Origin of the sequence: Paenibacillus agaridevorans, from assembly GCF_003112455.1 — a bacterium.
Classification (GTDB): domain Bacteria; phylum Bacillota; class Bacilli; order Paenibacillales; family Paenibacillaceae; genus Pristimantibacillus; species Pristimantibacillus agaridevorans.
The window spans coordinates 1-115,343 of sequence record NZ_BDQX01000028.1; the positions used below are offsets into that span (position 1 = coordinate 1).

Genomic DNA, 115,343 nt, shown 5'->3' on the forward strand with positions numbered 1-115,343 from the left:
AATTTGCCGGGCTGCCGTTTTTTTGGTGATTCCCCTTCTGCCTCTAATCCCTTATGGTTATTTCTAATAGCACATTCATGAGAAACTGCGCCGCTTCAGCACGTGTTGCAGAATTCGCAGGATTTAACTTACCTTCGGTCGTGATCAGCTCCATTCCTCCCATGATCGGCATTTTAAGATCTGTAATCACGATCTCCGGCTCCAATTTCTCGTAAACGCTCCAAGCTTCCGCACCGTTGGCAACGTCGGCAATGACTTGCATGTCGAACCGTTTCCAGTCGATTGAGTTTTTCAGTCCGAGACGGACGAGTATTTCATCTTCTGCAAGTAGGACCCGATACATCGTATCCCTCCATTTTCCGATCCGTCAGTCATTTCTATCCTGTCGAGACGGAAGCCATTGATTAATTGAGCTGGTCTCTTCGGTCAAAATATCCAAATAAATAGATACGAAATCATTCGAGTTTTTCAAGCTTTGACCTGTAATCTCCGATATTCGATTGAGGCGATAATTAAGCGTGTTAGCATGAATATGCAGGAGAGCAGCGGTATCCTTGGCATTGCAATTGAGGGACAGATACGTTGCTAACGTTTTCATAAAATCGCTTTTGCTTTCACGATCGTGCTCTCTTAATAATTGCAGCAATGGGCTGCTGTAATCGCTATTTTTTTTTTGCTCGATAATAGATGGGACATGCATAAGAAATCCCAGATCATCATAATGGACAACCTGGCGAGTATGAAAAGGGAGAAGTTTCTTCAATGAGAGAATATGCAAGGTTTCTTTGTAAGCATTGGAAGCTCGCGTATACTTATCGTATTTGCCGCTGCAGCCGAATGCGATAATGTTAACTTCTTTTTTTCCGTTAACTCCCTGAACAAAAGTGTGGATGAACGAGGTAAGATCTGCTTTATTGGAGGCAGTCGAATATAACGATAGGATCGCTATCAAATGATTTTGACTTGCCGTCAGGCAAGCCAAACGAGCCTGCGATTTAGCAGTAAGGGCTAGCCTAAGTCTCGCTACCTTCTCATCGTTGATCGGTACATCACATTCAAAAATTACGATATGATAACAATCCGGAAGTAGAAGAGGTAAGGCTTCTGCATCCTTTCTTATCATCGTTTCGGATTGATAACTGTCCGTCAGCAGCTTCCAAATAAACTCATCATGCGTTTTGTCCTGCTTCGCTTTCCAGCTTCTTTGCTTCAATAAGAACCGCTTCGCAATTTCTGCAGACTTTTCGATGACCCGTTCCGCATGACCCTCTATTAAATTCCCTGAATCTACTACCCATATATAGCCTAGAACAGTATGATTATTTTTAATACAAACAGCCAGTCTCGCCCCTAAACCAATCTCACTAATGGCTGGAATTCTGACGGAGTGGGCCACGGATTCCAATAGCTGCAGGATACCCTTTTTACGTAAGCCTGACAGAACGGAATTAGGAACACGCCTCTCGATAATTGTGGAAAGCCTCGCCGTATCACTCTCCAGTTGATGAGAGCTATATCCTATAACGTTATGATGATCATCTTCAATCGTTACCTGGGACTGAAGAGATTCGCTAATCGTATCCGCGAGAGCTTCTAGACTATCAAAGGCACGTTCAAAGGCTCGTCCAAAGGAAGCATCTAATTCCGTCATAACCAACCACTCCTGGAGTAAAAATCTAACATTCTAATCGATTGTACCATTTCATAACCGCTCTAAATAGTCCTTTCTCGTATTCCTTAGAAGCGCCTATTTGAACACTCTTGGAACGCGCTTGCCGATCAGACATACCACCTCATAATTAATCGTTCCCATCCAATCGGCCATTTCATCCACCGATGGCGCCAAGCCTTCGATCCCAATCAGTGTGATGACTTCGCCAGGCTTACAATCTGCAATATCCGTTACATTAATCATCGTTTGATCCATACAAATACGCCCAACAATTGGCGCTCTCTGATCACGAACTGCGACACACCCCATATTGGACAGCGCACGAGAAAGCCCATCTGCATAACCAATTGGCAAAGTGGCGATCAGACTCTCTCGATCCGGCTTACAGGTACAACCATAACTAATCGACTGCGATTCGGATACTGTCTTTACTGAAACGATCTTTGATTTCAAGCTAATCGCTTGTTCCAATACGACAGGATGCTTCTTCATCGATGGATCCGGATATAAGCCATATAAGGCAATACCTACTCGAACCATATCCAAATGCATATGCGGGAAATTCAGCGTGGCGGCGGAGTTGCAGCAATGCTTTATGGGGATTTCGTACCCTTTTTCCTCAATGAAATGTATGTAGGACATAAATCTCATAAATTGCTCCGCCGTAAATGGACAATCCTGCTCATCCGCAATGGCAAAATGAGTATATATCCCTTCTAGTCGTACAAATGGACTTTTACTAGCCTTCTCTACAAGGGATAATGCCTCCTCTCTCGAACTTACCCCTATTCGACTCATTCCTGTATCCACCTTCAAATGAATCGCCGCCACAATGCCAAGCCGAGCAGCTTGCGTAATAATTTCTTCGAGCACATCCTCCGTGTAGACTGTTATTGTAATATGATGGCTGACTGCTACAGAGATGGATCTTATCGGCGTATAGCCTAGTATAAGAATTGGCGCTTCGATGCCCGATTCTCTTAATTGCAGAGCTTCATCCAGGATGGCCACTGCTAAATAATCGACTCCCAATCTCAGCGCCAACTTCCCCACCTCAACCGCTCCATGCCCATAACCATCGGCCTTTACAACCGCCATCATTTTCGTCTCGGAGCCGATGTAGCCTTTTATACTTTTTATGTTGTTCGATATGGATTCCAGGCTGATTTCCGCCCATGTATCCCGAAAGCTCTCTCTCTTGCAACGCATTCATCACCTTGTCTGACTGCCTACACAGGAAAAAGACAGCCACCCCTCTATTTGGCCGTCTTCCCCTTGCAGCAAAATATTAATTCGCTAAAAATTCCTGTTTAAGTGCTTTCTCTATTGATACATACTCTTCTTTAAGATCCTTTGCAACAGCCTCGCAGGTAATTGATCCGTTAGCTACATTAACACCGCTCTTTAATGCGTCGCTTCCCGCGATTGCACGAAGGAGACCCTCGTTCGCAATTTGCAAGGCATAAGGAATGGTAACATTGGTTAATGCCATTGTCGATGTTCTTGGAGCCGCTCCGGGCATATTGGCAACCGAATAATGAAGGACACCGTACTTCTCGAATACCGGATGATCATGTGTCGTTATTTTATCAATCGTTTCTACGATTCCTCCCTGGTCAATCGCAACATCGATAATGACAGAACCAGGCTTCATCGTCTTTACCATCGCCTCTGTAACTAATTTCGGAGCTTTTGCTCCAGGTATTAGAACCGCACCCACTAACAAATCTGCCTCTGCCACAGCCTTGGCAATATTAAATGGATTAGACATCAACGTTTGAATCTGCGTACCAAAAATATCGTCCAATTGCCTTAATCGATCTGCACTCATATCAATAATCGTAACATCGGCCCCAAGACCGATCGCCATTTTTGCGGCGTTAGTGCCAACCACTCCACCGCCAATAATACTTACCTTGCCACGGCTTACTCCTGGCACTCCCGATAGCAGGATGCCTTGACCGCCATTGTTTTTTAGTAGAAATTGTGTGCCTAGCAGGATCGACATCCGACCGGCAACCTCACTCATAGGCGTTAGCAATGGGAGCGTCCGATTAACCGAAACGGTTTCATAAGCAATCGCGACGACGCCCTTTTCCTTGAGTGCCGCAGCCAGCGCAGGCTCAGCAGCCAGGTGCAGATAAGTAAATAGAATAAGACCGCGACGGAAATAACCATATTCGCTTGCCAGCGGTTCTTTAACCTTCATAATCATATCCGAATCGTTCCACACCTCAGAAGCATTAGCGATGATTTCTCCGCCGGCAAGAATGTAATCTTCATTAATAAAACCGCTGCCAATGCCTGCATCCTTTTCAATTAACACCCGATGGCCGGCCTTTTTAAGGGTCACGACTCCAGCAGGAGTAATGGCAACTCTATTTTCATTGTTTTTAATTTCCTTCGGAATGCCGATAATCATCATGATTGCCCCCCGTTCTGTCAGTTTTCTATTTAATGTAAAAACAATAACACATTTTGTTTTTAATGATTTTGTTTGAAAAACAAAACTTCTTTCGTTTCTTTTGTGTTTGGAAACAAACTCCGCGCTTTTCCGCTGCTTATTCCGGACTAATCGCCAATCGGCCGCTTTTTGCCGCTTCCTTGTATTCGCCGGGTGTCATGCCCGCATGCTTTTTAAAAAACCTGCCAAAATAAGACATGTCCTCAAACCCGATCATCCGGCCAACATCCTGCGCCTTCATATCCTTCGACGCTAGCAACCGTTTGGCTGTGCCTACCTTTAGATCCGCAATATAATCGGCCAGTGGATATCCTTTAACCCTATGATAGATTCTCGATAAATAATGAGGGCTCAAATGTACGATGTCCGCCAGTCGCGGCAGCGATAAATCCTTATCCAGATTTTCAACGACATAACGATCAAACTTATCGACAATTTCTCTTTTTTGGTCGGTCCGCTCCTCTTCGATCCGGTCAAACAGCGTTTCGCCCAAGCGCAAATAATAGTCTAACAAATCACCCCATGTATCATGGGCATGATACGAAGACAAGGAAGTCAGTTCAAAGGATTGTCCAACCTTCTGCGCCAGCTTGCGCTTATTCATAAAGCCTAGGAGCATCGCCGACACGGAGCTAAATAACTCAAGCTGCACAGAATAGCCGACAAACATAGTCTTCTGCCCCCACTCGAAAAGCGCAGACAAGGTTCTGCCGAACGCTTCTCGTTCCCGAGTTTCCAATTGCAGCCGCAACTTGCCGACGGTATCCTCGATGTAATCGTACTCCCCGTCCAGCTTATCCTGATCTGCCGTCTCCTGTTTGGCCACGCCGCTTATAATAATTTCTTCGTCCAAGCCGATTCCTTGCTGGAGCAAAACGCACATCGCGCGGTATTCGTAGGCAAGCGCGTCCCACGCCACAGCGGGCGACGACAGCACGATCGACATCGGCAGCCGGAGGAGCTGCCGCACGGATTGCTGTATTTTTTCCAGCATTTCACGAATGTAGAGATGATGCCGCGCCGATTCTTCGTCATCGCTCACGGACTGTACGAGCCAAACGAAGCTCTTTCCGTCTTTGATAGATACGATCCGGCTAAACGATTGTAAATACTCCTCCATAATATTGCAGGCGGCGTACTCCAGCAGCAGCCTGTCCTTAGGCGCCAGATGCATGGGCCAACTGTCGATACGCCCGACGAGCAGGACCAGCGGGCTGCCGGACCGCAGCGGAATATCGAGCATCGCCAATTGCTCGGGCAGTTCGCCAAGCGCATCCGCATCTCCGGACAGAAGCTTGCGCATGTACATTTCAATAAGTAAAGGACGGGCGTCCTTTACTTGCTGTCGCGTTCTGTCCATGACGGCCTGTTCGCTGATTTCCTCCGCGATGCAGTCCATCGCTTTGCGAAGCAAACCAAGCAACGTCTCTCTATCCGACGGCTTCATCAGATAGTCGAACGCGCCATGACGCAGAGCAAACTGCAAATATTCGAAATCCGCATGCCCCGACAAAAAGATGACCTTGCAACGCGGCCAAAGTTCCCTGACATGCAGGGCCAAATCCAGACCGCTCATGCCCGGCATCCGCACATCGGTTATTAAAATATCGATGCGGCTCTCTTCGGCAATTCGTCTCGCCTCGCGAGGATAATAGGCATATCGGATATGCGTCTGCTCCAGTTCGCTCAATATATTGCATACCCCGCGTACGATAAGCGGCTCATCATCCACTACGAGTATATGATGCATGCTGCCACTCCCCCTCTTCTCCCGTTCCGGCAGGCCCGGCTTCGATCCGCAGCGTGACCGCTATCCCGTCCTTAGCGGCCGGATCGATGCAGACTCCGCTCGCGCTGCCGTACAGCAGCGTCAGCCTCCGATGGACGTTGGCAATGCCGTGCGTCTCCATTTCGTCGCGCCGAAGCGTCAGACTTTGCCGGACTTCCGCCAATCGTTCGGCGCCAATTCCTTTTCCGTTATCCTCCACCGTAATCGTAAGACACTCACGTTTACAACTAATACGTACGGTGATCCGTCCGTTCTCCTCCGTATGCTCGTGACCATGTACAAATGAGTTCTCCAAAACCGGTTGGATGATCAATCTAGGTACATACCATCCGGATAGATCGCCTTCTACTATATACTCGCACGATATGCGGTTGCTAAAGCGAATTTCCTGTATCGCGCCGTATACCCGGGCATGATTGAGTTCCTGTTCGAGCGGGATCATGTCGGCTTTATTGTGCGTAATAAATTTAAAATAGTCGCCGAGATGCTTGGACAACGTCCGAATCCCGTCGTAATTCTCTTCGTCGGCCATCAAATACAAGATATACAGGCTGTTGTACAAGAAATGCGGATTGATCTGCGATTGCAGTTGCTTCAGCTCCGATTGTTGGCTGTAGATCGTTTTTTCGTACACTTCCTGAATCAATTCGTTTAATTTCCCAACCATCCGGTTGAACTGCGCATACAAATAGGCAAACTCGTCATGCTCGCGGCGCTCAATTACAATATCGAGCTTGCCCTGCTCCACCTTGCGAAAGCCGGTAATAAGCTTTTTGAGCGGTTGATGAATTAGCCGAAAAATCATAAACGAAGCGACCAGCACGATAACGATCGAAACCGCCGACAAATACCCGTACCAACGTTTAAACGAATAGACGGGATCGAGTACGATATTTTCTGGCAAAGCCGTCTTTAGACTCCATTGCAGCATCTCGGATCGTTCGACAAATACGAGATAGGGCGTGCCGTCTATCGAAAACTCGCCGCTCCCGTCTCGCTCCAGCGCCTGAATTTTGCCTGCCGCTTCCGCGCCGCCCGAATGCGCAAACAGTGTCGCTTGATTATGATCGTCCGTCAAATAAGTTACATTGTCTCCATAAGAGCGGAACACGTCCATCTCCCGAGCGATTTTTTCGATCGACAGCTCGATGACCAGCAAATATTGGGAGCGAGTCGCGCTTGGATAACCAAGTGGAAGCAATAGTCTACCACTGTAATACACCGGGTTAAATGTGCGACTTTCTGCCTTGAGCAAACTCTCGTACTCCCCTTGATCCATCGTATCGACGTTAAACCTGGATTTGGCCGACAGTCTTTTGTCCAGATTCGGCATCAAGACAAACACATCCTGAATCAACTTGCTGGATTCGGCCAGCATAACGATTTTCGACTGCAAGTCCTTAAACGCTTTGGTCCGCTCGTAATCGGTCAGCGTCGCCGCCCGTATGCTCAAATCGTTGAGATCGGCGTCGTTGATAAACGTTTGCTGCAAGGTCGTAATTCGTTCGATCTCGTTTTCTAGCGATGTCATGACGTAATCTGTTTTTTGCTGCATCGAATTGGAAATTTCCCGCCTGACGACATTCGCCCCCTGCTGATTCATCCAGAGGCTGATCGCATAGATCGGAATCAAAATGAGGAGGAACGTGCCTACCAACTTTTTGTGAATACCCCATCTCGGCTGCTTGTCCCGTGACATCGTCCCATCTCCCATCCTGCTTCGAACGCTAAGTCAGCCTGGAGCCCATCATCAGTTCCTCGATCAAGCCGCCTATCTCCTCGTCCGGCAATGCCGGCCATATCCATTCCCGCTCCGGAGCGGACGCGTTTACGCTCCACGTATAACGATTTGTCGCGGCATCGTAATGGATCGAATACCCTTCCGTTACCTCAAACAGCTTTGCCCTTCCGCGCACGGCATACAGGGCAGTCACCTGATCCCAGCTTGAGCGGTTGCGGGCGGGCGGTTCCAAATAAACCTCATACGCAAACTTTATCGGATGATCCGGCGGCATTTGTTCCATGAGCCGGGCGCCCGTCAGGATCGTCTCCCCCGCGGAGCTGACGGAGAGCGGCCCCGGCCAGCGGTTCAGCACATTTTCGGCAGCCTCGGGATCCATCTTCCAGTTAAATGCATCCTCGCCTTCCGGAAACGTACTGCCGCCCATCACGACAAGCCGCTTTACACTCCGGCGAATCAGCTCCATACCGCTCATGCCGCTGATCGCGTCCGGGCCGGACTTCATCAGCGCGGACAAAACCGTCAGCAGGCCGACGGCGCAAATGACCACTTCCGAATGCTCGGCAAGCAATTGCCGGTATAAGGCGACCGCCTCCGGCACAGCCTCCCCGCTCCGGCCGAAACGGTTTGGATAGCTTTCGGCGATCCGTTTGTTGTACCTCCGGGCGGGAGTGATCTGTCCGGCTAATTCCCTGTACGGGCCGAGCCTGCTGGCTTCGCCGTTCCGACTATCATCCTCGTCGCAGCTCAGCGCGCCAACCGGAATATCCCCTCTGCCGTAATAGTGATTGATCGCGTCGATGCACGGCGCGCCCCAGCGCGTCGGCGCGTCGCAGACGACGGCGAGCAGCTTCGCTTCCTCCGTGCCGCATAATGTATGCAGCAAGGCAAGCGTCCCCGCATCGTCGCAATCCGTGTCGATATCCGTATCCAATATGACGTTTACCGGAACATTCATCCGATCTACTCTCCTCTCTTCTCCGTATTTCCCCCCGCTCTCCCGGTTGCTAGTTGGCGGCATTTACCCAGTCGTTGACCTCCTTGGTCATGATCTCACCGCCAAGCTCGTTCCAGTCCTTGACAAATTTATCGAACTCTTCGATACCGGACTGGCCGAGGATGATCTTGATCGTCATGACAGACTCCATCTTGTTAAGCGTCGCCATTTTCTCCGCCATCGTCGGGGTAGAACCGCCGAGAAACTCCGTGTTTATTAGCTTGTTCTCATTCAAGTAGTAGTCGATAATTTCCATCCCTGCCCCGTCCATGCCGAACGAGCGGTAGAAACCCCAGCTGTTGCCGGCGATGTCGCCTTTATCGAACCAATTTTGAATCGCGTCATAATAAAACCTTTGCTCCGTATCGAGACCTTCCGGATTTTTGCTCTCCAGCGCAGCTTTAACGGCACGATGCGCCTTCACGTTTTTGAGCACCGGAAACGCTTTGACCAGCCCGTATGGCCACGTTTCGATTTTTGTCTCTGCGCTACGCGACAGCATCACATCCGCATTGTCCCAGCTTTTATCGTTCCAGAAGTTCATCAGCTTTACGAGCGCCTCTGGATGCTGGTAACCTTTCTTGACGACATAAAAGGAGGTTGCCGATACGCCTACCTGAGCCAGCGCCGGCTGATCGTCCGCCGACGGGAGCGGATAGGCCCGCCATTCCGCGTTCGGATCGCTCAGCTTGTTGTTCTTGAGATTCGCAAGCGGAGCGTACATCGGCCCGTACATCATGCCGACTTTGCCGGAAGCGATCAACTCGTCGTATTTCGGGCCATCCTTAACCCCAAATTCCTTATCGATGTAACCGGCTTTAAACATGTCCGCCAGCTTCTGCAGCGCAGCTTTCATTTCCGGTTGCGTACTGCCGTACACGACTTTGCCGTCCTGCCCCTTCACCCAAGCTCCGGGGTAAGCGTGGAAGCCGTTAAAAAATCCGGGAATCTGCGCCTCTTTGACGAGCGCAAGCCCGTACGTGTCGTCCTTCGAGTTTCCGTCCGGGTCCTGCTCCGTAAACGCCTTTGCAATGGCGATCATGTTGTCCATCGTAGTCGGCTCCGGCAAATTAAGTTTCTTCATCCAGTCGTCTCGCACCCAAAGCATCGGGACTTCATCCAGGTTGCTGTTCGTGAGCGGGAGCGCGTAGAGCTTTCCTCCGAACGTGGATGCTTTCATCGCAAGTCCGCCGTCTTCCTTCAACAAGTTTTTTGTAAAGACCGATGCGTACCCTGCATACACATCGGTCAAATCCTCGATCAAGTCGGCTTCCACCAAACTTCTCAGCTGCAGCGCATCAACAGCCATGATATCCGGAGTATCGCCCGAGGCAATAGCGATATTCGTTTTATTGGTGTAGGCTTCGCTGCCTTTGACGACCCACTCGTTTTTGATCAGAATCCCAAGCTCGTCGCGGTATGCATCGTACCAGATGTTGTTGTCAATCGAACGTCCCTCTTCGAATTTCATCGTTTCCGACACTTCCCGGCCCGTCGTCAGCACGATGGGCGGGTCGTACTTGCCCAGCGGGCCTTCCATCGGCCATTCCTTCCACTCTTCGGTTTTCGTGCCGTTCGTCGGCTTCGCCGATTCCCTGTCAATCGGATCCGTCTCTCTGCCGCTGCAAGCGCCGAGCACCAAAAGCATAATCGCCAGCATTGCGGCTCCTGCTGATTTCATGGTGATGTTCGCCATGTCGTTTCTCCCATCCTTGTATGATCAGAACCGCAATGCCGAGATGTTAGCTCAGCGGAAATAAAGAGATTCCAGGTCAGCCTTCCGAAACTTGTACGATCCTACATTTCAAGGCGAAATCATATACTTTCCTATATCTCAAGAAACCTTTGCATAATGGCTGCCATCTGGCTGCGCAATGCGTTGCTTTTAGGTGTCAGCTTCGCGTCGTAGCCCAAGATAAGCTCTTTGGCGTTGGCCCAGGCCATCGCATCCTTTGCATAGACGGCAACGGAGCCTGCATCGACAAACGTAGAGAGGTCGGCTCTCGCGGACACGTCATAACCTTTAAAGGACGCGTAACGGTACAGGATTGCGGCCATTTGTTCGCGGGTGATCGGGTCTTCCGGGCCAAACTTGCCGTTGCCGTATCCGCCCACGATCTTATTTTCGGTCGACCAGATCACCGCATCGGCATAATACTTATCGGCCGCTACGTCGCTAAAAGGATTGGTTGCGCCCACGGCGGGCGAACCTTCCAGTCGATACAAAATCGTCACCAGCATAGCCCGTTTGGTAGTTGCAGCGGGGCTAAATGCCGTGTCAGAGACACCCTTCATCAGGCCTTTTTCATAAACGTATTTTACCGCGTCGTAGAACCAGTCGGTTTTCTTAACGTCGGTGAACTGATTTTCCCAGACCGGCTGGGAAGTCGGCTCTTCTTCCTCTTCTTTGACGGGGATTTCCGGATCTTTGATAACTACGTTGCCTCCGCCGGATGAACCGCCGTTTATGCTCATCTCCTGCAATGCGCTCGCATAATCGGTCTTTTTGTTGCCGTTTGCGGCTTCGGAGAAGACATAGAGCTTATCGCTCGCACCAAGGATAACGCCGGACAGGTCAATCTTTGCAGTGCCGCTTGCACTCTGCGGCTTTACTATATTTCCATAGTATTTCATAGAACCGTTTTGGTCTATGACCACTGCCGAAATATAATCATTAGCCCCCACCGTTGCGCCTGTATAACCAATGGTCATCACCTTGCTTGCAGGGTTATATTCCGTTCTCTCTGCCTTGAAATTTCTGCTGTTGTCCCGAAGGGTCAGCTTCCACTCCGACGGTGTGCCGGCCGAAACTGCTTTCAGTGCAGCAGCGCCTACCGTCCCGCTCTGCTTGCCGCCCTGAGCAGCGGAGGAGAAGAGAACCGAAGACAGTGACAAGTTGATAGCCGGACGAGCGCCGTCAGCGTAGGACACACGGGTATGGCGCTGAACGACCGAAACCACTCCAGCGTTGTGGGGCTTGTCCCCATACGGCGACCGCAGCCACCACCAGCCCGTATTGCCGCTGGCCGGATTTGTGATGTAAGCCGCTTCCCGTTCATTATCGTTTTGGAAGTAGGTCGCCGCTTCCTCCCCCGAAAGGAAAAAAGCCTTTTCACTCTTCAACTCGCTTGCGCCATACTCCATATACGGTCCGTCCGTTTTGGTTGTTGCCAGCATAGCGGAGAGCTCTGCTGCCGTAAAATGATCCGATCCTGCAAAGCTTCTGCTCCATGTCTGGGCGTCACTGTTCTGCCACTCGTTGGGCTTAGCCTGCCCATCATTGTCGTCGCCGTCCCAAACGGCTTCAAAAGGCGTGCTGCCAAGCAGATATTGGGAAATGAGGAACGCGCCCCCTGTGTTGGTGTTGGTTTTATCGGCATCCAGCACGAGCCAGGGCATCTCATAGCTTATACCGCCCTCTGTATACTGACCGTAATAAATGATGTTGCCGTCGGCGATCCCGCCCGTCCCGGCCATCGCCCCGGTTCCGGCAGCAAACGCCGCCGTGGGCAGCAGGGTCATCATCATACTCAGACCGAGCATGGCCCCTATTATTCTTTTTTTCATACCGTATTTGCCTCCTTCTTTATCTAATTAGGGAAACCGATAGATGGCCATTCAAAGGGGTATCTTACCGGATTTTCAACGCTTTCGGGAGCCAATAATATATACTTATAGCGCCAGGATTTCTCAAAATGCACCGTCAACGTATTTCCATCCAATAGCATGTTATCCCCATTGATGGCGTCGGTTGCCATACTTCCGGGCAAAATCAGACCTTCGGGCAGTGTAAAAGTTACATCCCTCGGCTGGTCTTCCTGGCTCAAATTCGCCGTAACCGCCACCACTGCGCCGTCTGGGCGCTTGTAGTACGACATAGGCGTCTCCTCGTTGGATCCTGTAATTTGACTGTCGCTGTACAAAACAAACGGCGCATTGTTTAAATCATAGTATTCCATCATCTTTGAACGCAGAAGCCCATCCAACCTCACCGGAATATCCAGCACCGCATTTACTGCCGATGCGGTATCGAGCTGATGATAATTGAGGAAATTAATGGCCAACCCGGTCTGTTTCCCCATAGTGGCACGCAGCAGCTCCGGCGTGACCTCTCTGCGGAAGGCTTTTTCCGACGGATTTGCTTCTGCATTAAGGAATTGCTCACCTTTCCATATACTATCTACAAATCCGGCAGTCGGTGTCCATGTGCCGAGAGGCGTGTGCAAGTCCATATAGAAATCAGGACGAATGGCTTTCCCCATCGTACGAATGCGTTTCATAAATCTTCTGTACTCAAAGATCGGATAGGACGACTGCAAAGCTCCGTCCCGATCGTAGTAGCCCGTGCCATGGTGCAGGTTTCGATCTACTGGCGGAAGAGCGGTGGCGTCCATGTATAAACCGCCGATGCCATCTTCCTCGATCAATTTATTAATGCTCCACAACATGAAATTCTGGTACCGCCCCGCATAGGAGATATTCGCCCCGATATGGTTTGTATCCGACCGCACCCATCCGTTGGGCAGGAAAAACGGCTCCGTCACAATTTCGTCCTTGTAATACTTAAATTCCGGCGTATTGTTCCCCAGTTGGAAGCCAATGTACGGAATAATAGGAATTCCATTGTCATTGGCAGCCCCCGCCAATGTATGGAAGGCCTCTTTTCTCCCCGGCTCTCTCGTCATCGGATAACCTTGCGATTCCGTCCAGTCTTCATGGATTTTGATTAACTGGTAGTTGTCTTTCTTTAAGCGATTCAAAAAAAACGGCCAGTCGCGGTTGTTGTTAAACTCGGGACCCCCTACAAAAATTCTCGATGGGTTGCTCGCATCAGGCAGCAGCTGATAATTCCCTTTCAGTGCTCTCCCGGATTTGCTCTCATCTTCTACCTGGATCCAATCGATTGAGTCTCCGTTTTTATCCTTTGCAGAAAAATCGTTGTAAACAAATCCGCTGCCGAAAACAATCTTTGCCTCTTGGAGAGAAGCATTCATCAGGTTGAAATCAAAGGGGATCTCTGCTACTTTTTCAAAAGTGCCCGTATTATCCGTGATCCACACCTCCAAGGTGGATTCGTTCCAGACCAGCCTGACATAACGCTCCCACCAGAAGTGCCATTCGTTCGTATAAGTAAATTCTTTGATTTTATGACGAACGCGGTTTGTGTTAAAACCTGTTTCCGTAGTCAAAAAGAACTTCGGAGAAGCCATGCTGTAATACAGGCCAAAGCTGTTTCCGTTAGGGAACTGGATCGCAACGACCGGCGTCGCCATTTCATTTTGCGGATCATCCGGATATCCGCCAGACCAGTTCGCGGTGACCGCATTGTATGGCGCCACATTGACCGTCAGGTCGCCATGCTCTGCCGTCACATAATCCTTGGCGGGATAGCTCAATTGACCTTCGTTTTGCGAAAAGGTATTCATGGACCATTGTTCGGCGCCATAAGCACTGCTTCCATATATGAAAACCTGCTTATTTTCCGCCTGAGGTCTAATAGGGGAAGCCTGGATGGCAAAGGTAAAGGTCAGGGGCGTGTCCCGGTTAACCTCGATCGCCTTATCAATCACATTCATCTCCAGCACATGAGCTCCGACTTGCTTTTCCAACGCCAGCACCGCATCGGGGTTATGGAACGACCAATTTTCTGTCGATTCGGCGACCCACGTCAGTCCCACCTGATCATTTCCCATAAAAATATGCGGCGTAAAGCTTCCTGTAGTCGCATCGGGAAACTTGCCCGAACGCCCCCCGCTCCAGTATGGATAGCTGCCCCTCAGGGGGGAATCGGTCGTATCCGCGTCAAACAGCGTCGCAGCTTCCGGCTTCATTGGTATTTTCACCTTGAGGTTTTGCAATTGAACCGGAACGTCAGCATCGGAGGACAGCTCCACATCAAAACGGACAAATCCGTCATACTCCACCGTGCTGTTTACGCTCAGCTTCAAATCATCCGACACCGACTCATTCAAATATTTTATTTTGGTATCCGTTTTTTCCACACGAATGTCATTGGTTTCGTAAAACTGGAGTGCCTGCGCATCCGCCGCCCCCTCAATCTGTATCGGCGCTGCCAACAGCTCCTGGCCCTGACTGGTGATCTGACTAACAAAAGGAGAACCGCCGAAAGCATATTCCCTTCCCCAGACCTCTACTTTATTGCCAACCGTTTTCACGCCGGTCCATGGAGCGAGCACAATATCCTCCGTACCCAAATCAGAATCCCACCATTCCGGCGTGACCGGCTTTTCCAGGGACACGGGAGGTAGCGCAAAGGAATCTCCGCTTCCCTTCAGTGTTGCAACAATCTGATAATTCCCCGCCGGATGAGAGCCCATATCAAACGAAGCTTTAAATAAACCGGCAGGATCGGCGCTCACCTCTAGCTCGGAAATGACTCCTTGCTCATTCTTCAGCTCAAACAGACTGCTTTCCGCAGTAAATTCTGTATTAACATCATTTTTGTCCAGGCTGAGTTCCACCTTCTGCTCGCTCCAATAGGAGCGCACTTGGAGCGGAGGCTGGATATCAACCGGTATTTTTCTGCTATAGTATACCTTTCCGCTGTTGACGTCAGTAACGATCAGGGCGCAATCCCAATTGCCTTGCTGCAAGGGGTTCGTCAGAGTAAAATTACCCGTGGCTCCGGCAGCCACAACCAAAGTCTGTTCCTGCGCAATCCCCAGAACCTCGCCGGTACTCCCGTTCTTCACCTGTTGAACCGCTTTGATCGTCACTTCACTATTGGATAGATTCGTAAAGCCGGAAACCGTCTGAAATCCGTTTTTCAAATCATTGGCATGGACGGTCTGACGTACAAAATTATTGTCCTGAGACCCCCGATAAAGTCTGCCAAAAGCTGCGGGATCATGAAATGTTCCATTGTAATAAGGTGACCATGAGCTTTGAATCATGGCAGGAATCGACCAAGGTCCGGATCCGCCCTGATCTCCCGCCGACTGGGAACGGCCAATATTAAATCCGTATTCCTCTGCGGAAAAGCTGGTCAGCCCAAACAGACTTGCAGAAAGCTCCACTTCCAGGTCCCAGTATCCGTTCCCTGTTGTCGCGCTCGCTCTCCAATCCTCGTTGCTCCCCCAAGAGGCGTTTCTTCCCTGACCCTCGAATTTTGTTCCTATGGCATTGACAATAAACTGATAATAAGTCTGTTGCGCAAGGTCCGGCTGGAAAAAAATCTCTACCGAATCTTCGGTAAACACCGGACCGTCGTGTTCCGTCACCTTGGCGCTTGGCTTTTCCTTTTGAAAGGAACGAACTGCAATATACAGCTTGTCCCCCGTAAAAAAAACTTTAAAGGAAGTGGGCTCTGGCACCGCCTCTGATTTGGTAAAGGTCGCAAATCCCGCGCTTTGCGCCGCCTCGCTCCATTCTGTATCGTCAATTACTCCGTCTATGACGGGGGTCTGATCCGCAACCGTAGGTACATGGATCGCTGTCATCGGCGGATCCGCCTCTGCGGCCCGCACCGACGGCACCGTATAACCGGAGGTCAACAGGATCGCGAACAACAGAACACAGGATATCGATTTATTAATAGTTCTCCTCATAGGATTAACACCTTCCCTGCACACTTTATTTTTTTGAAACGGCTTGAATGGCCGTTCTTTCGCCGCCTTGCACGTTTACCAGCAAACGCTCATCCGTTCCGATCTTTCGTCCGCCGGTGAATACAACGCGAAATACGCCTTTGCCATCGGCGTTTGCCTTGCCCAATTCCTGCCCCGCTCTGTCAGTCACAGCAATGCTTGCATAAGGCAACGCTTTTCCCCGAATTTCCCCTTCACCTTCGTGTGCAGGTTCATAATCATATTCCAGACGATTTTGACGGAAAGCATACTCTCCAATATGATCCGCCAAACCTTGCGGCAGGGTCAGCTCCGAGATTTGATTATTGGCAAAGGCACGGTCGCCGAGGCCGGTCAGGCTAACCGGCAAAACGAGCTCCGTCAGCTCATTGCCCCGGAAAGCACTGCTGCCGATGGTCAGAAGACCTTCCGGCAATGTAACATCGGAAAGCTTGTTCTGCTCAAAGGCGCTGTCACCGACAGCGAGAGATGTTTCGGGGAAATCCAGTACGGTAAACTGATTATAAGCAAATGCTGCCGCTCCGATATGAGTCAAACCTTCGGGCCAAACAACAGCAGAAAGCTTATTGTCACTAAAAATCCCGTCCGGTATCTCCTTCATGTCCGCTGGCAGCTGCGCCTCTTCAATTAGATTGTATTGGAATATCCACCCGCCATAAGTTTGGATCCCTTCCGGCAGGGTTACCTCGCTCAGCTTATTCCCGGAAAACGCCGATTCTCCGAGGGTCTCGATTCCTTCCTGGAATGAGAGCGCATTCATTTGGTTTAAAGCAAATGCCTCGTCGCCGATCTTTTTCAAAGCTGAGGGAAACGTGATCGTTTCAATATAATTGCTGTAAAAGGCGCGTTTTTCTATACGCTCAAGCGTGTCCGGAAGCGTAACGGATCTAATCTTTTTTTCCTGAAAGGCGCCTTCCCCGATCGCTCTCACCGTTATGCCTTGTACGGTTGCCGGTATGGTAATATCCTTATAGGCCGCAAATTGATTATTGGCTACCACGTACTCCGTGATAACCCCGTCGTTATTAATGCGAAATTGCTCGTCCGGCGTTGCGGCGACAATCAGTCCCATCGCCGCATTTACGCCCCCAAACAGCAAAGCAACCGTCAACACGGCCAGCAATCCCCGGTATAAGCGCTTCTTGTTTTTTATCATTTTCTCCTTATTCTCCTTTCTGTTTCAAACCTCAAGTACAGCCTTTGCTTAACCTTTTACGCTTCCAAGGACAATTCCCTTGACAAAATATTTCTGCAAAAACGGATATACCAACAGGATCGGAACGGAGGCAATAATAATTTGTGCCGACCTCGTAGTACGGTCCGAAATGCTTTGGAGGTTTTTCCAGTCGTCTGCCTTCAGGTATTTAAAGTCCGGCATAGTAATGACAGTTCGCAAAAAGGTTTGCAAAGGATATTTCTCCGGCATATTCATGTAGATCATGCCGTCAAACCAAGCGTTCCAGTGACCGACCACCGTAAACAGAATAAGCGTCGCCAGCGCTGCCATAGATGTGGGCACATAAATTTTCCACAGCGTCTGCCAATGCCCGGCGCCATCCATATAGGCCGCTTCGGATATCTCCTTGGGAAGCTGCCGGAAAAAATTAAGCAAAAGGATGACGTTATAGACCTGAAGCGCTCCGGGGAGAACCAGCGCCCAGATGCTATCCAGCATATTCAGCTGTCTGACAAGCATGTATGTCGGAATTAATCCTCCTGCAAACAGCATGGTAAAAAACATAAACCAGACATAAAAGGTTCGAGGCCTAAATGTAAGGCTCTCCTTCGATAATGGATACGCGGTGATGATCGTAAGGAGCATATTTAGCGGAAGCCCGATGGCGATTCGCTTGAGCGTCACACCAAACGCTTGCCAGAATTCCTGTCGTTCTAAAACAAAGGTAAAAGAACTCAAGGTAAAGCTTTTGGGCCACAAAGTGACGGCGCCCTTAACAACTTCGTTGTTATCGCTAAAGGCGATGGCAAATATATGCACCAGCGGGGCCAGGCAGGTAAGCGCGAGTATTCCCAAAATGGTTCCGTTAATCACGGGAAAGATATATTTTTTATTTGTCCATGTTCTCATCGTTAAGTTCACCCTCCCTTCTAAAAAATTCTGTAATCGGCAAATCTATATGCGCAATAATAGGAAACGGTAATAAGGATCAAAGAAACGATCGACTTAAACAGTCCCACAGCCGCCGCCGGTCCGAACTTGGCATCGATCAGCCCCATCCGGTAGACAAAGGTATCGATAATATCACCGGTTTCATAAACTCCGGCGTGGTACAGGTTAAAAATCTGATCAAATCCCGCATTTAAAATATTACCAATGCTAAGAATCGCGAGCATCGCAATAATCATGCTCATTCCCGGCAGCGTAACGGATATCATCTGCCTAAACCGCCCGGCCCCGTCTATTTTCGCCGATTCGTACAGGCTTGGATTAATCGCCGTAATTGCCGCCAAATACAAAATAGTCGACCATCCGAATTCCTTCCAAACATCCGTAATAATCACCGTAGGCTGGAACCACTTTGGATCGCCTAAAAAGAAGATCGGGTTAAATCCCAGTGACTTTAGCAGATTGTTTACAATCCCGGTGGAAGGAGAGAGGATGTCGATCAATATCCCGCCCAAAAGAACCCATGATAAAAAATGGGGCAAATAAACCAGCGTTTGCAAGGTCCGCTTATACGCAGAGCTTCGAATCTCATTGAGAAAAATGGCAAAAGCAATGGGAATCGCCAGTCCCAATAGGATCTTGGCAAAAGCGATAATAAGGGTATTCTGCAACACCCGGTAAACAAAGGGGTTGGTCGAAATCAGCTCAAAGTTTTTAAGACCTACCCATTCTTGATTTCCAAGAAACCCTTTGGCAGGAATAAAATCCTGGAAAGCAATGACGATGCCCGCCATCGGGATATAGCTAAATACAATCAGGAGTATCATCGCAGGCAACAGCATCAGATGTAGAGATAAATTTTTCGATTTTTTAATCACATTCATGTTGATCATCTCCGCTAAACGGGGGGCATAAGGAGCCCCCCTTACTTTGCATATGCGCCTTATACAAACATGCTCATCATTTCTTTAAGTCGAGCTATTTGGCATTGGCATACCAATCATTGACTTCCCGAGTAATATCATCGCCCCCGAGCTTCTTCCACTCGGTCACGAATTTGTCAAACTCCCCTATGTCCTTCTGTCCGGTTATAATTTTGACAAAAGCTTCGGATTCAAGAGTCGACAAGGTGGAGCCCTTATCGCTCATCGTCTGTGTCGGAGCGCCGCGGTATGCATTATAGACCCACAAATCATTATCAAAGTAGTATTCGATAGCTGCCTGCGCGATTTCTCCCACTCCGCCGTTACCCAGCATCCGGTAAAATCCCCACACAGTCTCGTCTTTTTTATCCGTCCATTGCTTAACCTTGTCAAAAACAGACTGTTCGACTGCATTGGCCGGAGTCTCGCCCGATTTAACCAATTCGTTCATTCTCTTGTGATAGTGCAGGTTCTCTTCTAGAGTCGGCACGGATACAGGGGACAGTTTCCATAATTCTTTGCCGTCCGCGGAGTTGCTATATTTGTTTGGATCTTTTGGTCCAAGTGTTTTTAATAGGTTCATCATCTTGACCAAAGCTTCGGGATGCTTAAAGTTTTTGTTTACAACATAGTAACCTGCTATTCCCGAATCGGCCTTCGGCTTGGCAACCGAGCCGTCCGCAGCCGGAATCAGATAGGGCCTCCAGTCAGCCCCTGGATTGTCGCGACGGCTGTCCTGCAGCGGATAGATGCCGTTCCACATAAAACCGTACATCATTCCGTGCTTTTGCGAAGCAATGTCCTGTGCAATTTTGTCTGCCGGCTTAACATAAAATTCGGGGTCAATCTGCCCGTCTTTATACATCGCCGCCAAGTTTTCAAGGACGCCCTTTGTTTCGGGAAGGATGCTTCCGTTAACAAGTTGCCCGTCTTTTTCCATCCAGGATCCCGGATAGGCATTGTAGCCGTAGAACAGGCCTCCTAAATCTTGTATATAATCTTTGCTGATCGCCAGTCCGAAAGTGTCGTTTTTGTTATTTCCGTCCGGATCATTATGGGTAAACGCTTTACTGATTGCATAGACATCATCCATCGTTTTCGGAGGAGTCATGCCTACCTTTTCCAGCCAGTCCTGACGAATCCACAAAATGCCGCTGGCATTGTCGCTGACCGACCACATCTGCGGAACGGCATAAATCTTTCCGTCGTTCTTTGCCGCAATATACGGGTCGAAATTATAGGTCGTATAATTTTGTTTAACCTCGTCTATTCCATATTGTTCAATAATGCCGCCAACGTCCTGTATGATATCGGCTTTGATCGCGGACTGTAATTCAGCCGTATCCAGCGTCATCACATCAGGAATATCTCCTGACGCCAAAGACAGATTAAGTTTCTGCTTGTATTCTTCTGGGCTCTTGGCGATCCACTTGTATTTCACCTTGATGCCAAGCTCCTCCAAAAAAGCTTTCGTCCATACATTGTCTTCCAACGTAACACCGTCGGTCAGAGTCGTTTTTTCGAATTGGTCGCTGATGCTGCCGACAAAAGTGATCTCAATCGGTGGATCATATTTCCCAAAGGGATCTACCTTTACTTCTTCTGGGGACTGACTTTCAGTCGGGGCCATTGCCGATGCGGTGGCAGTCGGATCAGAGGTCTGTGTATTGTTTGCACATGCAGCGATCGTGGATACCACGGCTGCCGCACTTAAAATCGTAATCATCTTCCTGACTTTGTTTACCATATTCACCCTCCTAATTAAAATAGTATCTATAAGGTAGAGGTGCACGCTCTACTATAATTGTAGAAACAACGGCGGAAGCGGACAATCGGATTCTGTTGACTCGACTGGGACTTTGTTGTCCAGTTTTGGCGCATGACGAATCCCTTCTATCGCCCCTTTGATCCATAAAAAAAAGACTCGCATTCAGCGAGTCTCAATCGATAAATTAATAAATTTCACTCTAACATCGCGCTCAGACGATTACGCGGTAATGAAGATGAACAATACCGCTTCGGAAGCGGCGTTCGCCAAGCAGCTCTAGCCGCATGAGGAGGTTGTCCGGCAATGCTCGCTTACCTCCGCCCAAGACGATCGGATTAAGAAGCAGATGATACTCGTCAACTAGTCCCGCACTCATCGCCTGCCCAGCAAGCTCGGTGCCGCCAATCGTAATGTCGGCTTCTTCAGACTCCTTTAGCCTCCGGATCGCATCAGGATCGAATTCACGCTCGAGCCTGGTCCTTGCGCTTGAAACCGCCTCAAGCGTCCGGGAATAGACGATCTTCTCAGCCGCTCGCCAGATCTGCGCAAATTCCCGCATGACCTCCGGTTGATCGCCTGGCTTGGCGCTCGCCGTCTCCCAGTACACCATCGATTCGTACAATCGACGCCCGTATAGGTAGGTGCCAATCGACCGCTGGAAGTCCGTCCAGAACGCAAACTCCTCGTCACCGGAGATCGACCATTCTAAATTGCCGTTCTCGTCCTCCATGTACCCGTCCAAAGATACGTTGGTAGCGTAGATCAGATTAGCCATTTCAATAACACCCTCCCACTTTCATTTTCAACGAGATCAGGGCTTGCTTGAAACATAGAAACATCGTTTATATATTAACACATAATGGAAATATTTCACCTTAATTGTTGCTCATCAATTTTTCCTCCTCGAGATTCATCATTCATGTTGTAAAGCAATTGCTTATTTATTAGGATAAAAGCATGGGCCACTTCTAGTGGCTCTCTGCTATTAGATAATAACCAAGGGGTGAAGCTCGATGCCGTTTCACTTTCAGGCCGATCAATATCCGACAAGCGCTGGCTGCTACTTAATGAGAAATAAGGAAGGCGAGCTGCTTTATATCGGCAAAGCCAAAAACATTAGAAACCGGCTTCGTTCTTATTTCACCCGTCAACATACGGAGCGCAAGTTAATCCAACTGGTTGAGCAGGTTGCTTCTATAGATGTCATGCTCGTCAATAATGAAGCCGAAAGCCTGCTTCTCGAAAATAATCTCATTAAACAGCACAAGCCTCCGTTTAATCGCGCCTTGATCCGAGAGGATAGCGGCTATGCGTATTTGCAGCTGACAGAGGAGGAATTTCCTCGTCTAGCTATTTATTATAGAAATCGTGATGATCAAATACCTGCTTCCAAATCAGCAGCCGCCAAAAAGTTCGGCCCCTTCAAAAGCTCCCGTTACCGCGATGAGTTGGCCAACTACATAACGGAACAATTCGGACTGCGCTCCTGCGAAATCATGCCGAAAAAAGTATGTTTGCTCTATCATATTCACCGCTGCAGCGGCATTTGTGAAGGGCTGATCGACAAGAAGCAATACCAGCTGCAGTCCGAAGAGGCTGCGCTGTTGCTTTCAAAGCCTTCGCATGAAATAATCGCTTCATTATATGAGCAAATACAAAAGTGCTCTGATGCGCTGCATTTCGAAAAGGCGCAAAAGCTGCTGCTGACGGCCCAAAGCCTGGAGGCGGCGGCCAAGGAGAAACAAATCGTCGAGCGCCAAACGGATACGAGACAAGCTGTGCTCTATTTTGGCGACGATGAGGTATGTATACTCGCTATTTCGCATGGTCTCATAACCGGCATTTATATCGAACAGCTGCCGAAAGGATCTCATGATCACGCAGAGCTGTCAGACGCTTTTATTGTTCAATATGCTGCTGAGCATGACCCGGATGAAATCATCGTTAATCGTATTGGCAACCGTCAGCTTCTGATTGATAAAATACAACAGCTGCGCAAGCAGAAGGTTATAAAGCGCCAGCCTGTGCTTACGATCCCCAAGCGCGGCGTTAAATACGAGCTGCTGCAGCTTGGGGAACGCAATTATTTTCATCATAATCGCCCATGCCGGGATAACCAACCCAAATAAGCAAGTCCCTGGTTTGGGACTCGCTTATTTGGTTTTCCAGAAGGAGCGGCCAGCCCTTCTTCCTCTTTAAGCTAAACGCGGAACCAACGGTCCTGCCAAGTTATCTCCCGCAACAAGCCCAGCCCCGTCTGTCACCAGATGATTTCCGCCGCTAAATTTAACTCCATCCTCGAAGAAGATTATCGCAAGCGCCCTGCGCGGCTTGGCGGTGTTGTTGGCGTGAGCGTAGTGGAAGGTCATGCCGTCGTGAAACGTGCAACTGCCAGCTTTCATTCGGACGATGACGGCGGTGTTCCGATCCGCATTGGAAGCACCCTCCTGTCCGAAAATGTCTTCGGGCGAAACCAAATCCACGCCTTTCAGATTTTTTATCTTTTGCGACTTGGGCACGAACATCATGCAGCCGTTGTTCTCGTCTACGTCGTCGAGGGCGATCCATATAGAGAAAGCTTGCAGCGGCTTGCCGTTGTCGACCATCGGCCAGTAAGGACGGTCTTGGTGCCACGGCGTCGGCTTGGAGTCTCCTGGCATCTTTAATAGGGCGTGATCATGAAACAACCGAACGCCAGAGAACCCCGTCAGTTGCTTGCCAAGTTCCGCGAAACGATTACGCAGTACGAACTTCCCCATACCACCGTGATCTCTCCACGTATTGACCTTCTGGTTCAGAACCTTACTGTAAGCCCCTCCTTGTTGATCCGTCTGAACAGCTTTTCCGCCTTCGCTATTCATCACCTCGTCCATGTACCCACGAAGCTCTTCCAATTCCTCTTGCGATAATACATGATCCATTTGCACGAATCCGTTTTCACGATAAAACCCTACTTGTTCCTCTGTTGCCTTTACCCTTTTCCCCGTCATTTCCGCTTACCCCTCTCAGTCATACTTGTGCTTCTTGACTTGTGCCTTGGCTTTACTTTACAACTTCATTGGCTTACAATCTTGGGGTATTGAAGAAAAAACTAAGACTATCTACCAAAACACTTGGGGGTAATCAGGAAATGATCGAGATGAGGGGGCAGCAGTTTTTCGATGATCCGTCTTTCCCTTTTTTTATTGATCGGTACACCATAAAACAAAATGAAATCATTGCTCCGCACAAACATGATTTCGTGGAATTCGTCTACATCGTATCCGGAAACGCGATGCACGAATGGATGGACAAAAACAGCCCTCTCTCTCCCGGTGATGTGTTCGCTATAGAACCAAACACAGTACATGGCTATATCGGGTCTTCGGATCAGGAAACTATCGTTTACAACATTTTGTTTCATCGGACGTTACTCGAGCGGGAAATGGAAGCTTTGCTTCGTTTTCCGGCATTCATCGACTTTTTCTACCTTGCCCCTTTTTTGCGCAACAACGCATCGTTTGTCCCGTATACCGCATTAGACAACTATCAACGTCTGCAACTCGAATCGCATCTTCGGGTTATGCATGAAGAGTTTAAGCAGCACCGCGACGGGTTTTCCATCATCATTAAAAGCCGATGGATAGAGTGTCTGGTGCTGCTCAGTCGTTACCATAATGAAAACCGTGAGTTGCTTCAAGCCCCAAACACGCCATCCAGTTACGATTGGATTACGTCGATCGTCGACTTCGTCGAACGGCATTGCGAACAAGAGTTGACGCTTATCAGCCTCGCGGAGACATGTCGCATGAGCGTCTCTTCCTTTACCGCAAAGTTCAAGCGCGCGACCGGTATGAGTCTGGTCGAATTTAAGCATGCTGCCCAAATTCGTCGCGCCTGCCAAGCATTAAAGCAGTCTGACGACAAAATAGCCATCATCGCGATGAACGTCGGCTTTAACGATATTAGTTTTTTTAATCGTATTTTCCGTAAATACACAGGTTGTACACCGAGGGAATTTCGAAAAAATAAGAATTAAAAAATTCTATTTGCCTGCTAAAAAAGCATCCAGCTGTTTTTGCAGTTCTTCGATTACTTTTTGGCTGCCCGCTCTTTCCATTTCCGATTTGTATTTCGCAATGCCGTCTTCGAATTTGTGCAAGCCTGCCGCCATCGGCGAAAGAATTTGTTCGTTTAACGGCGTGATCTGCGCGATTTCCGTCTTCACCGCATCCAGATTAGCCGTAAAGCCCGTCGTAACGGCCGGACTGAAGTTGTTTGCGTCTTTGGAGAAATCGACCCATTTTTTGTCATCCGCAATCATAGTGGAAGGCGTTCTCGCCAATTGCGGTCTCCATGTCATCACGTAACCCGGGAACGAATAGTCGCTAATCGATTCGTATCCGCTCTCTCCTACAGGGTTCCAGTCCTTTCCTTGGATGCCGTATTCGAGAAGATCATGGTTTTCTTTGATCGACAGCCAGTTCATCACGTCCATGACGAGCTCTACGTTTTTGCTGTACTTCGGCACGGACAGGAAATTCCACTGCTTAAAGTCGGACAGCGGCTTCCAGCCGTCTACCGCAGGCACAACAATTTCCAATTCCGCTCCCGGTACGTTTTTCAGCAAATCCGTGTAGTTGACCACTCCGTCCGAATAATAAGGGTAGGAAGCCGCTTTGCCTTGATTAAACAGTGTGGCCGCGTTCTGCTCTTGCATGATGTTTTTATGGAAAATGCCGTCTTTATAAAATTGCTCGCTGTATTTGTACCCATTCTCGTATCCTGGCCGCTCGTAAATCGGAATCACTTTTTTGTCGCTTGTCGCCAAAAATTCGTTGGTTACCGCAAATCCGTCGTAATCGTTCGTATAATACAGACTGTTGAATCGCTGCGCGTTGTGGCCCGCGGTTCTTTGGTCGACGACGAACGGAATGAGATCCTTGTCATTCTCCTTTACGGCATAGAGGAAGTTGACCATATCGTCCAACGTTTTGATTTCAGGCAATCCGTACTTCTCGCGCAAGTCTTTGCGGACTTGGAAGCCATATACCATCGTTTGTGTCGTGCCGAGCGGAATGCCCATAATCTTGCCATTAAACTTATTCGCTTCCCACATCATTTCGGGGATCGACTGTTTAAGCTCTTCCCGTCCCTCCACGAACTCGTCCAGCGCATAGATCGAATCGGAAGCGATCATCTGCCCCATATGGAGCCAAGGCGCTTCAAGAAACATATCGAATTGCTCGTTCGCGGCGATCTTTACGCTTGTCGTGTTGCCGTAATCGCTCCATGGAATGAATTGAATCTTTAAGGATGCGCCGATATTGTCCTTCTTCAGCTTCTCGTTGACCGCGGCCATCACTTCGTCGAAGCCTTGCGGCGTGTCGCCCGGGAACAGTGCTTTTAATTCCACGATTTCCTTCGGCTTCTCGGCGTTCCCTTCACTCGCGGTCGGCGTCCCTGCGCCGTTCTCCGCATTCGGCTTTGAATTGCCGTTGCTGCTGCAGGCGGACAAGCTCACTGCCGCAAGCAGAAGTACGACTGTAACCGCGCCCATCCATCTCCACTTTTTCATTGCGTTTACCCCCTACGGTTTGATATTTATTCTATAACCGGAACGTGTCCGGGTACAGACTTATCGCGCATCAGCCCTTAACGGCGCCAATAGTTAACCCCTTAACGAAATATTTCTGCAGGAGCGGATACAACAGCACGATCGGGCCGATCGTCACAATCGTCGTCGACATCCTGACACCGAGCAAAGGAGATTCGATGCTAATCCCTGCATTACTCGGAATAAGCGATTTGGCCGCTTCCAGGTTGGACACCATTCTCCGCAAAATCAATTGAAGCGGATATTTGCTCTCTTCATCAATAAATAACAGCGACATAAACCAATCGTTCCAATAGCCGAGCGCATAAAATAGCGCCACGGTTGCCAGAATCGGCTTGGATATCGGAATCATAATTCGAATAAACACGTTAAACTCATGGGCGCCGTCGATTCTCGCCGATTCTTCCAGCTCCTTCGGCAGCGTCCGGAAAAAATTGACCATCAGAAACACAAGGAACGGCTGGCATACGAGAGGCAATATAACGGCCCACAACGTATTCGATAAATGCAAATACTTGGACACGGTAATGTAAAACGGGATTAATCCCCCGTAAAACAACATGGGAAAATAGACGAAAGCCAGCATGCCACCCCTGAGCGTATTTCGCCCGTTCGCCAGCGAATAAGCCAGCATTGCGGATATAAACAACGCTAACGCTGTACCCACAGCTGTAATTAAAGCTGTATTTATATAACTGGACCACAGCAGCTTCGATTGAAGAAGCACGGTATAGGCAGTCGTCGAAAACGACTCGGGAAATAACGAATATCCGTTTAATATAAGCTCGGTCTCTTTCGTAAACGATCCGGAGATCATCATCCAAAAGGGCAGAAAGCAGAGCAGTGCGAAGACACCGATAAACACATACGATATGATTCCAAAAGCTCGATCCCTTAAGCTATAGTTCATAGCTCTACCTCCCCCCCTAAAATAATGCCGATTCCTTCGACACTCTTCTTACGAAACTATTGACTGCGAGTACAAGGACTAGGCCCATAACCGACTGGAACAAACCAACGGCTGAAGACATCCCAAAATCATTGAGTACCCTCATGGAGCGGTATACATACGTATCGATGACGTCGGTTGTAGGAAACAGAAGCGAATTGTCGCCTACGATTGCATAGATCATCGCAAAATCGCCGTTAAAGATTCGCCCAATGAGGAGCAGCGTCAAGATGGAGATCGTCGGAATCAGCAAAGGCAGCGTAATCTTGCGAACAGCTTGAAACCGCGATGCGCCATCTATCTTGGCAGCTTCATAGAGATCCTCCGGAATGGATGTTATGGCGGCCAAATAAATAATCGCGAAGTAACCCGCGCCGTGCCATACTTTAATGACGCTAAGTATCCATGGCCACAAATGCGCCTCGAAATACCAATTGACTTCGGATAATCCCAGCTGGATCAGCCATTCGTTGACGGTCGGATTTTGCCCTCCGAGCATCGACTGCGTGATCATGCCGACGACGATCCAAGACATAAAGTACGGAAGAAAAATAACGGATTGCGATAGACGGGCGAACCATTTGATTCGAATTTCATTTAACAATACGGCAATCGCCAGCGCGGCAATCGTCTGGGAAACGATAAAAGCGACGTTTAAGAGCAGCGTGTTGCGAATGACGACAAAGAGTTGACTTGACGTTAGAAAGTATTCGAAGTTTTTTAGACCTACCCATGAGCTTCCCCAAATCCCTTTCGAATAATCAAAATCCTTGAAAGCGAGAAGCACCCCGTACATCGGCAAATAATTGAAAATAAATAGTGTAATCAAACCGGGCACCGCGAGAAGAATCAGAAACGGAGATTTAAACGCCTGCCGATATGATTCCATTATTTTGTTTTTCAACGCAACGATCTCCTTAGTCCTCAACACCGATAATGCAAATGCAATCGCAGGTGAGTTATTAGCCAGGATCGCTTGACTCATCCTGACAGAACCTAAGCTACCATAGCGCCGCCACGTTGAATATTCATCGTTTTCAGTCTTTATCAGAAAGCCATCAAATAGGGTCATTCAGATATCCATCACTATTCATCAAATAATCGAAATCCATCAGAAATGAAGGGGGACGGTTCTTGGAACGGGGGATGTATGCTATTATGTTTCTGCGCAAACGTTATGATGGCAGCTTCTTAAATTTTTTATGGAGGTTATGGCATGAAATTTTCGATATCCCACTTATGGAGAGGTGCGAAGAGGCGTAAAACGTATGCTCAAATTTTGGTCTACTTCATCGTGGCTTGCGTGGGCATATTGGTTATCAGCACGTTATTCCTTTCTATCGTTTCCTCCAATACCTTAATGAGGACAATCGGAAATCATTCGAAATTGCAGCTCCATCATGCGGTCGAAACGCTGTCGTTTACGATGAACTGGAATATCGATTACGCGCAACGATCAAGTCTCAGCACGCCCATTCGCTCTTATGCTTTGCGGTCTTTAACGACTCCGCACGAGGATAACCTCATATGGAACGCTTTAGTCGAATTAAAAGATAACAATCCTTATATCGATTCGATTTATTTGATCAACCATTATAACCGCAAAGTCGTCGATACCCGGCACGGCGTCTCGGAGAACGATGAGTTTTACGATCAGGATATCCTGTCTATGCTGGACCGGGCAGCCCAACATGCCGACGAGCGGAAATCCATCGTCCCTCGGCTGCTCGAAGCGGATTACATCACGCCAATAGAACCCCGGATTATTTCTCTTATTATTCCGTTAGAGTTCGATTACTCGGGCTCGACTTTTGTCGTAAACATTAACGCTGACGCGCTCATTTCGGCCAACCGTACGAATACGGCTAACGCCGGGAGTCAATTATATGTGCTGGACGGCGACCAGAACATCATTTCCGGCAATACGCAAACGGATTTTCTCAAAAACTTCTCCGAGCTCGGCTATCACTATAATGTCGCCAGAAAACCTGGATTTTACGAGCATGAGGGGGATCAATCGGGTTATCTGATCGTACAGGAGGAAATTCCGTTAAACGTTCTCGGCCCTTGGACAATGATCGAAATTTTCCCCAAAAGCGAAATCTTAAAAGATATCAACACTTTGAAATCGCAAACCTTTATCTTCTTCGGCTGTATTCTGCTCGCCACGATTTGGATCATTTGGAACCTGTCGCGAAAAATTTATTCGCCGATTCAAGAGCTGATTGTCGCCGTCACTTCCCGAAATCGTCACATGGTCGAAGACCATCGGCTTTCCAATGAGTTTGCCTTTCTTTCGGACGTATTTACAGAGCAGTCTCAAGAGCTGGATGCCTATTCGCGCAACCAACGGTTGCTGGCAAAAGAATCCTTCCTGCAAGAGCTGCTGGAAACGGATATTGCCCATCGTGCCGAGCGGATGGAGCAGCAGTTTAATCAATTTCGGTTGACCATCGCTCCAGAGCGTTTAACCGTTGCCATCCTTCGCATCGATCAATTCCAGAGCTTTACCGATCATTATACGGATCGCGATCAGCGACTTCTTCGGTTTGGCGTTTCGAATATCGCCAAGGAAAGGCTGCAGGAGAGATGGCCTGTCGAAACCGTCGATATGGGCAAAGATCATATTGCCGTCATTCTCAATCTGCAAAATGAGTCGGATATCGTTGAGCTGTGCCAGAAATTTAAACGCTGCCAAGGCGATATCGAGCATTATTTATCAATCGGCACGACTGTCGCTGTCAGCCCGCTAATCGAACAAGTCCACGAGCTGCACGAAAGCTATAAGCAAACCTACCATTTGACGGATGCCCGGTTCCAATTGGGCTGGGGCAGCATCATATCCGAAGCCGTCAATGCCGAGCCGTCTAATCCAACTTTCCAATACCCCGAAGATAAGGAAAAGCTCATTGTCCAATGGCTGAAAAAAGGAGAAAGCATCCCACTGCTCGCGCAATTGGACGCCTTTGAAATCCTTATTCAAAAGTTTCATTACTCCGAATCGAAGCTGGCGGCAACGATGCTGCTGCTCAGCATTGGGAAGACGTTGCGGCAGCTTCCGATCCGGGCATATCAGGCCAGCGACTGGAGCTTATCGGCGATTCAGAAGCAGTTGGATCAACTGGAAACCTTGGAGGCCGTGCTGGATTGGATAAAACGTCTGCTCGGGCAGGCTTGCTCGGAAATTTCTTCCTTAGAGATCTCGCCTAGAAGCTTAAGCATCATTGAAGAAATTAAAAACGTGGTCAATCAGCAATACCAGGATCAAAATTTGTCGACCAAACTGATATCCGATCAATTGGGCTTATCCGTTAATTACGTCCGTAATTTATTTAAAACGGAAACGAAACAATCGCTTATGGACTTTATTACGGATAGAAGGATGGAAGAGGTAATCAAGCTAATGGCAGATGCCACGCTGACCATTGATGAGATCGTCCTTCAATCCGGCTTCACATCCACCGTTTCGTTCTATCCGATTTTCAAAAAGAAATATGGCATGACTCCTGCTGCGTATCGGAAGGAGATGGAATAAGAACGTCAAACAGCCGCTAAACCCGACGGTTCGCGGCTGTTTTTGAATCGAAAATGGATTAGTAGACTTCCAGTTCATGAATGACGTAACCAAAAAAATGACCGTTGACGGGTGTTCTCGCGATCCCTTGCCATTTGACGTATCTGGCTGTTATCGGATTAAAATGAATCGTCTGCGCCCCGTCCTGACCCAACAGAACGGCATCGTTCTCCATGACGTTGGTCCAGTTCACTTGATCGTCGGATACGAGCAACTTGAATTGAGCGGCATAGGCATCGCCCCATTTAATGACGGCTTTTCCGATTTCCTGTTCCGCTCCGAGATCGACCGTCAACCAAGCGTTACCGGGATTCGGCAGGAAATAATCGGATCCCCACCTTGTGCCATCCAATCCGTCGACCGCTTTATCGTTGCTGACGCTGGGCGCCTCGGCCCCCGAAGAAGAAACCGGCTTGTTGAGGGCAAGGTTGATTTGCTCGATTTGCCCGAGAGTCCTGTTGTGGATCGTAACTTGGTCGATAGTCCCTTGGAACGAGTTCGTTGCGCTTCCTATTCTCTGGAGCGGCAACACGAAGGTTTCAAGCGTCTCGCCCTCCAGTCTTTCAACATACTCGTCTCCGTTCACGTACAGGGTGGTGCCGTTTCGATCCCCTGTCAGAACCAAATGCGTCCATATCCCGGTCGGAACCTGGTAGTTGAACACGCTGTTATAGTTTTCTTTGGAAAATCCCAATTTCCCCGTCGTTCCCTGCTTAAGTTTCAACTGACCTTCGGGCGATTCCATGAGGACGGCATTAGAGGGATTGCCGGCATCGGGCTTTACCCACATCGATACCGTCCATCCGAAACCCAGCGATCGCAACGGCGTCTGCACATAACTGCTGCCACCGCCGAATTGAATCCCCTGCCCGAATTTGCCGGCGGCATACGTTACATTATTTCCGGTCCCATCAAATCCGTTGCCCGAATTGTCCGTATAATTGTTCTCGAACCGGTACTCGATCACCTTGCCGTTCGGGTTGTCTACTTGAAGCTTGTGAGAAATGTCGGCATTCGGAGCGTCGCCGATTGCGGACGCCCTTCGTTCAAATTGAGCGAAGTCCTTATCCGCTCTCGTTCCCGTCCACGTCTTCTCGGATAGGGTCTGTACGGCCGGCAGCATGCGTTCGTGAGAATCATGCATGGAAACGCCGCTGGCATGGGAAACGTCGTTCCAGAAGGCAAACTTTCCGCCTTTTAACTTGGGGTGTCCGTACGGCAATACGACCGTCTCCCACTTGTTGGGCTCCCATTCGTTATACAGCAGACGGGAGTCGAGGTAGTCTTTCATCGTGGGAATCATATAGGTGTACATGGAATCGGCGTTCACGATCTCATAGCCGGCGTCGATTGCCTGTTCCGGTCCCCCATACGGGGTATGCCAAATATCCATGGTCGCAGCGTTGCTAATCGGGGTGTCGCCGTCGAAAGCCTTCAGCCCTCCCCACAAGTGCGGACGTTTTCCTTTACTGTTTATATAGCCAATTAAAGTATCCGTGTACGCCCTGAACGCCTCCACATCATCCTGTGTATGGACTTTGTATTCATCCGTGGCGATATGAACATCCGGGCCGATGAAGGTAGGATTGCTTCCGTCCAGATACTCGTCGTACAAGCTTTTGACGAATTGAACGGTTTCCTCCCTTCGGATATCCAGGTAGGTTTGGCTTCCCAACAACGGATCATAATTAATGAAAGCTCCCGAATGACCCGGCGTCTCGAATTCCGGCACGATATTGACGCCGTAGTCCATACCGAGCTGCTGCAGCTCCCTGAACTCCTGCTTGGTATAAGATCCGGTTTGACTCGTCAGATTCGGGTACAGGTCGCTCTCCAGTCGGAATGCGGAGAACGTGCCGTCGTCGAACGGCTTGCCGTTCTGGCCGATATCGTCGTTCAAATGGATTTGGAAAAAGTTCATCTTATACCAAGACATCAGCTTGACGTAGTCTCTTAAAAAATCGATCGTATAAAACTTGCGGGCCACATCGAGCATCAATCCCCGGGTCTCGTATTTGGGGTAGTCTCTCGCTGTTCCCTTCGGTATGCGCCGAAGCTCGCTATCCTGCTTCAAGATTTGCAGCACCGTTCTCGTTCCGTAGAATGCGCCTTGGACATCGGCCGACTTGATCGAGACATAATCTTGGGCCTCGAACAGGTACCCCTCGTCGCCCAGATGCTCCAGGGAACTGTCCAAGGAAAGATAAATATCGCCCGGGCCCGGAGTGCCGTAAACGATATTCAGATCATAACCGTTAAGATCCTCGAGGTCAGCCTTCGTGATTGAAGCCGTTGTCTCCAGGGCAGCGGAATTTAACGGATTGACAACGATTCTGGACGACGTTGAAAGCTCGAAGCTTCCGGTCCCGCCGTACCATTCTCGCAAGGACGGAATGACCCCCGGCTCCTCGTTCAAACCCGAGACTTGCGTGTGCTGGCCGGGAACCGTCACCATCACATTGGATGAAACGGCTTTGCGACCGGGATCATGCTCGTCTTCCACCTGAAACAGTAAAGAGACTTGGGCATCTGTAAGCGGCGCGTGAATGCTGCCCGTCAGATCGATGACCGGCTGCCTGTCGCTGCCATAAACGGAAACCTTGTAGCCCGCTGGAACCTCCGGCATCACGATAGCGGGCTGCCCCTGGGCGATTGCCGGTATTTGGGCAATACTGTCCGCGATAACCTTCAGCTCATCCTGCTCGTGGTATACTTCAAGCTCGGCGATGACATAACCGAACAGATGCCCGTTGACGGGACTTCTTTCGATCCCTTGAAATTTGACGTATCTGGCGCTTACCGTATCAAAATAGATTGATTCTGTTCCGCCAAGTCCCGTCAAAATGGCATCATTGTCCATCACGTTGGTCCAGGTTGCTTGATCGTCGGATACGAGCAGCTTGTATTGACCGGCGTAGGCGTCGCCCCATTTGATCACAACATTGTTGAACGCCTTCACCGATCCCAGATCGACCGCCAGCCAGGCGTCGTCAGGGCCCGGCAGAAAATAATCGCTCCCCCATAACGTGCCTTCATTGCCGTCTACCGCTTTATCTTCGCTGACGCTAGGGGCTTCGGCTCCAGAAGAAGATGCCGGTTTGCCGAGCGCCAGGTTCACTTTGACCGGGGGCTCTCCCCCCGGTGTGACATGCTGTATGATGCCGTCCGACACGACGACCTCCCAGCCGTTCGGTACCGTGATCTCATAGACGCCAGGGCTCACCGCAACCAAATCCGGCTCGTCGATTTCCCTGCTTGCGGTCACGGTATATCGATCTCCGGCGTACACCACGTCTCTCATTCCCGCATAGGACAATTCGGAGGGCAAATCGGGACGGATGCTCAATCCTTCCGTTCCCGGTGCAAGCCCGAGAAATCCGCTGGACATAACGAGCGGCACAATGCCGGACTCGGGAAAATCCTTGATAATGCCATAGATGAAGTCCCAGCCGACGGCATTGAGCGGATTGCGGCGAAGTTCGTCTTCCTGAAACTCCGTAATAATCGTCTTCATGCGGGCAAACGCGCTGTCGGCGCCTATTTTAGCAATCCGTCCCATCATATCATCGTAAGCCGTATAGAAGATTACGCCCCCGTTTTGTATATGTCCGCCGTAGTAGGCGTTGCCGTTCGGAAACAACCCGCTCCCGTAATTTCCGTACCACCAATAGGGAGAGTCGGATTCGATCGCCTTGGTGATCGTTCTGGGCGCAAGATCAAGCGCGTAGATATCGCTTCCCTGGGAAGTATCGCCGGCGACGATGCGCTTTCCGTCCAGCCAGTCGTAGATCGTGCGCGCTTTCCCCGTATCCGCCAGTCCGTATTCCACCGCCATCGTATTGACGAGCGTAAATCCGTAGTCGCGTTTGACGCCATTGATATCGATCGAAGCGACATACCTTCCTTTAGCGGGATCCCAGAACGTGCTGTTGAATCGAGTTTTCAGCGTGCTGGCGTAGCTGCGGTATGCGCTCGCATTGGCGGGATAACCAAGCGCATCTTCCAGTCCGGCCATATTGTTCAACGCTTCATAGAACAAAATATTAGCGTAGGCATCCTTGTACCCGAACGGGAAGTTATCCCAGTAGTTGGACGGCAATCCCGTCTCGGTCGCGTCATGTCCGGGCTCGTCGAAGATGAACACGCCGGACTGGCTGTCTATTCGATCCACATAATAATCGATGGACTTGCGAAGCTTATCCATCAGATTGTTGACCCCGGGCGGATGAGCCGGTGCATTGGGATTCGTGAGCGGCGGCAGCGGATCGGTCAGGAGCGACTGGTCCTGCGTCCACATGAAGTACGTATAAACGCTCATCACGTACAAGGCGTTGTACGTATTGTGCTTGGATACGTCTAGATGCTCCTCGCCCCTTGCGTGCGCCCAAACGTAGCCGTCCGGATTCATCGGCTTCTCGTAAATCATTTCCTTGAACTGCCGCTTCAGCTTGTCTTCATCCGTCCAGCTCAGCTTCTGGGCATTCCACTGCAGCCATTCCGTCGAAGGGATGCCGAGGATGCCCCCCGGTCCGATCGTCCACCTTGAGCCTTGCGGCGACAACTCGTTGTTGGCCAGTCCGTATATCGTCCACATGTTGCTCCAGGCCGCATCGAACTGGCCGCCTTTGGACGTGAAAAACTTCGTGCCTTCCTCCCCGAAAAATTCCACTTCCGCAAGCTGGAAGCGGGTATTGGCGTCGTAGCCGATCCGATCGCTGAACAATCGCACGTAGCGGGCGGCGATCCCGCCCGTTTCGACGACTTGGGGCACGTTCCCCGGGTTCGGATAAACCTCGTGTACACGCGCCGGCAGATCGAACCAGGCTGCGTTATCATTGCTGTACTGCAGCTTGAGCGCCAGGGGAAAACCTTCCCCTGCGGCCCGCGGCGTAATTTTGACGCTGTCGAGGGTCATTACGCTGCCCATGTCGAACGCGAGCCACTGCGGCGCAGCGCCGCCTGTCCCCGCGCCGCTGGACCAATACGACGAGGAGTTGCCGTCGATCGCCTTCGACGCCGCGAAGGAGGCCGCGTCCTCCGAAGAAGCGCTTGCAAGAACCGGAATGATGCTGTTGTCCGGTAACGCATTGCCCGTGACGGTCACCTCGATCGCGGGAGACCATGCGGCGGCCGGCTCGCCGTAAATATCGTAAGCCAGCACTTTAACCTCATAAACTCCCGGCTCGTTATAGGCATGGGAACTCCGTCCGCTCGCTCCTCCGCCCGGGGGTGTCGGCGCGGTTGGACTGCTGAAGGTTTGCGTACCGTCCCCCCAATCGAACAAATATTTGACCATCCCTTTATCCGCCGGATCCACGCGTTCCGCTTGAGCTTCGAACTCCATCGATTGACCGGTGACGCCGGTCGTCGGACCGGCCGGCGCTCCCGCCGGCTCGGGAGCAATGGACACGTACGCTTCAGCCAAGTAGTCGTAATTTTGCGGAACGCCGTTATGGTAAGCGACGACCCCCGGCATATCGCTGCCCAGGTGAGCCCATACGCCGACCGTTTCGACCGGGTCGCTGAGCTGCCACAAGTAATCTCCCGCCGGCTGAGCGGGGAAATCCAATTCCAGCCAAGCGTTATCCTCGAAGTTGACAAACTCTTGCGAGGCAATCGGCGTGCCTGCCACTGTTGTCGCATAATCCGTATCCCAGCTGAATAGCTTAAGCGTTAAGTTGCCTATCGCATTGCTCCAGCTCGGAGACGCAACCCGAAGCCGACTGAAGCTCTGCGTAGTGAACTTCTGGCCGCGCGTCTCCCCCGTCTGGATCTGTCCCGGCGATAGCTGCAACGCCTCATACTGTTTGACCCACCCTCCGGCAGCGGCCAGCGAAACGGCCGGCGCCACCAAGGCTGAACTGACGACAAGCGTGAACATGATGCAATACAACGCAATACGTTGAAATTGTTTCATTACCCCACCGCCTTGTTATTTGATGAATCCGAGCTCCTTGAACTGCTGCTCCGTGCTGTCGAGAAGCTGCTGACCGCCCGCGGCGAGCCAAGCTTTCTTGAACGCCTCATAATTCGTATCTTTACCCAGAATATAGGTGATGTCGAACTGCTGCTGAAGCTTCGATACGTCGCTAATCAGTTGCGGGTCGAGATGCAGGAACGATTCAAAGTTTTGATACGTCGGCGCGTTCATCGTCTGCTGGTCCAACTCAAGCATTTTTTGTTCAATTTTCCCCGCTTCCTTGGCGGTGCTTTGCAGCACGCCGTCGCGATTGGTGGCGATCCAGGTGCCGTAATCCCAGGCGCCCGGGAATTTGACCCGATAGTTTTCCGGATCGTTTCTATGGTCGCTAAAGAACTTCGCGCCCCCATCCAGATCGACGACTTTCTCGTCCGTAACACCTACGCCCCACCGCAAAGCCCAATAACCTTCGTTCGGATAGGCGACACCGTCGATCAGCTGCAAAATGCGGTCCAGCTTCTCGGGATCTTTGGCCGCCTGCGCGGAAATGCTCAGCATGCCGCCGACGGGAGCGGACGGGTAATGCTTCCCTCCGATTTCGGAACCTTTGGGCATCGGCAAGTTCGTCCACATATCCGCCGCCTTGCCCGTTCCTGTGTCGTTCATGTCATATTCGGATACGAGAACGCCCGGATACCAATCGACGCCAATTTTATCCGTAACCAGCTTGGCTCCCTTCTGCCCCCAGCTTTGGGTATACCAGTCCGGATCGATCACCTTCTCCTTGTATAGCCGGCTCATGAATTCGAGAAATTGCTGATGGGTGCCGTTCAAGATCGAATGATCCGCTTTGTTGTCCGAGACGATGAATCCGCCCGGCCCGTACATCGCTGCCAGGTTGCCGGCGACATTAAGCCCCTTGCCTTCGCCGGCCGAGCTGATGCCCCACGTATCGTCCTTGCCGTTGCCGTCCGGGTCGTTGAACGTGAATTGCTTGAGTACCTCGAACAGCTCTTCGTCGGTTGTCGGCATCTGCAGGCTCAGATTATCCAGCCAGTCCTTGCGAATTTTGAATGACCAGTTGCTTAAATCCGGCTGTTTCGGAAGCGCGATCATTTTTCCGTCTTGGCTGACGAATACTTTCATGGCGTCGTCCAGTGCGCCGGCAAGGGTCGGAACCTTGTCGAGATAAGGCGTCCAGTCGTCTAGAAGCACGCCCTGGTTGTAGAGCTTCTGGAGCAAGCTGCGGTCGCCGCTGAAGATAATATCCGGCGGTTCGCTTGCAAAGCGGGTAAGCAGCTTGCTTTCGAAATCGGGGGCTACGATATTCGTCAGCTTGAAATCCACATTGTACTTGTCGCTGATCCATTTCTTAAACGGATCCTGTTCGTCGGTCGGTGTATTCACCCATCCTCCTTCCATCAATTCAATGGTAATCCGCTTTTCGTAATTGCCGGAATCCGTACTGCCTCCTTTCGATGGATCTTCCCCGGCTGGCGAACTGGCGCCGCCGCTCGACGGTTCACTGCCGGTTCCGATTGACGATCCGGCTTTGTCAGAGCTCGAGCAACCCGCCAGCATTAAAGCGATTGCCATAAATACAACTACGAACGTATTAAGCCTCTTTCGGTTATGCATGGAAATGCCGCCTCCTCATATTTTTTATACTTGTTAGCCTTTGACCGCCCCAAGGTACATGCCTTTCGTAAAATGCTTTTGCAAAAAAGGATAGACGCACAGAATGGGGATGGTGCCGAAAACGACAAGCGCCATTTTCAACGTTTCGATCGAAACCCGGTTGTGCGCATTCATCGCGTACGATGCCTGGCCGAGATTTTGCTGCACGGACAAGCTGGCGTTCGTAAACATGTTGCGAATCAGCAATTGCAGCGGATGCAGCTGAGCGTTATCGATATAGATCAAAGAATCGAACCACGAGTTCCAATGACCTACCGCGGTGAACAGCCCGATTGCCGCCATAGCCGGCGCAGCCATCGGGATCATGATCGCCCACATGAGTCTCCCTTCTCCGGCGCCGTCGATTTTGGCCGATTCCTCCATCTCCTCCGGCAAGTTTTCGAAAAACTGCTTCAATACGAGCACGCTCCAGCTGTCCACCATCGAAGGAATAATTAACGCCCAGATCGTGTTCAGCATCTGAAGATCTCTCACCACAAGATAGGAAGGAATCAGTCCGCCGCCGAACAAAATCGTGACAAGGACAGCGAACAGCAACGCTTTCCTCCCAGGCAGCGACTTTCTTGAAACGGCATAGGCAAGGATCGTCGTCATCGATAACGTGAGCGCGGTGCCGAGCACCGTTCGGATCATGCTCACGAACAGCGCCTGCGTGAATGCGGTGCCTGCAAGCAAGCGCTCATAGGCCATCAATGTCGGTTTTTCCGGCCAGAGGATGAATCCGCCCTTTTCCATCCACTCCTGTTCGTTTACCAATGACCCATTTATGACATACCAAAGCGGCACAAGCGAAAGAATGGTGATCAGTAAGACAATGGAGGCCGCCGTCCATTGGTAAACCCTTTCCGACATGCGAATACCTCCTTACCAAATTCCAGTTCCGACCGTTCTCTTGGAAACGGCGTTCGCGACCAGGATCAGAACAAGCCCGATGGCCGACTGAAACAACGAAACCGCCGTCGCCATGCTGTACTGCAGCTCATTGAGTCCTTGCCTGTAAACATAAGTATCGATGATGTCTCCAACGCTGTAGGTTGCCGGGTTATAAAACAGCAGGATTTGTTCCCCTCCCGCACTCAGCACGCCCCCAAGAGATAGCGTCAACAAAAATACCATGACGTGGCGAATGCCCGGCAGCGTGATGTGCCATATCCGCTTGAGCGGTCCCGCTCCGTCGATTTTCGCCGCGTCGTACAGCGTAGAATCGATCATCGTCAATCCGGCCATGTAAATGATCGTCCCCCAACCGATTTCTTTCCAGATAGCGGAGCTTACAATAAGTGGCCGGAACCATTCGGGCGCCATCAGAAAGTTTTGCACGTCGCCTCCGAATTGTTGAATGATCTGATTGATCAGGCCCGTATTGGAAAACAAGGCGAATATGAGCCCGTACATCACGACCCACGAAAAGAAATGGGGAATGTACAGTATCGTCTGGCTTACCCTGCGAATGAACCTGGACTGCAGATCGTACAGCAGAATGGCCAGGATAATGGGCGGAAAAAAACCGAACAAGAGCCGCAATAAACTGATGATTACCGTATTGGACAACACCTGATAAAATTCGTCCTTGGCGAAAATATAGGTGAAATTGTCCCAGCCCACCCACTCGCTTCCCCATACTCCGCCCAGCAGATTGTACTTTTTGAACGCGAGCACAAACTGCAGGAACATCGGATAATAACGCATCACCCCGTAATAAATCAGGATCGGGGCAATCAGCAAATAAAGAAACCAGAACCTTCGTATGCGAATGATGAGCTTTGGTTGCGTATGCTTCACCCCCCTTCTTTTCTATAATTGTAAGGACATATCGAATTATAAAAAAGGAGGATATAATGACAAAAAGGAACATGAATTGTCCAGCTCCGTTTGGATAATTGCGGAAACCGGGCGCATGCGTTATATGTTAAATAGGAGGGAGTCGATTCGCATTGGGCACAATCGGACTGAACCATAAGCATTGGCCGATTTTTCTAAAAATCACTGTGGTGTTTTCGGTCATGGTAACCGTTATTATATTGGTGACGGGATTGATGTCCTACCAAATCTACCGTCAAAGCATGGAGCGGCAAATCGGCGAATTTGTTCCGCAGGTTCTTCTGCAGGCCAACCGGCAAGTGGAGAGCTATGTAAACGATTTGACGACGGTTTTGCAAGCCGCCCTGGTATCTCCCTACGATAAAGTGACGTTCGAAGCGTTCCGCGAAATCAACCGCAGCCAAACCACGCCTACGCTGGAAACGACGCTGAAGCTTCATGAACTGGTGGAATTGATCAAATTTCGCCTGAAGGACCGCATGCACGGCGTAACGTTCTATACTCCGAAAGGGGACGCTTACGTCTATGAATACACGGGCGGGATGTGGATGAACGACCGTCCCTACGAGACTCGGCCCTGGTTCGGGAAACTGGATCTGGACGATTTCTCTCCGCTTGTGCTCGGTACGGTGCGGCAGCCTTCCGGCAACATCGGGCATGCCGGCAACAACTTTTTCTTCTCTGTCATTCAGCCGGTCCGTCTTCCCGGCAGCAAGGAGCTGATCGGCGTCATCCAGCTGTTCGGCATGTTGGAAGCGCTTAAAGCGATAATGAACGGCATTGATCTCGGTCCGGGTTCCAGCCTGTACATTCTCGATCATGAAGATAACATCGTGTACGCTCCGGCACTAGACCAGCTTGGGAAGCGCTGGAATTCCGCTTACGGCATCGACGCCTCCCGGGAATCCTCCGGATCCCGTTCCGACGTATTCCGGCAGGACGGCAACGCGTATCTGGTCAGTCACCACCGATCTCCCGAGACGGGATGGACGATTATCGGAATTACGCCCCAGCAAAATTTCAGCAAAGGGATTTCAACCGTTCGCATATGGACCGTTGTCTGGATCGTTCTCGGCGTACTGGCGGCCGCTTTGCTGTCCGTCATGGTATCCTATACGTTTACCGGCCGTTTGCGGAAGCTGAGCAGGCAAATTCGCACGGTACAGCTGGATGAGCTTCATCTGAAGCTGGGCAATGTCCAGTACGACGAAATCGGCTATTTGTCCGATTCGTTTCGTACAATGATCAACCGCATCCGCAACCTGGTCGAGGAAGTTTGGAAGACGAAGCTGTTGAAGCAGGAGGCGGAAATCAAAGCGTTATACAGTCAAATCAATCCGCATTTTTTGTACAACGTGCTGGAAACGATTCGCATGACCGTAAAGAAAGGAGATGCGGACGAAGCGGAGGCGGCGCTCGTCTCGCTCGGCCACGTGTTCCGCTATCAGGTGCTGCAAAAAAACGATCTGGTTGCGCTTCGCACGGAATTAGAATTTATCGGACAATATTTGTACATTCAGCAGTTGCGGTTCGGCGACCAGTTGGAAGTGGAGCTTGATATTGCGCCCGAGACAAACGAGGTGCTGATCCCCCGCATGATCATTCAGCCGATCGTCGAAAATGCGCTGAAGCACGGTCGGTCGCCTTCCGATTACTCCATCCGTTTGACCGTACGCGTAAGGCTGGACGAAGGCCGGCTTATGGTGATCATCATTGATGAAGGCGCCGGGATGACGACGGACAGGCTGAACAAGGTGCTGATCGGTATGGAGGAAGATTTCTCATCCGGACATCGCATCGGTCTCGCCAACGTCTATCAGCGCATCAAACATATATACGGCGAGCAAGGGAGCATGTCGATTCAAAGCGAGGAAGAAGTAGGTACGATCGTCAGCATTTCACTGTCGGCGGCCAGGTCGCTTGCCGCCGATCCATTCCCGGAAGGAGCTGCTATTGATGAAAGTACTCGTCGTCGATGACGAAATAAAGATCCGGGAGGGCGTCTGCGCCATGCTGCAAGATTGCGAGCAGGCCGGCATCCGCATCGAAGTGGTCGGCTCGGCTGCCGATGGAAAGAGCGCATTGAATCTGCTGAACAATTGCGAAGCCGACCTGCTCATTACGGATGTGCGCATGCCCGGGATGGATGGCCTGCAATTGCTGGAGAAGGCGCGGATGCGCTATCCCGACATGCAAACCGTCATATTAAGCGGATACGATGATTTCGCCTACGTGCAGCAAGCTCTTCGTCTTGGCGCGGCCGACTACTTGTTGAAGCCGATTCAGAAGCAAGAGTTCACGGCTATGCTTAGCCGTCTTCTTGAGCTCCGGACCAAAGAGAAAAAAGAGACTTTCCTTGGTTGGCCGGAATTCAACGTCTTGGACGGCTTCAAAGCCGTTATCGCCGCGGACCCTGACAATCTGGACAACGCCCGGGCGCGCGAGTTCGGCGACGAACAGACCGTTGCCTGGATACTGCGGAAGGCGTCTATGGAACTGTTGGAGGAAACGGAAGGCGTTTATTTTCTTGGCGAACAGAACAAACCCGATCCCTGCAATATTCTGTACGGGCTTATCGCCTCTTCCTCCGAAGCGGCGAGTCAACAGGCCCGGCGTTTCGCTGATCGTTTATCCGCTTTTTGGACCGGTAAAATGCGATTGCCGATCAGCTTCGGCATCTCCCGTCCTTTCCTTAAGGAGCAAGCGGAAGGAACTCCGTACCGGGAGGCGCTCACTGCCCTGCTTGCCCGCTTGCCGCACGGCAGCGGCGTCTATTTCGCCGACCCGGGCCCGAATGCGGCACTCTCGTCCAGAACGGAGTCCGACCCCTTGCAACAAATCCGCGCCTCGCTTGATGTCCGCGATTACGACAGGGTATCGGATACGGTGCTCGGAATCGCCCGCAGAGGGATGGAAACAATGTCTCCCGCCGAAACCGTCCAGACGTTGGAAAAAATCATATTCACCCTCCACCACTGGGCGCTCGCGGCGGCGCCGGGACGTATTCAGGCGAACGGTCATCAGACGGCCGACTTTGCCGCCAGGCTCCTTTGGTCCCGCAGCACGGGCGATCTTCTGCAAGCGGTGGAGCAATGGATGCACGATTTTTTCCTGCTCATCGATCCCGACCAACAGGAAGGACAAATAATGAGCAGAGCCAAAAAGTATATACGCGATCATTTGCAAGAACCGATCACCTTGGAACAGCTCGGCAAAATCACGTTTACGAGCAAATCGTATCTGAGCCGACTGTTTCGCAAGCGTACCGGCCAAACGTTTATCGAATATTTGACCGACATTCGCATGGAGAAAGCCAAAAAGCTATTGGCGGAACCGGGAATCAAAATCTATGAAGTAGCCGAACAGCTCGGCTACCAGGACTGGAAGCACTTCAGCCGCACCTTTAAAGACCGGACCGGCTACGGGCCGGCCGAATATCGGAGCAAGCTTCAAATCAACGATTCGGAGTAGCTTCCTCGGCTGGCCTGTTTGGCTGCCTTGACAACGGCTCGAACAGAACCTATAATTTTTTTGTTGGTTAGTTGCTTTCCGATACAAACGTACCGATTTGTAAGCAGAGCCGATCTCTGCGCAAGTCGCATAGATGAACAATTTATTGGGGAGGCGAACGTTCCGGATGAAGAAAGCCAACTCCGCCAACCCGTCGCTGATTCGCGATATCAACCGTACCAGCGTGCTCGATGTCATGCGGAGGACGGGGCCGATCTCGCAAGCGGATATTGCAAAAATATTGGCGCTTCAACCCTCGACGATTATGCGGATCGTGACCGAGTTATTGGAAGAACGACTGATCGTATCTGTCGGTCAGGGCAAGACAACTTCCAAAGGAGGCAGAAAGGCAACCTTGTTGGAACTGAACAAGGACGGCGCGTATGCCATCGGCGTCGATCTTAATGCCGACGAAGTCATTGCCGTGCTTCTCGACTTGGGCGGCGTTATTGTTGCCGAAGTTCGGACAGACTGTCCCTCGGAGTCTGGACCGAATCATGTCATGGATACGGTTAAACAATCGATCGAAGCGCTCCTTGCCCAATCCATCGTGTCCGCCGATAGAATGATAGGCATCGGCGTGTCCGTTCCGGGAAAAGTGGACAGCGTTACAGGTACGTCCGTCATGGCGATTAATTTTCGGGATTGGTTCAATGTGCCGATTGGCGAGCAGTTGGAGCAAGCTTTTCAATTGCCGGTATATGTCGAGCATGATATGCGTTCCATGGCGTTCGGAGAAATGTGGTTCGGCAACGAATACGATCATATGCTGTGCCTTGGCTTCCGAAGCGGCATCGGTCTCGGACTCGTTCTAAACGGCGAGCTGTATCGGGGTGCCCATCAGCTTGCAGGAGACGTTGGCCATATGATTGTCGACCCTGACGGTCCCCCTTGCAGCTGCGGCAGAAAAGGCTGCCTGGAAGCCGTCGCAAGCGAAAAAGCCCTCCATAATAACGTTCGCCGCTACGTCCAACAGCATTCGCTGTCATCGGCCGACAAACTTACGATTACGATGGAGGAGCTGAATATTCGCTTCATTTATGAGACGTTTCTCCAAGGGCATCCCGATATAACCGCAATGATCAAGGAAGCCGCGGATTATATCGGAAAGACGCTTTGCGATCTGATTCGGGTATACGATCCCCAAGCGATCGTAATCGGCGGAAACGTCCTTGCTTCAAGCAGCGAGTTTCTGGACCTTGTACGTTCCGCGTATCAATCCATGCAGCCGAATTATGCCGACGATATTCCAAGTATCCAGCCGGCACGGTTCGGAGAGCAAAGTATTGCCATAGGCTCGGCTTCCCTGATGCTGTCCCGGCTGTTCAAGCCAAACGGAGTATGATAGAGCGTGATGGAACGCCGACAGATCAACGGTTTTCCTCGGCTGCATAATAAACAACATATTCATGCCCCGGTTTGTCCAATCGAAGTTCATACAGGTTAGGTTCCAAACGGTACAATACGCCCCCGATGCTTTCGGGGCTTCTGCCGCTGCGAAACTGCAATCGTCCCGTCCCCGCCGGCACCGATACCCGAATGGTTGTGGTATCCATATAAAGCGCGACCTCTCCTGCGGGTACGGGAACTTTCCCTTCCATCCACTCCAAGCCGCCCAAGGCGGGACGAATAAGGATCTCTTCATACCCCGGCTTCGCGGGCGTAACGCCCAGAAAATATTTGCCCGTTAAATAAAGGGGACTCGCTCCCCATGCGTGGCACAGACTCTTGCCGTATTTCCGGCCATACATCGCATATTGTTCGGACAAGGTTGCGTGAGGGTCGTACTCCTCCCAGAATGAAGTGGCTCCGAGCTCCAGCATGCCGCCCCAATATCCCAGCATCTCGTCAAGCACATAGGCATGCTCCCCGATCTCGCACATGGCCGCAAGTTCATAAAACCTCATATAAGGCGTCGTAATCGCCGGAACAGCCGGATTCAACATCACACTGCGCTTGACGGTTTTTTTCTTCGTCGGATCCAGAAATCCGAACAGAAGCGCCATCATATTGGGATGCCTGGTTACGGATGAATCGATTGCGCCATTCACCCTGCGATGGATGTAAGCTTCCTGTTCCTCATCCCAGAAGATGTTCTGAATATGGCCCCGAAGCTGGCCGGCCATAAAATGATATCGAACCACAGTTTCTGCTTCGCCAAGCAACTCCGCAAACATCGAAACGGTTTCCAGACTGAGGCAGAACAGCATTTGCTCGAATGCAAGCTCTCCCTCCTTCTCGATATCCGCCCAGTCTACGAACACCCAGTCGCCGGGTTGCCCTTCCAGCATTCCATCGGCATTCGTCCGATTGATGCAATAATCCATCAGTCCGATCATGCGGCCATATTGCTCGCGTATAAAGCTTAAATCTCCCGTGTAAAGATAATAATCTTTTAACCCCATAAACCAATACAACGAATAATCCAGAATCGTATTCAAATGATGATCCACAGGATCCTTGCCCCTAAGAGCAACAATCGTGCGACGGGTGGTTGGGAGATCGAAGAATAAATAATAATTCATTAAATAGCTCTGATAAGCATCTCCCGACCACACCCAGCGATCCCGTTTCAATCCGTCCAGGAAAAATTCGCGCGTGTTCAAATGAAGCGTGTATGCGGCGACATCCCAAATCCGGTTCATCGTGTCATTCGAACAACGAAAACTTCCCCGGTATTCCACAGGCAAGTATTCGTACAGCAATGACGCGCGGTCGATGCTCACACCTTCTTCCCATGAGATACGAACATACCGTAAGGCACGGGAATGCTGCACGATCGCTTCCTGGCCCTTTTTCGAGGATATGACCAGTTCATCGAATGTCTCACAATTCTCGAAATCATTTGCTTCTTCCTCCGACTCCCCGTATACGAGCCGTATCTTCCCTTCGCCTTCGATGTCATGCAGTTGCATATAACCGAAGGTTTGCCGGCCGAAATCCAGAAACAGCGAACGGTCGCCCGGCTCGATTTTGACAGGTTCGATGGGCATCGTTTCGAGCCGAAAATCCGAAGGCGGAACAGCCGCGTCCGTAAACCCGGCCTTGCCGGCTTTAACAAAACCAGAAAAAAACAATTGGCTGACTTCCCAAGAATCGTCCGAGACCAGCGTCTCGCCTTGTACGAACAAGGAAGGCACGCGTGTCAGGTGGTGTACTTCAACCGTCAAGGCGTACTCTCCCTTGCCGAACCAGATACCTTCCTCCGGAATACGGTCAGGCGTTGCTCCGTTTACTTGAAGTCTCATAGCGCCATCGGCGCTAAACTTGACCGTTTCTCCCGTGTCCGTGACGAATGTTTTACGAAACCGCACCGAAGTATAAGGACCGTCCACTCGCCAGATCGGCGGAACGATGACACCTCTTTCGTCTCTCCTGAATTCGACTTCCCTGCGCAGCCAAATTTCGAAATCTCCCGGATACCAGATCCATTGTGCTTGTTTGTCGCCCATGACTCCCCTCCCGAATTCAACAATGTCTATGTGATAACAAATCACTGCCTGAATTGCCCCTTACCGGGAAACGGACCGCAGGTTTACAAGTTTCCTGCCGTCGCGATCCGGTTGTAGGCGTTGATGCTGCCGATCGAATGCCACTCGTTCGACCTCGGACCGTCGAAATATAGCCGACATTCTTCCAGCTCTTCCAGGCGTTCGAGCCTCCCGCTCAAATAGCCGGCCAGCCGTTCGATCGCCGTATCCAATCTCGCCAGCGCGCCGCCGTAACGGATGTCGAGCACTTCCCAGCCAAACGGCTTGCACGTGCCCATCCACAATTCGCGATGCGTCGCGCGAAGCGCTGTTAGACGCATGTGCAAATCCGGAAGCACTTCGTCCGCCAGCTGCCGTAGTTCGTCGGACAGAACGCCATCGTAAGCCTGCTTAAGCCTCAGTCCGATTTCACTCTTAATCTTCAGGACGCCGCATAGCCGGGCGTAGAAACGGAACAGCGGCTCGTAAATCCCGGATCGCTCGCACGCCGCCTCGATCGCGCGCTCCAGCTCTGCATAATAGGCGCCCAAGCCCCGGCCTTCCGCATGCTTGTCGAACAAGCCGAGGAGCGGGTCCTGCCAAAGCAGAAATTTCGACGGATTCGGCGGACTGTACAGGGTCAGACGGTTTCCTTCTTCTTCCGAGATCAAATCGGGTTTCTCTAGCAGCATGAAATCGTCGAATCGGCCGCCCGTGCAGAAAGAGAACCTCGCCGCCAGCTTGTTCCCGTCGACTTCGCGCGCGTAGCCGTGCTCGGCGAACAGCTGCATGCCGGGCAGGGCGCAAAGCAGATTCGTCTCGCCGCCGTTGTCCCCCCACATCGTGGCGAAAACTTCGCGGACGCCCTCGGCTTTGCATACCGTAAGGGCGGCCTCCGATGTCAGCCAAGTTTTGCGGTAGCTGGGGCACAGGCCGTTCCACGTCCAGATGCCGCCCGCGAAGACAGGAACGGAACCGAGCGTCTGGTGCTTGCGGATAAAGCGCGCGTAATGATCCGCATCGTGATGGTAATAATCCCAATAGACGAAGGAGACATTGTCGGGAATGCCCGCCACGACGTTGTCGGGAAAGTCCACGGATTGGTCATAGTAGTCACCGGTCTTCGACCCGAGGCGGAAATACATATCGCTCCAGATCATCGGCTTAAGGCCAAGCGCTTCGGTAATGCGCAGCACGCTCCGAAGATGCGCGTTCATGATCTCGAATCGCGGTTGGACGCCGTTCTTGCGCAAATACTGTCCGAGTCCGAGGGCGTGCGCCTCGTCCATCCCGATATGGATTCGCTTGCTCCGCAGCGGGGCGGAGGCGTGGCGGATCATCTGTTCGATGAACGCGTAAGTTTCCGGTTCGCCAACGAGAAAAATGTCGTGCGTATCCCGGATGTCCGTCGCGTTATTCCACTTCAGCGCATGTTCTACGTGGCCCAGTGTCTGGATGCACGGAACGACTTCGATGCCGAAAGTATCCGCCAGATCGTCGAGCGCCTTCATTTCATTAAAGCTATACTTGCCGCGCATATAACCGAAATATTCGTTGTCATCGATCGAGAATGTATCCTCGGTATAGAGCATGAACCCGTTCAGGCCCATGACAGCCATATTCAGAATGAATTGCTTTATGTTATCCAAGGATACTACGGCGTTGCGGGACACGTCGAACATCATTCCGTTGAAATCGAATTGCGGTTCTTCGCAAATATCCACTGCGACCGTCTCCCCGGCATTTCGCAGCGCTTCGATCAATAATCCCAGACCGCGAAAAAAATGAATCTTGCGATCGTACTGAAGCTCCGCTCCCTTGGTCTCGGCGCAAACCTCGATGCGGCCCGCCCGGTGCCGAACGCTAATCGGGTAACCGTCCTCGCTTTGACGAAAGCCGAGCTTGTCTTCGAGCAGCCGAACGCCTTGCTCCAGATCGGCGGATAAGCCGTGAAATCGTAGTTTCATCGTAATCTGCTCCCTCATTTTTAATGAAGTTATCTTTTGACGACGCCTCGGTCAGTCTATCAAAAATGTTCTCTTACCGCCGCTGTCGGCCAGTAATCAGGAGTAGCGAATACGCGACCGGTAGCAAGCGAGCAACGCTTCGTTATGCCGGTCGCCGCCATCCCGGTTCGCGCTGGCAAGCACCGGCGGCTCAATGCCCCGGGCTACGAGCTTGTCGATCACCGACACGATAAGCGCCTGAATGAGCAATATGCCGCCGATTGTCGAAGAAGGACCGGTTTTCCGCCCGGAGCCGTCGTATTCGAGCAATGCGTCTCCCGGCTCTCCGCCGTTATCGAGTACAATATCGGCGATTTCGTAAAGCTTCTTCGCGCTCGGCGAGCGTGAAGCGGTTGTCGTCGAATGGCGCATCGAAGTGATCGCGACGACATGGAGCCCCTTCTTCTTGCAAGCCTCGGCGACCTGGACCGGCACCGCGTTGATGCCTGAATTTGACACGACAACGATCGTTTCACCCGGCTTTAGATCGTAGCCGGTCAGCAGAACTTCCGCGTACCCCGGCAGCCGCTCAAGCAGTGTCGCCCGGCCGACGTTCAGCTCCATCAACGAATCTTCGAGCATGGCGTTGACACAGGCCAGGCCGCCCGCGCGATTGAACGCGTCTTCAGCGATCATGTGGGAATGGCCGCTTCCGAAGACATGAAGCACGCCGCCGCCGGCGATCGAATCGGCAACGCGTTCGGCAGCTTCTTCAATCCGATCGCGCTGTGTCGTTCGAATGTTTGCGATAAGCTCGACCATTCGGTCGAAATAACGTTCCATTAAAGTCATGGGTATCCTCCCGCCATATATTTATGTTCCTGCATCGTCAGGGGGGCTGTCCGGCTGCGGCAGCTAACGCCGGTTTCCAACAAACGATTTGTTCGTCCCGACGGATCTCCGTTATTCATCATTGAGCTTCTCTTCCGCGAAGACGGTCGCGGCCGCGCCCATGACGCCGGCCAGCGTTGGGAACTTCGCCAGTACAAGCTCGACGGGACTGACGGCATATCGGTAACGCGCCGCGAGCTCGTCGCGAACGGGATCGAGAAGAAGACTCCCTGCCTGGCTGACGCCGCCTCCAATCACGACCGCCGTCACGCCGAACAGTTGCATGCAGTTTACGAGACCGGCCGCCAGCTTCTGCCCTGCGTCGCGAAACAATTCGGCGGCTTGGGGGTCCCCCGATGCGGCTGCCTGTGCGGCCGATTGAAGGAGGTCCGAGTCCGGACCGCCGCCCGGACTTTGAGCTTCTCCGTTCAGTTTCATGCGCATGGCGGGAGCCGAAACGTACTTTTCCAGGCAGCCTTTGTTACCGCACGTGCAGGGGAGGCCGTCGAATGCGATGCTCATATGGCCCAAATTCAAGGAGGATACTATGCCAGCGCGATACGGCTCGCCGTTCACGAACAAGCTGGCTCCAATCCCCGTTCCTATGCACACATATAGAAAATTAGGCAAACCTTTGGCCGCACCGTAATGCTTCTCGCCTAGCGCTCCCGCGAGCGCATCGTATTCCAGGTACACGGGAACATCTCTGGGCGGTTTTACGAAGCTGTCGAGCGCGACGTTCTCCCATTTCAAATTCACCGCGTGCAAAATCTTGCGATTGCTAGTATCCAATATGCCTGGGCACGACACGCCAATTCCGGCGATGCGGCAGCCATTCGGCAACCGTTGGACGAAGCGATCAACGTGTAAGGACAAAGCGCGGATGTCGGCTTGCCCGTACGGGTTCTTCTGCAGCGGTACGGATTCGTGCGCGAGCAACTCTCCGTTTGGCCATACAGCTCCAAGCTTCAAGTTCGTTCCGCCAATATCTACGCCAATGGCAAGCTCACGACCAACATTCATAATCGATAAGGCTCCATCCTTTTCATATTAGTTTCTTTCCAAAAGCAACTAATTAAAATTTAAAGGACATCGTTGAACTTGTCAATTCATTTTTTTGATAAAAATTGGAGGGCGTTATTGAAATGGCCAAACTTCCCTCCCCTTCGAGTAGCCTATAAGCTAGTTACCCGAATGGTGGTTAATCACGCCATTAAATTTACGAGTTCATTTTAAATCGTTTCTTTTGGAAAATGAAAATAACCCCGCAATTAAAGTGAATTGCGGGGTTATTGAAGCTCTTATACTTTCCTATATTTCGAGCCCCCCTACTCTCGCGTGGTAAATAAGGGGAAAAGCTCCCTTTAGTTGGCTGCCCTTTCGTTTCTTCGAAGTCTTAAAGGGAAATTCTCCCTCTAAATCAAGTGGATTAGAGAGCAGACGTCAATTGGATAGAGATTAGAGGGAGAATTTCCCTTTAAAGCCGCAAAATCCAGTATAAAAGCGAGATTAGAGGGGGATTTTCCCATTATTCTCATCATGACTTGCTTTGGCTTATTTCGGTGCCGGGCATTGGCATTGCGGCATGCTGGACGAACCAGTCCAGAACTCCATGAAACATGCCCTCCGTAAATTCATGAGCGACATTAAATACTGTAATCTCGAAACGGTCAGGGGATACCTTCCTCCATTTGCTAGCTTTGACGGATAAGCTTCGTGATGCGGCCATCAAAAATCCATTCTGCAATATAGACATCGCCATGCGAGTCGACACACACGCCATGCGGGGAGCTTACTTTATCCGCGCGATAATACGATTTCGGCAAGTTCGGCCATCCAGCCTGCTTATACGCTTGTTGATCTTCTCCAAGATGGGTAATAAGACGATCATTTTTATCCAGAATCGTGACTCTGCTGTGGAGATCCGGCAGATAGATCTCATCTCCGAAGAAGTAAAAGCTGCACGGAAAATCCAGATTATGATCGATAAACCGCTTATGCTCGCCTTCTAGCGTAAATACCTGAATGCGATTGTTGCTGCGATCCGCAACATATAGCTCCGGCTCATCTCCACGCAGGTTAACGGAAATGCCATGCGGCTCAAGCAGCTTGCCCGCTTCGGAGCCTCTTCCGCCCCAGGAACGCACATAGTCTCCCGCAGAGGTAAATTGATGTACATAATATTGACCATAGCCATCTGATACATAAATATCTCCATTAGGCGCCACGCATACATCCGTCGGAATATACTTACGCTCTGCATCATACAGATCAGGCCGATCCGGCTGACCGACTTCTAACAGCACCTCACCCTTAAGAGTTGTTTTTACTAATAGCGCTCTTACCGTATCTGTAAAGTATAAGTACTCTATGCCGTCCGCATCCCGGTGCAGATAAAATCCATGCGCTCCCCCTTCGAACTCATCGCCGAATGAATACTTGAAGTTGCCCTCGCGGTCAAACACGACAACAGAGTGTTTGTTTGTATGATGGACATAAACATTGTCCTCCGCATCTACGCAAATACCATGTGTATAACCATAAGCGATTCCCTCCGGAAGCCGGCCCCATCCCTCGGCCACTTCGTATTGATGCGTCTCGTTGCCAATGAATTTCCCCATATGTATTAACCCTCCCTTTTAAAATCATGCGGCTCCAAGCGGCTTGGAAATCCTGTCTATCATTATACAATGTCTTGCTTTTATTACCAGTCACCCAAGTCACCAAACTTCTCCCTTGCCAACCGGTGAAATCCTGCCTTTGTTCTAACATAATCGGAAAGACCACAACAAACAAACCGCCTCTCTGCAAAATAGAGGCGGTCTTTTGCTGCTCGGATGATTACATCGTACCGTTGCTCATCTCGGCGACAACGTCGATTTCGACAAGCAAATCATAGTTCAAGTCGCAGTATACGGTTGTTCGCGCTGGATAAGGAGCGGTGAAATACCGAGCGTATATTTCGTTAAACTCTTTGTACAGCTCCCGTCTGGATAAGTAGATGTTTACTTTCTTGACATGGCAGAAATCAAGATTGTCTTTTCGTAATATTGCGAGAATATTTTCCATCGTTTGTACCGTCTGTTCTTCCAACGTAGGACCGACAACCGCACCTGTCTGCGGATCGAGCCCGCCTTGTCCGGAAACGAATATGGAGTCGCCGATACGAGAAGAAGAGGAGAAGGGCAACACTTTCGGCACGCTACTCATGTAAAAAACCACCTTTTCTATTAATATATGGTTCAACTAAAGCTGTCCGTTATATTTGATATGCAACGCAGGAGTTTGAATCGTCGCATTGTGATGGAGGGATTCCATCGAATAATGAATCATTCCGGTTGTAAGCAACGTCCTTTCGATCGGCACGGGAGATTGCCCGCTAAGGACCATATCCTCAATCCTTGCCGTTAACGTCTCGAAATGATTGAACGGACGCGCCAAATCTGATTCGAACCGTACCGCGTATTCCTCGCTTGCAAGTGTTCGCCATGCAACGGACCACTGCTGAACTTCGTTCGGCAGTTGCAGCACATACCCCGTTACCCCGTCCGCGTACCTCGCTGTCATTAATACAGGATCGTTTACTCTTGTCCGCGGATGTCCAACCCGGCGATCCGGATGAGTTGCGAGCGCCAGATGCATCAATTGTTCCGGCCACTCTCCCCGATCCATCTCCTCCCAGACTTGTTCGCCTTGGACAACTCGAATGGACGTTACGCCGGTTTCTCCTCCCGAACGTCTCTCCGCTAACGACTGCAACGCTTCCCATGCATGATAGCCGTAATCCTCGGTTCCCCCAAAGCTGACCGCAAGCAGTTCCTGCGGCTTCTGCAACGACGCTTCGTTGACGGCCGGAACGAGCGGAACGAGCGGAATCGAAGAGCCTCCCAAAAAAGGAATTCCGCGCGCTTTCAATGACCGGTATATCCATAAGGCATCGTCCATGTGCCACGACAAGTGCTTATCAGAAAAGATCGGGACCCGCACGCCAATCTCATCGAGCGCATTCAGCGTTTCCTCCGCAAAGCGCCGGCGCGGATAGTCTTTCTGACCGTTCGGGACCATCGGATACTGCCCATGCTCTCCTATAATCAGAACGCCTGCAAGCCCCTGACCGTGACGGTTAGCTTCGACAATCGCTTCTTTAATCGTCCCGCAAATCGGTATTCCCGCACGCGCCGCCTCCTCCCTGCTCATATCGTTATCAGGAAATTGATCCAAATAAAGCGACGCGACCTCGATGCGCGGCTTGAATCCGAGCTGTCCGAACAGACGCCCGACAATGACTTCGGCATGTGAATTGTAACGATACTCCGTTATAATAACGGCTACTTTCGGCTTGGCCGATCCACCCGTTTGCCCCATTATCGATTGCCCCTTTTCTCCCGATCCACCTTCTCCGCACTCCCTGCCTGCCCAATGTTCTCCATAGAACTGCAGCAAGAGACCAGCCACTCCCCAACTGCCCTTGCAATTACGTAAAAAAAGTGCTCGCCCAGCTCTTTCGTCGCCCCGCCCGGCGAGTCGGTATAACCGTCCCAACCGGTAATGATGCCGCGACGGCCGACGAAGACATTCGTCATCCCGCGCGCGATCGAAGTAATGGCGGGATGCTCCTGCTTCTCGAAGGGGCCGGTCACGACTTCCGGATTGAGCGCCATCATCATGGCTGCTTCGAATGCGCCAGCATGGCCAGGCACCGGACCGATCTCCCCGGCATTTGCGTCCGCCAATGCTTGCTTCGCCAAGTTCCAATAAGACGCGGCAGCCGTCCACATCGGATATTGTAGAGCCAGATCCACTGCTGCTTGCTGCATCACCCACTCGTTACCGCCGTGGCCGTTCACGAAGACGAGCTTCCCGAAACCATCAAGACTCAAGCTCCGTCCAATGTCCATCAGTATCTGCAGGTATACCTCTGATGATATGGACAACGTTCCCCCGAACGCGAGATGATGCTCCGAGCAGCCGATGCCAAGCACCGGCGCCATCAGGAGTTTCGCCCCAGCACCTGTGGCGATTCCAATTGCCTCCCGGCATATTCGTTCGCAGATCACCGTATCCGTCCACACCGGAAGATGCGGGCCATGCTGCTCCGTAGCGGCCAAGGGAATGACCACAGTGTAACCGTCATTGGCGAATTGCTTCAATTGTTCGCGCGTGTATGCGCCAAAGTCTATTCCGTTCAACACATGAATCCTCCATCTATTGGATAGAGTGAGCCTGTAACGTAAGCGGCGTCATCCGAGAGCAAGAATGCCGCCAAACAGGCGACCTCTTCCGGACGGCCGCTTCTCCCGATCAGGTTATGCGTGGACTGAAGACCATCGGGGGATTTGATATCTCCCGGCACGATCGCATTAGCACGCACGCCGAACGGCGCTTGCTCAACCGCGATAATACGAGTCAGATGATTGATCGCTGCTTTCGCCGAGCTGTAAGCAATCGGAGCATTCTTGAGCGGAATATTGCCGAGCACGGAAGATGTATTGACGATAGTCCCTCCGCCCGACTCTTTCATCATCTCCACGACATATTTATTGACGATAAACGTGCTTGTCAACGTTCCCTCGATGACAAGGTTCCACTCCTGCAACGACGCCTCGGAAATCGTCTTCCAGATTTGGGTGTAGACGTTATGGAACAAACCATCCAATCGGCCGTATTTGATCTTTATTTGCTGAATTACATCTTTAACTTGTTCTTCATTTGTCGCATCTGACGCATACAGATCCAATCGTTCCCCGTACATTCGTTTCCATTCCAGGAACTCATCAACTGTGGAGAGCTCGTGCAAATCCGAACCAATCACCCATGCTCCCTCTTTCAGGAAGTGTTCGACTGAAGCTTTGCCTATCAGTCCCAATGCGCCGGTAATCCAAATAATCTTATTCTCTAAGCTCTTTTTGTACACGTATGATCCTCCTACCCTCACCGTTCTCCGTCCGTTACCCTTTCACTCCGCCTAGTTATTATGATTTAGTCATGATGTTGTAGAGTATCTGTACAAATTGCGCTCTGCTTGCCGAATCTTGCGGCAGGATGTTGCCATTGGTACCGGAGATTATTCCCGCTTTCACAAACTGTTCAATGGCGTGATTGGCATAATCGGCAATCTTCCCTGCATCCTTGAAGTCTGACAGATTTTTGACGTTGCCTGCTGCCGGCCGTTCATTGATGTTCGTAAGCGCATTGTATACCAACACAAACAATTCCTGTCTGGTCACCTGTCTGTCAGGGGCAAATTTATTGCCGCCTACCCCGTTGGTAATTCCCAAATGCTTCGCCACTGCAAGATATCCGGTGTAGTAGGTGTTCCCTGCATCACCGAAGTTGTTTCCGGTGTTTTCATCAGGACTGATACCGAAAGCTCTCATCATCATGACCAAGGCTTGCGCTCTGGTTACACTGTCATGCGAACCGAAGTTTCCATTGCCCACCCCTGTAGTGATTCCTCTTGCCGCCGCAAAGGTAACCGCATCATAGTACCATGCGCCCTCTGCCACATCTGCAAAGTCGACCTTGTTGTACGCGACTGCAAACCTCGAGGCTCCTTCTATCTTGAAGGTCAGTATTCCTGTTGCCGGGTCGTAGATGCCACTGGTCACTATCACCGGTAGCCCCTCTTCGTTGATGGCATAAGCGACAATGGCATTCGGATTTTCTCCTGCTTTCAGTGTATACGGAATAGCTGCTTCCGCTTTGCCTACAAGCTGTGGTATTCCCTTTTCTCCGCTTGCAATATCAAAGCTCACTACCGGTCTGCTGCCAACCTGGCTCCGAATTCCAGCCGGCAATTCGGTGTCTTTCTCCTTCGCAGCCGTAATGGTTATGGTCCCCGCCGACTGTTTCAGAAGTCCTTCTGCCGTCCTGTCATCCAAGGTCATCGTTCCAAACGGTGTAGAAACGACCAAGGTATCCGCCTTGCTATCTATGAATGCTTTTAGGGCTTCATCTGTCAGACTAATACCCGCTGTCCCGGCATCCGCCCCCGCGTTCACTTCAATTCTAACTGTCGTCACTGTTCCTGCACCTTGCTTTGCCGCTTCAGCCTCAGCCTTCGCGATGGCATCCTCCACCTGTTTCTCGGATATTGGCGCTACAGCCTTTCCGTTCTGATCTGTCGCGGGTTTTACAGGTATCGTCGTTGTTACACGTCCATCCTCAAACGTTGTTCCAGGCACCGATGTTGGTGTTGGTGTCGGGGAAGGCGTCCCCGGACTTGTCGTCCCGTTCACCATCTTTATCAGCACGACATCTTTAATCCCGGATATATTTCCGGCCGCATCAATGGCCTTTACCCTGTACCTGCGTACCGTACCGGTCTCCAATCCGGCGTGAATATATGTTGTTGAATCCGTTCTGACCGTTCCATTAATCCCGCCTATCTCCGGCGAGTTCAACACTTCCAGAATATATCCGACAACGCCTACATCATCAGTAGCCGGCGACCAGCTTACACGAACTTCGCTGCCGGAGATTTGCTCGGCTTTCAAACCCTCCGGAGCCGTTGGCGGTGTTACATCCAGTTCCGTATTGACCTGCCAAAGCATAGCAGGACCGGTGATGCCCCCGGTACCCAGTTCATCCAGGACTTCATTTCCCACATCAACGACAATCAAATTCGGTTCGCCAAATTTAATCGCCGGCGTAGCGTCAAATTCCCACGGTTTCATCAGAGGAGAACCCTTCTGAACTAATGTCAGCTCTGTACCGTTCATCCATACTCTCGCTGTCTCATCAATACTGCTGAACCAAAGCCGAATCGGCTTTCCTGTATTAAACTCCGAGTCCACATCAACCGTTGTTCTGTACCAGGCATGTCCTTTGTAATAACCAATCCCCTGATCGGACCAGGACTCCGAATAGGTTTTCAGTTTCATCCAGGATTCCGTTCCCAACCCAGGTTTCCAGAGCCCCAATTTATCCCCGGAACCATTCGGGAACAGCATAACATGCCATTCGTCCGGCAACTCGGCAACCATTCGGTTGCCGTTGCTGAGCCGTTGACTTCCCTGATTTGTGATTTTATCAAAGAACCAGTCCGTATAATTATAGGAGGCAAGGGTATTGAGCATGACAGGAGAGTGAATAACAGCCTGTTCTCTTACTTTAGAGATTTGATCGAATTTTTCCTTAGCCTCAATAAACTTAAAGCTGTTAATCCGTTCCTTCATTTGAAGGAAGTTATCGCCAAAGCTAAAAGCAACGCGCACCATATTGACCCGTCTGGCATATACGGGATCCGCTGCCCGTTGCGCCGCATCTTCAGCTTCCCTTAGCGACTGCTCCATCGCCTGCATGACACTGTCACTTAAAATATGCTGAAAATCATGGATACTTCCCGCATAATAATCTGCTTGGGCAAAAGCATTTTCCAAAATGTCAAAATGTCTTTTCATCGGCTCTGCGGCAGATCCATAAAACGTTGTAAAGTAGTCCTCCAGCAAAGCAGCCACATCCAGATCGGGGTTCCACATCATCTTGGCCGCCAAATAGAGCGTTGGTCCATGATAGGCCCACGCCGGAAGCGCCTCGCCGCGTATGCCGATAATACCCTGTTCGTAGAAATACTTGTATTCTGAGCCTATTCTTTCTGTAAGCGAAAAAGGTAGCCCCGGATCAGCAAGATTATAAAGATAATCATATATCATTACGTTAGGACTCACCCTTTTCCAGCCGTCAATCATGTCCTTGATGTGCTGTCGCTCCCACGAAAGCGGATTGTCAATGCTTTTCATCCTATCCGTTCTAATGGAAGCGATGATCGGCACTATCCTGGGATCCGGCATATGCTTTACTGGCGGATAATAATACTCGTCATAGGCAAAGAAAGAAATTTTCACATCATGATATCCGGCATCATCAAGCTTTTCCAAAACAAGATTAAAAAATTTCATATAGCGATCTGTTAACGATAATGTTCCTCCATGTATGGCACCCTTAAAATCCCCGTCCCACTCAGGGTCAGGCTGGAGTACCAATACAGGTCCGTCATTGGGTCCCATTCTTAGATATTCAAGCTTGGGATCTGCATCCAATCTTCTGATTGCCTCCGCCACGACAAGGTTCAGTACTTCCGGCTTGGTCACATCGTATTGTCCGGTCGGATTTCCTTTGGCATCAGGCAAAAACAAATCAGGACGTTCTTTATTCGTAGGCGATGTAATCAGTAATCCATGATTTCCTAACGTTTTCTGATTCAGACGCATATGTTCGACCCAAGGTACACCTTCTGTCAGATTGACGCCCACCGGCAAACCGGCACCCACGACATATGGCGCAACAGCTTGCAAAAAGCGGAAATCAAAGCCCGGGTGCTGGATGTTGTCCTGATAACCGACCGCAATTGTACGCATAGACGGAACTACGGTGCCGATATCACCGGGCATGAACCACCGCACGCCAATTTGCTCCAGGAGCTCGTAAGCGGCATAAAGGCTTCCTTTGTCATCGTCATCCAATCCTGCTAATCGAATGATCCCCTCCTTCACATATAGCTGGAATGAATCGGGTTCAGTTCCTTTGGCACGGATTGCGGCCTTAGCTGCATCAAGATCTGGAGCAGCTCTTCCGATATAGATCTTTGTGCCCTGTACCTCGGCCGTGTCATCAGCCACAGGCAGTTCTACTCCAGATATTTGCCGAATAAAGTCTTTGAGTTCCTGCATCGCCTTCTTTTCATATTCGGTTGCACTTTGCGACAAGATGATCGTAGACCGTGATTTTCCGTTCTCCACCAATACGAGCTTGGGATCCGTAGGGCCATTTGCAGCCAATGCCTGGGGCACCGAAGCAAACAACAACCCAATGATTAATCCCCAGCAAAGAAAAAGTTTTCTTGTCAAGATGCTCAACTCCTATCATCCATAATTTAGAGGGTCATTGGGGCTGCATGGTGATTTCCACTATGTCGCTAGAGCTGGCAATCCCTACATCAGATGTCGCCGGATCCCAGCTTAATTTCATCGCGCCGTTAGCCAGCGGCTCCGATTTCAAACCCGTTGGGGTTGTAGGTGGGCCGGCAGGTGTTACATTTTCCGACATTGTTATCTGTACTACGGCACTATAATCAGCAGACATATTTCCGGCAGTATCGATTGCCTTCACCCTGAACCTGCGTGTCATACCGGGTTGCAGTCCGCTGAGGATATACGCATTCGTTGTCGATTTTATCGTTTCCAGCACTCCCCCCGGAGGACTCTGGTTCAGCACTTCCAGGCTATACCCGGCAATTTCGAAATCTTCATAAACGGTAGAAGGGTCCCAGCTTATATAAACCTGGTCGGCGGAGGTTTGCTTAACCTTCAAACCCGTCACCGTTGAGGGCGGATTCATGGTTACACGTGCGTAAGCACTATAGTTAACCGATTTATTTCCGCCAGTATCGATTGCCTTTACCCTGTACCTGCGCTCCATGCCGGGTTCCATACCGGTGTCGATATATTCATTTGTCGTAGTGATGACCGATCCAAGCACTCCCCCTACGCTCTCCCGGTTCAGCATTTCCAACTGATATCCTGTAACTCCTGTATTATCTGCGGGTATATCCCAGGTTACTTTCACGGTGGTGGTACCGGGGATGTGTACTGCTTTCAAGTTCTTCACATCCGCAGGCGGGAGATAATCCAACTCCGTATTGACCTGCCAAAGCATGGCAGGACCCATGATCCCCCCGGTACCCAGTTCATCTATGTCTTCATTACGCACATCAACGACAATGACATTGGGCTCGCCAAATTTAACCGCCGGCGTAGCGTCGAATTCCCAAGGTTTTGTCAAGCCCGTCCCCTTCTGCACCAATGACAGCTCTTCGCCGTTTATCCAAACCCTGGCTGTCTCATCGATACTGCTGAACCAAAGCCGAATCGGTTTTCCTGTGTCAAATTCCTCGGCGATATCTATCGTTGTCCGGTACCAGGCATGTCCCTTGTAGTAACGAAGCCCTTGGGCGGACCAGGTCTTTGAATAGGTTTTCAGCTTCCCCCAGGATTCTGTTCCCAAGCCAGGTTTCCAAAGCCCCAGGTCAACTCCGGATGCATTTGGGAACAGCTTGACATTCCATTCATCCGGCAACTCAGCAACAATTTGGTTTCCATTGCTGACCCGTTGTTTTCCTCCATTTACCATTCTGTCAAAAAACCACTCTACATAGGTATAAGCTTTATAGCTGCTTAAAATGGCTGGGGAGTGAAGAACAGCCTGTTCCCTGAAATCATAAACGTTATTAAGCTTTTCCTTTGCCGCATCAAAATGAAAAAGATTGAACTGTTCGAGCATTTCAAGAAAGTTTTCACTGAAACCATTAGCGATGCTGATCATATCAATCCGTTTGGCATATACCGAATCCGATGCCACCTTCGCCTTTGCTTCCCCAAGTGTTCTTGCCAATTCTTGCATGACTTCATCGGTCAAAATGTGTTGGAAATCATAAATGTTTCCGGCGGAATAATCCGCTCTTGCAAAAGCATTTTCCAAGATTTCAAAATGCTCCTTCATCGGCGATGCCGCAGGTCCATAAAACGTTGTAAAGTAGTCCTCCCGCAAAGCTTCCACGTCCAGATCGGGGTTCCACATCATCTTGGCCGCCAGATAAAGTCCCAGGCCTCCATACCCCCACTCCGGCGTAGTCTCGGCGCGTATGCCTATAACTCCATGTTCTTTGAAGTACTTGTACTCTGTACCTACTCTTTCTGCCAGCGAAACAGGCAGGCCCGGATCGGCAGGGTTATACAGATAGTCGTAAATCATTACCGTGGGACTTACTTCATTCCAGCCATCAATAACTTCTTTTAGATAGTTGCGCTCCCATGCAAGCGGATTTCCGATGCTGTGTATCCGATCCAGGGTGAGGGAAGCAATCATCGGTACAATTCGTTGATTTGGCGTCCACCGTACCGGCGGATTATAGTAAGTGTTATAAGCGTAGAAAACAATTTTCACATCTTGATAGCCTTCTTTTTCAAGTTCCTCCAAAACAAGATTAAAAAACTTTATATAACGATCCGTCGTTGATAATGCTCCTGTTAATACATCCCTATCATCCCCATCCCATTCAGGGTCAGGCTTGAGTACCACCACATGCCCATCGCTTGGTCCTATACTCAGATATTCAAGGTTGGGATTTTTCTGCATTTTTGCAAGCGACTCTGCTACAACCATATCCAGCACCTCCGGCTTCGTCACGTCGAGGTGTAACGAAGGTGTTCCGTCGGCGTTGGGCAGATACAGATCCGCTCGCGTTGATCTCGATGGAGGGGAGCTCAACAATTCATGCGCACCAACTGTCTTTTGATTAAGGCGCATATGCTCGACCCAGGGTGTAGCCTCTTCGAGATTGCTCCCCATCGGCATACCGGCAGCCCACAAATATGGCGTGGTAGCTTGAAAAAAACGGAAAGAAAGACCCGCGTGCTGGATGGTGTCCTGATAGTTAACCTCAATCGTTTCCAGCTCCGGAACGACAGTTCCGATATCGCCAGGCATAAACCACCGTACGCCAATTTGCTCGAGGAGCTCGTAAACGGCATAAAGGCTTCCTTTGTCGCGGTCGTCCAACCCTACCAGGTTAATGGCTCCCTCCTCTACATGCAGCCGGAATGAGTCGGGTTCATCTCCCTCCGCCCGGATCGCGGCCTTCGCTGTATCAAGGTCTGGGGCAGCACTTCCAATATAGATCTTGATTCCGTCCACGCCGGTCGAATTGCTCACAACAGGCAGCTCAACTTCAGCTATTTGTTTGATGTAGTCTTTGAGTTCCTGCGCGGCCTTCTGTTCCTGTTCGGTTGCACTTTGCGACAAGATGATCGTGGACCGTGATTCTCCGTTCTCGACCAATGCGAGCTTAGGACCCGTATCATTCGGCACTGCGTTCAAAGCATCCATACCAATCTCCTCAGGCAAACCGGTTGAGCCATTTTCCGCCAAAACCGAGGGAACTACGGAAAACAACAGCATAATAATCATCCCCCATACAAGAAAGCGCTTTCCTATCACATTAATCATCTCCTTCTAATCGTGATTTGAGTGAGCAAAATTGGACGCAACAAAAAGAAACCCACGTTCCGCATGAAAGCGTATCCGTTTTTTTCATGTAGAACGTGGGGCAAAAGGATATCTGAGCAAACATCCTGCTACTTATTTTTTGTTTTCAATTTGGTCAATATAATCGTTCATTTCCTTCAGATACGTTTGACCGAACTTCGTATTCCAGTCCTGCAGCACCTCTTTGTACTCGGATGACTGCGCATCGCCGATAATGATTTTTGTCGTAACCTCGCTGAACTTTTTGTTAAAGTCGAGGTAAGGCGGCGTCTTCGCAATGGCTGGCGTGTAATTGCGATCTTTGGACATCACGATTCTTTTTACGGCTTTCTCGATATTCGGCACAAGCTTCTGCTTCAGTTCCTCCGACATAGCAGGATTAATAAAGAACATGAAGTCATTGGCGCGGCGAACCATATTTTTGCGGACGAATGTCTCCAGCGGTGTCGCCGAGTAGACGCGCTGGTTGTTTTCCACCTTGTAGTCATGCCCTTCAATGCCGGTGTAGATGGAATCCCAACCTTCATCCGAAAGCATATAGTCAAATACGTCAACCACTCTTTGCGGGTCACTCGCGCTGCTTGTTACCGCCCAGAATCCCCATAAGCCCGTACCTTGCCCTAATCCCTTCATCTCGCCTTGCTCGTTCTTGACGAAAACATAGGCAAGCTCAAACTCCGGATTGATCTGTTTACCGGCATTCAGAAAAGTTTCGTAATGACCTGCAAACCCGTCAATTACACCCGTTTTACCGCTTTGAAACTGTTCCAGAACTTTGCCTCCGTCGAGCGTAGGGCCATCCGGATCGATCACTCCTTCTTTGAACAGCTTGGCCGTCAGCTCCAAAGCCTTCGTGTATTTATCCGAGTTCAGATCGTATTGGGGATTCATATACTTGTACTCTCCCCCGTCGGACTCCTGCCAGCCGTAAAGTCCCAGCTCATTCTGGAAAACCGGTCTGATCGATTTGTCAGGCTGCGCGGCCCATCCATATCCGTACGTATCGTGTTTCCCGTTGCCGTCCGGATCTTCCTTCGAAAATTTGGTCATGATATCGAGCATTTGATCAAATGTAATCTCGTTATTATCCGGGATCTGGATATTCAATTTATCGAGCCAGTCTTTGCGGAACCAGTACCCGTCCGAACGGATTACGGTTGTACGCGGAATGCCGTAAACTTTGTCGTCGCCGTTTACGCGCAGAGCGTCCCAGGAAATGTCGTAGGAATAGTTCTGGATATTGTCGGCTTCATTCAAATATTCGTCGATCGGAATGATAACGCCATCCTTAACCGCTTTCAAAAACGAGGCATCATCCGGACTTGGAAACCAGACGACATCGGCAAGATCGCCGGTTGTCAGAGATAATTGCAATCGCTCGGTATAACCAGTCGACGGCGGGATATCGAATTTGATCGCCGTATTCGTCGCTTCCTCGATTGATTGAACAAGCAGCTTGTCCGTTTCCGACAAGTTGGATGACGCGAACTCTCCCATAATCGTCATGTTTACTTTCGGTTTGGCGGTTTCCCCCGCTGCCCCCGACGTCGGCTTCGGGTCGTCGATTTCCGCCGGACCGCCTTTGTCTCCACACGCGGTAACTGCGACAAGCAGCACTGCAGCGCCCACGCAAGCTATTGCTTTTTTTAATTTCACCTTGATTCAGCCTCCCTTAATTATGTTTATCTATGACAGGGGCCGGAAGGAGTTATCCCTTGACGGACCCGAGCATAATCCCTTTGACGAAATAACGTTGCAGGAATGGATACACCGACAAAATCGGTAGAATGACGATCATGATCGTCGCGTATTTCAGCGTCTCCGGCATGACGTTCATATTGCCAATCTCGGCATTGTTGCCTCCTGCGGAAATTTGCAGCATTTTGGCTCCCTCGATGACCTCCCGCAGAAACAGCATGAGCGGCCAGTTCTCCACGCTGCGAATATAGATGATCGCCGAGAAAAAGCTGTTCCAATAACCGACTGCTGCGAACAACGTCAATGTCGCGATAATCGGCATCGAAAGCGGGACGACAATTTTAAATAAAATGTAGGGCTCTGAGGCTCCGTCGATTTTCGCGGCTTCCTCCAGCTCCTCCGGTATGTTCTGCATAAAATTGATCATCAGAATCAAGCTGAACGCCGAGAACAGCGTAGGAAACACGAGTGCAGCCAGCGTATCCACCATGCCAAGCGAGCGGATCAAATAAAAATTCGGAATGAGTCCGCCGTTGAACAGCATCGTGAAAATAACCAAATTGATCATAATCGCTCTGCCTTTCAGATGTACCTTGGAGAGCGGATAAGCAGTAATAATATACAGAAATATCCCAATTGCCACGCCGCTGATCGTAATCATGATCGTATTGAGATAGCTTCTTGCCAGCACGGGATGCGAAAGGATATCCTTATAGGCATCAAATGTGATGTCACTCGGCCATATGCGCATCGGGTTTTGCATATACGCGGTGTGCGAGCTGATCGAGACTGCGGCAACGTTCAGCAGAGGATACAGCATGACCATGCAGATCACGGATACAATCAGATAGACGGCGATGTCAAAAAGCTCGATTCTCTTGCGCAAGTTCCTTCACCTCCTACCATAATGACTTGCCGAACAGACGCGCAATCCGATTAGCCAGCACGATCATAATGAGTCCAACTACCGATTTAAACAAACCGACCGCAGCCGTAAAAGCGAGCCTTCCTTCCAGCAGCCCCACCCTGTAAGTGTACGTTTCAAACACATCGGCCACTTTGTACGTGGCGGGATTGTACAACAGGAAAATTTGCTCGAAACCGATATCCAGAATGCTTCCGACCCGCAAAATCAAAATGATGATGATCGTCGACGCGATGCTAGGAAGCGAAATATACCATATTTTTTGCAGCCGGTTGGCTCCGTCAATGGTGGCCGCTTCGTAAAACGACGGGTCGATGGTCGTCAGCGCGGCCAAATAAATGATCGTTCCCCAACCAAGCTCCTTCCATATTTCTGCGGAAATGAGAATCGTCCGGAAATATTCCGGCTTGAGCAGGAAATGAATCGGCTCCCCGCCAAAATCGACAATCAACCGGTTGACCCAGCCTGACGACGGGGACAACATATTAATAACGATGCCGGCAATGACAACCCATGATATGAAGTGCGGCAAATACAGCACCGTTTGCGCAAATTTTTTAAACAGCAGACTGCGTATTTCGTTGAGCAAAATGGCCAGCAGAATCGGCGCCGGGAATCCGAACAACACCTGATAAAAGCTGATGACGAGCGAATTTCGCAAAATCATGAAAAAATCGTCCGACTGGAACAGATAACGAAAATTTTCGAAGCCGATCCAGTCGCTTCCCGTTATGCCTTTAATCAAATTGAAATCCTGGAATGCAATAATAATTCCGAACATGGGAACGTACTTGAAAATAAACAGATAAAGAAATCCCGGTATAAGCAACAGATACAGCCATTTGTTTTTTCTCATGTAGAGCCAGACGGAACTGGCCTTGCCGTTATTCATCCACATTCTCCTCCCGAGGACGCTGCCGCAAAGCAATTACTCGCAAACGATTTCAACCACTCGCGCATGGTCCAATCCATTCGTCGCGATGACCTCCAGACGCAGCGTCTTCAGATTTTTCAGCATTGTCGGCAAATGAACCATTCGCTCGTAATTATCCTTAAAATGAGCCACTTCCTTTCTTCCATCTTCATCCTGCGCAATCAACTTGAATTCCTTCAGCGTCTCGGCTTGCGGCCGTCCCCACTGCATATGCTTCTGGAGCACGTCCAGATGGCATAACATAAGCAATCGGTGCAGCCCGGTATCGAGTACGATTGTTATCCGGGAAACCGTTACCGGCTCCGCCCACTCAAGCTCCAGCCACGGACTGTCGTCTCCCGGCTCCGACATCCAGCGATGCGTGCCCGCCGTCGTCAAGTCGGGACGTACTCCCTTCTCTCCGTGTACCGCGCGAGTATGCCCATTCACCACATTACTGCATTTTCCTTGCTTTTGCTCGGACGATGCGGAAATTCGAGCAAGCTTCGCGATATTGCCTTCCAGCATACGGCCCGGTAAAAACGCGCCCTGTCGCAACAATTGCTGCTGCGCCTCCTTCACGACACCGCTTTCACAAAATGCTTGCTCTAGCGGCAGCTTGCGTTTTACCGCCGTTGCCGCGAATGTGCCAAGCCCTTCTCCCATGACCGCACAAGTCGCCATTACCCTCGTGCTGGAGAAGGCGATATGAGTAGCCGACAAATTGCGGCCCGCGAACATCAGATTCGCAATATTGTTGCTTATCATCGAGCGCAGCGGAATACTATACAAATATGGAGTAAACGGCTGATTGCAAGGCTCTTCGTTTTTCGCATCGATGCCCTGAGGCGGATGCGTATCCATCGACCAACCGCCGTAAGCGATTACATCGTCGAAATCGACAGCCTGCTGAATATCGTTTTGGGTCAGGACATGCTGACCGATAAAACGTCTGGACTCTCTTTTGCCTGGCAGAAAACCGAACCAGTCCAGCGCCCAATTGGCGGAATCCGGGTGATTGCCGCTGTTTTTGATGTGATCCCATACCCCAAGCATAATCGCCAGCAATTCGTCGCGAATATGTTCATTATGCTTGATCGTATCCAGCGTCCCTCCGAATTCCACCCACCAATAACCGAACTCCCAAGCATTGTGGTCTCTAAACTGCAAATCCTCCTCCGTAAACTTGCGAGCCCACGGCGGTGGAACAAAAGGCATCGGGCGGCCCATATCCCTCGAGGTGAATAAGAGGGAGGATCCCAGCCGGTATGCGTCTCTATTCAGATTCGCACCGGATTCATTAAATTCATGAGCCGCTTCGCGACCGGTCGTAAACGCGGCGCCCGCTTCAAACCCCAGCCTGCCGTCGCCCGTACAATCCGCGTAAATGGCAGCATGAATCGTAAATCGGTCTTCCGTACTCTCTCTAACCGCATGAACGGCAAGGATTCGAGAATCCTCGACATCGGCTCCGACAACCGCCGTGTTCAACAGCAGCGTCAAATTCGGTTCGGCGCGGCATTTCTCATACAGGATCAAATCCAGCATGCTCGCGCTTCGTTGCGGATTTCGTACAGCGCATTCCAGCATAATTTCCTCAATGATACCGCTTTCTCTTCGTTCCGCTTCCAATATCGTTCCGATGGTTGAAGCGCCGGATATATTCATGCGAATCTCCGACGAGGCGTTCCCGCCCAGTACGGAGCGATCCTGACACAATATAACGCGCGCGCCATTGCGTGCTGCCGCTAATGCGGCTGCTACTCCCGTCATCCCTCCGCCGGCGATCAAAACATCCGTATCCCATATTTTCGTATCCGTCTGTCCCATCACTTATTGACTCCTTTGCTTGCTATACTATATCTTTAATTCAATGATACTATCTTTTAATATCGTATTTGAATTCATAAAATTTACTTTTCATATCCAAAATTTCATCCAATCGACGAGGTGAACCAAGATGCCCGCAGCCTTGCCCGAGCTCATATGGCATAACTATTGGATCAAAAAAGATAAATTTCTGATGGAAGCGGATAACTATGCGACGTGGGTGCTTTTCGCGGTGGAAGAAGGGAGTTTTGAATACCAGATCGGAGAAGATTACGGAGTTGCGGAGTTCGGAGACGTGGTCGTGTGCCCGCCTCAAATTACTTTTCATCGGAATGTGCTGACGCCTTTATCCTTTCATTCCCTTACGTTCCTGCTCCACGAAGGAGAATCGCAGCAGATTCAGCCCCTCCTTGCACAACGAAAAATCAGGCTGCCGCAAATCCGGCGACTGTCCGAAAATTACAGTGGTTTACGACAAACGGATCAGCAAATGTCCTACAATCCGAAAAGTCAAAAGCTGCGGCAGCATTATTTGATCGATATTTGGCTTATGATTACGCGGCAGGCGATGGAGTCCCCTGACACCGATCTCATAGCGGGGCATGACGACTCCATGCGCGATGTCGCGGACTATTTGCACAAACATGCCCATGAAATGCTCGAAATCCGCGATGTCGCGCAGCAGTTCGGGATGACGCCCGTGAAGCTGATTCGCAAGTTCAAAAAGAGCTATGGCGTCAACCCGCTGCAATACTTAACGTCGTACCGGGTCAAGCATGCGTGCAGACTGCTCTTGACCACGGAGTGGACGCTTGACGTCATTGCCGGAAATTGCGGCTACGAAAACGGCTTCTACCTCAGCCGCGTGTTCCGCAAAGCGATGGACATAAGCCCATCCGAGTTCCGCAAGCAGAATCGGTATTAAGAATGCATGCGGAGCGGTGCACAGATTGGTGAAAAGGTCGGTTATCAGTATAATCCATATCAGCCATTCATGTAGGACAGCTGAAAAGGGCTAAAAATCAGCGGCAGTCTAGGATTCGTCCAAGATTGCCGCTGATTTTTAGCCCTATGTGGAATAGCCTCCGTCGCCAGTGTTCTTGTGAAGTCTTCAATTCCACCCTTGGCAGCAGCATACAAGGAACATGATGGCTCTGAATGACCTTGATTCCTTTAAGTCGCTATCGCAAAACTCGCTTATCCAATCAAGCAAGTATCGCGCCGTATTGTTTCCACATGCCTGGCGTACCTAAAGTCGTGCAGATGAATCCCGAATACCCGCCAGCAGTCACATTTTTGATCGTCACACGATCGCCAACTGCCCATCTGCCTGCCGTAGGAGCCGAATTAGTGCCTTCTACTACCAGGTTTTCCGGATAATAAGTCCCTTTAATTTGATTCACATTCACGTCGATAAATTTCATGCCCGCTCCATTCGAAGATGCTACGATGTAGGGGTTGGTTACAAGTCCAGTAAAGACATATGATCCTTCCGCTGGATTGCCTATTATCGTATCTTGTACAATAAGCTGGTCGATCTCATTGAGTAAATTGGATACGTTGAAGAAATAGGCTGTGTTATAGTTGCGAATGACATTACTAGAAAAATTCGCAAGCCCCCCTGTCCCCATTTCAATCGCGATGGCGATGCCGTTAATTTTATTTCCTTCAATGTGGAGCTCCTCAAGTCTCGTTGCTAAAATAGCAGTACCTGACTTGACTGGAGAATAAATGGTATTTCCGGTAATATACAATTTACCGGTTCCCCCTTCTTGATACAACGATTTGGCATATTGTATAGCCGTTGATATTTTCTTCGATCTTATTTGATTATTGGTCACATGGATAAATGAAGAGGCAGCCTTTTCCGCGCTGTTAGAAATATCCTTTAAAGAGATAAGCTCGGCGATTGGAAGTTGACCTGTCGGATTCCTGTCATTAACGATTGTGTTGTTATCGATCTTAATCGTAAAGGGAGAGGTGTAGGCATTCGTATCCCACTCCAAGGAAATCATTTGATTATTGGGCTCATGTAGGTCTAATACTTGGTTATTATTTTGATTCAAATATTTAAGTGCAAATGAAAAGCTGTTATTCACAATCGATACACTTGATCCATTTAAAATCTTTACACCATTCATAAAAATTTCTTCAAATATGTTGTCCGCAAGATGAACGTGCTCACAATGGAAATTGGATAAAAATCCATAATAGGTTGGTAGAGACTGCTGACCGCCTACTGTGGATATGCCACCATCTCTTTTGCCATTGATAATATTACCTACGACAGTGACACCAGTGGCATTAACTGCTATAGCAGCATAAGCAGCTGCCCGAACCGTATTGCCCACAACAGCGATGTTGGAATTTTTGTCATCCAGATCAAATGCAATAGCTCTGCCGCCCATATCACTGACCACATTGTTGGCAACAGTCACATTCAACACATGCGTTCCGCCAGGGGTATCATTATCACCGTACCAATTATCGAAACAAATGCCATTCATCGACTTCTCTACGAAATTATTCGTAACGACGACATCTTTGCATTTGGATACGTAAATATTCCCCGAACCTTCTCCGTTGTAAGTAAAATAGCAATTGGTTATCACTACGTTCCTACACCCATAGACCGCGAGCGTAACGCCCTGACCCTCCATCACTCCAGGTACCGGAAAAGGATTACCAACACCGTATACCCCTTCAATCCATAGGTTATCGATCGTAATATTCACTTTATCCTTCGCGGAAATTAAATTTACGCCGTTGGGATTCGTTGACATGAATATCTTGGAAGACCGAGTACCTTCTATCCGGGAATTATCCTGCAAAAACACGTAATCTGTTATTCTGTAGGAGGAGGGAGAGAAATAAATGTGTGAATACGAATTTATAGCCAACTGAATAGCCACTGTGTCGTCTGTCGTTCCGTCACCTTTCGCTCCGAACCATTTGACATGGGCAGGTCCTTCGAAAATCCGTCTGAATCTGGCGCCGGAAGTCGATACGAGGATAATCCCCGTATTATCTGCGGAAGACGTATCGCTAGCATCGTAATAATAAGAACCTTCCTGATCGCGATCCTTCACGAAATAAATACGATCGGTTTCCGGCGTTGTTAGGGCTCTCAATTGTGCGATCGTAACCATCTTGCAGCACTCTGCATATGCCCCGTTTGCGTTTGCCTCAGGCAGTTTTCCTCCGAACGATCCCAAGAGCCATGCTCCTGCCGTGACCGCACCTGCCGCGCCAATACTGCCTAGTACTTTCCTTCTGCTAATCAATCTCCCTCCGGTATCTTGACTCCCCTCTTGTTCGGACTGCAGATAATCTTGATTGTCTTCTCTCATCTAACATCCTCCTCATTGTTCATTGTTCATTTTGCATTCAACGAGAAAATCCGAAACGATATCCGGAGATCGAAAAGGCACCTGATTATTTCTCGATTTGCGGTATATCTTTGTTCTCATACACGAGTTCTTTGTCCGACGTTAATTCCTTCGCACTGTTCTTAAACTCCTTCAGCGTGCGGCCGAATGCCCTTCCTAATTCGGGCAATTTACTTGGACCGAACAAAAGCAATGCTACAAAAACTATGACGATCAAGCCTGTCGTTCCGATTCCTGCCATTATGCTCCCTCCTTTCCGAATGATTTACTACGTATACTGCTGAAAGGTCATTCGTCCAATCCGGCAACTGAATATCCGTTTTTCAGCGATCAACCACAATCATGTGGTCACCACCACCTTTCCTGAAACTACATGGACTATCGGTGCTTGACCCGTTCCGAAAGGAACGAAGTGGTAGTGATCACTCCAGGTTACGTCCGGCGGATTATAAGCAAAAATGTGATCCTCCCATCCACTCTTCCCTTTAAAGCTACTGGGCCCAACGAAGGAAGGGTTCCCGTCGACATGATGATGCGGTCCTAACAAATTACGCAATCCGCTTGTTAGCCGAAGCGTCACAACGTTATTTCCTTCCCTTAGGTATGGTGTTAACCGGAACAAATAGGGCTCCCAAGCGCGTGAGCCTAGCTGCTGACCGTTCACATCCAGCCCAATTACGGTTGCCTGAGGGGATGCCAGCTCCAAATAGATTTCTTCTTCATCATCGCCGGCCGCATAAGGAAGGTTCGTCTTGATCTCAACTTCCCCGGCATAAGACCAGAAACCCTGCGAGGTCAAATCTTCTGGCTTAACCTTGTTCTGCTGTGGAGCAATGATGAAATGCTGCGTCCGACAAACGTGCACTAGATTCGTATCCTGAAAGCTGCTGCTGCCCGGAATAACCGCGAATTCCCCCGTCACATAGATGCACTCCAGCTCCGTCGCTTGGAAATACCGGTTCGTCTCCGTCTCGAATACATCGTCTTCATCCGAATAACTATGGTCGGATTCCCCGGATCGGAAAGTACGATGGATGATTAATTCGTTAATGCCGTGCTTCAGCCCCGAAGGAAGCTTGATCGACAGCATCGCCGGATCCAGCCATTCGTGCGTATCATCGACAAATAACGGATTACCGTTCAAATAAAGGGTGCATTCCTCCGCATCCTCTAGAACTATACGGAGAGAATGCCGTAGGTCGAAATCTTCCTGAATGTGGACCTCGTAGCGAAGTTGGATTTCCACTTGCCGGCGTAGCTCGGTTAGCTGTTCCTGAAGTCGTAGATGATGAATTCGTTCGCTCCATTGCTCCGATTCGTGTAATCGATATTGGCAGTAATCGAGCACTAGCCTATTATCGAGCGGCGTTGTCAACTCCCATGTATCCGTGAGGGCTATGGTCGTCCTAGAAGAATAGTGCGCATAGGGTGTGGGGATGACCTCCTGAGAACGATGCAACACGCCTGGTCCTCCCTCTGCTTCAAGGTTAACGGGAACAACGACTAGCAATGCGGACCCTCCTCCTTCCATGTCCAAGCGCACTAACGATTGATCGTCTTCATAAGTGACGGCGAGATCCGTTGCATCATCGTTGCCGATAGTAATAAGGCTGATCCGGTATGTGCCCTTCCACTGCAACATTCCCGACCATTGCCTGTGCTTCTCCCGGTTATACAGGAAATAAATGCTTGTTTCCCCGTCATGTCTTTCATTAGCATATAAAATATCGTCCAGCGCTCCGCTGCGGTTATAGATTGTCAGCTGTCGCAGCTCTTCGGGAAGTACGGCTTCCAGCGCTTTTCTTATCGGCATGACTTGGCGGATATGCTCTCTGCACCACAGCTTCAGCTCCGGTGATGGCGAACCCGCGATTCGCGCCGGACTTTCCCCTGCACTAATAATCGTTCCGCCTTGTTCGCGGAATTGCTTGAGAATGGCAAACGTTGCAGGCTCTATGGATAGCAACGAGGGCAAAATGACTGCGCGATAGCTCATCTCGCCGATCCGCAGCGTACCCTCGTTAACTCCACCATACTTCTGAAGCAGATGCTCATCACCGTAATCGAATTGAACCTTCATCGAAGCCAGAAGCTCTGTCAACTCTCCCAGGCGCCGATCCAATTCCCAGATCTCCCGGGGATTTCCAGAATCATGTACGCACCAAGCACTGGTCAACGGATGCAACACAAGCACATTAGATGCGGCTTGGCCGCGGGTAATCCAGCGATGGGCTTCCTCCGCATAATTCGTATATAACGTATAATCCTTCCACCACGGCTGGTGATAAGACAAGGACGGAGGGTAATCGCGCTTTCTTCTCCCCCGCAGCGAATAGGCGGCCAAGTGCTGACATTGGACATTAACCCCCATGCTGTAATGCCAGTCGGCTATATATTTCAAATCGCGAAAGCTCACACTCCAACCGCTGCATCCGAACATTTCCGACAGCACTTGTTTTTTGCCCAACTGATTAGCTACACTCGCAACCTGCTTCAGAATGACCGGTCTAGTCGTCCGATTGCCTAAATGATCAATACCGGGCATATGCATCCATTCGTACTTGCGCATGACGTCCCCGACTGCCGTCATTTGAAATTTCAGCGTATCCTCGCATGCGAAGTGTCCGGTGAAGCAAAGACGATTCTCGTCGCACCACATTCCGACTTGCTCGGCATAAGACTTCACAAACAAGCTGGATATCGTCTGCCAGTAATCATGTTTGACGGGCATCGCATCTTCGCAGCCAACCAGCAGATCCGGCAGGATTGACAACAAGTCATACCCTTGCAATTGAGCAAAATAAGGAGCAATCGCCTCCGACCATGGATATTTGCCGGCCGCATACTGCGGCTCATCCGTGAATATACCGCGAATAGTCTTGCCGAAATCTTCGGAAAAATTTTTCTTATATACTTCGTGAGTCGAATCGATGAACAGACGGACGGTCTGAGGGTTAAGCAGATCGCTGTAATAGGAATTGCAGTTATAATAGACATGGAGCAGTTCCTCGTTTGCCTGCAGCGATTCTGGACGACTCACGATCGTCCAGCGTCCCCCATCCTGCTTGCGATACAAAGCGATGGTCCGGGGGCCTGGCGCCGCCAAACCTGCAGCAATCCATTCGTATTCCAGCCATTTCTGTTGGTGCCGCTCCCCTGTCCGCGGTACTTTCCCGCCGCAAAATCCGCTCGGCCAAGCATCTTCGTCATACAGCCATATTTCCATGTCATATTGGCGAGCATAGTCGACGCAAATTCCGACCGCCGCAAGCCAGTCTTCTCCCATATATTCGGTTTGCAGCCCGCCCCTGGCATGCAGGAATACGCCGTGCATGCCAGCTTTGCGAAACTGCTCCAGCTGTCCGATCAGTTTTTCCGGTTCCAGCTTATCGTTCCAGGACCAGAACGATAAGCAGCCTTTTGTCCACGTTTCCCTGTTTTTCAACATTCGTATGGCGCCTCCTGAGCCGACAGCGCCACCTTAAATTTCAGTTCTCGACGGGGAGCAGTCAAACTCAGCGTATTCGCGCTCAAGCTTCCGCTCCACTCCGTTGCCTGACCATCCATGCTTAACGCTTCTACCGCTTGTATTACGTACTCGTCTTTCGTAAATAAATGTAAGGACATTTCCTCGATCCCGGCAGGCAGGTGAATATCCACGTCAATCGTAGTCTGCGAACTTCTTTCCAAGCGGAACGAAAGCACTCCATTGAACGTAGCCATTCCGCTTACTTGCACGGCTTTGCCAACATCTAGCCAATCCGCAGGAATACAGGGCAGAAGATGAAGCGTATTTCCCTCCAATAAATATAGGGAGTTCAATATCATTTCCATGATCCGGCCATTCCCGCTGCCGTTCGGCTGCCAAGGCGACAACCATTGCAGCTGCGGACTGAATCGTTCATGTACGTGCATTGTATCTAGCGTCGTGGAATAAGCCATCGTCGCATAAAAGTAGCGCAGCGCTTTTTCCCGCTCGCCCCGCATGCTCCAGACGCGGTGCCATATTTTATCCGTATTGTTCACGTAATACAGATCAATCGGCGCTCCCGCCCATGCCTCCTGCAGCTCTCCTAACTCCGCATCCTCCATCCCCGGCAGCTTAACGGCAAACAAATCGCTCATGGCATAGCGCTTGCGCATCACGTATTCGATCTCCGGAACGATATCGTCCGAAGCATCGATAAGTCCCGTTTCCATTAAATATGTCGGGCCGTCTATCGCATACACGGCTGCCCTGACATCGGGCTTCGTGTACACTTCGTTGGATATCCACCTGACGTGCCTATCCTCGGGCAATTCGTAGGTTGCTTGCTTCACTGATGCAAGAATGCATTGCTTGTAATCGTTAGCCTCGGCTACATACTGGGCGGCAGCAGGATGGCCGATGTCGGCCAAGGCAGCAGCCATGAGGTCGAAGCCCTGCCACGTCGACGCGTTCGAGAGGAAGAAATAGCCTTTATCCGGCCAATCATGTACGCGCCCTTTGGGCAACAATCCGTAGTGGGCCACTTTAGTGCCGTCCTCTTCGTACACTTTAGTGGCATTGCGCTCCCTGCTCACCCAGTCGCAGGCTTTAAGAATGATGGACAGATTGGCTTCTAACCATTCCCGATCTTTGGTCATCAAATAATAATCCGCCAGCAATGCCAGAACCGATCCCGTCTCTCCCATCCAGAAAATATGCGCGCGGAACGAACCCTCAGGTGACATAATGTCGCCTGCAGGACCGATACTTCCAGCTTGCGTGCTTAAGAAGTATTGTAGCGTTTTCTTGACGGTATCCGTGGCTCCTAACCGGCTGAGTATCCGTAAATACACAGCTGCTTCCCATGTATACACAACCGTATAATCATTAAAACCGCCCTGTCCCGGAAGTGCCGAGCCATCATCCTGCTGGGCGATCAACTGCAGTGTATTCGTCTTGGCGGTATCGAAAATCGACTGAATCACCTGTTCAGGAACTTGGATCCCTGCCATTCCCGATAAGGCATCTCTCCAGATTTTCCTGGATTGCCAAATTGCGGATTGCTCATCCAGGAAAAGGTCATTCCCGCTTGCTTCAAGATTGCCTCTCTTGTGAACAAGCGTGTCGAAAATCTCGATCTGGATTTGCTTGGTCTCGCCCGGAGCAAGATTTATTTGGAATTTCAGGACGTTCCGGTAATGCCCGACTTCCGCTACATACTCCACGTGGGAGGAGGGATCGGTTTTGTAACGAAGGATGGTTTCGCCCTCCCCATCTATCAAGCAGCCGGACGCTTCATTGATCGCACGCTGTACTAAAGGCATTCCGCCAAACCAAGCCTCGGCCCTACTTTCGTAGGGCACATAGTCCTCATTCACATGTCGATAGAAATCGCGATGACTAGCCTCGACGTTCAGGAAATACCACTCGCCCATTCTCGCTTGCGTCGGGTGCAGGTTCGTTACCGACAAATATTGATAGATGCGCAGGCTGCCATCCGACGCTTTTAACGTTAAACTAGTCACGTTATGATCGAAATCCGCTTGCTTGATCGAAGAACACAAGATCGGTTCCTGAGGCGACAACAGCGATTGCTCGACGCTTTGAAAATCAAGAAACTGCGGCTCCGCTCCCTGCTCCTCGCCGATAAAGAAACCGTGTCCACGCCGCAAATCCCCTCTACGGCCAAGCGCGTCTTTGATCAATAAGGTGAAATCCGGCCGAACTTCAACCAAGGTGTCTGACAAAGGTGGATGGATATAAACGCGTTTAGATCGGGTTCGCGGGTACAGTCCTGAAATCCGGTTCCAACTGGATTCGGTTTGACGGGAATCTGACACTAAAAAAACAACTCCTTCTATTAAAATTCTCGAATGGTTAATGGATGCTAGCCGCCTGCTAATGGCTATTCATTATCTGACCAACGGCAACGTAATTTTCCGGCCGCTCTCTATGGACTCATCGATAGCGAAACACGCCTCCATCGTTTGCATGGCATCGAAGAAATCACAGCGAGACCTGGTCTTCCCTTGAAGGGATATCATGAAATCATCGATTTCCTCAGCGAAGGGATGGTGCGAGACATCACCGCTATCCGGTAAGATCGTCGGAATTAAAGCGAAATCCGTCTGACCCGGCAGCTTGTGGCTGTACAGTTGATTGTTCATGATGGCGCCTTTTTCACCGAGCAGGTGAATGTTGAATTTGTATGTCGTCTTGCATTCCAGTGAAGAAGATACTTTGCCGATCCCACCGTTTCGGAGTTTTAATATCGCAATCGCGTTCGAATCAAACTCATATTCGGAATCCGCCCATGTCCGGCAGCTGTATGCGGTCACTTCTTCGATCTCTCCCGCGAAGTAGCGGACAGCATCTACCGCATGACAGCCGGCAGATAGCATGCTGCTGCCTCCAAGCGCCTTCGTCTTGCTCCACCGATACTGCGGATAATGTGGACCAATGTTATGCCAGTAATCGATCTGCGCCATGAACACCCGGCCGATTGCATCATCATTGATCAACGCTTTCGTATTGTTGAACGAGGGGTTCCATCTGAGAACAAAACCGGCGATCGTATGCACCGGATTATCTTCAAGTGCCTTCGCAATCTCCCACAATTCTTCGCGATTCATAGCCAGCGGCTTCTCAAAGACGATATGTTTGCCATGACGCGCGGCCAGCACCGCTTGTTCCGGACGGATGCCGGGCGTGGAGCAGAGAACTACGGCATCCACTTGCGGATCCGCTACAGCATCCTCGTAGCGCTCGAATACGCGCGCATTTATGTTCAACTCCAAAAGTCTTTGCTGGGCATATGCCTGATGGGCGCTGACTACGGCATAAACCTCCGCGTCTTGGCGCGCATCAATCGCTTTCAAATACTCACCCGCTACCCAACCGGTTCCTACCACTGCGAATCGCAAGATTGACATGGAAACGCCTCCTCTTATTATGGTTGTTACAAAGATAACCCGGCTTGTTCGGCCGAAGAACGGTTCGCGGCCAGTGTAACCTTCAACGTCTGAAGCGCATCGGCATAATCGCATAAAATCGAGCTTTGATTTCCAGACTTCACGGCGTCGACCAACGTTCTGCACTGCTCATAGCCGGGATCCGATTGTGCCGTTACGCTTAAGCTCTGTTCGTTGTCGATCAGCGTTAAGTGGCTACCGTTTTGGCTTAAATGGACATAGAAATCAGGACCGAAAAACTTAATGTCCGAGCCGCCATAGAACGGCGACAAACAAGTTTCTGTAAGCGAGCCTACAGCCCCGCTGTCCATCAAGAAGTTGATGGCGCCGGCATCGGGAATCGTGCTTTCCGGCTCCATCTGATCAAAGGACACGCGCCCGAATGCAGCCTGAACCTCGCGGATCTCCCCGGCGAGATAACGGATCATATCGACCTGATGGGTGGCGGTGTCTACCAAATGCCCGCCCGACATGTCCAACTGCTTCCACCACTTAGCGGGATGCGAGCCACCTATGCGGATGCCTTGAATGAGATGGGGGCGCCTTCCCTGCAAATATTGCTTCGCTTGTTGAACCGTATCATAGTAGCGCAACACATAACCCACCGCATGAATGATTCCCGTCTCGCGAATGATCTGCTCTTTCTGCCGAACCACCTCTGCATCAACCCCAAGCGGCTTCTCGACGAAGAACGGAATTCCACGGCGAGCCGCTACGACCTCCAGGTCTCCTCTGGCAAACTGCGGCGTACAAATAAATACGAGATCGATCCGTTGTTTATCCAACACTTGATCGGCGCTGTCCATCACCTCAGCTCCGGTCGCCTCGGCTGCCCGCCTTGCATTATCCGCATTCAGATCGAACACGCTGACGATCTTGGTATCTTCCATCTTCATAAGTACGCGAATGTGATCTTGGGCAATGCCGCCCACGCCAATAAATCCGATCCTGATGCTCATCTCTAGCTCCATCCCTCTCTTAACCAACTAATTTATATTTCCGACCATAACCGCTTCAGATTGTCCAGTCCCACTCTAGTACCTGTCAGGCAATCCTCCATGCCTTCGAATTCCAAAGACAGATAGCCGTCATAGCCGGAAGCTTTGATCATGTTCAATATTTCCCTAACATTGATATCCCCATGACCCAGAATCGCCCCCCTGAGGTAGTTGCCACCTGCAGATTTGCTCCATCCTTCTCCCGGATCGAAGTCCGAAGGGCGCACGTAGAAATCCTTCACATGAACCATCGATGCGTAGGGCACGTTGCGCTTGCATGCTTGAATTGGATCTTCATCCACGCACATAAAATTCGCGATATCCACCGTCGTTTTGAAATTAGGTAGATCCACATGGCGAATTAGACGTTCAACCCGCTCACTTGCCTGAATGTAATGTCCGTGGTTTTCTACACTGGTTGTAATGCCGTATTGCGCGGCATAATCGGCAATTCGACGGCAAGCATCAGCCATTCGATCCAGATCGCCAAGGAAATAGGACTCCGTCATTTCCTCGGCCGGCCGGAAAGCCACATCATGGCGCATCAGCTTCACGCCGAGCCGATTGGCGATATCGACATGCTTCATGACACGCGCGATTTCAGCCTCGCAAGCCTGTGCATCCCCTGCGACAAAGTTAGCAGTGATCGCGTAGTTGGATATATCCAACTTCAGCCCCTCAGCTTTAAGCCGAATAGCATCAACAAGCTCCATATTGTTCTCCAAGTCGTATCCCGCGGGAACAATCTCGACATGCTCGCCACCTTGATCAGATATCCATTGGATGACGTCCAGCACGCTCATCTGCCTGGATACGATTTTATCTACCAAACTATAAGTGCTTACGCCCGGTTTCATGCCTATAATCACTCCTCATTCATCAAGTCATCATCTTTCATCACTCCACGATACCCGTGCGCTCAATACCTTCGACAAAATATCTTTGCGCGAACATATACACGATTAGCGGCGGAGCGATAATCAAGAAGGCTGCCGCCATCGTAATCGACTCGTTTAAGCTGAAATAACTTCCGCCCATGGAAGAACCTGTGGCAGCAGCCGAATTTAAGTTCCCTTGCAAAAACTGCATGCTTTGTGCCAGCAAAGTGAAATCGCCGTTTTTTAAATATAAAGCAGGCTCGTAGTAGTCGTTCCAGTGCCACACGAAAGAAAACAGGAAGACGATCAACAGCGCGGGTCTAGCTAACGGCAGCATAATACGCCAGAACGTCTTTAGAGGACCCGCTCCGTCCATGCGAGCGGATTCTTCCAACTCCTTAGGCAAGGTAGCAAAAAACTGACGAAAAATAATAATAAATATCGCGCCCTTCAGCCCTTGTGCAAACAAGCCGGGAACGAGCAAGGGCAGCGGCGTGTTTAGCCAACCCAGCTTGGAATAGAGTACATATAACGGAATGGATAACGTTTGTGGCGGGATCAGAAAAGTCAGCAATACGATGAAGAAGAAAACGGATTTCCCCGGAATCCGCATTCTGGCAAAACCGTAGCCCGCGATCGCGCACGAACCCATCTGCAAGAGCGAAGCGGCGATCGAAATCCATCCCGTCTGTATAAGGGACTTCCAATAATGCAAGCCGATGATAGCTGAAGCATAATTGGACCACTCCAGCTTACTCGGAATCCACTGGATCATGGGATTCACTAGATCGGTTCCATGCTTCAAGGAAGTCGTCAACATATAGACAACAGGATTCAGATACAACAACGCAGCTGCGGATAGGATGATGTAGATGGCCAGTTTGAATAACCATCCGTCATTAAAGTGCCTTCCGAATATAAGCATGCGGCTTTTTTGCATTCCTTCGCTTGTCCTCAGCCTGATGCGCCAATCGTCCAAACGCTTCAAGCTAGAATGTCCCACTTTACTTTTTTCGCTAGTCGGGATTTGCCCATCATTCATCTCGTCGCCTCCGTTTTCTTGCTTTGACGTCTTGCAATAAAGACAAGTGCTAATATTGGCAACATAATAAAGGCAAAGTAAATCCATCCTAAAGCGCTGGCATAACCGTATCCTGTATTTGCATCCGTTGTATTTTCCAGAATATGGCTTATAATGGGGTTGAACGGGTTGGAGGACTGCTCCACCAACGTATAAATGAGATTCAAAATAATAAACGGTGAAATGGCTGGAAACGTAATTTTCCAAAATGATTCCCATGGCGTCGCCCCGTCGATCTGAGCTGCTTCGTAAATCGTCTTGGAGATTGTCTGGAACGCCGCCAGAAACAAAATGATTTGCACGCCGGAGAACCAGAGTATTATGACGAATTTGCTGAGCAAATCCACAACCGTTCCGGCAGCGGTTAACGGCAGTACATCATAGATCACATCCGTCAGATTGTATCTCTCCACTAGAGGCAATGAGCCCTGCCCTTGATTGAACAATTCGAGCAGCACCTGACCTGAAGCGAAAATAACGGGAAGGAAAAAAACGGCTCGGTACAGCATTCTTCCTTTGAACTTCTGGTTCAGCATGATAGAGATCAGGAGAGCAAAAATGACGGTAATCGGCACAACCAGTATCACTTCACGCATAAACAGAAACATTTCTATCGGAAAAACGTTATCAACTACAAACGCATGTTTATAATTGGTCATCCCTACAAAATCGTATTTCAACCCTGATCCGTCGATCTTGACTCCTACCTTATGAAAGCTGATAAAGAAGGAATAGATTAACGGATAGGCGACAAACATAACGATCCCGATCATCCAGGGCAGGAGGAAAAGGTAGCCTCGCAATGCATCCTTTAACGATTGCATTCTTCTGTGCCGGGCATGATCTTCTTTAGTCATTAACGTACCCATGTTCATCCGGCTCATCTTTCCTCCTCCTCTGCAACTTGGTAGAACATGGGCTCAATCGTAAAACCTTCCCCCTGATACGGGTCATTATTGTAATTCACCCGAACCTTTCGCCCGTTCTCATAGCGGGTCTCAAAAACGCCTTCAGCCAGCTTGCGATGCCCGGTGATGAAGCTGTTCCTGACTCCCGTCTTCGATAACACCTCGTATTCGGCCAAAATTTGTTGTTCGAGAACATCATATTGGGAGCTGAAAAAGTTTTCATACGACGTCCTCTTCAACATTCGCGGATCCTCGTAAGTCAGCGAAAATCGCGGAACTGCCCCATATTCGATTTCCCGCAAAAATTGCACAGCTTGATCTTCTCTCAGATTAGCCGGGCCTGAAGAATAGGGGACCAGGCCATGTACGGCTATCGGATAAAAAGGGACCTGCTCATCCACAATCAGATCGAAATTATATTCAAGGGGAAAGTCGAACATATGATCAACGTGGCCTAATAAAAAGTCAAACCCTCCCGATACTTTGACACTCCCTAATGCTTGGCGCACAGTATCCGTTATCTGGAGCGAGTAAGAGATGGATTGCAGCCTGCTTATTTTTCGATTCGGGTGATAATCGCTGTTAAGCTGGGTCCCCATGTTAACCAGATTGGCACTTTTTATCCCTATTTCCTTCCATTTCTCGATCAGGTCGGGCACGTATTTCTGTATATTCCTAACCGGACTGACCAAGTATATGGTTTCGTCCGCGGCGTTCCTATAGATTAGCGGCGTACCTACGATGGATTGTATACCATCGTCTCCGGGAGAAAATCCATTGTTCCGGGAGATGGAAGCCGTGTCAATACGATCGTTCAGGCTTATCTGAATGCCTTGCGCACCCAACTGGGCAATCAGATTTCGAAGCTCCTGCTCGCCTCCCGCCTCCCCTTCAATCGGGAAACGCTTCGGCAAGTTCCCCGGATCTCCACCGTTCTGCCAGCCTGCCAACCCGACCTCGATGTTGGTAACGCCCTGGTCCACAAGGCTTAGAACGATTTCCTCTACCTGCTTGAAAGTTGTTGCGACTCTAAGCTTCTCTCCCAGCGGCGTCGATTCGCCTGCTCCTATGACGAACTGGAGCTGCAAAGGCGACTGATTGAGTTTCGAATCGAGCCTCTCTACTTTACGATGTGTCATCAAGTAGTCCCTATAGGCTTGCGCCATGCCCACATAGTCCGCATCCTTCTGATCGAGGAAAATATAGCGAACCGAAACGGCTTCGTACGGCATCTTTTTTTCATACGATAAGATACTCGATGTCTGACCTGTCGGCTGACTATAAATTCGACGGTATACGAACTTCGCATGCGCTTCATTGAATTGCGTCGAAATACCGGCCGGAGTAGCTACAATATTCGCTCTGGAAGCTCCTTCCTCGATAACGGCAACATAACCTTCCTCGCCCGAATTAAGACCGAATACCGGATAGGAAACCGGTGTTCTTCTCGTTGAGGGAGTCGTGGCGGGAATCGACCAGTCCTGACCGTACACCGGGTAATTATAGGCATTTATTAAATCGAGGCCTTCTTTGTTAAAGCGGATCAGACCGCCCGGACCATCCGGTACGAGCAAATAACCGTCAGACCCATTCATGGCTGCCCCCATAAAAGGAAGGAAATTAAGCTCCATCAACAAATTCTCTTTCGTTTCTATAATCCCAAGCTCCGGGATGCGGGCAACCAGTTGATTGTCTTCCAGTCGGTATTCGACGTAAAACTGGAAGCCGAGTTCCTCGATAACGTACATCAAGGCGACTCCCTCTTCGATGCTATGCCATTTTACAGTCGTCGGATATTCTTTCAAATTCGTGTCTTTGATTAAAGTCCTATCGGCGTTAAAGTAACTTAGAACGATAGGAGACTCCAGATGAGAGCGCCATAATCCTTTTGTTTGATCCATCGCCAGCGCCGCGGAATCCGGATTGCTTCGCCACATCTTTCCGCTGCGTTTATCCTCGACCGCAACCTGTCCTGTCTGCGGATCAAACCATAAAGCAGCCTTCTTCTGCTCATACGCTTTGAACCATTGCACGCCATCTAAATTACGGGACTCCACTTGAGGTACATCCGATGTAACGTCCAAGCTGGAGAAGAAGGCCATAGCATCAGTCGTTGAATAAATGTCAGAATTCACGACAACGGAAGAGGGCCGGTTCATCCACAAGACAGCTGAGATGATGATCAGAATGGCGGCCAACGCCGCAGTTCCTTTTTTCCAATGCCTCCGGTCGAACATCTTTATCGCTTTATCGAACACGTAACCACACCTCCTGCCCAAAGCCAGTAACAAAGTCGGTCGCCTGATAGACCAATCCGATCAGAATGAAACCGAAAACCCACAGGCAGAGAAACGTGACTACGGAAACCGACATCATGCCGATCGCTTCTTTCAGATTATAATTGTGCGCATTTTGGGTGCCGACAAAGATCAGAATAAACACCCAGATGATGATCAAATAATGAGCCGCAGTGTAAAAAATCCCTTCTTGCAAAGTCAGCGCGTTCGACAACCATTGTATCGGTAAAATAAATAATATGTACGGCGCCAACGCATAGCTGTTCACGACAAAAACTTTGCCGAACGAGCCTTCGCCGCGCATAACTGAGCCCGTCAAATAATTGGCGACGATCCAGGAAATCCAGGGCAGAAAATATTTCATGGCCTCCGTTGTCAGATTCAATGTCTCGAACCGCTGCGCGGCGAACAGCATGCTTACGAGTGCTTTGCCCGCAATGATGACTACAAATCCGAGCACTACAAAGAACAAAGCGAATCGCCATCTGACCTGCGTCGATGCAGTAATGTCGTACATCCCGTTCATCGGATGCCGCAGCATGGCGAGCATCTGCTTCCACGGCTCGGCCAGCATGCGTGCCCAGAATGCCAAGCGACTATTTCTCTGCGGTAGATTTACCGCCGATGCCTCGCTCTGATCGTCGGTAAGCCCCGGTTTCTTGCGGCTTCTAATGATTTTCTGGCCAAGAATAAAGCCGATAAGAACAATAGTCAGCACCGTCATTGCCGTACCGAAGTATTGAAGAAGAAAGTTCATCCGCACCTGCCAGTACGATTCTGAATAGCCTTCTTTATCCTTCGCTTGTTCGAAATACGCCATAGCCTGTTCGTATTCCCCTGCTTTAAACATAGCTTTGGCTATACCCAAGTAAGCTCTGTCGTACATCCCGTTCAAGCGATGAATTTCTTCCCACAGTCCCCTTGCTTCTTCGTATTTTCCCTGGTTATCCAAATAAGAGGCTTGATGGACCAGTTCTCCGAAATGCGTACGCTTCATGACTTGGATGCGATTTAGTTCCCCATCGGCTATATAGAGGGTGCCGTTCGAGTCTGCAACGATACTTGTCATCCGTTTGAACATTCCTAGCCGCTGTTCCGAGCCTACGGAAGTCGCTCCGAAAAGGAACAACAGCTGGCCGTATTTATCATACTGGTATATTTTCCCCTCAGCAGTTTCCACCACCGACATAACCCCATGCGAATCCACGTGAACATCTTGAAAAGAAAACCGCTCCAAAGGCTTCACCCAAGGTGCGAAATTATGATTCATCAGGAGATCGACCCCGCCGAAGTTAAGCCGCTTCAACTGCCCGCTCTTCAAATCTTTGTTGACCGTGAACATAAATTTCTTGGCGTCAAGAGTCACATTCGTAACCGCGCCCGGCAAGCGCGAAAGCTCTTCCTTCAGTTGCTCCTCCGTGAAAAACTTCCTCTTCAAGCTGTCCAGCCAGCTGGTCGGAACTTTATTGGCTCCATAAAAACCCGCAAACGTTCCATCGGGCGCAAGCTGCAACAGTCCCTGATAACCGCCTTTTGTAACCAAGTAAATATATCCGCGTTGATCGACAACCACTTTCAAAGGCGCATACACAAACGTTTTCGGCAGCAGCTCAGAAGACGGGGCAAGCAGCTCTTTCGCGAACTTCCCTTCACGGTCGAAAACGGCGACTCTACGGCTCCCGGTATCCGCGACATAGATTACGCCTTCTTCCGTCACGAATACGCCTTCCGGTTTTCGCAGCTTTGCCTTGGGATCCTGATCAGTCGATTCAGGTATCGTCCGTACAATACGCCCCTCCAAGTCAAGCTGCACGATACGATTATTGCCTGCATCCGCTACATACAGCTCATCCTTGGATGTCATGAATAAATCCTCCGGATGGTTTAGCCCCCCCCATACGGCTTTCGGAACGAAGGCATTGGGGGTTCTAATCCATACGTCATTCGTATCGCTTGAATAGGTCGTATAGGGCAGTTCGGCATAAGCTGGCCGATCCGCTCCCAAGAAGAGAACGACTCCCAAGACAACGGCCAACAGTATTTTAATCATTCGCCTGAGCGTCTTGCTGCTTGTAGGCATCGTTCCACTCCTTTATTTGATGCCCGAATGAGCCATCGTATTCAGTACTCTGCGTTGAAACAGCAGGAAAACGACCAAATTCGGAGCAAACATAATCAATCCCGCAGCGGCAGCAACCCCTTGTCCTACCACATTATTGGCCAACCCGTTCGTTAGCGTCATCGTGTAATAAGGAAGTGTTTTCATCGATTCGGTAGAGGTGAACAGTACCGACGTTTCTGTCTGCGCCCATGATCCCTGGAAAGCAAGAATCCCAATGGTGGCTACCGCTGGCATGCAAATCGGCAACGCAATTCGGAAAAAGACGACCCATTCCTTCGCACCATCAATTTTCGCCGCTTCGATCAGTTCGTTAGGAATTTGATCCATAAACTGCTTCATCAAGAAAACGCCTACGGGCGCGGCAAGAAGCGGCAGCACATGAACAAGATAAGTATCCATAATGCCCAAATTCGCTATGACCAAATAGCGCGGAATAGCGACAGTTTCCGGAGCAAACATTAGGGCGATTATTGTAAAGGAAAAGAAAAGCTCGCGACCTATGAACCGTTGCTTGGCAAACGCGTAGGCGGCCAACGAGCTAACGAAAATAACCCCTGCTACTGTAACTAAGGTCGTAAGAACGCTGTTAAACAAATAACGGGAAAACGGGATAACCGTCGTCTGCGATTTCAGAATCAGCTGTTGAAAGTTGAATAACGTCGGTTGATTCGACCAGAATCTGGGCGGATATAGAAATAATTCACTAATCGGTTTAAAAGCATGGTTGATAATAAACACTATCGGCAACAGCATGAACAACGCCAGCAAAGTAAGCCCGATCATTGCAAGAACTTGAAACAGATCGATCTTTTTCCAACGGATTCGCAAAAGTCTTATCCTCAATCCGGTCTTGGGTTTCGGAATATGAACAAGATTCGGCTCCATCTTATTCATCTCCCTTCGTTGCAAATAACCGGAACGACAGCCTAGAGCTTCCGTAGACGAGAAGAAGCAGAACGACGGACAACGCCGACGCGTAACCAAGCTCGTAACGAATAAATGCGTAGTCATCGATATGGTTTGTAATAAGATGACCGGAGTACTGCGGCGTAATCGGTGAACCGGCCAACATGGCACCGATCGATCCCGCCTTCAGCGTCCCGACGACCGACATGATCGCGCCAAACAGCATTTGCGGTTTAATAGCCGGAATCGTAATATAATAAATTTCCTGAAGTCTGTTCGATATTCCATCGATTGCGCCGGCCTCGTACAATTCCGTATTTACAGTCTGCAGGCCGGCAAGCATCGCTAGGAATCCTACGCCCATACTTGCCCACAATGAAACGATAATCATAATATTCATAAAATATTGCGGATCCTGAAGCCATAGTTGCGGATCTCTCACCATACCGATTGACAAAAGGAAGTTGTTTAAGTAGCCTACTCGGTCACCGTTGAAGATGACTAGCCATACGACCGACATAGCAACACCTGCAGATAAAGATGGCGTGTATATTGCAATCGTGAATATATCGCGGATACGTTTGGGAAGCTGATGAATCAACCATGCCAGTATAAAAGACAACGCATACCCCAAGGGTCCGACGATAATCGCAAATTTAAATGTGTTCGGAATCGCATTTTGCAAAAAGATGCGATCCCGCGCCAAAATGGTCAAAAAGTTGTCCCATCCGATAAAGGTCGGCCTAGAAATAGCATCGAACGAGAAGAATGCCAGTGCGTTTGCCAGAACGATCGGAATAACGATAAAAACCGTGAAACAGATCAGAAAGGGCGCGATGAACAGATAGGAAACCCGCTGCTTCCATAACGTCGTCGTGAATGCTTGCCATCTCTGTTTGATTGATACAGTGGAATTCATGGCGCTCCTCCTTTCCAAGGTTGCACAATTTGCGGAATATCAAGTGTACGCAGCACTGTACCATCGCGATCTCTCAGCTTGAACTCGACCTGCTTCCGTTCCAGTTCCCGATTAATATCGGCAACCGCTTGTTCCATAACGACGCGCGGATTTTTCTTCTCCAGCACGACTTTATTCCACGCGATATCCAAATACCTGCCTGTAAAGTAACCACCGGGAAGCTGGGGAACCTCTTTATACCATTGGAGCTGCTCTCCTATCGATTTGAGGTCTTGCTCAGGCCACGGCAGTTGTTTGAATGCCTCCATATTGGCCGTATTCCATCGGTATTCCGGTCCGTACAATGCTTCGATGTCATTGCCAAAGCGCCGCTGGGTGTCCGTAGAAGTCCACCATTTCAAGAATTCCCAAGCATCCGACTGTTTCTCGGATTTCTGAAAGATAACTCCGGCCTGTAATGCTCCTCCGGCCCAGCGAACAACCGTCCCATCTGCCTGCTTCATGCCGGGGATCGGGGCGATCTTCCAACGCCCTGCAAGCTCGGGAGCGGCAAATTGAACTTGCAAATAAGTATTGAAGTCAACGACACCTATCGGAATGTCGCCGATTCGAAAGTGACTATAGAAGCTGGGCACTTCCTTGGGCATTTGGTACAAATTGAACATATCTGTCCATTGTTCGAAGCCTTGCAGCGCTTCTTCGCTGTCAAGTGCGGAGTACAAACCGTCGGCAGTATAGTAGGAAGCGCCCTGTTGATACAGGAAGGGCAATCCGTCCTTGGGCGGGATATAGAAATCGAATCCGTTCTGCTGCAGCGTCGGCAGCATCCGCAGGACATCTTCCCATGTGTCCGGAGCGTTCAACTCCAATTGCTCCAAAATATCCGTACGGTAGAGCAGGACATTAAATCCTTGTATTTCGGGCAGTGCATAGTCTTTCCGATCATAATGAAACACCGATAACGCACCGGGGTGGAATCGCTTGGCGACCTCATCGTAGTCGGGAAAACGAGATAAATCCGTCAATGCTCCCCGGGTTGCAAAGTCAATCGGCATCCCTGCGTCGACACCTAACGCCACGTCTGGCTGCCTGCCGGATATATTGCCCAGAATAAGCAGCTGCGGGTCCGGTACAATGTTGATATTAACCTGGATGCCAGTTTCAGCTGTGAAAGTTTCATCCGTTAATTGTTGAATCACGTTGACGTAATCCCGATTACGATTGACCCATACATCTATTGCTTCAGGCTTGTTACGAACATATTCAAAATTGTTAGTAAAGGAACGAAAGAAATTGCCTAACATATGGCCGGTTCGTTGCGACCAATTGGGCTTGATCTTAGGAAGTTGTGCACCGGGCTCGGCGATCCACAGAAAATCCAACAGCAGCGGTTGATCCAGCATACGAAATGTCCATGTTCCTAAATTGTTCTGTATGGATGCAAACAGATTCAATCGATTCGGGATCGTACGCGGATGGTCTCGTAAATCAGTTAGATCTCTGGCCGCCGAATCAAAAGCATTCTCAATATCCGATCGCCCGATTGTAACTTCACCAAGCAAGCTCGACAAATCGGATAAATCCTCAATAATAACCGTCATTTGCTCATAGAGACCGGGAATATATTTCTCCAAATCCCAATCTCGATTGAGATCCGTATTTCCCCCTGTCGAATACGATTTCTCGAAGTTCCCCGTAATTTTCCGAATGGTCTGTTCCAGCTTGCCTATTTTCTGCAAGTTGTGCAGCAGTCCTTCATAAACCGGCATAACTGGAGCGGAGCTGACGGTCATTCTGAGGGTATGCTTCCCTTCCGTCAATTGAAACGGTAGAGGCTGTTCCTCTTCATCTGATAGCGTCAATCCCTTCCAATCCCATGATGAATTGTAAGGGAAACCGACCTGCTGCAATTGCTTGAACGGAGACTTGCCGTCGATCGTAATGGTTCTGTAAGCGTATGCATTATTGGAATATGCCTGTAAATATTTAAATCCGATATGATAAATGCCATCTTTGGGCACATTGAATTCCCATTCAATCCATTCCCCGCTTCTGCGGAACTGGTCGCCTCCGATCGTGTTGTAACGAATATGACCGTCTGCCGCTGGAGATATCAATGCACTATCCGTCGATTGCAGCTGAATCGACGTATTCGACTTAAGCGAGATTTGCTCGGCCTCAACCTTCTGCAGCCATTTACCTGAAGCTGTCGTTGCTGTAAGCTGATCATTTTCCCGTGTGAGCTCATCTGAAAGCATTGGATCCTGAGGGGATACCAAATATAGTCCCTGTAGCTTCATTGCATCCCGGCTAGATATTAGTCGGACTGTGTGTTTCCCCTTGGTAAAAAACCACTTTAAAGGTCTCGGGTCAACTGCGTAGTCGGTTAGTCGTACATTCTTCCAGCCATTTGCCTCAACGGAAGCAGGCCTGCGATCGTTATCAAATTCATCTCGTTCCGGTGGATAAACACTGTCCGAGTAGTGGCGTTTAAGTACAATACGCTCAGCCTCCAGGTAGGGAGAAATGCCATCGATTTGAATCCCTAACCGCAAATCGGTCTTATGATCATCGGCACTATCATAGATCACACCCATGTTGTAATAGCCATCCTCCGGCAATTCTACCGTCCATTCAATCCACCCTTCACCTCCCTTTGACAGCAGACCTATGTCATCCGACAAGAGGTTATATAGCTGCGGATCGGAAAGGTCCGCGTAGTCTTCGGCAGGAAGCAGAAGTGGCTGTTTCAGCAAGGTCGAATCTTGCGTTCCTTCGGGCGCCAACGCCAGCCATTGCAAATAGGTGGGAATTCCGTTCACTTTCTCGATCGGACGTGTTTTGATTTCATTATGTGTATCCCCGTTCACAATCTGCATGGGCAAGGGACCTGTAAAGGAGAAAAGTAGGATAGAAGATAACACCACAGCTTTAACGTATTTCCAACGCCTCAACATATTAAAGCCTCCGAATTTTTATCGAAGAACAATGCATGGTTCATATCAACGCCAACGACGATCCGTTCTCCCTCTTCGAAACGGGTTTTAGGATCTACACGCACAACGATTCTCTGCTCTTTGTTGTTTGTATACAAGTAGGTATCCGCGCCTAACAATTCCTTAATTTCAATAACAGCCTCGAATACATTCATCTGCTGCTCAGGCTTCGCCAAATCATCATTTCGATAAAGCAGGTTTTCCGACCGAATGCCTAGAATAATCGGCTTATCGATTGATCCGTTATCACGCAGCATTTTGCTCTTATCTTCCGAAATGCGCAGCGTATGCTTGCGTGTTTCAAATAAGCTATACCCATCGCGAACCCTGACCTTTCCTTCAATAAAATTCATCTGCGGTGATCCGATAAACCCGGCCACGAACAAATTTGCCGGCCTACTATAAATTTCCTCGGGCTTCGCAACCTGCTGGATAACTCCATCTTTCATAGCTACAATGCGTGTTCCCATCGTCATTGCCTCTACTTGATCATGCGTAACATAAACCGTTGTTGTACGCAGTCTGCGATACAGCTTGCCAATCTCTTCGCGCATCTGAATACGCAGCTTGGCATCGAGATTCGACAAGGGCTCATCCAAGAGGAATACTTCAGGTTCACGAACAATGGCCCGCCCCAAAGCAACACGCTGTCTTTGTCCGCCCGACATTTGCTTTGGCAATTTATGCAGTTGCGATTCGATGTCCAATATTTTGGCTGCGCGATTTACACGCTCATGAATTTCAGCTTTCGGTAGTTTACTTAGTCTGAGGCTAAACGCTATATTCTCATATACCGTCATATGCGGATATAGCGCATAGTTCTGGAATACCATTGCAATATTGCGATCCTTGGACGAAATATAATTGACAATCCTGTCTCCGATAATAATATTTCCTTCCGATATATCCTCCAATCCGGCCAACATCCGGAGCAAAGTGGACTTGCCGCAGCCAGAAGGACCGACAAGCACCAGAAACTCGCCATCCTCAATCTCCAGATGAAAATCCTTAACTGCTACCCGCTGCTCCCCGGCGTATTGTTTATAAATGTGTTGAAACAATACTTTAGACACGGTCGCTCCCCCCTTATGCTTAGTCAAGCTTCGGGTTTATCCAAAGCTTGACTGTTATCCTCACTGTTGCCTAAATCTCTTCTCCTACTTGCCAAGCTTCTCTTTTAGAATTTCATTAACCTTTTGCATTCTTGATGGGAAAAACTCATGCGCACTGATCTCTTCCTCATAGGCTATGGATCCAAATTCCGTAAAGCTTAGTCCTATTTCTTTACTAGCAGGTATGAATCTTGCAGGATCGAAATGGGTAATTCCCGGCGTATACATTAATACTTCTTTATCGAAGCCCTCATATACTGCCGCGCTCGCGAAAGCTTCCACCAATTCCGGGTCATTGGAATTCGGGAACGAGCCGCCGAATTGAAACAATGTCTTCTGACCTTCCTTGGTCGCATCCCAGAACTTGATCAATTCCCAAGCTGCCTCTTTATGCTTGCTCGCTTTCGAGATCGACATTGGACTGAGCCAGCCGAAATTAACCTGCTTCGCTGTCCCTTTAGGCATAGTGGCGATGTCCCATTCGAATGGGAATGCTGCTTTAAAGCCTGGGAGAACGGGGCCGATCGCAGTGAAGAATAAAGATTGTCCGATATGGAACGCATTCATTTCAATTTTTGCTTCCGCCGCGCGTTTCGTATTGATTAGTGATCCGTCATTAACCATCAAATCATTAAAGAAGTTCAAATCATCCAATACTTCAGGAACGGAGCCGTCGGCAAGATTTCTCGAGAAATCTTCATTCATCGCCGCCATGTTAGGCGCATGTCCATTTGCCATCGGCAATGCCATCGACACGAAGTTATGCCACCATACGCTGTTGGTTACGCCGAAGTGACCAGCACCCGGATTGGTAGCAGCTTTGGCCATCGTTCTGAAGTCTTCCCAAGTCCAATCTAGTTTCGGCTTCTCCAAACCGTATTGCTTTAATAAATCTTTGTTATACAGGATGAAAAATCCGTCATTGCCGCGGCTTAGCGCATAAAGCTTGCCATCTCTCTTGAAATTATCCAAATACCCATCGCGATACGGATAGCTTTGGAATTCAGCGTCCTTCTCGGCGTACGGCGTTAAATCTTCGATAAGATCTTCTTCGATCGCCCGATCCAGCGAAGTATTCCAGATAACATCGAGCGGCTGTCCCGCTGCAATGCTTTTAATTAACTCATCTTCGCCATTTTCCGCATACACGCCCTCCACCGTTATCCAAGGAAATTTCTTGGTGAAAGCTTCGAACATTTTAGGCCAATCCTGATTTTCTGGCGGAATGACCCAACCTACTCTCAGCGTGATGGGCTCTTGCGATTCTGGCGTTGCTTGCGATTCTACCGGGCTAGACTCTGGCTGCTTCGTCGGTGCCGTTGTAGCTTGTGGTTCATTTTTACTGCTGCATGCCGCTACAACCACTACAAGCATACAAATTGTAAGCACTTTCAAAACCTTTAATAATCCATGCTTTTTCATAGATAACCCTCCCGAATTCCATTTTATATTATCTTACATTGAAACCTAATATTGTACCTACTATTTTCGTGTTTTGTATCAATATTAGTTATTCGACTGATCCAAACAGGATATCTGTAAAATAATAATTGCCTCCGGGGGTCTTCGTCTTGGTGAATGCAACTGGCAGCACAAACAGCTCCAAGGGGTCTTTCCCCTTCTGGGCTTCAATTTCCAGTACATGCTCTCCCTGGGGAAGTTCCATCTCGAATAGCCTGTGCATATAGCTGCGATGATAGCCTGGAATGAAATCTCTCATTTCATGATCTTCTAATACGATTTCTCCATTCAAGTGAACTTTTACCGGAAACGGAGTACCGATGATCAACCTGACATTGCGCTTACGTGGATTGACCAACATTGTCTTAGCCTTATATGTTCCCGGCTCTTCCGTTCCCAGTAACTTGGAGAAAGAAATTTGATTTCCAGGAATGACAACTTCAGTATGTTCCGTGCTGTCTGGCCCCCATAGCCTCCAATGGCCCGCTGATAGTAATATAAATCGAACGGTATGGCTGTTCCATAAAGAGTTGTCGTGAAAGCGTTCGATATGGAAGGATAGTTCATAGAATGGCTGCCTATCGCTTCCCGTTTCAACAACCGTTTCCCATACCAGTTTTTCATAAGGTTGAAGCTGATAGTTAGGGGCTTCTTCCGAACTCCATGAGGACGGAACTTCTAACGCAAGCTTCCCCTCCCATGGCTCCTCTGATTGGTTGCTTAGCGTAATAATCAGTTTTTTCCGCTCCGTCATTCCAACGGTAGGTCCTTCAGGCCCATAATCTATCGTCACCTCCAAACCTTGATTTAAAGCAGCTCCTTCAGGAAGCAGGTAGCGGTTGACTCTCACATTTTGCTCCAGCAGCCCACGAGGATTATAATCCCCGATCCATGCACCAGGGACGCGAATGTTGTCCTCCTCAACGTAGGTCGAGCACTGACTATCGATCATAACTGGAATATTCCATATAGCGATGACCTCATTGCTCACTTGCAGCGTGCGTCTTGTGAGCTCATCCAGATCGGCGGGGACAGAAAATCCTTTGATTTGCGGACTTACGACTACACTGTGCCCGATCGGTTTGACCCATCGGTCCGGTATACTTTCCGCTCCGCCAATGATTCCAAGAATCGCACCGAGCGTTGCGGCCGTGCAGTCCGTATCGTAGCCGCAATTGGCCGCTTTAAGTATACAATCCTCAAAATTATCGCCGTAAATCCAGCCAAGGATCGTAAACGCTACATTCTGGGGGGCATCCGTAAAATTGTAATTCCCATACTTGCTTACAATTAATTCCCGCGCTTCAATCCACGATTTCCCCATTGTCTTGCAATCTAGGATATCCTTAACCGCATTCGCGATCCGGCATTGCTCAGGAATAAAGGCTAAGCCGATTTGAATGAGCCGATCCCGGTCGGATTCGAGAAAAGCCGCGCTCTCGATCGCCGCAAAGAACATTTCGCCGTATACGCCTTCGCCACCAGCATGATCGACAATCGCGTCCTGATAAGCGTAATAGGCTGCCACTCCAGGTGCTCCTGGCGCCACCATAGCCCAAATTTCCGAACGAATCGGCGATCCCATGCAATCGGTAAACGGATTGTTGAACCATCCGCTTACCGGCGCTTGCAATCCATAGCGCAAGTTCGTGAGGCTATAACCGTACTCGTCAAAAGGGAAAAAGACGTGCTCGACCCATTCCTGTCCCAGTTCCTTCGAAGTGATTCTTGCGCCATACTGTTCCAGTACATGTAGCCAGACGAGCTGCAAATCAAGATCGTCGTTAGCTGTAGGCTTATCCGGGATTTCGGGGTAGAAGGTCAAATTCAGTAGTTCTGTTCTTCCCTCGTCATGACCACCCAAAGTACCGCCAATGTTTTTACCGAGCCACCCACCGAATACTTTGCGATAATAATCTTGTTCGTTTAATACGCTTTTTTTCAATCCGCTCACCTCCTCTTATCTTCAATGAATACAACTCAACATCACCATCACCATCATGTCGAATGGATTGACTCAATAGGTGACTCATCTGTATAATTGTAAGTGTTTTCATTATATGGCTTCCTATTCAATAACAACATTGCTAGGATTAATGTTTGCTTATCGAAGAATGTGTAAAGGAGGCTTCAGAATGGACTACTTTTCTATAAACGGACTGTCCAGACTAGACGTAAAGTGGTCGCGATTGTACAACATAGACCCAAACTTTCTGATACCGCGGGCAAATCCGCACTATGAACTGATCATGGTTGCTGATAGTCCTGTATTCATTCAAGTCGGACAAGAGAAATATACTTTGAACGGCGGGGACTGCTTACTCTTGTTGCCTTGGGAGGAGCATTTCGCCTGGAAACCCGGGGGCGGCAGCTTCTTCTGGGTTCAATTCTCATCCGACCCGTCACTTGAATTAATAGATGCAGGAGATAATTTAACCTCGCTGCTTAAGATTTGCCATACGAGTTCAAATTTTTTACGTACCTCTACGAATGAACATGCAGGGAAACTAATTATTCCTCGTCTTTATACTCCGTCGCGTCGTTATGAATGCTTGCATACGTTCGAAATCATGATCAACGAATTCAACAAACCGAAAGGTTATTACCATTATCGATTAAATCGCTGCTTGGCCAAATTAATCGAAATATCTGCGGAGGATTTACTGGATAAAGTCATGTCCGACATCAACTTGCCCGCATCCATCATCACTTACCAACGACTCGTGGAAATATTGAACGAAAGCTATATGCTGGAATGCACCGCTGCGTCTATAGAGAGAATGCTAGACCGAAAATACGAATATCTCTGCAACATATTCAAGAAATATTCGGGCATAACGATTAACCTGTATCTGCAACAACTCCGAATACAAAGGGCTAAGTATTTGCTTCGTGAAACCGAGAAGTCCGTGCAAGATATTGCCTTTGAATTAAGCTTTGAGAACCCTTTGTATTTCAGCAAAACGTTCAAAAAGCTGGAAGGATTATCGCCTTCGCACTATCGTGATAAATTCCAAACACTCTTATCTGCTGGTAATCCATCCTTAACTAAAGCAACAGCTCCTAATCTTTATTAGATAGGAGCTGTTGTTCATCTATTCAAGAATGAAGCCTTTAAAGTCCACTTTTGTTGACGCTCCCGTGAATACTTCCAATTTATATAAGCCTAGATCCAATTGATCGATAATCGACTCTTCACCAGCTAAACGTTGGATGTTGCCGTTAATTTTTACATAGGTATCCGGCGAACTACCTTTATATGCCTTCAACGTCAGCTTTCGCTTGGCGTTTACGAACACCCATGCGGACATAATAATCCTGTCCATCGAATCCGTCTTCGTGTAGTCCACAAAAACTTTGAAGCTGTCCGTCGGCATCTCAGGTATTGTCAACCAGTCGTCAGGAACGCTGTCTTTGATTTTCTGACTAGAATAATCGATTTTGGTATAGCCGTCCACGATGATCGTACGAGGGGATAAGCAAGTGAAAAGGACTTCCGCCTCGTACCGATGGCCGATGTCTCCAAAGTGCAAATGGTCTGAAATGATTTTCTGCGCGCTTATAGAAGAATACAGGAGAAACGTTTCCGTATATGCATTCATATCAACGAGCTGAAGTCCGTACGTTTCCGCCAGTTCTCTTTTCACTTCATTGGCTATGCTCGCGATATGCTCGCTCGTTCTCATCGGGTAGTCTTCCGCATATTCCGTTTTTACCCCCGGCTCGAGTATCGCTTGGGTCGTCAGGAGAAACGGTTGGATGTTCTTCGAATAGCACCAGTTAATCATTCGTTCGATACATCCTTTGAATCCGTCCCTATACGCTTTTTCGTTCGGATAGAGAAGCCGGTCGTTGATTCCGAAGCCTATTCCAATCATTTGAGCATCATGATAGGCGGAAGATTCACCAAACTGTTCCTCCAAGACCGTTATCGCCCAACTCGCATTCGTTCCGGTGAAGCCCGAGTTATAGATGCGCAATATTTCGTTATTAGTAGCTTGGCGAAGCAATTCCTCCAGTTTCTTCGAAAAAGCGTTAGGCGAAGTGCCGTCTATTCCAATCGTATTGGCAACCCACCCCGTCGTATTCGCGCCGTCGACCGTACTATCTCCGAAAAAAGCAATCGGGAACTTGCTTCCTTGCAGCCATTGCGTCCATGCATCATTGAACGTACATATTTTTTGCGGTATCCGAACATCATTTGATTGAACTCTTGAATTTGTATCCAAAGCAAGCTTCACCTCATTAATTAGAATCATGTAATATGTTTATTGCCTTAATAATAGCAACTTTTATTGCCATTAGAAATGATCTGGATTAAGATTTGCACACTTTAAAATCATAGAGGTCTATAGTATATCTGCAGAAGTCTTGAAGATCGTTGGCAATGGGCAAGAGATCGTCATCCAATATCTGACCCCATAAATCGGAACAGCGACAGTCAAAGGACGATAAAGTCCTGGACTGTCGCTGTGTTATCCCTTATTAGTACCGAATGAATACTTGAAGTTGCCTTCGCGGTCAAACGCGACAACAGAGTGTTTATTTGTATGATGAACATAAACATTAACCTCCGCATCTACGCAGATACCCTATGTATTAGCCCTCCTTCTACATTCATACGGCTCCAAGCGGCTTGGAAAACCTGTCTATCATTATACAATGTCTTGCTATTATTACCAGTCACCTGAGTCATGCTTATTAGCCTTTGACTGCCCCTAACGTCGCTCCTTCCATAATGGAGCGCTGCAGCAACACATACATAAAAACAAGCGGTAACAGTGTAATCATTAATCCGGCAAAAAGGGTAACCCAATCCGCCTTATATTGCATCATTATGCTGGCTTGATACATCGCCACACCTATTGTGTACTTGACAGGATCGCTCAAATATATAAATGGGCTAAGAAAATTATTATATAACCCCAGTATCTTAAAGATCGCAACGGTTACAATGCCGGCTGTCGACAAAGGCAATATAATTCTAAAAAACACTTGAAATATGGAGGCTCCATCCATATACCCGCTTTCCTCGAGCTCTTTTGGCAGAGATAGCATAAACCCGCTCAACATCATGAGAAAAAATGCGCTTTCGCCCAAGCTGTCGAGAACAATTAGCCCCGTCAAGCTGTTTGTCAAATTCAAATCCCGCATGAGAATATACTGTGGAACCAATGCGTTAATCCCAGGTAAAAACAGAGACAGCATGATGGCTGCCCATAGCAGCTTCCTTCCCTTAAACTCCAAGCGGGTTAATATATAGGCATTAATAGCTGTAAGAAAAGTACCGATTAACGTGCTGAAGCCGACATAATACACCGTGTTAATCATGGCTTGCCCAATACCGTATCCTTGCCATGCTTTTTCATAATTGATCCAGTTCATGACCTGAGGCAGCTTCCAGACATCCTGAAAAAATTCCCGATTCGTTTTGAGTGATTCGTAAAATACCCAGATCAACGGAAACAAGATGGAAACTGTCCAAATCAAGAGAAATAATGTCCACACGATATCCGCAGCATTGCGTTTCTCTTTCACTACTCTTTCCTCCTAAAATTCCGCTGATCGATTTGCCGTAAATTTATCAATAATCAGTTTTGCGCCAACCATAACAACAAATAGTAACATCCCAATCGCTGATGCATACCCATAGCTTTGTGATCCACCGCCAAAAGCAATGTTGAACATGTACAGACCAATAACATCAGTTGAACCTGAAGGGCCGCCATTTGTTAGTATCATGATGTTCTCAAAGCCTTTAAATACGCCTAACATTAAAAACAAAGCAGCGACTCGAATGATTGGCATGATTAACGGAATGGTTATCTGAAACAGCTTGTTCATATGATTAGCCCCTTCCAGCGTAGCCGCCTCGTAAAGCGACTTGGGAATGGTTGTCATGGCATTCATAAAGATAACAAAATAAAATCCGACCATCCCCCAGACCGAAGGAGGGATCGTAGCCCAAATGGCCGTGCTTTTTTCGCCCAGCCAATAAAAATTCCCAATATCTACACCTATTATTTTTAATCCCGCATTAAGCAGGCCAAAGGTTCCATCGTAAATAAAGGCCCATAACAGAGAGATCGCTACTGTCGACAAGACGTTAGGAAAGAAAAATATGACTTTAAATATCGAATTGCCCTTATAGTTTTTACTTGTTAATAAATAAGCCAACAGAAGGGAAATAAGAATCACGAGTGGCGGGATCGTAATCATGTAAATGAGGTTATGCCAAAGCGCCCTCCATACATACGTATCCTGAAACATATAAATGAAATTCTGTAGTCCGACAAAACGTTTTGCATTAATGCCATTCCAATCCAGCAGAGAGTAATAAACCGATAACAGATTAGGATATAGCGTAAACAATACATAGCCGCCAAATGCCGGAATAAGGCCTATCAGAATAAAAACCAGCTTTTGTACCTTTTCCTTTTTACGCCAGCCGTTACCTAACCTTCTCTCTTTGATCAGCATCTCAGTCAAGATGTCTTTCCCCTTTCTCTCGAGAGTGGGATGCGGGCCAAGCCCTTGGCTCGCCCGCATCCTTAACCTCGAACTAAATTACTGCTGAGCGTCTACCGCTACCTGCAGTAGTTTTTCCGCTTCTTCCAGCTTCGGGAGCGGATCCTGCTTGCCGGATGCTATATCATTTAATGATTCTCTAACTAATTTCATAGCTCTGTCTGCATTTTGATGCGTCAGTGACACGTCTCTCAAATCCGGACTTGCCCCTTTCACATTATTATTTTTCAAATACTCCAGTACCGCCTTTGGAGCATCTTGCAGCTTGTCGGCTTTTGATTCATCATTTAAAAAGTCGGCGCGAACAGGCAATGTACCCGCCTTTTCGGCAATTTGCAGCTGCACGTCCAGATTATACAGCCACAAAATAAACTCCTTCGCCCATTTCTTGTTCAACTCGGGCTTTGCGGACCAAATGTAATGCCCGCCGCCTGGATGCGAGCTGTAATACTTCACATCCTCCGCCTTCTCTCCCATCGGAATCAGCATAAAGCCCCACTGAAATCCTTCCGGAATGGAATCCTTCATCTCATTTTGCACCCACTCGCCAGTAGAAGCCGTTGCCGCTTGTCCCTGCAGCAGCTGCATCTGTGATTGCGTATGGCTTAGCGCCGCAACACCATCCGGGAACGCTTTCTTTTTCCCTAATTCATAAATTTTGTTATGAACGTTTACACTCTCTTCGGACATATAAAACGGCGTTTGATAGTTCTTGTAATTTTTGTTGAATGAATCTAGATTTCCATTAATATCAGCTGTTGCATACATCTGATTAACACCTAGAGAAAATTCCAAATACCCTGGATACTTGCCCGGATACGTAATTGGGATGATATTGTCTGCACGAATGGTATCCACCAATTCGGTAAACTCGGCCCAGGTTTGCGGGCTTTGATTCCAGCCTTTTTCCTCAAATAAAAGTTTGTTATAAAATAAACCCGTTACATTCTGACTGTATGGAAGAGCGTATTGTGTACCATGTAGCGTCGGCGTCGACTTATTTAGTGCATTCGTTAATTCGCCAAGTGTCTTGCCGTCGCCATCATACAGCTTGCGCTCCCACAGATCCTCCTGCGGCACTATTTTCCCTTCCTTGGCAAGCGCGGCTGCGACTGCAGCCGAATTTTCCCCTAGAAAAGCAGAGAAGATATCAAACATATCGTCGTCATTATTCGCTGAAATTTTAGTTGAAATAATCGTATCGATCTTCGGAGAATAGGTTGTATCGATTTTTACGTTAGGGAATTTTTCTTCAAAAGTACTAATGGCATAATCAATCCATTCCCGGCCCGTACCGCTTTCCCAATAGGCGAACTTCAACGTCACCTTCTCGTCTTTAGGCAAACCGTTTTCTTCATAAACAGCCGGTTCCGAATTTCCAGGAGCTGCAGTCGTATCTGGAGTCGAGCTTGACGGTGTACTGCCATTCCCTGGTGTTGCTCCCTTGCCCGAACATGCGGCTAGCATTGCAATCGATAGAATAGAGATGAGTGCCAGCTTCCAACTTTTGTGTTTACGCTTCAATGTTGACCCCTCCAAAAAAGAATTAGATTCGTGTAGCTACTTGAACAACTTTTGCCACGCTGCAGCTTTCATTTGGCATAATCAACTTAGCATTTCAAGCATTTTTCCGTACATAGCTTAAATGTAATGTGATAGACAAAAAGGAACTTTTGCCTTAATAAAGGCGCTAAAATCAATAAACAGCTAGATAAGATCCGATTTTTTTAGTAATCTTTGAATGACAGCAGCAACCTCGGCTCTAGTAATGAATGCTTTTGGTGCAAGGAAGCTACCGCTTCTGCCAGTAAGAATACCTGATTCGACGGTTTTGATTATGCTGGCCTTTGCCCAAGCAGCTACAGAATCGGCATCTTGATAGGCTGCTAATAAATCTGTGTCAGCTGCGGAATCAAGACCGTCACTCATCCCTGTTAGGAGCATTGCTCTAGCAATGACTGCCATCGTTTGTTCACGCGTGATGCGATCATTTGGACGGAAAGTACCATCCTCGTATCCAGTAATCAAACCATAGGAGACAGCTGCTTGAATAACTCCAGCGTACCAAGAGTCGGATGCTACGTCAGAGAATTCGGACTCCCCTTGTTTAAGCGGGATTCCTAGGCCACGAACAACAAGAGCAACAAATTCGGCGCGGGTAATCTCACGATCAGGAGCAAACATTTGCTTGCCGATTCCATTAATAATCGTACGTGAGCTCATATCTAAAATAGCTTCTTCTGCCCAATGGTTCATCGTATCCTTATACGTTACCGATTTGCTGATCAAAGCGTACGTGCTGTTGGTTAAACTGTTGATTTTAGCGTAAGATTTTCCATCCATACTTACGATTTGCGTAGGTACATGACGGGTACTTCCATCAGCATCAATAACTATAGCCGTTGTAATGCCGCTTGGGTCAATGCCGTCTGGAATAGCAATTAGTCGCTCCACGAAAGCTGTGAAGGTTGAAACTTCAATTTGTTTACCGCCATAATGAGCAGTGATTACAAAGTTAACCGGCGGAACCATAATGTCAAACTGTCCGTTTTTGGCCGCAGCTTCAACAATACGAATCATTTCTGCGGATGCGGCGCCAATTTCGATCTGGAAGAAAATATCCTTTAGCACTGCATTAGATCCGAATTGTGCTGCAAGTGCGTCCAAATTGATTTGTTGAGCAGGCAGCGTATACGTGCCACGATCGGCTACAACTTCTAGCGTCGCTTGGCTGTTTTGTAGAAGCTTGATGATTTCGCCATTAAGCCGAGCGATTATTACATCAGAGTCTCCACCGACAGGTATTGTGACTTTTGAAGCTTGTCCATTTGCTGCAAGTACATTCGCAACATGGTTTTGGTTAATCTCATACGTGACGACAGATTGATCTCCGCGATTACTTTTCACAATCGATATAAATTTATCTGCTTCTTTTACGGTTCCAGCGCCCGGATTTGGATTAGTGCCTGAACCAGGATCAGAGCCGCCTGGTTTTTGAAGCTTGATCGTATGGAAGGTGTCTGGGCGCCAAGGCTGACTTCCCCCCCATCCGATATATACCGAATTGCCGTGGTAATTCCGGAAAAATAGACCGATCAAGCTGTCCGTTTCATTCGGATCTACACCAATCTTTTCAAACGGAATAGCTTGTACAACCTTCCAGCCTGTTTCGTATAAATCAGCATTCGTATCAATTTGCTTCGTCGGTTGATAGCTTTGGCCTGCACCTGCGTTATAATACAGTACGTTAATTGCCAGCGGATTTGTCATGTAGGCATAATAGGGACTGAAAGCGTCTTTAGCAACAAATGTTTCTACAGAATCATCTGCCCCGCTTGTCCACCAGCCGCCAGCTGTAATGGAATTACTGATTTTGACTTCAGGCGAATTGATATTGTGATCGACATTATCATAACCAACGTACAGGTACTCTTCGTCCCATAATAGATACACCTTTGTTTCCGCAGGGGCTGCCGTACGTTTACTCATGACCAGGAAATCCGACATAGGCTGCACGCCAGCCCAAGGACCGGACGTGAAGTCTAATGTATTCAAAATATCCTCTTTGTCAGCAGTCGTTTTTACGGCAGTTGCTAGATATTCTTTGTAACCAATTTGCATTAAGAAGCTGTTCAACTCGGCCTTAACAGCAGTATGTTGAGGATTTTTCTCCAAATAGGAGAGCAATGCCTCAATCATTTTGGATTGAACACCATCAAATTGCGCAGGATTCAAATAATCGGAGATTTCTAGAATCGGATCGCCTAAAAATCCATTACGCAATTCAACTCGCGTTTTAGCATATTCATAGCTGTCTTTAATGAAGGCGACGTATTGTTCAGCTTGCTCAAGATTTTCCGGTTCAACTGCAGACGTTCTTGGGAAAGATTTTGCAGAAGCCTCGTAATATTCGAAGGATTGCATCATCTTGTCAGCACGAACCTGTTGTTTGCCGTCACCAGCATGTGCAACTACTTGTTCCATAAGCGCACGAGCTTGCGTCAGCTCTTCTTCTGTTACATCTTGAAGATAGCGCAGGTCGTCAAAGGAGAGCCAGTTTGCACGAATTTCACGGTTTGCCCAGGTTTGGTACCACTCCGTATCGAAAATGCGATTTGTCCAGAAGTTTTCCCAAATGGCGTAGTAATCCTCTAGATATGGAGCCGCTTCTTCCCCTACTGCTCGCTCATACCATTCATACATTAAATCGTCTACATTGAGATCAGCATCCCATTGCATCTTCGCCATTGCCCATGGTTTCGCGCCTTCACCGCCGAAATTAGGGAACAACTCGCCAACATGCCCGATTACGTTGTTTTCTGCAGCGTATTTGTACATGTCGGACAAAGTTTCCATATAAATACGCGGAACATGATATTGAGAGCCATAAATGTACTCGTAGAAACCAAGATTAGTCGCAACTGCTGACCAAGCCTCTGTTAGTGCGTGTCCGCCTATTTTTTCATCAGGATTCCCCCAGATCATGCGGTCAACCGTGATATACGGAACTACATTCTCATGCAGCTGGAAGGAAGGCGGTTCTAAAACATTCCAATACGCAAGCAAGCCAAAATATTTGTCAGAGAATTCGCCATTATTATAAGTAGTTACACCCTCTGCAATATCGTTTACCCATGCATAGTAGACATCTGACAAATCGACAGCACCCATGGAGTTAATCTTAGGGGAGCGTGCAATGTCTGCTGCACAATAGTTTTTACTGTCATTTACACCAAGTGAATAAGAAATCTCATCCGGATTGTTTTGAAAGAATTGAACAATTCTCGCAATAGCCGCTTCTGATGTTTGATCGCTAAAGCATGGCTGCCACTCGAAAGCATGAGTAGGAACTTTTCCGTCTGTATAGTATTCTGGATGGTCGGCAAACACAGACGGGTTAAATAGCTCCGTCATATTATGATGAAAATTCAAGCTATCGTGCATCAGATTTCGTACAGCCCACTCTGCGTTGGCATGTAATCCCCATTCGGCTTCGGTACCGAAGAAATGACGGGCAATTGCATCAGGTTCATCCGTTAACGTACCACTTGGAACAGAGATCGTATCATACGAAAGTACATCCTCTCCGTCCGGCCCCGGCATTAACCAAATCACGCCTGCATATTTCTCAAGGAAACGATATACCCCAAACTCTGTACTCCACTTGTCTGCGCCGATAATTGTAATCGAGTTGCCGCTGGCATCGATAATAAATGCATCTTTTTTAAGCCCGCTCAACATAGCTGTATAATCTTTGTATGGATTAAAGCCTACATAAATACGATTAATGTCGCTTTGCAACGCTAACGCCCAGTCACGCGACATTACTTGCAGAGTAACGCCCGTGGATTGTTTCACATAGTTCTGCAGCGTAAAAGCTGCATCCATTACTTTTGTTTCTGCTTGCTCCGGGTACACAATGACAGCGTTAGCTATACGATCGTCAACAATCGTTACTGCTTCCGTTTCTAGTTCTTCGTATTTTACAGCGATAACCCGATCGATAAATAGCTTGTCGATTTGCGTGTTAGCTGTATGGAAGAATAGTTGTGCGTCGGTTTGTGCGGCAGCATCATAGATCCAGGGAATTTCCAGATAGCGATACTCTCCACTTGCTAGAGGAGCTTTGCTAATCGAAGTTCCTTCGGCCGAGTTCGGCGACAAACCAACCTGCATCGCATTGCTGTTAGAAGCAAGTCCTGATTCTACACGAACATTGGCATACAATTTCCATTTGCCAGCGGAAGGCAAGTCTGCTTGATCAATTGTAACTGCATTTGCTGCTGTTTTACCTGGGATTTGTACGGCATGCTGGTTCCAAGCTTTCGCATCTTGCACAATTGCAGCAGGTGCAGAGACATGGAAATCGCTCTCTTCAATGCTCAACCAATCATTAGCATCCAGGTGGCTAACAAATGCCGGGACTTCGGTTGGTGCTTGTTCTACATGTTTGGCCAAGTAAATTCGGTCGATATTTAGTTTCTTGATCGAAGCGCCGTTCGTTGAAAACCATATAAATGGGTTGGCGGCATTCGCATCATACTCATATGTCCATGGCAATTGAATCGTTTGGTATTTACCGACCGCTTGCTCTGGGACGTAGAAGGATCTGGATTGCGAATTTGCGTCCTCCATACCAGCGGTGAAGGCTTGTGCTCCGCTTTGCGCTTGACCTTGCTCTACATAGACATCTGCGTAGATTTTCCATTCCCCTGCGGTAGGAAGAACGGAGCTGGGAATTCGAATCGCTTGCGTATTCACATTGCCGGCAAGCTGCGCCGCTTTGTAATTCATCGCTTTTTTGTCATCACGAATAACCGCAGGCGATTGCAGTTCAAATTGATTCTCTTCAATGGTTAACCAATCATCCGCCGAAAGCCAAACAGCGAAATCCGGTATGTCCGTTTTTGTTTCTGGAGTATAGCTTACGGCATAAATTTTATCTACATATAGATTAGCGCCCAGTGAATTGAACATTGAGAAAAATAAATAACGTTGATCTTCTTGTTCCGAATCAATGATCCATGGGAATTTCAAGTAGTGATATTCGCCATCGGAATAATCAGCGTAGTCTGCTAATTTACTGTTCTTTGGTACGTTATAGAAGCCGTAATTGAATGCAAAGCCCGAAGCGTCAGGCGCTACTGAACCTGCATCAATTCTTACCCTGGCATATACTTCCCAATACTTCTCTTGAGGAAGTTTTGTCTTAGGTAATTGAATAGCCCAATCATCCGAGTTACCAGGCAGCCTGGCGGCTTTACCATTATCCGCCTTGTTATCTGACGCTATAACTGCCGGATTATATAGATCGAACTCGGTTTCTTCAAGCATCATCCACTGATTGACTGGTACTCCTTCCAGAAACTCAGGCAGATTCGGATTTACCTCAGGGATATGCTTTACAAGATAGAAGTGATCCACATAAAGCTTATCGATATTCATGCCATCCGTAGAGAACCAAATAAATTGATTGCTTACTCCTGCTTGATAGCCATACTTATAATCAAACTCCAAATAATGGTATTGACCATCGGCATATGTTTCGATATCCGCTACTCTGCCGGAGCTTAATGGAGGATAAATCCCATAGTTGAAAGCATAAGCAGGGTCCTGATTTCCAATGTCTACTCGAACACGAGCGTATACTTTCCATTCTCCCTCTTCAGGAATAGCGTTGTTTGACACTTGTATCGCCCAAACCGGACTGTTGCCAGGCAATGCGGCTGCCATGCCATTTTCAGCTTTTCTGTCGGTTTCCAATTTAGCTGGATTGTGTAATTCCATTTGCGTCTCATCGACTTTGATCCAATTCTCGGCAGGCACTCCGTCCAAGAAGTCAGGCAGATCAGCGGGTTCTTCCGTATTGATTTTAACTGCATAAGCATGATCGACATAGAGATAATCCGTAGATGCGCTTAGTGTATTTAGGTAAATCATTTGTCCGCTAACACTGGAATCATAGATCCACGGAAGCTTCAAATAATGATATTCACCATCAGCATAGGCAGCTGGGGAAGCAAATCCAACTTCTCCGCTTGGATGATGGCCATATACAAAAGCGTGGGTTGGAGTCATAGTTGCACTAGGATCAACACGCAAACGTATGTGCAGTTCCCAACTCCCGGTCTTGGGCAGGTTCTCGTTATTAAACATAATGGCCCAGTCGGCGAAATTGGCGCCTAGCTTAGCCACTTGTCCGTCGTCTGCTTTCGCATCAAGCGCAATGCTTGCTGGACTTGATACTTGTATTTCACTCTCATCCATTTTTACCCATTCAGTAGAATCTAAGCCTGTAAGGAAGCTTGGAGTAGCCTCAGGGGTTTTGGGAATTTGCTTCACCGCATAAACATGGTCAACATAGAGGTTCGCTGAGGAAGCATTCTCTGTAGTGAAATAAATAAGTTGGTTACTCACGCTTGGGTCATAAGAAAAAGCCAGCTTCTGATAGTGGTACTGTTCATCTCCAAAGGTTTCAAGAGAACCAAATTCGATCTGCCCCGATGGATGCTGTCCATATACGAACGCATGCGTTGGTGCGGCACTCGGATTATTGTCTATCCGCATACGCACATAGATATCCCACATATCTTGTTTGGGTAACATGTCATTGTTCAGCTGAATAGCCCACTCATTGTTATTGGGGCCAATCCTTGCAGCCGAACCGTCTGTGGCAGTTGCATCAGCAACATTGATCGCATTTCCATGAAGGGCTAATTCACTGTTGTCGATTAATACCCATGCATCGTTAGGCAGTCCTTGAATGAAATCAGGAAAAGTGACGGATGGGGATGGGTCATTGAGTGGGGCCATTGCATAAACGTTTTGAAAGGTCGTTAATAAGATGGCTAAACAACAAATGATAGACATTGCTTTTTTGTTCAAGTTAACTGTACCCCCCATTTAAAATTGATTAAGCGCATAAAATGGTTTAAATGAATTTCCTTTCGTTTGAAAGCGTTTGCCAGGCTGCAGCTGCCGTTTGGCATAATCAACATAGCATCGCAACCTTTTTATCGTACATAGCTTAAATGTAAGACGATAGACAAAAAGGAACTTTTGACTTGATAAACCGCGCAAAAACAACATAAAGCGGCCTTGCGCTAACGCCGCAAGCCGCTCTATCGTCCCTTACTTGTTCATTTTCATTTTACGATATTGTCCCGGTGTTTCTCCCGTCTGCTTTTTAAATACCCGAATAAATGTCAAGGATTGCTCGTAACCGACTTCCTGTCCAATATCCTGAATCGTTTTATCTGTTTCGACCAGCAGCTGCTGCGCTTTCTCTATTCGATAGCTTGTCACGTATTCTAGAAACTTTACGCCAAATGATTCCCGAAACAGTCGGCTCAAATATTTAGCATTTAAACCAAACGCCTCATTCAAATGCGTTAACGATAGGTCAGGATTTTGAAAATTATCAGTAATATACTGCTTAATGTTCATTACCATTTGATGCGAGGTTTTGTTTTCACGGATTTCATTCATTTTTAAAAGAGAATTTTGCATGATTGCTTTAAACGCCGCAAATATTTCATCCAATGTTTCATTTTGTTCCAGCTCTTTGATCAGGTTTTGATAAGCTTCGTCTCGCCAAATCGCATATAGCTCTTCCGGCAGCTCGGATAATTCCTTTTGCAAATGACTAATGAGCACCTGCATTAAGCTGGTCAAATCATCATACGCATACAATTGCAATTTCAAATCCTCATACATTTCCTGAAAGTGCAGCTCCCATTGGCTGTCTCCAGCCCGAAACAGCTGGCTGGTCGAACGAATACACTGCAGCTGCTTAAACAGCTCTCCTTTTGGCCGGTTTATGACCTGCGCAGCCATAATGACCTGATTGATCCCGAGTGACGATTTATAACCTACAATGACAGCGGCTTTCCGGAAGGATGATTGTATCTGCTCGATATGCTGCGCGAGTGGACCAATGCCAATCGTTATAGTAAAGTCCAAATTTTGCGCAACCCAATCTCGCAAGAGCTCACAATTATCTTTAAGCGCATTTTCTTCCCCTTCATTCCCCGCCAAAAAATACAAGATAACCATCCGCGATTGGTCAATCCACTCCGACCAGACGGAAAACCCTTTGCTTTCGGCAACTTCTCTGGCTACGTTGCTGAGCACAAATTTTAGCAAATGGTGATCATTCTTATACTCCTTAATAAATCTCGAATATTGGTCAATCTCGACAATTACCGCAACAGCTCCGTGCTTGGTCCAACGAAGTCCTAGCAGCTTTAACTCCTCTTCCCATTTGGTAATGCCGTTGCCCTGTTCAAGTCCAAGCATACTTAGCAAAATATGTTTTTTTCTAAACAAAGAGGTTTCCTTGTATTTTTCCTGTAATGAGCTTGATTCCTGCATAAGAGAATCGATCGTCGTCTCGATATATTGAAATTCGTCGATATCTGCATTGGACCGTTTCGTTTCCGTCTCCTTACTCCCAGGCAAGACCGATATACGTTCCATTATGGTTTTAATGGGGCGATAATTTCGTCGCGACACATAAATAATCCATATGAGCCCGGCAAGCATGATCATAAAAGAAAGGACCATCCACAAATAAAATAAGGAGGATACAAACGCAACAATACCTCCTACTTTACTGCCGCTGCTTACCAGCCATCCTGTGTAAGCCGATTTAGCAGAAGCAATTATTTTCCCGCCACTAGGCGAGCTATTATACTGCTGGCTGGGATCAGTAGATACAATCACTTTTCCTTCGGGATCAATCAGATGGATAAAAGTCGTGTCCTTGTCTATCATGCTGTAAAGCAATTCACTAACTTGATTAATATTCACATTAACAATCATAAAGCTATAGTTTTTTAAATTGGTATTTTTGGCTAGACTGACTACCCGTCGTTCTGCTATATCCGCGTTTCCGTTCGCTTCTACTGACGTCTTGACTGTTCTTGGCTTCCAGCTATAGGCCGTTCTGCTATTAAGTGTGGCGCCGATGTACCCCTTATCGTCAAACTGATCCAGGTTGACCAGTCTTGATGGTGAAAGCACCATTTGATCAGGAACCCGAAACAGGTAGATGGATTCGATAAACGGGTTGTCGTTAAGCAGCTTCTTGACAGCTACCGCTGCCTGGACATCGGTGTAATAGCGATCGGAATTGAAAGCGTCATCATAGAAATTATTGATGGCGACATTATTTTTGATCTCATAATTCATCAGCGAATTAACGCTCTCTAGTCTCTGATCAATCAGCTTGTTGACATTTTGGACAAGGGCCGTATGGGCCTGTTCAGTTGATTTTTTAGACATTTCCATCAAACTCAAATAACTCATTAATAACATGCTTAAGCAAATAATGACAAACGCCGGCAGATAAGACACAAGCAGCTTGTGGAACCAGTTGTTTTTCACATGATACCCTCCCGAACGACAATTGCATATATAAGGCTGGCTGAAATCGCTTCTTGCACGTAGCCTGGTTACACGCTATGATATATTTCAATTATTGATCAAGTCAACAATCTTCATGATCATTGCACAGGGCAGGAGGTCTCCATATGCGCAAAAAATATATATTTGTCATTACTCCTCTATTGTTGTTGCTTGTTTTCATAGCCATTATTTGGGGAACCCTTACATCGCAGAAGCTGCAAAATTCTGAGCCCCAGGCCACTGATATACTCAACATTCGACTTCTTATCAGTGCCCCCGAGCATATTGAACTCCCCCCGGCTGATCAGGATTTTGTCTTGCAAACGATCGAAAACAAATTCAATATTTCTCTTGACGTAGAATATACGTTAGCCGGAATCGATTATACAACCCGCTTAGCCGATTTGATTAATGGCAACAACCCGCCGGATATGTGGTTGGAGCTTAGCAACGATGGCGGTTCCAAGTCGGCGTTGGATGAAGTTATTGCGGATATGTCGCCTTATGTAAGCCCCTTTTCGATGCCGAATTATTACAAGTATTGGGTTGGCGAACAAGTTCTCAAAGACTATCAACTTCATAATCGTTTCTATCGCGCGCCAATCCCCTATGACAAAAATGCATATAGAAGCTATTATATTCGGGCAGACTGGCTGGAGGCGTTGAATCTCAATATTCCAACCAATTATGAGGAATATCTGTCCGTACTGCGCGCCTTTACGTATCAAGATCCAGACAATGACGGCCTTAACAATACGTATGGTTTTACGACATCAGGCAACAGTGCGACCCTTTCGACCGAATGGCCTGAATACATAAAGAACGGGCTGATATACCCTTCTTATACCGTTAACAACAAATTAATAGACATGGGTACTGATCCTCAATTCGAATATGTTATCAATGACATGATCAAAATCATTAAAGAGGGCTTGGTTGATCCGGACTGGTTCTTGAACCAGAACAGCGAGCATATCGATAAGGCCGTTCAAGGTAAGGCTGGTGTTATTCTTGGTGAAACTGCCGACTTTGCCTATGATTCCAATCACAGAAGCATTCAAGTGCGCAGCCGCGCGTACAATCCTAATGCCAATTGGCTGCCCTTTAATCCGTTCGGCAATGAGCCGTTGCGTTCAGGAATTGACCCGGGTTATCCGTTTGTATTCTCCAAGATGACCACTGATACTCAGCCTGAAAAAATTAAAAAAGTGGTTGAATTGTTAGACTGGCTGGCTGGTCCAGAAGGTTTTTTACTTACTCATTATGGCATTGAGAATCAGCATTACACGCGGAGCGGAAATACGATTACCCTGATACCCCCGGACAAAGAGGAAGACCGACAAAAACTGGATTTTTTGGACATATGGAGTTTCTTCACTCCCGAGACGCCGTCCGTTTTAGGCTTTCACCTGGTCGATCCCGCATTAACGCAAAGAGACAAGGAAATTAAAGATTATTTGGCGTCGCTTCCCACAAAGGACAAGCTTGGCACAACATTAACCCCTCCGATGGAAATCGATGTTGATGCCTTCCGCAGCAAGCAGCATGAATTCCATATTAAAATGCTTTTTTCCGATCAGTCCGGTCGTAATTGGCCCCAATACCGGGATCAGCTGATGAATCAGTATCATGGTGCGGAAATTTTGAAAAATTACGAGAAAAAAATTAAGCTTTCCCGGATTGCCAAGAAATAAATTTCTGCGTTCTGCCTTTTTGTCTATTGAGTAGCAATTGAGCTATATACGAAAATTTGCTAGAGATGATACGCTAACCTCGCTGATATCAGTAAACATTAAGGAGCGAGAACATATGTCTAAAGCAACATGGATATGGTATCCCGGAGATTTCGAAATTTGGCTAAATGAAAAGGTACATATACGGCGCAAGGTACGTGGAGCTATCTATCCGGTATTTTGGCGTCTTGACCGGCACTACAGCAGTGTGTCTTTTTGCTGCAACGTTGATTTAAAGCAGGAGGAGGAGATTTCCATTTACGCCGATGGAGAGTTTTCTCTCTATTTGGACGGCAAGGACAGCCAGCGTTTCACCCAGTCCAAGCTGCTTGTACCTGCCGGGAAACATGAGATCCGCGTTGCGGTTTACAATAACGCTGCAGCACCGGCAATATTTATACAGGGAGATACTATAGCGACAAATGCCGATTGGCTGGTAACTTGTCAAGATAAACAGTGGCATCAAGCTGGTTTCTGGCATTTTGATCACCCCGATCATCCCCCTTCTGCCTACAAACTAGCAACAACGGAGATTTTCCCAGAACGGCTAGAAAAAAAACAAGAAGGCTGGGTCGTTGATTTTGGCAAGGAATCAATCGGTTATCTGAAAATCAACCAAGCAACAGGTCATGGCGGCCTCACTATCTATTATGGCGAATCGTTGGAAGAAGCATTGGACGATGAAAACTGTCTTCAAACCGACTCCTGTCTGTTGCATGAATCTTCTCCGCAAAACTACAACTTTCCCGAGTCGAGAGCATTCAGGTATGTGCGTGTTCAGGCTGACAAAAGCCGGGAGAAGGAGCTCCAGATCGCTTCTATATCCATGTTATATGAATATTTGCCCGTTCAAGATCGCGGCCACTTTCAATGCTCGGATGAAACCTTGAATAAAATATGGGAAACCTCGCTTTACACGCTGCGGCTCAACACCAGGGAGTTTTTCCTTGATGGTATTAAACGGGATCGCTGGGTATGGTCAGGGGACGCATATCAGTCGTTTTTAATGAATTATTATAGTTATTTTGATATAGACATCGTTAAGAGAACACTAATTTCCCTTCGAGGCAAGGATCCGATCACCACCCACATTAACACTATTCTGGATTATAGCTTTTATTGGTTTATTGGCCTGTATGATTATTTTGTTCACACAGGAGATGAAGCATTTATACGAGCCCATTATGGTTCAATGGTAAGTCTGATGGATTATTGTTTGACACGTCTCAATCAAGACGGATTAATTGAAGGACATGAGATCGATTGGGTATTTGTAGACTGGGCGGATATAGATAAT

The 115,343-nt window shown here is 48.9% G+C and carries 71 protein-coding genes (1 of these 71 running past the window's edge); 10 read left to right on the plus strand and 61 right to left on the minus strand.

What is annotated here, in order from left to right; genetic code table 11:
* Nucleotides 1–43: 43 nt before the first annotated feature.
* From PAT3040_RS01555 to PAT3040_RS01625, 15 genes are all read right to left on the minus strand, one after another.
* The gene (locus PAT3040_RS01555; protein WP_108991266.1) at nucleotides 44–343 is read right to left on the minus strand and encodes a response regulator; all 300 of its coding nucleotides are present in this window, start codon (nucleotides 341–343) and stop codon (nucleotides 44–46) included.
* 24 nt (nucleotides 344–367) lie between these two features.
* Entirely contained in the window at nucleotides 368–1,651 is a 1,284-nt protein-coding gene (locus PAT3040_RS01560) for a PucR family transcriptional regulator (RefSeq protein ID WP_108991267.1), read from the minus strand.
* Between the two features lie 96 nt (nucleotides 1,652–1,747).
* Nucleotides 1,748–2,881 carry an alanine racemase gene (gene alr / locus PAT3040_RS01565; protein ID WP_108991268.1) on the minus strand — a complete coding sequence of 378 codons (1,134 nt, stop codon included), beginning with the start codon at nucleotides 2,879–2,881 and terminating at the stop codon, nucleotides 1,748–1,750.
* Nucleotides 2,882–2,960: 79 nt separating this feature from the next.
* Nucleotides 2,961–4,094 (minus strand): alanine dehydrogenase, encoded by a 1,134-nt coding sequence (gene ald, locus PAT3040_RS01570; protein ID WP_108991269.1) that lies wholly within the window; start codon nucleotides 4,092–4,094, stop codon nucleotides 2,961–2,963.
* A 139-nt stretch (nucleotides 4,095–4,233) separates the two neighbouring features.
* Complete coding sequence (locus tag PAT3040_RS01575; protein WP_108991270.1) at nucleotides 4,234–5,886, minus strand: response regulator transcription factor; 1,653 nt, start codon at nucleotides 5,884–5,886, stop codon at nucleotides 4,234–4,236.
* Nucleotides 5,861–7,624 carry a sensor histidine kinase gene (locus tag PAT3040_RS01580; protein WP_181376390.1) on the minus strand — a complete coding sequence of 588 codons (1,764 nt, stop codon included), beginning with the start codon at nucleotides 7,622–7,624 and terminating at the stop codon, nucleotides 5,861–5,863. Before PAT3040_RS01580 ends, PAT3040_RS01575 begins: the two co-directional genes overlap by 26 nt.
* A gap of 28 nt (nucleotides 7,625–7,652) precedes the next feature.
* Nucleotides 7,653–8,624 (minus strand): nucleoside hydrolase, encoded by a 972-nt coding sequence (locus PAT3040_RS01585; protein WP_181376391.1) that lies wholly within the window; start codon nucleotides 8,622–8,624, stop codon nucleotides 7,653–7,655.
* Between the two features lie 49 nt (nucleotides 8,625–8,673).
* Entirely contained in the window at nucleotides 8,674–10,359 is a 1,686-nt protein-coding gene (locus PAT3040_RS01590) for an extracellular solute-binding protein (RefSeq protein WP_108991273.1), read from the minus strand.
* 131 nt (nucleotides 10,360–10,490) lie between these two features.
* A complete protein-coding gene (locus tag PAT3040_RS01595) occupies nucleotides 10,491–12,230 on the minus strand; it encodes an S-layer homology domain-containing protein (protein WP_108991274.1) in 1,740 nt (579 codons plus the stop codon).
* A 23-nt stretch (nucleotides 12,231–12,253) separates the two neighbouring features.
* On the minus strand, nucleotides 12,254–16,231 hold the full coding sequence (locus PAT3040_RS01600; protein ID WP_108991275.1) for a carbohydrate-binding family 9-like protein: 3,978 nt from the start codon (nucleotides 16,229–16,231) through the stop codon (nucleotides 12,254–12,256).
* A 25-nt stretch (nucleotides 16,232–16,256) separates the two neighbouring features.
* On the minus strand, nucleotides 16,257–17,426 hold the full coding sequence (locus PAT3040_RS01605) for a leucine-rich repeat domain-containing protein (RefSeq protein ID WP_108991276.1): 1,170 nt from the start codon (nucleotides 17,424–17,426) through the stop codon (nucleotides 16,257–16,259).
* Nucleotides 17,427–17,474: 48 nt separating this feature from the next.
* On the minus strand, nucleotides 17,475–18,356 hold the full coding sequence (locus PAT3040_RS01610; protein ID WP_108991277.1) for a carbohydrate ABC transporter permease: 882 nt from the start codon (nucleotides 18,354–18,356) through the stop codon (nucleotides 17,475–17,477).
* 20 nt (nucleotides 18,357–18,376) lie between these two features.
* Nucleotides 18,377–19,279 (minus strand): ABC transporter permease, encoded by a 903-nt coding sequence (locus PAT3040_RS01615; protein WP_373863919.1) that lies wholly within the window; start codon nucleotides 19,277–19,279, stop codon nucleotides 18,377–18,379.
* Between the two features lie 94 nt (nucleotides 19,280–19,373).
* Nucleotides 19,374–21,065: an extracellular solute-binding protein gene (locus PAT3040_RS01620; protein WP_108991279.1), complete on the minus strand. Its 1,692-nt coding sequence runs from the start codon at nucleotides 21,063–21,065 to the stop codon at nucleotides 19,374–19,376.
* A 232-nt stretch (nucleotides 21,066–21,297) separates the two neighbouring features.
* Nucleotides 21,298–21,861: a dihydrofolate reductase family protein gene (locus PAT3040_RS01625; RefSeq protein WP_108991280.1), complete on the minus strand. Its 564-nt coding sequence runs from the start codon at nucleotides 21,859–21,861 to the stop codon at nucleotides 21,298–21,300.
* Nucleotides 21,862–22,099: 238 nt separating this feature from the next.
* On the opposite strand from PAT3040_RS01625, the gene PAT3040_RS01630 reads away from it, so the two are divergent.
* Complete coding sequence (locus PAT3040_RS01630) at nucleotides 22,100–23,215, plus strand: GIY-YIG nuclease family protein (RefSeq protein ID WP_108991281.1); 1,116 nt, start codon at nucleotides 22,100–22,102, stop codon at nucleotides 23,213–23,215.
* Nucleotides 23,216–23,281: 66 nt separating this feature from the next.
* Here PAT3040_RS01630 and PAT3040_RS01635 read toward each other — a convergent pair whose 3' ends face one another.
* Nucleotides 23,282–24,076: a phytanoyl-CoA dioxygenase family protein gene (locus PAT3040_RS01635; RefSeq protein ID WP_108991282.1), complete on the minus strand. Its 795-nt coding sequence runs from the start codon at nucleotides 24,074–24,076 to the stop codon at nucleotides 23,282–23,284.
* A 149-nt stretch (nucleotides 24,077–24,225) separates the two neighbouring features.
* On the opposite strand from PAT3040_RS01635, the gene PAT3040_RS01640 reads away from it, so the two are divergent.
* Nucleotides 24,226–25,104, plus strand: a complete 879-nt coding sequence (locus tag PAT3040_RS01640) for an AraC family transcriptional regulator (protein ID WP_258234786.1) — start codon at nucleotides 24,226–24,228, stop codon at nucleotides 25,102–25,104.
* 6 nt (nucleotides 25,105–25,110) lie between these two features.
* Here PAT3040_RS01640 and PAT3040_RS01645 read toward each other — a convergent pair whose 3' ends face one another.
* The 3 genes from PAT3040_RS01645 to PAT3040_RS01655 form a co-directional block, all read right to left on the minus strand.
* The gene (locus PAT3040_RS01645; RefSeq protein ID WP_108991284.1) at nucleotides 25,111–26,643 is read right to left on the minus strand and encodes an ABC transporter substrate-binding protein; all 1,533 of its coding nucleotides are present in this window, start codon (nucleotides 26,641–26,643) and stop codon (nucleotides 25,111–25,113) included.
* A 70-nt stretch (nucleotides 26,644–26,713) separates the two neighbouring features.
* Entirely contained in the window at nucleotides 26,714–27,592 is an 879-nt protein-coding gene (locus PAT3040_RS01650; protein ID WP_108991285.1) for a carbohydrate ABC transporter permease, read from the minus strand.
* A gap of 16 nt (nucleotides 27,593–27,608) precedes the next feature.
* Nucleotides 27,609–28,535, minus strand: a complete 927-nt coding sequence (locus PAT3040_RS01655) for an ABC transporter permease (RefSeq protein ID WP_258234784.1) — start codon at nucleotides 28,533–28,535, stop codon at nucleotides 27,609–27,611.
* A gap of 312 nt (nucleotides 28,536–28,847) precedes the next feature.
* Between PAT3040_RS01655 and PAT3040_RS01660 the strand changes: the two genes are divergently transcribed.
* Nucleotides 28,848–31,166 (plus strand): helix-turn-helix domain-containing protein, encoded by a 2,319-nt coding sequence (locus PAT3040_RS01660; protein ID WP_108991286.1) that lies wholly within the window; start codon nucleotides 28,848–28,850, stop codon nucleotides 31,164–31,166.
* A gap of 58 nt (nucleotides 31,167–31,224) precedes the next feature.
* Here PAT3040_RS01660 and PAT3040_RS01665 read toward each other — a convergent pair whose 3' ends face one another.
* Genes PAT3040_RS01665 through PAT3040_RS01680 form a run of 4 tightly spaced genes read right to left on the minus strand, consistent with a single transcriptional unit; the run spans nucleotide 31,225 to nucleotide 40,605 of the window.
* Nucleotides 31,225–37,122 carry a discoidin domain-containing protein gene (locus PAT3040_RS01665; RefSeq protein WP_108991287.1) on the minus strand — a complete coding sequence of 1,966 codons (5,898 nt, stop codon included), beginning with the start codon at nucleotides 37,120–37,122 and terminating at the stop codon, nucleotides 31,225–31,227.
* A gap of 15 nt (nucleotides 37,123–37,137) precedes the next feature.
* Entirely contained in the window at nucleotides 37,138–38,763 is a 1,626-nt protein-coding gene (locus PAT3040_RS01670; RefSeq protein ID WP_108991288.1) for a type 2 periplasmic-binding domain-containing protein, read from the minus strand.
* A 33-nt stretch (nucleotides 38,764–38,796) separates the two neighbouring features.
* Nucleotides 38,797–39,675, minus strand: coding sequence for a carbohydrate ABC transporter permease (locus tag PAT3040_RS01675; protein WP_108991289.1), 879 nt, complete (start codon nucleotides 39,673–39,675; stop codon nucleotides 38,797–38,799).
* Between the two features lie 12 nt (nucleotides 39,676–39,687).
* Nucleotides 39,688–40,605, minus strand: a complete 918-nt coding sequence (locus tag PAT3040_RS01680; RefSeq protein WP_108991290.1) for an ABC transporter permease — start codon at nucleotides 40,603–40,605, stop codon at nucleotides 39,688–39,690.
* Between the two features lie 152 nt (nucleotides 40,606–40,757).
* On the opposite strand from PAT3040_RS01680, the gene PAT3040_RS01685 reads away from it, so the two are divergent.
* From PAT3040_RS01685 to PAT3040_RS01695, 3 genes are all read left to right on the plus strand, one after another.
* The gene (locus PAT3040_RS01685; RefSeq protein ID WP_108991291.1) at nucleotides 40,758–42,623 is read left to right on the plus strand and encodes a cache domain-containing sensor histidine kinase; all 1,866 of its coding nucleotides are present in this window, start codon (nucleotides 40,758–40,760) and stop codon (nucleotides 42,621–42,623) included.
* A complete protein-coding gene (locus PAT3040_RS01690) occupies nucleotides 42,601–44,115 on the plus strand; it encodes a response regulator (RefSeq protein WP_108991292.1) in 1,515 nt (504 codons plus the stop codon). Before PAT3040_RS01685 ends, PAT3040_RS01690 begins: the two co-directional genes overlap by 23 nt.
* Before the next feature lie 166 nt (nucleotides 44,116–44,281).
* Nucleotides 44,282–45,499: an ROK family transcriptional regulator gene (locus PAT3040_RS01695; RefSeq protein WP_181376392.1), complete on the plus strand. Its 1,218-nt coding sequence runs from the start codon at nucleotides 44,282–44,284 to the stop codon at nucleotides 45,497–45,499.
* Nucleotides 45,500–45,524: 25 nt separating this feature from the next.
* Here the strand turns inward: PAT3040_RS01695 and PAT3040_RS01700 are convergent, their stop codons facing one another.
* The 15 genes from PAT3040_RS01700 to PAT3040_RS01770 form a co-directional block, all read right to left on the minus strand.
* Nucleotides 45,525–47,606, minus strand: coding sequence for an alpha-L-rhamnosidase-related protein (locus tag PAT3040_RS01700; protein ID WP_108991294.1), 2,082 nt, complete (start codon nucleotides 47,604–47,606; stop codon nucleotides 45,525–45,527).
* Between the two features lie 83 nt (nucleotides 47,607–47,689).
* Nucleotides 47,690–49,591: a beta-N-acetylhexosaminidase gene (locus PAT3040_RS01705; protein ID WP_108991295.1), complete on the minus strand. Its 1,902-nt coding sequence runs from the start codon at nucleotides 49,589–49,591 to the stop codon at nucleotides 47,690–47,692.
* 96 nt (nucleotides 49,592–49,687) lie between these two features.
* A complete protein-coding gene (locus PAT3040_RS01710; RefSeq protein ID WP_108991296.1) occupies nucleotides 49,688–50,422 on the minus strand; it encodes a sugar isomerase domain-containing protein in 735 nt (244 codons plus the stop codon).
* Between the two features lie 111 nt (nucleotides 50,423–50,533).
* The gene (locus PAT3040_RS01715; RefSeq protein ID WP_108991297.1) at nucleotides 50,534–51,484 is read right to left on the minus strand and encodes an ROK family protein; all 951 of its coding nucleotides are present in this window, start codon (nucleotides 51,482–51,484) and stop codon (nucleotides 50,534–50,536) included.
* 671 nt (nucleotides 51,485–52,155) lie between these two features.
* The gene (locus PAT3040_RS01720; RefSeq protein WP_108991298.1) at nucleotides 52,156–53,082 is read right to left on the minus strand and encodes an NHL repeat-containing protein; all 927 of its coding nucleotides are present in this window, start codon (nucleotides 53,080–53,082) and stop codon (nucleotides 52,156–52,158) included.
* A 220-nt stretch (nucleotides 53,083–53,302) separates the two neighbouring features.
* The gene (locus tag PAT3040_RS01725; protein ID WP_108991299.1) at nucleotides 53,303–53,671 is read right to left on the minus strand and encodes a RidA family protein; all 369 of its coding nucleotides are present in this window, start codon (nucleotides 53,669–53,671) and stop codon (nucleotides 53,303–53,305) included.
* A 36-nt stretch (nucleotides 53,672–53,707) separates the two neighbouring features.
* Nucleotides 53,708–54,826 carry a hypothetical protein gene (locus tag PAT3040_RS01730; RefSeq protein WP_108991300.1) on the minus strand — a complete coding sequence of 373 codons (1,119 nt, stop codon included), beginning with the start codon at nucleotides 54,824–54,826 and terminating at the stop codon, nucleotides 53,708–53,710.
* Nucleotides 54,826–55,653, minus strand: coding sequence for a creatininase family protein (locus PAT3040_RS01735; RefSeq protein ID WP_181376393.1), 828 nt, complete (start codon nucleotides 55,651–55,653; stop codon nucleotides 54,826–54,828). Before PAT3040_RS01735 ends, PAT3040_RS01730 begins: the two co-directional genes overlap by 1 nt.
* A complete protein-coding gene (locus tag PAT3040_RS01740; RefSeq protein ID WP_181376394.1) occupies nucleotides 55,647–56,375 on the minus strand; it encodes an SDR family NAD(P)-dependent oxidoreductase in 729 nt (242 codons plus the stop codon). The genes PAT3040_RS01735 and PAT3040_RS01740 overlap by 7 nt, the downstream gene beginning before the upstream one ends.
* Nucleotides 56,376–56,433: 58 nt before the next feature.
* Nucleotides 56,434–60,309: a DUF4838 domain-containing protein gene (locus PAT3040_RS01745; RefSeq protein WP_108991303.1), complete on the minus strand. Its 3,876-nt coding sequence runs from the start codon at nucleotides 60,307–60,309 to the stop codon at nucleotides 56,434–56,436.
* A 34-nt stretch (nucleotides 60,310–60,343) separates the two neighbouring features.
* Nucleotides 60,344–63,457, minus strand: coding sequence for a DUF4838 domain-containing protein (locus PAT3040_RS01750; RefSeq protein WP_181376395.1), 3,114 nt, complete (start codon nucleotides 63,455–63,457; stop codon nucleotides 60,344–60,346).
* A 141-nt stretch (nucleotides 63,458–63,598) separates the two neighbouring features.
* Nucleotides 63,599–65,161 carry an extracellular solute-binding protein gene (locus PAT3040_RS01755; RefSeq protein ID WP_108991305.1) on the minus strand — a complete coding sequence of 521 codons (1,563 nt, stop codon included), beginning with the start codon at nucleotides 65,159–65,161 and terminating at the stop codon, nucleotides 63,599–63,601.
* 52 nt (nucleotides 65,162–65,213) lie between these two features.
* The gene (locus tag PAT3040_RS01760) at nucleotides 65,214–66,089 is read right to left on the minus strand and encodes a carbohydrate ABC transporter permease (protein ID WP_214627492.1); all 876 of its coding nucleotides are present in this window, start codon (nucleotides 66,087–66,089) and stop codon (nucleotides 65,214–65,216) included.
* A gap of 13 nt (nucleotides 66,090–66,102) precedes the next feature.
* Nucleotides 66,103–67,020, minus strand: coding sequence for an ABC transporter permease (locus PAT3040_RS01765; RefSeq protein WP_256975905.1), 918 nt, complete (start codon nucleotides 67,018–67,020; stop codon nucleotides 66,103–66,105).
* Nucleotides 67,021–67,056: 36 nt separating this feature from the next.
* Entirely contained in the window at nucleotides 67,057–68,871 is a 1,815-nt protein-coding gene (locus tag PAT3040_RS01770; protein ID WP_108991306.1) for an FAD-dependent oxidoreductase, read from the minus strand.
* Nucleotides 68,872–69,001: 130 nt separating this feature from the next.
* Here PAT3040_RS01770 and PAT3040_RS01775 point away from each other — a divergent pair, with 130 nt between their 5' ends.
* The gene (locus PAT3040_RS01775) at nucleotides 69,002–69,796 is read left to right on the plus strand and encodes a helix-turn-helix domain-containing protein (protein WP_108991307.1); all 795 of its coding nucleotides are present in this window, start codon (nucleotides 69,002–69,004) and stop codon (nucleotides 69,794–69,796) included.
* Nucleotides 69,797–70,076: 280 nt separating this feature from the next.
* On the opposite strand, the gene PAT3040_RS01780 is transcribed toward PAT3040_RS01775, so the two are convergent.
* From PAT3040_RS01780 to PAT3040_RS01860, 17 genes are all read right to left on the minus strand, one after another.
* Complete coding sequence (locus tag PAT3040_RS01780) at nucleotides 70,077–72,221, minus strand: putative phage tail protein (RefSeq protein WP_108991308.1); 2,145 nt, start codon at nucleotides 72,219–72,221, stop codon at nucleotides 70,077–70,079.
* 85 nt (nucleotides 72,222–72,306) lie between these two features.
* Nucleotides 72,307–72,501 (minus strand): twin-arginine translocase TatA/TatE family subunit, encoded by a 195-nt coding sequence (locus PAT3040_RS01785; protein WP_108991309.1) that lies wholly within the window; start codon nucleotides 72,499–72,501, stop codon nucleotides 72,307–72,309.
* Nucleotides 72,502–72,600: 99 nt separating this feature from the next.
* Nucleotides 72,601–75,708, minus strand: a complete 3,108-nt coding sequence (locus tag PAT3040_RS01790) for a glycosyl hydrolase (protein WP_108991310.1) — start codon at nucleotides 75,706–75,708, stop codon at nucleotides 72,601–72,603.
* Nucleotides 75,702–78,068 (minus strand): hypothetical protein, encoded by a 2,367-nt coding sequence (locus PAT3040_RS01795; RefSeq protein ID WP_146200334.1) that lies wholly within the window; start codon nucleotides 78,066–78,068, stop codon nucleotides 75,702–75,704. Before PAT3040_RS01795 ends, PAT3040_RS01790 begins: the two co-directional genes overlap by 7 nt.
* Nucleotides 78,069–78,140: 72 nt before the next feature.
* A complete protein-coding gene (locus PAT3040_RS01800) occupies nucleotides 78,141–79,160 on the minus strand; it encodes a Gfo/Idh/MocA family protein (RefSeq protein ID WP_087570632.1) in 1,020 nt (339 codons plus the stop codon).
* 26 nt (nucleotides 79,161–79,186) lie between these two features.
* Nucleotides 79,187–80,158, minus strand: coding sequence for a Gfo/Idh/MocA family protein (locus PAT3040_RS01805; protein ID WP_179215811.1), 972 nt, complete (start codon nucleotides 80,156–80,158; stop codon nucleotides 79,187–79,189).
* A gap of 32 nt (nucleotides 80,159–80,190) precedes the next feature.
* The gene (locus tag PAT3040_RS01810) at nucleotides 80,191–81,054 is read right to left on the minus strand and encodes a sugar phosphate isomerase/epimerase family protein (protein ID WP_108991312.1); all 864 of its coding nucleotides are present in this window, start codon (nucleotides 81,052–81,054) and stop codon (nucleotides 80,191–80,193) included.
* A gap of 40 nt (nucleotides 81,055–81,094) precedes the next feature.
* Nucleotides 81,095–82,117 (minus strand): carbohydrate ABC transporter permease, encoded by a 1,023-nt coding sequence (locus tag PAT3040_RS01815; protein WP_181376396.1) that lies wholly within the window; start codon nucleotides 82,115–82,117, stop codon nucleotides 81,095–81,097.
* Nucleotides 82,114–83,040 carry a carbohydrate ABC transporter permease gene (locus tag PAT3040_RS01820; protein WP_258234785.1) on the minus strand — a complete coding sequence of 309 codons (927 nt, stop codon included), beginning with the start codon at nucleotides 83,038–83,040 and terminating at the stop codon, nucleotides 82,114–82,116. The genes PAT3040_RS01815 and PAT3040_RS01820 overlap by 4 nt, the downstream gene beginning before the upstream one ends.
* Nucleotides 83,037–85,322 carry a DUF5696 domain-containing protein gene (locus tag PAT3040_RS01825; RefSeq protein ID WP_108991314.1) on the minus strand — a complete coding sequence of 762 codons (2,286 nt, stop codon included), beginning with the start codon at nucleotides 85,320–85,322 and terminating at the stop codon, nucleotides 83,037–83,039. Before PAT3040_RS01825 ends, PAT3040_RS01820 begins: the two co-directional genes overlap by 4 nt.
* Nucleotides 85,312–87,441 (minus strand): YIP1 family protein, encoded by a 2,130-nt coding sequence (locus tag PAT3040_RS01830; protein WP_108991315.1) that lies wholly within the window; start codon nucleotides 87,439–87,441, stop codon nucleotides 85,312–85,314. Before PAT3040_RS01830 ends, PAT3040_RS01825 begins: the two co-directional genes overlap by 11 nt.
* 12 nt (nucleotides 87,442–87,453) lie before the next feature.
* Nucleotides 87,454–88,368, minus strand: a complete 915-nt coding sequence (locus tag PAT3040_RS01835; protein WP_108991316.1) for a carbohydrate ABC transporter permease — start codon at nucleotides 88,366–88,368, stop codon at nucleotides 87,454–87,456.
* A gap of 1 nt (nucleotide 88,369) precedes the next feature.
* Complete coding sequence (locus PAT3040_RS01840; RefSeq protein WP_108991317.1) at nucleotides 88,370–89,308, minus strand: carbohydrate ABC transporter permease; 939 nt, start codon at nucleotides 89,306–89,308, stop codon at nucleotides 88,370–88,372.
* Nucleotides 89,305–92,265 (minus strand): extracellular solute-binding protein, encoded by a 2,961-nt coding sequence (locus PAT3040_RS01845; RefSeq protein ID WP_108991318.1) that lies wholly within the window; start codon nucleotides 92,263–92,265, stop codon nucleotides 89,305–89,307. The genes PAT3040_RS01840 and PAT3040_RS01845 overlap by 4 nt, the downstream gene beginning before the upstream one ends.
* Entirely contained in the window at nucleotides 92,259–93,377 is a 1,119-nt protein-coding gene (locus PAT3040_RS01850) for an ABC transporter ATP-binding protein (RefSeq protein WP_087570641.1), read from the minus strand. The genes PAT3040_RS01845 and PAT3040_RS01850 overlap by 7 nt, the downstream gene beginning before the upstream one ends.
* An 84-nt stretch (nucleotides 93,378–93,461) precedes the next feature.
* Nucleotides 93,462–94,838, minus strand: coding sequence for an ABC transporter substrate-binding protein (locus PAT3040_RS01855; RefSeq protein WP_108991319.1), 1,377 nt, complete (start codon nucleotides 94,836–94,838; stop codon nucleotides 93,462–93,464).
* 88 nt (nucleotides 94,839–94,926) lie between these two features.
* The gene (locus PAT3040_RS01860; RefSeq protein WP_181376397.1) at nucleotides 94,927–96,822 is read right to left on the minus strand and encodes an ADP-ribosylglycohydrolase family protein; all 1,896 of its coding nucleotides are present in this window, start codon (nucleotides 96,820–96,822) and stop codon (nucleotides 94,927–94,929) included.
* Nucleotides 96,823–97,012: 190 nt separating this feature from the next.
* Here PAT3040_RS01860 and PAT3040_RS01865 point away from each other — a divergent pair, with 190 nt between their 5' ends.
* Nucleotides 97,013–97,954, plus strand: a complete 942-nt coding sequence (locus tag PAT3040_RS01865; RefSeq protein ID WP_181376398.1) for a helix-turn-helix transcriptional regulator — start codon at nucleotides 97,013–97,015, stop codon at nucleotides 97,952–97,954.
* Between the two features lie 18 nt (nucleotides 97,955–97,972).
* Here the strand turns inward: PAT3040_RS01865 and PAT3040_RS01870 are convergent, their stop codons facing one another.
* The 6 genes from PAT3040_RS01870 to PAT3040_RS01895 all read right to left on the minus strand — a co-directional run bounded on the left by PAT3040_RS01870 (nucleotide 97,973) and on the right by PAT3040_RS01895 (nucleotide 112,214).
* A complete protein-coding gene (locus PAT3040_RS01870) occupies nucleotides 97,973–99,106 on the minus strand; it encodes an SGNH/GDSL hydrolase family protein (protein WP_181376399.1) in 1,134 nt (377 codons plus the stop codon).
* Between the two features lie 472 nt (nucleotides 99,107–99,578).
* Entirely contained in the window at nucleotides 99,579–100,415 is an 837-nt protein-coding gene (locus PAT3040_RS01875) for a carbohydrate ABC transporter permease (protein ID WP_108991323.1), read from the minus strand.
* A gap of 12 nt (nucleotides 100,416–100,427) precedes the next feature.
* Nucleotides 100,428–101,357, minus strand: coding sequence for a carbohydrate ABC transporter permease (locus PAT3040_RS01880; RefSeq protein ID WP_108991355.1), 930 nt, complete (start codon nucleotides 101,355–101,357; stop codon nucleotides 100,428–100,430).
* An 87-nt stretch (nucleotides 101,358–101,444) separates the two neighbouring features.
* Nucleotides 101,445–102,929 (minus strand): extracellular solute-binding protein, encoded by a 1,485-nt coding sequence (locus PAT3040_RS01885; protein WP_108991324.1) that lies wholly within the window; start codon nucleotides 102,927–102,929, stop codon nucleotides 101,445–101,447.
* A gap of 183 nt (nucleotides 102,930–103,112) precedes the next feature.
* Nucleotides 103,113–109,790, minus strand: coding sequence for a DUF4838 domain-containing protein (locus tag PAT3040_RS01890; protein ID WP_181376400.1), 6,678 nt, complete (start codon nucleotides 109,788–109,790; stop codon nucleotides 103,113–103,115).
* Nucleotides 109,791–110,036: 246 nt separating this feature from the next.
* A complete protein-coding gene (locus tag PAT3040_RS01895) occupies nucleotides 110,037–112,214 on the minus strand; it encodes an AraC family transcriptional regulator (RefSeq protein WP_219930220.1) in 2,178 nt (725 codons plus the stop codon).
* Nucleotides 112,215–112,438: 224 nt separating this feature from the next.
* Between PAT3040_RS01895 and PAT3040_RS01900 the strand changes: the two genes are divergently transcribed.
* Nucleotides 112,439–114,007 (plus strand): type 2 periplasmic-binding domain-containing protein, encoded by a 1,569-nt coding sequence (locus tag PAT3040_RS01900; protein WP_108991327.1) that lies wholly within the window; start codon nucleotides 112,439–112,441, stop codon nucleotides 114,005–114,007.
* Nucleotides 114,008–114,122: 115 nt separating this feature from the next.
* Nucleotides 114,123–115,343, plus strand: partial view of an alpha-L-rhamnosidase-related protein gene (locus tag PAT3040_RS01905; RefSeq protein WP_108991328.1) — the 5' portion only. It continues 858 nt past the right edge of the window; only the first 1,221 of its 2,079 coding nucleotides appear in the window; the start codon lies at nucleotides 114,123–114,125; the stop codon falls past the right edge of the window.

Bases quoted from the DNA above. Each gene is read 5' to 3' on its own strand.
- PAT3040_RS01710 (WP_108991296.1), bottom strand. From the start codon at position 50,422: ATGACTTTAATGGAACGTTATTTCGACCGAATGGTCGAGCTTATCGCA.
- PAT3040_RS01670 (WP_108991288.1), bottom strand. From the start codon at position 38,763: ATGCATAACCGAAAGAGGCTTAATACGTTCGTAGTTGTATTTATGGCA.
- PAT3040_RS01840 (WP_108991317.1), bottom strand. From the start codon at position 89,308: ATGAATTCCACTGTATCAATCAAACAGAGATGGCAAGCATTCACGACG.
- PAT3040_RS01590 (WP_108991273.1), bottom strand. From the start codon at position 10,359: ATGGCGAACATCACCATGAAATCAGCAGGAGCCGCAATGCTGGCGATT.
- ald (WP_108991269.1), bottom strand. From the start codon at position 4,094: ATGATTATCGGCATTCCGAAGGAAATTAAAAACAATGAAAATAGAGTT.
- PAT3040_RS01665 (WP_108991287.1), bottom strand. From the start codon at position 37,122: ATGAAACAATTTCAACGTATTGCGTTGTATTGCATCATGTTCACGCTT.
- PAT3040_RS01575 (WP_108991270.1), bottom strand. From the start codon at position 5,886: ATGCATCATATACTCGTAGTGGATGATGAGCCGCTTATCGTACGCGGG.
- PAT3040_RS01695 (WP_181376392.1), top strand. From the start codon at position 44,282: ATGAAGAAAGCCAACTCCGCCAACCCGTCGCTGATTCGCGATATCAAC.
- PAT3040_RS01675 (WP_108991289.1), bottom strand. From the start codon at position 39,675: ATGTCGGAAAGGGTTTACCAATGGACGGCGGCCTCCATTGTCTTACTG.
- PAT3040_RS01585 (WP_181376391.1), bottom strand. From the start codon at position 8,624: ATGAATGTTCCGGTAAACGTCATATTGGATACGGATATCGACACGGAT.
- PAT3040_RS01845 (WP_108991318.1), bottom strand. From the start codon at position 92,265: ATGTTGAGGCGTTGGAAATACGTTAAAGCTGTGGTGTTATCTTCTATC.
- PAT3040_RS01895 (WP_219930220.1), bottom strand. From the start codon at position 112,214: ATGAGTTATTTGAGTTTGATGGAAATGTCTAAAAAATCAACTGAACAG.
- PAT3040_RS01630 (WP_108991281.1), top strand. From the start codon at position 22,100: ATGCCGTTTCACTTTCAGGCCGATCAATATCCGACAAGCGCTGGCTGC.
- PAT3040_RS01800 (WP_087570632.1), bottom strand. From the start codon at position 79,160: ATGTCAATCTTGCGATTCGCAGTGGTAGGAACCGGTTGGGTAGCGGGT.
- PAT3040_RS01725 (WP_108991299.1), bottom strand. From the start codon at position 53,671: ATGAGTAGCGTGCCGAAAGTGTTGCCCTTCTCCTCTTCTTCTCGTATC.
- PAT3040_RS01720 (WP_108991298.1), bottom strand. From the start codon at position 53,082: ATGGGGAAATTCATTGGCAACGAGACGCATCAATACGAAGTGGCCGAG.
- PAT3040_RS01705 (WP_108991295.1), bottom strand. From the start codon at position 49,591: ATGAAACTACGATTTCACGGCTTATCCGCCGATCTGGAGCAAGGCGTT.
- PAT3040_RS01880 (WP_108991355.1), bottom strand. From the start codon at position 101,357: ATGCTGATCAAAGAGAGAAGGTTAGGTAACGGCTGGCGTAAAAAGGAA.
- PAT3040_RS01855 (WP_108991319.1), bottom strand. From the start codon at position 94,838: ATGAAAAAGCATGGATTATTAAAGGTTTTGAAAGTGCTTACAATTTGT.
- PAT3040_RS01620 (WP_108991279.1), bottom strand. From the start codon at position 21,065: ATGGTAAACAAAGTCAGGAAGATGATTACGATTTTAAGTGCGGCAGCC.
- PAT3040_RS01820 (WP_258234785.1), bottom strand. From the start codon at position 83,040: ATGAGCCGGATGAACATGGGTACGTTAATGACTAAAGAAGATCATGCC.
- PAT3040_RS01770 (WP_108991306.1), bottom strand. From the start codon at position 68,871: ATGGGACAGACGGATACGAAAATATGGGATACGGATGTTTTGATCGCC.
- PAT3040_RS01815 (WP_181376396.1), bottom strand. From the start codon at position 82,117: ATGAATGATGGGCAAATCCCGACTAGCGAAAAAAGTAAAGTGGGACAT.
- PAT3040_RS01865 (WP_181376398.1), top strand. From the start codon at position 97,013: ATGGACTACTTTTCTATAAACGGACTGTCCAGACTAGACGTAAAGTGG.
- PAT3040_RS01555 (WP_108991266.1), bottom strand. From the start codon at position 343: ATGTATCGGGTCCTACTTGCAGAAGATGAAATACTCGTCCGTCTCGGA.
- PAT3040_RS01600 (WP_108991275.1), bottom strand. From the start codon at position 16,231: ATGAGGAGAACTATTAATAAATCGATATCCTGTGTTCTGTTGTTCGCG.
- PAT3040_RS01650 (WP_108991285.1), bottom strand. From the start codon at position 27,592: ATGAACTATAGCTTAAGGGATCGAGCTTTTGGAATCATATCGTATGTG.
- PAT3040_RS01660 (WP_108991286.1), top strand. From the start codon at position 28,848: ATGAAATTTTCGATATCCCACTTATGGAGAGGTGCGAAGAGGCGTAAA.
- PAT3040_RS01715 (WP_108991297.1), bottom strand. From the start codon at position 51,484: ATGAATGTTGGTCGTGAGCTTGCCATTGGCGTAGATATTGGCGGAACG.
- PAT3040_RS01790 (WP_108991310.1), bottom strand. From the start codon at position 75,708: ATGTTGAAAAACAGGGAAACGTGGACAAAAGGCTGCTTATCGTTCTGG.
- PAT3040_RS01700 (WP_108991294.1), bottom strand. From the start codon at position 47,606: ATGGGCGACAAACAAGCACAATGGATCTGGTATCCGGGAGATTTCGAA.
- PAT3040_RS01830 (WP_108991315.1), bottom strand. From the start codon at position 87,441: ATGCCTACAAGCAGCAAGACGCTCAGGCGAATGATTAAAATACTGTTG.
- PAT3040_RS01595 (WP_108991274.1), bottom strand. From the start codon at position 12,230: ATGAAAAAAAGAATAATAGGGGCCATGCTCGGTCTGAGTATGATGATG.
- PAT3040_RS01765 (WP_256975905.1), bottom strand. From the start codon at position 67,020: ATGAATAACGGCAAGGCCAGTTCCGTCTGGCTCTACATGAGAAAAAAC.
- PAT3040_RS01690 (WP_108991292.1), top strand. From the start codon at position 42,601: ATGAAAGTACTCGTCGTCGATGACGAAATAAAGATCCGGGAGGGCGTC.
- PAT3040_RS01730 (WP_108991300.1), bottom strand. From the start codon at position 54,826: ATGGGGCAAACGGGTGGATCGGCCAAGCCGAAAGTAGCCGTTATTATA.
- PAT3040_RS01635 (WP_108991282.1), bottom strand. From the start codon at position 24,076: ATGACGGGGAAAAGGGTAAAGGCAACAGAGGAACAAGTAGGGTTTTAT.
- PAT3040_RS01625 (WP_108991280.1), bottom strand. From the start codon at position 21,861: ATGGCTAATCTGATCTACGCTACCAACGTATCTTTGGACGGGTACATG.
- PAT3040_RS01900 (WP_108991327.1), top strand. From the start codon at position 112,439: ATGCGCAAAAAATATATATTTGTCATTACTCCTCTATTGTTGTTGCTT.
- PAT3040_RS01610 (WP_108991277.1), bottom strand. From the start codon at position 18,356: ATGAGAACATGGACAAATAAAAAATATATCTTTCCCGTGATTAACGGA.
- PAT3040_RS01775 (WP_108991307.1), top strand. From the start codon at position 69,002: ATGCCCGCAGCCTTGCCCGAGCTCATATGGCATAACTATTGGATCAAA.
- PAT3040_RS01805 (WP_179215811.1), bottom strand. From the start codon at position 80,158: ATGAGCATCAGGATCGGATTTATTGGCGTGGGCGGCATTGCCCAAGAT.
- PAT3040_RS01605 (WP_108991276.1), bottom strand. From the start codon at position 17,426: ATGATAAAAAACAAGAAGCGCTTATACCGGGGATTGCTGGCCGTGTTG.
- alr (WP_108991268.1), bottom strand. From the start codon at position 2,881: ATGCGTTGCAAGAGAGAGAGCTTTCGGGATACATGGGCGGAAATCAGC.
- PAT3040_RS01615 (WP_373863919.1), bottom strand. From the start codon at position 19,279: ATGAATGTGATTAAAAAATCGAAAAATTTATCTCTACATCTGATGCTG.
- PAT3040_RS01810 (WP_108991312.1), bottom strand. From the start codon at position 81,054: ATGAAACCGGGCGTAAGCACTTATAGTTTGGTAGATAAAATCGTATCC.
- PAT3040_RS01645 (WP_108991284.1), bottom strand. From the start codon at position 26,643: ATGAAAAAGTGGAGATGGATGGGCGCGGTTACAGTCGTACTTCTGCTT.
- PAT3040_RS01560 (WP_108991267.1), bottom strand. From the start codon at position 1,651: ATGACGGAATTAGATGCTTCCTTTGGACGAGCCTTTGAACGTGCCTTT.
- PAT3040_RS01640 (WP_258234786.1), top strand. From the start codon at position 24,226: ATGAGGGGGCAGCAGTTTTTCGATGATCCGTCTTTCCCTTTTTTTATT.
- PAT3040_RS01835 (WP_108991316.1), bottom strand. From the start codon at position 88,368: ATGGAGCCGAATCTTGTTCATATTCCGAAACCCAAGACCGGATTGAGG.
- PAT3040_RS01785 (WP_108991309.1), bottom strand. From the start codon at position 72,501: ATGGCAGGAATCGGAACGACAGGCTTGATCGTCATAGTTTTTGTAGCA.
- PAT3040_RS01780 (WP_108991308.1), bottom strand. From the start codon at position 72,221: ATGAGAGAAGACAATCAAGATTATCTGCAGTCCGAACAAGAGGGGAGT.
- PAT3040_RS01580 (WP_181376390.1), bottom strand. From the start codon at position 7,624: ATGTCACGGGACAAGCAGCCGAGATGGGGTATTCACAAAAAGTTGGTA.